Below are 114,233 nucleotides of genomic sequence, written 5' to 3'. Positions count from 1 at the left end.
CACGCGGTTGACCGTGCGCTGCCACAGGTCGCCGGCGAAGGTGAGCACGTTTGTCTTGTGGACGAGCGTGAGCTTCTTGCGGGGCCGCGACTGGGCCTTCTGGAAGGCGTAACGCACGACGCGCTCGACGCCGTGGGCGGTGTTCAGCGACTCCTGGGTGGCGATCTCGTGCGGCGTGCCGCGGCGCATGACGCCGCCGGTGCCCGCGTAGAGGCCCTCGGTGCCCTCGCGGACGACGACCATGTCGATGTGCTCGGCGGTGGCGCCGGCCAGCGCGGTCTCGACGCCGGGGAACAGCTTGACCGGCCGCAGGTTGACGTAGTGGTCGAACTCGAACCGGAGCTTGAGCAGCAGGTCGCGCTCCAGGATGCCGGGCGGCACGCTGGGGTCGCCCACGGCGCCGAGCAGGATCGCGTCGTAGCCGCGCAGCTCTTCGAGCACCGCGTCGGGCAGCGTCTCGCCCGTGCGGTGGTAGCGGGCTGCGCCCAGGTCGTAGTGGGTGGGCTCGATCTTCGTGCCCACGGCCTCCAGGACCTTGAGCCCTTCGGCTACGACCTCGGCGCCGATGCCATCCCCGGGGATGACGGCCAGGCGGATGTTACGCGACTCCATGGGCGGTACCTTACCGGCTCGTCTCGGCTGACGAACACATCATCTCAACAACCGGACAATCCGTTTTGGGGGGATTGCGACCTTTTGACCGTTTCGTTAGAGTCCGACGAGCCTAATCCACGCAGCCGCTGCGTGGAGCCGGGGACCCATCTTTTCCCCCCGGGGCGAATCGGCTGCGCCTCTCCCCCGAGAGCGCCGCCGTAGGGCTACTTCCAGGCCCGAGCCCGTCAGCTAACCCGGTCGGCCACGTGGAAGGACAGTCCCCTGTCTAGCATCGCCATCTTTTTGGCGGTGGCAGCGGGCGCCGCAGGTCTCGCGCCTGCCGCCCCCGCGGCTCCCGCCGCTCCGGCCGCCCCCGCCCCCTCCGTCACCCTCACCGGCCCCCAGGTGAAACAGGTCCAGGAACGGCACGTGCCGAAACCGGCCTGGAAGGTCGCCCTCGAATACGCCATGGACAAGCGCGGCACCCCGTACGTGTGGGGCGGCGCCAGCGAACGGGGCTACGACTGCTCGGGCCTCATGCTCCGGGCCTACGAGGACGCCGGCATCGAGCTCCCCAGAACCGCCGCGGAGCAGTACGGCGCCTTCTCCAGGAAGATCTCCTGGAAGGACCTCAAGCCAGGCGACCTGGTGTTCTTCAGCGGCCTCGGCCACGTCGGCATGATCTCCAAGCCCGGCTACATGGTCCACTCCCCCCACACCGGCGACGTGGTGAAGGAGGAACGCCTGTCGCAGTGGCGCAGGCAGGCCTTCGTCGGCGCGGTACGCCCCGACCCCAAGGGCGTCAAGCGCTGGGCCGACTACAAGCAGCTCCAGAAGGCCCCCGCCCCCGCCATGCTCACCGCGACCCTGTGACGACGACCTTCCCCGGGGCGTGCCCCTCCTCCTGGTAGCGGACGGCCGCCGGGAGCTCGCCGAAGGGGAAGGTCCGGTCGATGACCGGGGTGACCGCGCCCCGCTCGATCAGCCCGGTCAGCGTCAGCAGGTTCGCCCTGTTGCTCCCGCAGCGGACGACGTCCGCCCTGACGATCCGCTGCGGGACGAAGGGCCCCGACGCGAGCGCGGCGAACATGTGGCCGGCCGGCTGCACCCAGCGGCCGGCCGGCCCGCCGACCAGCACGTACGTGCCCTTCCTGGTCAGCACGCGGCGGCAGTCCGCGAGCCGGCGACCGCCCGCCACGTCGAGCAGCAGGTCGAAGCGCCGGCCCGAGGCCGCGAAGTCCTCCTTGGTGTGGTCGATGACGTCGTCCGCGCCGAGCGAGCGGACCAGGTCCGCGTTCCGCCCGCTGCACACGCCCGTGACGTGCGCCCCCAGCGCCTTGGCGAGCTGCACGGCGAACGTGCCCACGCCGCCGGACGCGCCGTTGACCAGCACCTTCTGGCCCGGCTGGAGGCGTCCCTCGTCGCGCAGCGCGATCAGCGCGGTGTTGGCCGCCATCGGCACCGCCGCCGCCTGCTCGAACGACAGTCCCGCCGGTTTGGGCGCCACCTCGCCCTGCCGCAGGCAGACGTACTCGCCGAAGCCGCCCCCCAGCGACATCGCGTACACCTCGTCGCCGGGACGGAACAGCGTGACGTCCTTGCCGGCCGCCTCGACCTCCCCCGCCACGTCGGCCCCCAGGACGGCGATGCGCGGCCGGCGCAGCCCGACCCCGCCGCCCATGACCCGGGCCAGGTACGGCTCCCCCCGCATGAAGTGCCAGTCGTAGGGCTGCACGGACGTGGCCCGCACCCGGACCAGCACCTCGTCGTCGCGCGGCACGGGCCGCTCGACGTCGGTCAGGACGAGCTGGTCGGGCGAGCCGAACGAGCTTAGGACGTACGCCTTCATCGTTTTCTCCCTCGTGCCGCTGATGTGCCGCTGATGTGCCGCCAGTGTGGGCGTGACCTGCGCGGACGCTCAACGGTCGAAAGGCGACGGCTCGATGGCCGAAAGTACGACCGCCCGCCCGCCGATGGTGCGAACCGGGATGGGCCGTCCGCGCGATGACCGGGCACGGGCGCAGGCGGCACGCTCTCAGGCATGAGATGGATCGCACCCGCCGGGCTGCTCGCGCTCAGCGTCGTCCCGCTGGTCGCCGGCGCAATCCGGCTGACCGAACTGGCCGCCGGCGCCCCGGTCACGGCGGACAACGGGCGTTTCTTCGCCATGCCCGTGCCGGTGCTGCTGCACATCCCGGCTTCGCTGGCGTTCTGCGTCCTCGGCACGTTCCAGTTCCAGGCCCGGTTCCGGGCCGGGCGGCCGGGGTGGCACCGCGCGGCCGGGCGGGTGCTGGTGGCGTGCGGGCTGGTCGCGGCGCTGTCGGGGTTGTGGCTGACGCTCTTCTCCGACCTTCCCGCCGGCGACGGGACGCTGCTGGCCGCCTTCCGCCTGCTGTTCGGGACGGCCATGGCCGTCTGCCTCCTGCTCGGCCTGGCCGCGATCCGGCGGCGTGACGTGGCCCGGCATCGCGCCTGGATGACCCGCGGGTACGCGATCGGGCTCGGCGCGGGCACGCAGGCGTTCACCCTGGCGTTCGGCGCTGCCGCCTTCGGGCCGCCCGGCGAGCTCGGGCGGGCGCTGCTCGTCGGCGCGGGCTGGATGATCAACCTGACGGTGGCCGAGTGGGCCGTCCGCAGAGCCCGCAGAGCCCGCAGAGTCCGTGGAGGTCGCGGAGGTCGGGGAGGTCGTGGAGGTCGTGGAGGTCAGGTGCGTACGCGGTCGGTCTCGTAGGCCCACATGGCGATCTCGACGCGGTTGCGCACGCCGAGCTTGGTCATCAGGCTCGCGACGTGGCTCTTGACCGTGCTGAGCGAGATGTGCAGCTCGCGGGCGATCTCGCTGTTGGTCCGGCCGCGGGCCACGGCGCGCAGGATCTCCTCCTCGCGACCGGTGAGCGCCTCGACCGGCTGCGCGGGCGCCTCCGTACGCCCGGCTCCGGCGAACGCGGCCAGCAGGCGCGCGGTCACGCTCGGGGCGATGAGCGCCTCGCCGCCGGCCGCCGCGGTCACCGCCTGGGCGAGCAGCGCCGGGCCGGCGTCCTTGAGCAGGAAACCCCTGGCCCCGGCGCGCAGGGCGGCGTAGACGTACTCGTCGAGGTCGAACGTGGTGATCACGACGACCGCCATGGGGTCGGCGACGTCGGGCCCGGCCAGCTCGCGGGTGGCCGCGATGCCGTCGAGGCCGGGCATGCGGATGTCGAACAGGCACACGTCGGGGCGCAGGCGGCGGGCCAGCTCGACGGCCCGCCTGCCGTCCCCGGCCTCGCCGACGACCTCGATGCCGGGCTGGGCGTCGAGGATCATCCTGAGCCCGGTGCGGGCGATCTCCTGGTCGTCGGCGACCAGCACCCGGATGGCCGCCGCCCCCTCCGGGCCACTTCCCGCAGCCTCCGGCCGCTCGCTCACGCCGCCTCCTCACGCACTCGCCCGACCTCCCGCCGGGCGTTCATGCCGCCCTCCTTACGCACGCACCCGGCTTCCCGCCGGGCGTTCATGCCGCCCTTCTTCCGCACGGGCGCGGCCTCCCGCCGGGCGTTCATGCGGTCTCTTTCGGCAGGACGGCGGTGACCGTCCAGCCCCGGTTGGGGTTGGGGCCCGCCTCGCAGGTGCCGCCGAGCAGGGCGGCGCGTTCGATCATGCCGATCAGGCCGTAGCCGGGGGCGGCGACCCCGCCGGCGCGGTCGCCGTCGTCGCTCACGGTCAGGCGTACGGCGGCGTCGTCGGCGGTGACCCGGACGGTGATGTGGGTGGCGTGGCGGGCGTGCCGCCGGGCGTTGGTGATCGACTCCTGGGCGATGCGGTAGAGCGCCGCGCCGGCCGAGGGCGGCAGGTCGCCGAGCCCGTCCGCGATCTCCACCTCGACGGCCGGGCCGACGCGCGGGCGTCCGGCGAGCCGCCGCAGGTCGTCGAGGTGGCGGCCCGGGGTCAGCTCCGCCGGCTCGTTCCTGCGCAGCACGCGGACCATGGCCCGCATCTCGGCGAGCGTGCGCGACGCCTCGGCCTCGATCACCCGCAGCGCGTCGGTGGCCGCGCCCGGCTCGGTGGCGGCGGTGGCCAGGCCCGCCTGGGCGCGGATGGCCATGGCCGAGACGTGGTGGGCGACGGTGTCGTGCAGGTCGCGGGCGAGCTGTTCGCGTTCGAGCAGTTTGACCTGGTCGAGCTCGCGCAGCCGCGCGCCGGCCCGGTAACGGAAGGCGCTGCCCAGCCCGACGGTCGCGACCAGCACGCCGAGCGCCGGGACGACGTCGCCGGGCGCCATCCGTCCGGAGGCCAGCGACAGGCCGACCGCGACCAGCCCGGCCGCCATCCCGATCACGGCCTCGCGTCCCGAACCCCACCGGAACAGCGCGTAGAGCACGATCGTGACGAACGCCAGCGTGTACGTCTCCACCGGCTCGCCACCGGTCAGCAGCGGGGCCACGGCGGTGGCGCCGAACACGAGCGCGACCATGAGCAGCGGCCTGGTCCTGCGCCACAGCAGCGTGGGGATCAGCGCGACCGTGACGGCCGTCGAGATCACCGGCCACCGAAGGTCGGGCCGGAGCACGCCCTCGATCACCGCGGCCGGCACGAGCGCCGCGACGAGCGCCCAGTCGCGCCACACCCGCACCGGCGGGCCGGGAGGACGAGGCTCATGCCACACGGAACGAAGGAGGCCGGCCACCTCCTCATCGTAAGTCCCCCGCATCGCCCCAAACCCCCCAAAGGTGCTCCAGGCTGGGTGTCGGGACCTCGGGGCGCAGAGCCACCGGCCTGCGGGGGCGGGGCTGGGGTCAGTGTTTGCGGGCGTCGAAGATGAGGTCCCAGGCGCGGGCCTTGGCGTGGGCGACCGCGCCCAGCAGCACGCCGCTGTCGCCCAGCGCGCTGGCCACCACCCGCGGGCGCAACGGCCCGAGCTCGGCGATGCGCCGCTCCACGGACGCGCCCAGCAGGTCGAGATTGCGCCCCACTCCCCCGCTCAGCACGATCACCTCCGGATCGAGCACGGCGGCCACGGCCACCAGCAGCCCGCCGATGCGGCGGCCCTCGGCCTCCACCACCGACCTGGCCGCCTCGTTCCCCTCGGCGGCGGCGGCGAAGACCTCCCTCGCCGTCTCCAGCTCCAGCCCCGCCGCCCGCGCGGCGCGCACCACGCCGGGCGCGGAGGTGGCCGCCTCGGTGGCCCCGTGCGTGAAGGGGTCGCCGTCGTGCGCGAGGAAATCGGCGTCCTGCGCGAAAGGGACGGCGGGCGGGGCGGAGGCGGGAGGGTCCTCGGCAGCCGGGATGTAGGAGACCTCGCCCGCCGCCCCCCGCGCCCCGACGTACAGCTCGCCGTTGATCACGATGCCCATGCCGACGCCGGTGCCGATGGACACCAGGGCGAAGTTGGCCTTGCCCCGCCCGGCCCCGTGGACGTGCTCGCCGACGGCGGCCAGGTTGATGTCGTTCTCGATGACGAGGTCGACGCCCAGGGCGGCGTGCAACCGGTCGGCCAGGTCAGGCGGGCCGGGCAGGTTGGGGGCGAAGTCGAGGCCGCCGCGCACGGGGTCGTACACGCCGGGCGAGCCCACCACCGCGCAGGTGATCGAGCGCCACTCGACCTCGGCCTCGCGGGCCGCCGCCCGGGCCAGCTCGCCGACCAGCGCGGCCAGCTCGGCGGAGGTGCGGGCCGTGTTGCGGCCGTCGGTGCGCCCCGCGAACGTGCCGCGCAGGTCGGCCACGGCCACCCTGATCCAGTCGCGGCCGATGTCGATGCCGGCGACGTGGGTGGAGGCGGCGTTCACGTCGTAGAGCGAGGAGACCGGGCCGGGCCGCCCGGAGACCTCGCCCACCAGGTGGACCAGGCCGTCCTCGGCCAGCCCCGCCAGGGCGGCCGAGACCGTGGGCTTGGACAGGCCGGTGCTCTTGGCCAGGTCGGCGCGCGAGGCGGGGCCGTGCTCGTGCAGCTGGTCGAGCAGACGGCGCTCGTTGAGCACCCGCAGCAGCCGTGGATTCGCCAGGTCGCGTCGCATGTCCGGCCTCCCTCCGAGGTGCACTCTAGCCAACACGCCTGATAGTAAACTACCTTTCTTACCAAGCGGGGGCGGGCATCTTCTGAGAGGACGAAGTGCGATGCACCGAGCTTGGCGACTCATCCCCGCGGCGGCGGTCCTGCTGGCCGCCGCCTGCGGGAACAGCAGCACCACTACCGGCACGACGGCCACTCAGGCCGGCGGGCCGCGGCAGGGCGGGACGATCGCCCTGTTCCTGCCCGAATCCAAGACCACCCGGTACGAAGCCTTCGACCGCCCCCTGTTCGAGGCCAAGGTCAAGGCGTTGTGCCCAGCGTGCAAGGTGATCTACGGCAACGCCGAGCAGGACGCGGCCAAACAACAACAACAGGTCGAGGCCGCGCTCACCCAGGACGCCGACGTGCTCGTCCTGGACGCCGTGGACGCCAACGCGGTCGCGCCGCTGGTCAACCAGGCCAGGCAGAAGAAGGTCCCGGTGGTCGCCTACGACCGGCTGATCTCGGGGATCGACTACGCCTACTACGTCTCGTTCAACAACGTGCGGGTCGGCGAGATGCAGGGCCAGGCGCTGCTCGACGCCATGAACGCCAAGGGCACCACGGCCAAGGGCCAGATCGTGATGATCCACGGCTCGCCCACCGACCCCAGCTCGGCCGACTACAAGAAGGGCGCCAAGAGCGTCCTGGACGGCAGGGTCAAGGTCGGCAGGGAGTTCGACACCCCCGACTGGAGCCCCGACAAGGCGCAGCAGCAGATGGAGCAGGCGATCACCGCCATCGGCCGGGACCAGATCGTCGGCGTGCTGTCGGCCAACGACGGCATGGCGGGCGGCGCCATCGCGGCCATGAAGCGCGCCGGCTACAAGGAGCTGCCGCCCATCACCGGCCAGGACGCCGAACTGGCCGCCGTGCAGCGCATCCTCACCGGCGAGCAGTACATGACCATCTACCTGGACATCAGGAGAGAGGCGGAGAAGGCCGCCGAGCTGGCCGTCGCCCTGACCAAGGGCGAGCAGCCCGCCGCCACCTCCAAGGTGAACAACGGCACGGCCGACATCCCGGCCTTCCTCCTCGCCCCCATCGCGGTCACCGCCGACAAGATCAAGGACACCATCGTGAAGGACGGGTTCTACAAGGCCGACCAGATCTGCACGGCCGAGGTCAAGGCCGCCTGCGCGAAGGCGGGCATCGAGTAGATGATCGCGGCGACCGGGATCTCCAAACGGTACGGAGCGGTGCGGGCGCTCGACGGGGCAGGGCTGGAACTGCGTCCCGGCGAGGTCGTGGCGCTCATGGGCGACAACGGCGCGGGCAAGTCGACGCTGGTCAAGACCATCTCCGGCGCGGTCGTGCCGGACGCGGGCGAGATCACGGTGGACGGCGCGCCGGTGCGCGTCGCCACCCCGCACGACGCGCAGGCGCTCGGCATCTCGACCGTCTACCAGGACCTCGCGCTCTGCGAGAACCTCGACGTCGTGGCCAACCTGTTCCTCGGCGCCGAACGCCGCCGCTGGTCGGTGCTGCGCCACCTGAGCATGGAACGCGCGACCCGCGACCTGCTCGCCCAGCTCGACGTGCGCATCGGCGACATCAGGGTGCCGGTGTCGACGTTGTCGGGCGGCCAGCGGCAGTCGGTGGCCATCGCCAGGGCACTGCTCGGCGAACCCCGCCTGGTCATCCTGGACGAGCCGACCGCCGCGCTCGGCGTCGAGCAGACGGCCCAGGTGCTGGCGCTGATCCGGCGGTTGCGCGAGCGCGGCCTCGCGGTGCTGGTCATCTCGCACAACCTCGCCGACGTGCGCGAGGTGAGTGACCGGGTGGTGGTGCTGCGTCTCGGACGCAACGCCGGTGAGTTCCGTACGGCCGAGGCCTCCCGCGAGGAGATCGTGGCCGCGATCACAGGAGCGGGCGAATGACGGCGATGCCGATCACGGTGACCGGGCGGCTGCGCCAGGGAGAGGCCGGCGCCTGGCCGGTGGTCGGCGGCCTGGTGGCGATCACGATCGTGTTCAGCACGCTCAACGAGCGTTTCCTGTCGCCCGAGAACCTCACCAACCTGGCACTCCAGATGGCCGCCACGGGCACGATCGCGCTCGGCGTCATCATGGTCCTGCTGCTGGGCGAGATCGACCTGTCGGCCGGCTCGGTCAGCGGCCTGTGCGCCACGATCATGACGATCGCGCACGTCAAGCAGGGCTGGAACGCCCTGCTCGCCATCCTGCTGGCGCTGGCGGCCGGCGCGGCGATCGGGCTCCTGCACGGCCTCATGCTGACCAAGCTGCGGATGCCGTCGTTCGTGGTCACGCTGGCCGGGCTGATGGGCTGGCTCGGGCTGCTGCTCTACCTGCTGCGCCAGGGCGGGACGATCAACCTGCCGTTCAACGGGTTCATCTCGGGGCTGAGCGACACCTGGCTGCCGGGATGGCTGTCCTGGGCGCTGGTGGTCGGGCTGGCGGGCGGTCACGCCGGGATCGCCACGCTGGCCAGGCGGGCGCGGCTGGCCGCCGGGCTGCCCGTGGCGCCGGCCTGGCAGGTTCCCGTGACGGCGGGCGGGCTGGCGGTGGTGCTCGGCGCGGCGGTGGCGGTCATGTCGGCCGACCGCGGCGTGCCGCTGCTGCTGGTGCTCTTCGGCGCGCTGGTGGTGCTGCTCGATCTGGTCCTGCGGCACACCGCGTTCGGCCGCCACCTGTACGCCGTCGGCGGCAACGCCGAGGCCGCCAGGCGCGCGGGCATCAACGTGACCAGGATCAGGATCCTGGCGTTCGTGCTGGCCTCGACGCTGGCGGCGGCGGGCGGCGTGCTGGCGGCCAGCCGGCTGTCGGCGGTCAACCAGGGGTCGGGCGGCAGCGACATCCTGCTCATGGCCATCGCCACGGCCGTCATCGGCGGCACGTCCCTGTTCGGCGGGCGCGGGCGGGCCTACGCCGCGCTGCTCGGGGTGCTGGTCATCCAGTCGATCACCAACGGCATGTACCTGCTGAGCGTGGACTCCTCCGTCCGGTTCATGGTGACGGCCGGCGTGCTGGCCCTGGCGGTGGCGATCGACTCGCTGGCCCGCAGGGGCGCCGCGCGGTGAGCCGGGTCCTGGGCATCGACGTCGGCGGGACCAAGGTCGCGATCGGGGTCTCGGGCTCCGACGGGCCCGTGGTGGCCGGCCGCACCCGGCTGGAGACCGGGCCGGACACGCTCGTCCGGGCCCTGGCCGCCGCCCGCGCCCTGGACGGCCGGCCGGCCGCGGTCGGCTTCTCCACCTGCGGGGTGATCAGGGACGGCGTGGTGCGCCTGGCGCCGAACGTCCCCGGCTGGGAGGGGCTGGAGCTGCCCAGGCTGCTGCGCGAGGAGTTCGGCGCGACGCCGGTGGCCATCGACAACGACGTGAACGCGGCGGCGGCGGCCGAGCTGCGGTGGGGCGCGCTGCGCGGCGTCTCCACGGGCGTCTACCTCAACCTCGGCACCGGCCTGGCGGCGGCCCTGGTGGTCGGCGGCCGGGTGGTGCCCGGCGCGCACGGCGCGGCGGGCGAGATCGGCTACCTCCAGGTCACGCCTGGGCAGGCGGCCTTCGCCGACGGGCGGGTGCCGCTGGAGGAACTGGTCTCCGGCGCGGGGCTGGCGGCCAGGGGCGGCGCGCTGCTCGGCCGCGCGACCACGGCGCAGGAGGTGCTCGCCGCGCGTTCCGGACCGCTGGCGGAGCTGGTGGCGCGGGCGCTGTCGGTGCTGACCATGACCGTGGCGAACCTGTGCGTCACCCTCGACCCCGAGGTGCTGGTCGTGGGCGGCGGCATGATGGGCGCGGCAGGGCTGATCGTGCCCAGGCTGGCCGAAGAGGTGCGGCGCGCCGTGCCGTTCCCGCCGGAGATCCGGCCCGGCCGGTTCACGGACGACGCGCCGCTGCTCGGCGCGCTCGCCCTGGCCCACGCCGCGGCGCGGGCCTGAGGGCGGCGCTACCGGGCGGAGTTCTGGGGGGCGCCGCCGTTGTCCCTGCGGTCGAGGGCGGTCTGCAGGGCCTCGGCGGCCTCGTTCTCGTTCTCTTCGGTACGGTTCCAGGCGTACATCTCGTACATGTCGCTCATCTCGTTTCGCTGGCGCGTTCCAGAAAAGGGGGCGTCGGACCCCGGTCGCGAATCCGACCGGGCCTGCTCTCGCGGGTCCGGATCACGGACCGGGCGAAGGGAAGGGACTGACCGGCCGACGGCATCACCACTCACCGCGGCGGGTCGTCGGCCTGCCCTAACAGGCCCCGCCGCGGCAGGTAATGAGTACGAGAACCTGGCGCATTTCCACCCACGGTACCCGGCGACTGTTTCGCTGTCTCGTTGGATGTCCTACTATCTCGCATTCTGAGACAAGAAAAGGCCGCCACCCGGAACGGTCCAGGTGACGGCCTTCCCCGCGATCGGGGGCTCAGTCCTCAGGTCGCGAGGTCAGTCCTCCAGGTCGACCGAACGGCCGCTCTCGGCGCCGATCTCGGCCGCGATCTGGTCGATCACGGCGGCCGGGATGGCCGAGTCGACGGTCAGCGCGATGAGCGCCTTGCCGCCCTTGACGTCGCGGGCCACCTGCATCGAGGCGATGTTCACGCCGGCCTCGCCGAGCAGCCGGCCGACCACGCCGACGACGCCGGGACGGTCGGTGTAGGCGAAGAACGACAGGTGGGCCGTCGGCTCGATCTCCATCTCGTAGCCGTTGACCTCGACGATCTTCGTGATCTGCCGGGGGCCGGACAGCGTGCCGGAGACCGAGATCTGGCGGCCGTCGGCGAGCACGCCGCGCACGGTCACCACGTTGCGCCAGTCGGGGCTCTCGGAGCTGGTCACCAGCTCCACGCTGATGCCCCGCTCCTTGGCCAGCAGCGGCGCGTTGACGTACGTGACCTGCTCCTCGATCACGTCGGCGAACACGCCCTTGAGCGCGGCCAGCTCGATGACCCGCACGTCCTGGGAGGCGATCTCGCCGCGGACCTCGACGTCGAGCTTGGTGGCGACCTCGCCGGCCAGGGCGGTGAACACCCGGCCCAGCTTCTCGGCCAGCGGCAGGCCCGGCTTGACGTCCTCGGCCACCGCACCGCCCTGGACGTTGACCGCGTCGGGCACGAACTCGCCCGCCAGCGCCAGCTTCACGCTCCGCGCGACCTGCGTGCCGGCCTTCTCCTGGGCCTCGTGCGTGGAGGCGCCGAGGTGCGGCGTGGCGACGACCTGGTCCAGCTCGAACAGGGGGCTGTCGGTGCACGGCTCCTTGGCGAACACGTCGAGGCCGGCGCCCGCGACGCGGCCCTCCTTGATCGCCGAGTAGAGCGCGGCTTCGTCCACGATGCCGCCGCGGGCCACGTTGATGATCCGCACGGACGGCTTGACCTCGTGCAGCTCCTTGTCGCCGATGAGCCCGAGGGTCTCCTTCGACTTCGGCAGGTGCACGGTGATGAAGTCGGCCTGCTTGAGCACCTCTTCGAGGCTGAGCAGCTTGACGCCCATCTGCGCGGCGCGGGCCGGCGGCAGGTAGGGGTCGTAGGCGATCAGCTCGACGCCGAACGGCTGGAGCCGCTGGGCCACGAGCTGGCCGATCTTGCCGAGGCCGAGGATGCCGACGACCTTCTCGTCCAGCTCGACGCCGGTGTACTTGGAGCGCTTCCACTCCCCGTTCTTCAGCGCGGCGTGGGCCTGGGCGGTGTTGCGGGCGCTGGCCAGGATGAGCGCGATGGTCTGCTCGGCGGCGCTGGTGATGTTGGAGGTCGGCGCGTTGACGACCATGACACCGGCCTTGGTGGCGGCCTCGACGTCGACGTTGTCGAGGCCGACGCCGGCGCGGGCGACCACGCGCAGCTTCGGCGCGGCGGCGATGGCCTCGGCGTCGACCTGCGTGGCGGAGCGCACGATCAGGGCGTCCACGTCGGCGAGGGCGGGCAGAAGCTGGGAACGGTCCGCTCCGTCGGTGTGGCGGACCTCGAAATCGGCGCCGAGCACGGCGAGGCCGGCCTCGGACAGCTCCTCTGCGACCAGAACGACGGGCTTGTTCACAGGCGTGGATCCTTAGGGGCATGCGGCGGGCTGGAGGGACACGTCGCTGGGCCCCTCGGATCCCTCAGAGTCTATCCGCGCTTGTGAACGCGTTCACGAGGGACCCACGATTTGAGACGGCCCGCTCGGCGTCCCGACGCCCTGGACGCGGCTCCGGTACCCGGGCGGCAGCAAAGTCATCCACTCTGCACACATCTTTGTCTTGATCGGGGGATTTATTGGCCATTAGCCTGATAAGCCGTGGCCGACTACCTATGGTTCGTCATATGAGCATCGGGAATCCTGCGCTTGCCGACGTGCTCGCACAGCATGGCACGCCCCATCGCCTGCTGGCGGCCCTCGCCGACGGTGGAGTCCTGGTGGCAGTGCGACCAGATCGATCGGTCGTCCTCGGGACGACCCAGGCGGGTGACCGGGTTCTGCTCGGGTACACCAGCCCTGCTACCTACGCCAGGCACCGCGGCAGTCATTCCCTGTCGGTGTGCGACGCCGACACCATCCTGGACATCCAGCGCGTCACCGGCGTGCCGGAGATCGTGATCGACGCCGCGGGCCCCGCAGCCGCGGCCGTGCCCATCGACGATCTCCAGCGCTTCCTCACCGGCACGCGTTCGGGGCCCACACCCGTGCTGTCGGGGGCGGCGCCCGCCGCCTACGCGACCGGCGCCATGGCCACCGTCTCGCGCGTGCCGGCGCTGGCGCAGGTGGCCCCGCCCACCCCGCAGGCGCCCGCGCTGCCGTGGGTCCCCGCGCCCCGGCCCCACCTGTCGGGGCCGATGCAGCAGGTGGACCCGGGCTACCGCCGGTGCACGCACCCGATCCTGCCGGCGCTGCGGCAGGCCATCGCGCAACTGCTGGGCGACTTCCCGCTCGTGCACCACGTGTGGATCTCCGAGGCCGGCACCGCGTCCGGGGCGACCGGGATCATGCTGCACGTCAAGGTGCACATGTCGGCCGCCGAGGACGTCGTCCGCGACCTGCACCGCCTGGTACGCGCCCGTCTGCCGCAGTTCGCGGCCAGCGGCGCGCCGATCCTCATGGCCCGGGTCGCCGACGCGCGCAGCGAGCGCCGGATGATCGAGATCGGCGCCCACGTGGTGTGCGCCAACGTCCGGGAGTAGCCGCCGTTCTGGAGCTGCCGCCGGTGGGGCCCGGGAAACTGGGCCCTACCGAACAAGCTCTCGCTCGGCTTGAATGGGCCTCATGATCACAACGCCGGTGAGCGCGCCCACGGTCTCCAGGGGCGTGCGCCTCGGCTACGGCGTGGGCTCCTTCTGCACGGCCACGGTCAGCGCCGTGCCCGGCCTGCTCCTGCTGTACTACATGACCAACTTCCTGGCCGTGCCCCCGTGGCTGGCCGGCGTGGTGGTCACCGCGCCCAAGGTCTGGGATCTGATCATCAACCCGCTGGTCGGCCGCTGGTCGGACCGGACCGTCTCGCGGATGGGACCGCGCCGCCCCTGGCTGCTGGCCGGGTCGCTGACGCTGCCCGTCGCGTTCTTCCTCGTCTTCGCCGGGCCGCCGCTGACCGGGATACCGGCCGCCCTGTACGTCGGGCTGTGCTTCATGGCGACGGCGACCGCGTACGCGCTGTACGAGGTGCCGTACAAGGCCATGCCCGGCGAGATGACCGACGACTACCACGAGCGCACCTCGCTGCTGCAGTGGCGGATGGTCTTCATCGGCGCGGCCACCGCGATCAGCGGCGTGCTGGCCCCGATGATCGCCACCGGCCAGGGCGAGGAGGGCACGCTGGGCAGCTACCGGCTGATGGGCCTGACGATCGCCCTCATCCTGCTGGCCTCGATGCTCGGCTCGTTCTTCGGCACCGCCCGCGCCCCCATGACCGGCGCGCCGGAGGCCGACCACGGCGGGTGGCGCGAGCAGCTGGCGGCGATCAGGGGCAACCGGGCGTTCCTGTGGCTGACCGTCATGGCCTGCCTGCAGATGCTCGCCGTCAGCATGATGCTGGCCGCGGCGCCGTACTTCGCGTCGTACACGCTGGGGTCGCCGAAGAGCACGCAGACGCTCTTCGCGGCGCTGGTCGGACCGATGCTGCTGACCATGCCGCTGTGGGTCTGGCTGGCCCGGCGCTTCGACAAGCGCGGCGCGATGATCCTGGCCGCGCTGCTGTTCGGCGGCGGCACGGCGGCGGCCATGGCGACCCCGCTGTTCGGCCCCCTGTACGCCCACCTGACCATCCTGCTCGTCGGCATCGGCATCGCCGGGGTCGAGCTCATGCTGTTCTCGATGCTGGCCGACGTGGTCGCCGCGGACGCCGCCGAGTCGGGCAAGCGGCGGGCCGGCGTGCTGACCGGACTGTGGACGGCCATCGAGAGCGGCGTCAGCTCGTTCGGGGCGCTGATCTTCGGGGTCATCCTGTCGATCGGCGGGTTCGTCGAGTCCGACGCGAGCACGCCCGTCCGGCAGCCGGACAGCGCCGTGACCGCGGTCCTCATCGGGCAGACCGCGGTCCCGGCGCTGATCATCTTCCTGTCCGTGCTGGTGACGCTGCGGTACCGGCTCAGGCCACCCGGCGGGCCAGCACCAGGCGTGTCCGGGTGAACAGCCCGGCCACCAGGGCCGCCACCAGCGGCAGGCCCAGCACGACCGCGGTCAGGAACGACCAGGGGACGTCGATCGCGCCCGGCCCCGCCAGCAGCGCGTTCATGCCGCCTGAGCCCATCCTGGTCATCGGCCAGGTCAGCGCGACACCGGCGACCGCGCCGGCGACGAGGCCGACCGCCGCGCCCAGGCCCGCGATGTAGGCGGCCTGGGCGGCCACCACCAGCCGGCGAACCCGCGGCGCGGCGCCGACCGCCGACAGGTTGTTCAGGTCAGGACGCATGTCCGCCGCCGCCAGCCCGGTGGCCGCGAACGTGCCCCCGAGCACCAGGACCAGCGCCGCGCCGAGCAGCGCCAGGAGGGCGAAAGCGCGGTCCGCCGCCTTCCCCCGCTCGACGTTCAGGTACAGGTTGCCGTTCACCTCACCCCGCAGGTCGGCCTCCATGCGCCGTTCGTCCTGCGGCGGGGCCGCGGTGTAGAGCACCCGCTCGACCGTGCCGAGGCCGGCCTTGGCCAGCGCCTGCGGCGGGATCATGGCGCCTGCCTGCCGGGGGTCGGCGCCGCTCGACACCACGGCCGGGATCCGGATCCGCCTCCGCTCCTTGATGGTGTCGGAGCTCCAGTCGCTCACGGTCAGCTCGATCGTGCCGTCGCGCACCACGTCCGTGCTGAACGCCACGGCCTTGCCCGCCGCCAGCGCGGCGGCCGCCTGCGGGTCCCGGCGCTTCTGGAGGAAGGCGAGCAGGTCCGCCCCGCCGATCGGCGGCTGGTCGTAGAACCGCTGCGCGCATGCCGGCTCGCACGTCCGCGGCACGGTCAACCAGAGGTCCCTGCCCTTGGCGTCCGTCGCCTCGTGCCCGGTGACGATGTCGGTGCCGGGGAAGCGGGCGCGGACGACGTCCTTCAGCCGGGCCCACGTCTGGCCGTCCATCTCCGTGGCGCCGCCGATCACCGTGGTGCCCAGCGGGAACACCGTGACGCTCTGCTCCTCCTGCTCGGCGTACGCGCTGCTGCTGCCGATGCCGAGCGCGACCGCCCCCATGGTCGCCGCCATGACGGCGGCGGTGGCCGAGGCCGTACGGACGCGGTGGCGCGCGGCGTCGCGCACGGACAGGCGCAGCGGGAGCGGCAGCCGGGCGGCGATCCGCGAGGTGGTCTGGACCAGCCACGGCATCAACGCCACCATGCCGAACACGAACGGCACGAAGGCCGCGATCATCGTCACCGTGCCCTTGGTCATGGCGTAGGCGATCGCGCCCAGCCCGGCCGTCACCAGCACGATCCCGAGCAGGGGGCGCCGGGCGCGCGCCCGCGCCTCGGCGGCCCGGCCGGCCAGGACCTGCGCGGTGTTCTGCCGGCTCGCCTGCACCGCGGGCACGATCGCCGCGACCAGCCCGCTGACCAGGCCGAGCAGGGCCACGCCGAGCACCGGCAGCCACGGCACGTCGGCTGGCCCGTGCGTCCAGTCCAGCTCCCTGGCCACGACCGACTCGACGAGCAGGCCGGGGCCGATGCCGAGGACGACGCCGAGCACGGCCGCCGCGCCGCCGAGCACCAGGCCGTCGGCCAGCACGATCATGCGCAGGTGCCGGGGCGACCCGCCCTGGGCGGAGATCACCGCCAGCTCCCTGCGCCGCCGCCGCAGTCCCACGGCGAACGCCGGCCCGGCCAGCAGCACGGTCTCCATGACGACGAGCACGATGACCACGCCGAGCTGGACCAGGTCGCGGGTTTCGTCCGGGTTCCCGCTGGAGTCGTCGTCCCCGTGGGCGTCGAGCACCGCGCGGGAGGTGACGCCGAGGCCCGCGTGATTGAGCTGCGCCACCTTCGACCGCATGACCGGGCCGGCGGTGTCGATCAGCCAGCCGCTGCTGTTGCCGTCGTTCTGGTGGTTGAGCAGCCCCTCCGGCAGGGCGTGCAGCTCCAGGATGCCGGGCCGGTTGGGGTTCTCGGCGACGCCGACCACCTTCACGGTCCGGTCCGGCCGGCGCACGGTGAGCGTGTCGCCCAGCCGGACGCCCAGGTCGGCCATCTTCGGCGAGATCGTCACCTCGCCGGGCGCGGCGGCGTACCGGCCCTGCCGCAGGGTGCGCATCCCGGCCGTCATGGGGTCGCGCAGATCGACCTCCACGACGTCCACCTGGTTGAAGCCGTCGGGCAGCCGGACGTTGGCCAGGCTCGTCTGGTAGCGCAGCAGGCGGCCGGGGAGCAGCGTGTTGATCTCCGCGGGCGTCCACGGCCGCGGCTTGTCGCCGTTCTGCGGCTGGTACGCGGAGTCACCGCTGTCGACCTGCCGGACCGGGGTGCGGTACGGGAAGGTGAGCAGGCGGGCGTCGGCCGCCCCCAAGCGCGAGACCGCCCGCTCCTTCGGGGTGACGCTGGTCGTGGCGGCGCCGGTGAGCACCGCCGTGATCACCAGGACGGGCAGGCCGATCATCACCATGATCAGGGCGCTGCGGCCCTTGGAGCGCCACGCGTCCCTGCGGGAGATGCGCAGGGCGGCCAGGAAGGCGCTCATCGCGAGCTCTCCATCCGCACCGCCGACGCCTCGGCGATCAGGCCGTCCCGCAGGTAGACCACCCGGTCCGCCCAGGCCGCGTAGCGCGGCTCGTGGGTGACCAGCAGCACCGCCGCGCCCTCGTCGCAGCGGTTGCGCAGCAGGTGCAGGATCTCGTCGCCGGTGGCCGTGTCGAGCGCGCCGGTCGGCTCGTCGGCCAGCAGCAGCCGCCGCTCGCCGACCAGCGCCCTGGCGATGGCCACGCGCTGACGCTGGCCGCCGGACAGCTCCTCGGGGAACCGGCCGGCGATCTGGTCGACGCCCACGTCGGCCAGGACGGCCAGCGCCTCCCGGCGGGCCTGGCCGGCGCGGACGCCGTCCAGTTCCCTGGGCAGCATCACGTTCTCGGCGGCCGTCAGGGACGGGATCAGGTTGAGGTCCTGGAAGACGTACCCGACGCTGCCGCGTCGCAGCGCGGCCAGGTCACGGACCCCGGCCAGGTCGCGGCCCTCGATCCGGACCGTGCCCGACGTGGGCCGGTCGAGGCCGCCGGCCAGGTTGAGCAGCGTCGACTTCCCCGAGCCCGACGGGCCCATGACCGCGACGAGCTCCCCTTGTGCCACCTCCAGGCTCACGCCGCGCAGGGCGTGCACCTGGCCGTGCTCGCGGGTCACGTCCCGCAGCTCCATCACAGTCATTGGTTCTTCTCCTTGACAACGGCCTCGCAGTGGTCGAGCCAGCGCTGCTCGGCCTCGGCCTTGAAGATCATCGATTCCAGGACGAGCCGCTGGGCGAGGCCGTCACCGGCGGCCCGCTTGGCCCTGGTCAGGTCCTGGAGGGTGCGCATGGTCGCCATCCGCTGGGCCAGGATGACCGCGCCCACGTCCACGTCGGTGGCGGCGACGGCCATCGCGATCTTGATGGCGAGTTCGTCCCGAGGCCGGTCGGAGTGGTCGACGGGGGTGCTGAACCATCGCTCCAGTTCCTCCCGACCGGCCTCGGTGATCGTGTAGACGGCCCTGCCCTGCTCGTCGGCTCCGCCGGGCGCCACCAGGCCGTCACGCTCCAGGCGGGCGAGCGTCGTGTAGACCTGGCCGATGTTGAGCGGCCAGGTCGCCCCCGTCGACGCCTCGAATTCCACCCGGAGCTGATAGCCGTAACGCGGCGCGCTGCTCAGCAGGGCGAGCAGTCCGTGTCTGATCGACATGGATACTGAGTATGCATACTGAGTATGGCCATCGCAACTGATCCGCGTATTCTGGACATGGAACGCCGTTCAGGCCGATACTCGGGACATGAGCTCCACCCAACCGCCGTTCCGCGCCTCCGACGGGGAACGCGACCGCGCGATCGACGAGCTCAAGCACCGGGCCGTGGAGGGCCGGATCTCCCACGACACCTTCGTCGGCCGGGTCGACCAGGCGCTGCGGGCGCGCAACCAGCACGAGCTCGACGAGCTGGTCGCCGACCTGCCGCGTCGGCCCACGATCAGGCAGCGCCTGACGGACGCGGTCTCGTCGGTGTCGGAGCTCACCACCCGGCTGCAGGCGGCCTGGCGGCGGCCGCGGCTGCCCCGGCTGGCGCTCCCGGACGACGACCGGCTGCGTTACGTCGTGGGCCGGGGGTCGGCCTGCGACCTCGTCCTGTCGGACCTGACGGTGTCGCGCGTGCACGCCGAGCTGCGGCGGGAGGGCGACGGCGGCTGGATGCTGGTCGATCTCGGCTCGCTCAACGGCACCCGGCTCAACGGGTGGCGGCTGGTGGGGCCCGTCCGGGTCAAGTCGGGCGACGAGATCTCCTTCGGCGACTGCGGCTTCCTCCTCGCCTCGGGCCATCCCTCCTCCTGACCCTGCTCCCCCGCCTCCCGCGCTGAGCCGGCTCCAGAAATACGGATATTTGCGGATTACACGGCGACTGCGCTGATTCATGCTCACATGCGATCCCCCAGTCCCTTGGAGACCACATGCGGCGCACCTCAGCCTCCCTCCTCGCGGGCACGCTCGTCGCGGCACTCGCGTGGGCGTCCGGCCCCTCCACACCGGCGGTCGCCCTCGACCCCTCACCCGGCGTGGCCGACCTGACCCAGGACATCAACCAGATCCTCGGCGACTCCCGGCTCACGATCGCCAGGGCGGGCGTCGTCGTGAAGAGCGCCGCGAACGGCGAGCAGCTCTACGCCACCGACGCCGGCAAGCTGCTGACCCCGGCGTCCAACACCAAGCTGTTCACCTCGGCCGCGGCGGTGGAGACGCTCGGCCTGGACTACCGCTTCCCGACCACCGTGCTGAACGCGGGCCGCAAGGTCGGCTCGGTGCTCACCGGCGACCTCGTGCTGCGCGGCACCGGCGACCCGACCATGCTCGCCGAGGACTACGACGCGCTGGCGGCCAAGGTCGCGGCGGCCGGCGTCAAGGTCGTCACCGGCAAGCTGATCGCCGACGACACGTGGTTCGACGGCCAGCGGCTCGGCACCGACTGGGCCTGGGACGACGAGACCGCCTACTACGCGGCGCCGATCTCCGCGCTGACCGCCTCCCCCGACCGCGACTACGACGCCGGCTCGGTGATCGTCTCGGTCGCGGCCGACGGCGGCCAGGTCAAGGTCTCGACGACCCCGGAAACCGACTACCTGAAGATCGTCAACAAGGCCACCGTGGGCGCCGAGACCGACGTCCTCATCGAGCGGCAGCACGGCACGCGGACGGTCGTGATCACCGGCACGGTCGCCGACCCGTACCAGGAGTGGGTCGCGGTGGACGACCCCACGGCGTACGTGTCAGCGCTGTTCCGCAAGGCGCTGGCCGCGCACGGCGTACGGGTGCTCGGCCCGACGGCGGCGGGCGCGGCCCCCGCCGGGGCGGCCGAGCTGGCCAGGCACGACTCGATGCCGCTGAGCGAGCTGCTGGTGCCGTTCCTGAAGCTGAGCAACAACATGCACGCCGAGATCCTCACCAAGGCCATGGGCCGCAAGGCCGCGAACCAGGGCACCTGGTCGGCCGGGCTGAAGGTCGCCACGGACTTCGCCAAGGCCAACGGCGTCAAGGTGATCAACATGCGGGACGGCTCGGGCCTGTCGCGCCGCGACGGCTTCTCGCCGGACTCGATCGTCCAGCTCCTGACCGCCGTACGGGCCAAGCCGTGGTTCAGCACCTGGTACGAGGCCCTGCCCATCGCCGGCAACGCCGACCGTCTCACCGGCGGCACGCTGCGCAGCCGGATGCGGAACACCCCGGCGGCCGGCAACGTGCACGCCAAGACGGGCTCGCTGACCGGCGTGACCTCGTTGTCCGGCTACGTGACCAGCGCCGAGGGCGAGCCGCTGGTCTTCTCGATCATGCTGAACCAGTACCTGTCCGGCTCGCCGAAGGACATCGAGGACAAGATCGCCGTACGGCTCGCCCAGTTCTCGCGGGCGACGGCGACCGACGTCACCGCCCAGCTCAAGGCCGCCGACCAGGGCACGGCGGGCGACCTGGAGTGCTCGTGGCTGAAGCCGGCCCAGTGCTGACGAACCGGTGCTGACGAACCGGTGGACCACCCCGGCGGCCGCCGGACACGGGACGGACTGACCCTTCGACGGGCGGCGGCCTCCGGACGTCCGGCGGGCCGCCGCGGTTGACCCGGCTCGACAGAGTGGTCATCACGATCTGATCACCTGGAGCTCCAGATATAGTTCGCATTTTCACTACATAGCCGACATGGGCGCGCCAGACTTCGGTTCAACGCCGTGGCGGACCCCTGATCCCGGGAGCGCCGGGCCGTCGCCGGCCCCACCCCCAAGCCGGTCGTCCCACCACATGCCCGGCACGCTCCCCTCCCGGCGGGCCCGCGCCGCACGTCCCCCCGCACACCGGACCGCGGCCGGGCCCGCCCCCCTTCGGCAGAGGACGACCCGGACCTTCGGCTTTTCGCACCGGGACCCGAGAAAGGGCATGACTAAAGGGGCCTGTCCTTGTGGACAGGCCCCTTAGTCGTGCAGTTCAGCCGCTGAGGAATGACTTCAGCTGACGGCGCACTTCGTGTCTTTGCTCTTGATGCCGAGGATCTGGCTCAGGATGTCGCCGGTCTCGAGGACGAGCACGCCGCTGGTGCTGTTGTCGACCTCGCCACGGGCGAAGATGTTCTCGTCACCGCAGACGAAGAGAACCCGGCCCGGGTCCTCGTCGGAGTGAGGGACGAAGGCCATGTGAGGGGTCGCCGCTAGAGCGGAGCCGCCGACCATGACCATCCCGCCGACGAGCCCGGCCAGGATGAGCCCTTGTCTGAACATATCGATTCTCCTTGATACCTATCGACTACTCTCCGTAGCTATCGGGAGGAGATTTGCCCTAGGCCCTCTTTCAACAAACGCCTGCATTTCTGTCTTTACCAGCGAAAATACGCCGCTTGAGCGAAGGGGGGACGCAGCCCGTCCTTCTTGACCGATCGGTGTACGCGGCAGAGGAATATCCGGGCCCGCCATGACCCCGCGCTGACGGCGGGCGTCAGGGGAGGGTGAGAACCACCGGGCCGTCAGCGGTGATGGCGACCGTGTGCTCGACGTGCGCACTCCTGCTGCCATCGGACGAGCACACCGACCAGCCGTCCTCGGCCATGACGTACTCGTCGCCGCCGCCCGCCATCAGGCTCGGCTCGATGGCGATCACCAGTCCGGGGCGCAGTCGCAGGCCGCGCCCGGGGCGGGCCTCGTTGGGCACGAACGGCGACTCGTGCATGGCCCGGCCGATGCCGTGGCCGCCGAAGTCGTTCTGCATGCCGTAGCCGGCGCCGCGGCCGACCAGCGACATCGCGTGCCCGATGTCGCCCATCCGGCCGCCCGGCACGGCGGCCGCGATGCCAGCCGCCAGCGTCTCCTCGGCCACCCGGATGAGCTTGAGGTCCTCGGCCCGGCCGGGCCCGACGGTGAAGGTGACCGCGCCGTCGGCGTGCCAGCCGTCGACGTGCGCGCCGAAGTCCACGCTCAGCACGTCGCCCTCGCGCAGCCGGTACGGCGTGGGCAAGCCGTGCAGCATGACCCCGTTCACGGACGTGCACACCACCCCCGGGTACGGCATGGCCCCGAACGACGGGTGGTAACCGAGGAACGACGACCGCGCCCCGGCCTCGTGCATGACCTCCCGGGCCAACTCGTCGAGCTGCAGCAGCGACACCCCGGCGGCGGCCCGCTCCTTGACGGCGGCGTGCACGGCGGCCACGACGCGGCCCGCCTCCCGCATGGCGTCGATCTCTCCGGCGGTCTTGAGCGTGATCACAGCGGCCTCCCAGCCCTCGGCGCGATAACTATACCGGTATTATTATCACGCTTCACCGTGAGCTCGCAGCCGCCCGGCCGCCCGATTGACTAATCACCCAGAGTAATCGTTATAGTGCTCAGAGTATGCGTTTCGGACGGTTCTCCATGCTCGCTCTGGCGCTCGCGGCAGGGGCCGTCGACGCGCTGAGCTTCCTCGCGCTCGGACAGGTGTTCACCGCGAACATGACCGGCAACATCGTCCTGCTCGGCCTGGCGCTCGGCACCGGCGACACCTCGCACGTCATCCGCTCGGGACTCGCCCTGACCACGTTCTGCCTGGGCCTGACGATCGGCTTCGCCCTGCTGAACGACCCGGCCGGCCGCGCTCCCCCGCCGGCGGGGGAGCCGGACCGGGTGCCCGCGCGTCCGCCGGCGGGGGTGCCGGACCGGGTGCCCGTGCGTCCGCTGGCGGTGTTGCTCGCGGAGCTGGCGCTGCTGGTGGTGGTGGCGGCCGGATGGACGGCCCGCGCGCTGCCGCATGCGGCGCTGATCGCCGCCTCGGGAACGGCGATGGGCCTGCAGAGCGCCGTCACGCGCTGGGCGGGCGGTCCCGGGCTGTCCACGACGTACGTCACGGGCACGCTGACCAGCCTGGCGGGCCGGGCGGTCGGCCCGCGCTCGGGGGTGCTGCGCCCGCTGGCCGTGGTGCTGTGCGTGGTCTCGGGCGCCGTCGTCGCTGCCTCTGCGCTGCGGGTGCACGCCGCCGTCACCCCGTTCATCGCCCCGGCAACGGTCGCGGCGGCCACCGCCGCCTGGGCCCTCACCGCGACCCACCGCGCAGGACCGCGCCCGCGCGGCCGGTCGGCCCCGTGACGGGGAGGCGGGCGCCGTACGGCAGCCAAGCGCCGCAACCCGCAGCCGGCCCACCCTGCGACAGACCTCGGAAGCCGCGAGGCAGCGCACTCGGCTACCAGTCAGCCCGGAGAACCCGGGGTGGCGGGTTTGCGGTAGGTCAGGAGGTAGCGCCAGAAGAGCAGCCTGCGCAGGGAGAAGCCGGGCAGCAGGGACGCCGCTTCCCGCCGTACCTCCGTGAAGGACATGTCCGGCGGCCGCACCGGTGCGCGCACGGATCCGGCCCGCGGCCCGCCGACGCGCTCTCCCGCCGCCACCACCACCCGGGCCACCGCGTTCACCGGTACGGCGGCCAGGCTCCACGCGAAGTCGACGGCCGTGCGCTCCGCGTAGCACCCGAGGACGGCCAGCACCCCGCCGGGCGCCAGCGCGTCCCGGAAGGCGGCCACGGTCCCGAACGGCATGTGGTGCAGGCTCGCCAGGCAGGAGATGTAGTCGTAGCGCCCCGCGGGCAGCTCCATGCGCGTGACGTCGGCGCACAGGAACCGGACCCCGTCCACCGGCGCCGACGAGGCGGCCTCGATCACCTCGGGCGCCGGGTCGACCGCGTCGACCTCGATCCCGAGGCCCGCCAGCCGCCGCGCGAACCGCCCGGTGCCGCAGCCGACGTCGAGCGCCGTCCGGGCCCCCTCGGGCACGAGCCGCGCCATCGCCGGGTGGTAGTGATCGTTGTGGTTGAAAGGCATCCCGGCATCATGCCATCGGCTCGCCGGCGGACCCCGGAGAACGGGCGAAAAGCGTCGCCCGCCCGCTGAGCGTGCAGCGGGCGGGCGACGTACGGCGGAAGGTCAGCCCTTCAGCCAGCTCATCATCGGGCGCAGCTTCGCGCCCGTCTTCTCGATCGGGTTCTCGGCCAGCTCCTCGCGGTGACGCGTGAACTCCTTCTGGCCGCCGTCGAACTCCTCGACGAGCTGCCGGGCGAAGGTGCCGTCCTGGATCTCGCCGAGGATGCGGCGCATCTCCTGACGGGTCTCGTCGGTGATGACGCGCGGGCCGCGGGTGTAGCCGCCGTACTCGGCGGTGTCGGAGACCGACCAGTACATCTTGGAGATGCCGCCCTCGTACATGAGGTCGACGATGAGCTTCATCTCGTGGAGGCACTCGAAGTAGGCGACCTCGGGCTGGTAGCCGGCCTCGATGAGGGTCTCGAAGCCCGCCTTGATCAGCTCGGAGACGCCGCCGCACAGCACGGCCTGCTCGCCGAACAGGTCGGTCTCGGTCTCCTCGGTGAAGGTGGTGCGCAGCGCGCCGGCGCGGGTGCCGCCGATGCCCTTGGCGTACGACAGCGCCAGGTCGAGGGCCTTGCCGGAGGCGTCCTTCTCGACCGCGACCAGACACGGGACGCCGCGGCCGGCCTCGAACTGGCGGCGGACCAGGTGGCCCGGGCCCTTCGGGGCGACCATGCAGACGTCGACGCCCTCGGGCGCCTCGATGAGGCCGTAGCGGATGTTGAGGCCGTGGCCGAAGAACAGCGCGTCGCCCTCGACGAGGTTGGGGGCGACGTGCTCGGCGTACAGGTGGCGCTGGATGTGGTCCGGCGCGAGGATCATGGTGAGGTTGGCCTCCTCCACCGCCTCGGCCGGGGTGACGACCCGCAGCCCGTCGTTCTCCGCCTTCTCGCGGCTCTTGGAGCCCTCGGGAAGGCCGACGCGCACGTCGACGCCGGAGTCACGCAGGGAGAGCGCGTGGGCGTGGCCCTGGCTGCCGTACCCCAGCACGGCCACGTGACGCCCCTGGATGATCGACAGGTCGGCCTGGTCGTCGTAGTAGATCTCGGTCACTTGAATAAAACCTTTCAGGCGGTACGGTCCAGTGCCCTGAGGGACCGGTCTGTGATGGAACGGGCGCCGCGGCCGATGGCCACCATGCCCGACTGGACGAGTTCTTTGATCCCGAACGGCTCAAGGACCTTGACGAAGGCCTCGAGCTTGTCGGGAGTGCCGGTGACCTCTATGGTCACCGCGTCGGCCGCGACGTCCACGCAGCGGGCACGGAAGAGGTTGACGAGTTCGAGGACGTGCGACCGGTTCTCGGCGTCCGCCTTGACCTTGATCAGCATGAGTTCGCGCTGGACCGACTGTGACGGATCCAGTTCGACGATCTTCAGGACGTTGACCAGCTTGTTGAGCTGCTTGGTGACCTGTTCAAGGGGCAGCTCCTCCACGCTCACCACGATCGTGATGCGCGAGATGTCGTCGTGCTCGGTGGGCCCGACGGCGAGCGAGTCGATGTTGAACCCCCGCCTGCTGAACAGCGCCGAAACCCGAGCGAGAACACCTGGCTTGTTCTCGACGAGCACAGACAGAGTGTGTCTACTCATCCTCGTTCTCCCACTTCGGCGCCATGTCACGGGCGATCTTGATGTCGTCGTTGCTGGTGCCGGCCGCGACCATGGGCCAGACCATGGCGTCCTGGTGGACGACGAAGTCGATCACGACCGGCACGTCGTTGATCTCCATGGCCTTCCTGATGGTCGCGTCGACGTCCTCGGCGCGCTCGCACCTCAGGCCCACACAACCATAGGCCTCCGCCAGCTTGACGAAGTCGGGGATGCGACGCGCGGTCTGCAGGTCGGTGTTGGAGTACCGCTCCTCGTAGAAGAGCGTCTGCCACTGGCGGACCATGCCGAGGTTGCCGTTGTTGATGACGGCGATCTTGACCGGCACGCCCTCCAGGGCGCAGGTGGCCAGCTCCTGGTTGGTCATCTGGAAGCAGCCGTCGCCGTCGATGGCCCACACCGTGGCCTCCGGCCGGCCCATCTTCGCGCCCATGGCGGCCGGGACGGCGAAGCCCATCGTGCCGAGGCCGCCGGAGTTGATGAACGTCCCGGGGTTCTCGTAGTCGATGAACTGCGCGGCCCACATCTGGTGCTGGCCGACCCCGGACACGTAGTAGGCGTCGGGCCCGGCGATGGCGCTCAGCCGCTCCATCACGTACTGGGGGGCCAGCGTGCCGTCCTCGAAGGTCTCGTAGCCCAGCGGGTAGGTCTCCTTGTAGCCGTTCAGGACGGTCCACCAGTCGGTGTAGTCGCCCTTCTGGCCGGAGGCCTGGATCGCGCCGACGAGGTCGCTGATGACCTCCTTGCAGTCGCCCACGATGGGCACGTCGGCGTGCCGGTTCTTGGAGATCTCGGCCGGGTCGATGTCGGCGTGCACGACCTTGGCGTGCGGCGCGAACGAGGCCAGGTTGCCGGTCACCCGGTCGTCGAAGCGCACGCCCAGCCCGATGATCAGATCGGATCTCTGCAGCGCGCCCACGGCCGAGACGCTACCGTGCATGCCCGGCATGCCCATGTGCTGGGGGTGGCTGTCCGGGAACGTGCCACGGGCCATCAGGGTGGTGACGACCGGGATGCCGGTCAGCTCGGCGAGCTGCAGCAGCTCGGCCGACGCGCCGGCCTTGTGCACGCCGCCGCCGACGTACAGGACGGGCCGCTGGGACTCGGCGATCAGCTTGGCGGCCTCGCGGATCTGCTTGGAGTGCGGCCTGGTGACCGGGCGGTAGCCCGGCAGCTGCATGACAGGCGGCCAGCTGAAGGTGGTCTGGGCCTGCAACGCGTCCTTGGAGATGTCCACCAGCACCGGCCCGGGACGGCCGGTCGAGGCGATGTGGAACGCCTCCATGATCGTGCGCGGGATGTCCGCGGGATCGGTGATCAGGAAGTTGTGCTTCGTGATCGGCATGGTGATGCCGGAGATGTCGGCTTCCTGGAAGGCGTCCGTGCCGATCATCGGCGCGGCGACCTGGCCGGTGATCGCCACGATCGGCACCGAGTCCATGAAGGCGTCGGCGATCGGCGTCACCAGGTTGGTGGCCCCGGGACCGCTGGTCGCCATGCAGACCCCGACCTTGCCGGTGGCCTGCGCGTAACCCTCGGCCGCGTGGCCGGCGCCCTGCTCGTGCCGTACAAGCACGTGCCGGACCTTGGTCGAGTCGTAAAGGGGATCGTAGGCGGGCAGAATCGCGCCCCCCGGGATCCCGAACACGGTGTCGACTCCCACGTGCTCCAGCGCCCTCACCAGGGCCTGTGCACCTGTCATCCGTTCGGTCATCGGCTCGTTCCTTGCGTGGCTACTCACTTAAGGACATAAAAAATGCCCCTTCCCACCGGCGGGGGTGGGTCTGGGGCGGCGCGCAGGTCGGAGTGCTTCGCTATCGGCCTGCGCGCCGGCGAAGTACTACGAGAATCTCACTGCGAAGCATGGCTTACACCATAGCCGCTCAGAACGCCCCGATGTCAACTTGGCGGGACGCGAGTCTCAAACGGTGAGACTCGTCCGCATGAGGCTGTCCACGCCGCGGGCCGCCATGGGACGCGCCACCAGGAAACCCTGCCCCCTGGTGCAGCCCATCTCGCGCAGCAGCTCCAGCTGCTCGGGCCGTTCGATGCCCTCGGCCACCACGGTGAGCCCGAGGTCGTGGCCGAGCCGCACGATCGTACGGGTGAGCAGGGTCAGCGTGTCGTCCCGGCCCAGGCCCGACACGAACGACGGGTCGATCTTGATCATGTCGACCGGGAGCTGCCTGAGGAAGGCCAGCGAGGCGTAGCCGGTGCCGAAGTCGTCGATCGCCAGCCGCACGCCCAGCGCGCGCAGCTCCGACAGCCGCCTGATGGTCTCCTCGGCGTCCTCGACGAGCATCTCCTCGATCACCTCAAGGGTGAGCGCGGAGGCGGGCAGGCCGCTCTCGGCCAGCGCCTGCTCGACGGTCTCGACGAAGCGGGGCGCGGTGATCTGCCGGGCCGACAGGTTGAGCGACAGCCCGATGTCCCAGGACGAGGCCCGCCAGGACGCCACCTCGCGGCACGCCTCGCGCAGGATCCACTCGCTCAGCGGCACGATCAGGCCGGTGTCCTCGGCCGGGCCGAGGAACTGCTCGGGCGGCACGAACACCGAGCCGCGCCACCACCGCACCAGCGCCTCGACCGCGGTCACCCGGGACGTGGCCAGGTCGACCACGGGCTGGTACTCGATGGCGAACTGCTGCTCGATGAGCGCCCGCTGCAGGTCGGCGGCCAGCTCCAGGCGGCGCACCACGTCGGCGTGCATCTGCGCGGCGAACACCTCGACCCGCCGCCCGCCCAGCTCCTTGGAACGCGCCATGGCCACATCGGCGTTGCGCATGAGGTCGCCGGCGGGCAGGCCGTCCTCGGTGAAGGCGACGCCGACGCTCGCGGTCAGCGCCACGTCGCGGTCGGCGACCCGGAACGGCTCCTGGGAGACCGCGCGTACCAGGCGCTCGGCCATGTCCACGGCCATCTGGGCGTCGCCGCCGGTCTCCACGAGCACGGCGAACTCGTCGCCGCCCCACCGGGCCAGCGTGTCGTCGGCGCGGACGGCCCCGCGCAGCCGGCGGGCGGCCTGGCCGAGCAGGTAGTCGCCGCTGGCGTGCCCCACCGAGTCGTTGACCGAGGTGAACCCGTCGAGGTCGAGGAAGATCACCGCGACGTTGCCGGACGTGCGGCCGGACAGCACCTCGCGGGTGCGCTCCTCGAAGTAGGCGCGGTTGGGCAGCCCGGTGACGCCGTCGTGGAAGGTCAGGTGGGCGACCTGGTTGCGCAGGGCCTCCTGGTCGCTGACGTCGCGGGTGGTGACGAGCATGAGGTCGTCGCCGCCGATGTGGCGGGTGGCGACGGACTCGGTGGGCCGCCAGGTGCCGTCGGCGGCGCGCACCCGGCAGGCGATCATGCAGGCGCCCGGCGCGGCGCCCTCCTCGTCGGTGGTCATGGCGCGCATCGCGGCCTGGATGCCCGGGACGTCCTCGGGGTGGATGTAGTCGAAGATCGAGCCGCCGACCAGGTCGTCGGGCGGATAGCCGTACGTGACCTCGACGCCGGCGCCGATCTCGTGGACGACGCCCTCGTAGTCGCACAGCAGCACCACGTCGCCGGTGCTCTCGGCCAGCTCCCTGAGCTGCCGCTCGCCCAGCGAGACCAGGCCGCGCAGCCGGATGGACGCCGCCGAGAGCACGAACAGGCGGACGAGCAGGAGCAGCACCACGGAGACCGCGACCACCACGACGCCGGTCACCGGCTGCGCGGCCCGGGAGCCGGCCAGGTGGGCGAGCAGCGTGCAGGCGGCCACGGCGACGAGCGCCAGCGGCATCATCGCGACCACGTTGCGCACGACGGGACCGGCGACCGGCCGCGCCCGCGGCCCCCAGGGCACGGCGGCCAGCAGCAGCAGCGCGACGGGCACGAGCATGACGGTCCACATGGGCGGCGGGTCGCCGGCCAGGCGGGCCATGGCGGCCGACAGCCCGCCCACGGTCATGGTGGCCAGCACGCCCACCCCGGCCAGGCCGAGCAGCCACGAGCCGGCCCGGCTGGTGAGCACCGAGGGGATCACTCCGCAGGTGACGAGCAACGCGATCATCGGCGGCACCATGGCGAAGGTGAACGTGGGCGCGTCGCCCGCGTCCTCGTAGTAGTGGCGCAGCGCCACCACCCAGCCGATGAGGAAGAGCGAGGCCGCGCACAGGTACGCGTCCGTGAGATGCCTCAACACGACCTTGGCCGGGAACCTGCGGTCGGCGGCGATCAGCGCGCCGCCCGCGATGATCACGGTGCCGAGCAGGACGAACAGGTCGGCGAAGCTGACGACGAAGCTGGTGGCGACCGCGCGGAGCGCCACGCCGGCGAGCCACACGACGGCGCCGCCGCCCATCCAGCGCGCGGCCATCGCCATCGAGCGGTGTTCGGCCGACCTGACCGAGGCCACCAGCAGCGAGGCGGCGGCGGCCAGGGCCGCCACGCCGCCGGCCACGGCACCGGTCAGCACGGCCGGCCCGCCCGCGAGGAGCGCGGCGGCGAACGCCACCACTCCGGCCGCCCCTGCGGCGGCCAGCGGCGCCCGTGGATCACGCCAGCGGATCACAGTCGTTGCCCATCCTGTCTTGAACCCTGCACCAGTGACCGCCGAAGCCCGGCGCTCACATCGCCAGTGTGTGCGGTCGCGGATGCGCGGGTGGTGACAACGCCGATGTCGTCACCGATCTGATAACCACACAGACCAATTTCCGCCAAGAGTTCCTTGACAGCGAGTCAGGAACTCCCTGCAGACGCCACCGTACGCACGAAAGGTCACGGACCAGCCACGTTCCGGGATCCTCTCAATACGAGTCGGTAATGACGTTGATCAACTCTTCACCTGCGAGGTAGCGCCCGAGCTGCTCGCGGATCAGCCGGAGCGTGCGCCGTACGGAGGCGGGGGTGCTGCCCGCGATGTGCGGCGTGATCAGCACGCCCGGAGCGCTCCAAAGGGGGTGGCCCTGCGGCAGCGGCTCGGGCGCGGTGACGTCGAGCGCGGCGCGTAGCCTACCGGTTTTGAGCTCGGCGATCAGGGCTTCGGTGTCGACCACGCCGCCCCTGGCCGCGTTGACCAGGACGGCGCCGTCCTTCATCCGGGCCAGGAAGGCGGCGTCGACCATGCCCGCGGTGTCGGACGTGGCGGGCACGAGCAGGACCACGACGTCGGCCGACGGCAGCAGCGCGGGCAGCTCCTCCATGGCGTGCACGCCCTCGCGCGCGCTCCTGGCCACCCGGACGACCTCGACCTCGAAGCCGCTCAGCCGCCGCTCGACCGCCGCGCCGATGGACCCGTGGCCGACGATGAGCACGGTGGAGTCGGCCAGCACGCCGGTGTGGTGGTAGGTCCACTCGCCGCGGCGCTGGGCGTCGGCGAACCCGGGGAACTCCCTGAGCACCGCGATCATCGCGCCGACCGCCCACTCGGCGGTGCCGGCGTCGTGCACGCCGCGGGCGTTGCACAGCACCACCCCCTCGGGCAGGTGCGGCCGGTACGGCTCCACCCCCGCGGTGACGGTCTGCACCAGCCGCAGCGAGCGCATCCGCGCCAGCGTCCCCGGCACGTCGGGCACCACGACCAGCGGCGGGATCCAGACCTCGACGTCCTCGATGCCGTCCGGCATGGCCGAACCATCGTAAACAGCGCATTCGACGCCCGGAATGTCAGACAGGACATCCGCCGCCGCTTCGGACGGAACCCAGATCATCATGCCGAGAACCTTACGACCCGCGGGGAAGTATGGAACACATGAGGAAGCTCTGGACGATCGTGCTCCTGGCCGCGCTCGCCGCCTGCTCGGCCGGCGGCCAGGCGCCGCCGGCCACGAACCCGGCAGCCACGGACCCGCCGCCCTCTACCCCGGCGGCCTCGGTCCCGGCGGCCAGGGCGCCCCGCGCTCCCGCGGACGTGGCGACCGGTCTGGCCGTCCCGTGGGCGATCGCGTTCCTGCCCGGCGGGGACGCCCTGGTCACCGAGCGGGACACGGCCAGGCTGCTGCGCGTCACCCCCGCGGGCAAGGTCACCGAGGTCGCCCAGATCGGCGCGGCGCGGCCCGGCGGCGAGGGCGGCCTGCTGGGCGTGGCGGTCAAGGACCGGCAGGTCTTCCTGTACTACACCGCCGAGCAGGACAACCGGATCGTCCGCTACCGGCTCGGCGACGACGGCCTCGGCGACGAGCGGCTCCTCGTCCAGGGCATCCCCAAGGGCGGCATCCACAACGGCGGCCGGCTCGCCTTCGGCCCCGACGGCTACCTGTACGCCACCACCGGCGAGACCGGCGACCGCGGCCTGGCCCAGCGGCGCGACTCGCTCGGCGGCAAGATCCTGCGCCTGACCGTGGACGGCGCCCCCGCCCCCGGCAACCCGTTCGGCACGCTCGTCTACAGCTACGGCCACCGCAACGTCCAGGGCCTGGCCTGGGACACCGCGGGCCGCCTGTACGCCTCCGAGTTCGGCGCCAACACCTACGACGAGATCAACCTGGTCCGGCCGGGCGCCAACTACGGCTGGCCGGTGGTCGAGGGCAAGGGCAACGACGCCCGGTTCGTCAACCCCATCGTCACCTGGTCCACCGGTGAGGCGTCGCCGTCCGGCATGGCGTACGCGGACGGCGCGCTGTGGGTGGGCACGCTGCGCGGCCAGCGGCTGTGGCAGGTGCCGCTGGCCCGGGACGGCGCGCCGGGCACGCCCTTGGCCCGCTACGCCGGCCGCTACGGCAGGCTGCGCGCGGTCACCGCGGCGCCCGGCGGCGGCCTGTGGGTGAGCACCAGCAACAAGGACGGCCGGGGCTCACCGCGTCCGGGTGACGACCGCATCCTGGCGGTCGCCACGTCCTAGCCGGCCGTGCCGCAGGTGAGCGCGGTCTGCGGCCGGTACTTGGTGACCAGCTTCTTGTCCTTCTTCACGATCTCGCCGCCCTTGTGGAACACGCGGGTGACGTCGATCGTGAAGCCCTGCTGGCCGGCGGCGGGCACGCAGCCCGGCTCGTCGCTGGTCGCCCGGCCGAACGGCTTGAAGTCGCGCCGCTCGGACTCGACCGCCTCGACCTTGTCGTACCGCTTGGTGCTCCACAGGGTGACGCTGACCGTCGTGGCGGTGGTGGCGGTCTTGATCAGCACGCCGTACTCGGAGTCGTTGCGCCACTTGAGGTCGCGGTCGGGGTAGAGCAGCGCCACGTCGCGCCCGGCCGGGTAGGAGGGCGCGTAGTAGTCCATGGGCTCGTGCTCGACCAGGTCGAAGCCGCCGAGGAAGACCGCGTTGTACATGGTGGTGGCGAACTGGGAGACGCCGCCGCCGACGATGTCGACCATCCGGCCGCCGACGATCTGGCCGGCCCGGACGTAGCCGTCCTCGACCGTGCGCTCGCCGGTCGCCTCGTTGAGCGAGAGCGTCTCGCCCGGCTTGACCAGCCTGCCGTCCAGCTGCTGGGCCATGCGGCGGATGTTGGTGACGCGCGGCGGGCAGCAGTCGAAGGACGTGGTGAACGTGCCGACGTTCTCCTTGATGCCGAGGCCGCGGATCTGGCTCGTGGTGACCTCGGGGGTGACCACGCCCAGCTTGACCTCCACGGTCCGCGGGCCCGCGGCGGTGAGCAGCTTCTCGACGTCGCGGGCCAGCAGCTTGGCGTTCACGCCCCGGCCCTTGCGGGCGGGCACCAGCACCGGCTTGTCGCCGACGATCTGGTACGTCGCGTCGCGCGGCTGCTGGGTGGCGTCCACGAGGCTGTTCTCCACCGGCGCGAGCGCGGCCTCCGCGTCGAACTGGGGGACGAGCGCGCCGTCGTCGCCCGGCACGTAGGTCAGGTGGGCGGCGATCATGGCCGGGGTGAGCTGGGCCTGCTTGCCGGCCAGGGTCAGCGTGACGGGCGCGGAGACGGCCTTCCTGGCCGCGGCCAGGGCCGACTCGACGCTCTCGGCCGAGGTGACGGGCTTGGCCGGGCGCATGGAGAGCACCACGGCGCCGCCGCCGCGCAGGAACGCCTCGCCGATCCGGCGCACGGCGTCGTCGCGGTCGAGGAGCACGCCGTCCTCGGGCATGCGGGCCTTGGGCTCCAGCCCCGAGAAGGTCACCCTGCCCTCGCGGGCCTGCTTGTCCACGCCTTCGGCCAGGCCCTCGACGGTCCTGGTGAGCTGGGAGGAGTCGATAGTGATCTTGGGTGGGACGTCGGTCGTGCCGGTCAGGCCGCGCCAGACCTCGACAGGGCCGGGGAAGCCGCTGGGGGCCTGCCCGATGGTGCCGACCACGTCGAGTTCGAGGCCGGCCTCGTCGGGCTGGACGGTGTCCTTCTTGCCGTTGATGTTCACCGTGACCGGCCGGCTGAGCCTGGGGCCCAGCTCGGTGCGCAACTTGTCGGCCGCCTGGGTGACGGTCAGGCCGCCGATCTCCACGCCGCCCACCCGGGTGCCGCGCAGCACGGCCCCCGACATCATCACGGCCGGCACCACGTACGCCAGCGTGGCCAGGACGAGCACCAGCACCAGCACCCCGGGCAGCAGGCGGCGCCGGCGGACGGGCTCCGGCTCGAAGGCGGGCGACCGGTCGCCGCCGCTGCCGCCGAACACGGGGGCGGGCCCGGCGGGGTCCTTGTCCTTCATGGGCCATGGCTGCGCGGGCGGCGCCTTCGGTGGCAGCGCGCCGCCGGTCTGACCGCCGGGCGCGCTCGGTCCTGGGGCCGGCCGGGGCTCCTGCTGGTCCTGCGGGCCGAAGATGTCACGGGACACGCCCGGAGGTAATCCTTCGATCCGCGGCTTCTTGGAGACACCCGACGTGGGCATCGGCACCGAGGCGAACGGGTCGGTCGGTGATTCGATCGGTCCGGCGTTTCGCACGCCTCAATCTCCTCCCGGTCCGCAGCCAAGTCTCAGGCAACAGTAAGGCACGAGTATCCGACTATGTCACCAGAAACGAATACGGAAGTGTGTCAACCTAGCCACCGGTAGCGATGTTCCGGCCGTCCGGCGGTGCCGTACCTGGGGTGGAGCTCGGCCCGGCCCGAGGCGCACAGGTGCTCCAGGTACCGGCGCGCGCTCACCCTCGACAGGCCCGTGAGCTCGGCCGTCTCGGCCGCCGACAGGTCGCCTCCGGCCTCGCGCAGCGCCTGCGCCACCAGCGCGCAGGTGGCCGGCGACAGGCCCTTGGGCACCGGGACGGGCTGCTTGGGCGCGCCGAACAGCCGGTCGACGTCGTCCTGGCGGGCCTGGGGGCCGATGGCGGTGAGCCGTCTGCGGGTGTCGGCGTACTGGCGCAGGCGTTCGGTGAGCGCGGCGGCGGTGAACGGCTTGATCAGGTAGTTGACCGCGCCGCCGCGCATGGCCTCCCGGACCGTGGCGACGTCGCGGGCCGCGCTGATCATCAGGACGTCCACGTCGTCGATGGCCTTGAGCACCTCCAGGCCCGACATGTCGGGCAGGTAGATGTCGAGCAGGACCAGGTCGGGCCGGAGCTCGGCCACGGCGGCGAGCGCGTCGGCCCCGGTGTGCGCCACGGCGACGACCTCGAAGCCGGGCACGCGCGAGACGTAACCGCCGTGGATGCGGGCGACCATGAAGTCGTCGTCCACCACGAGGACCCGTACGTCGTTCACGCGCGGGCCTCGGCGGGCAGCAGGGCGGTGAAGACGGCGCCGCCGGCGTTGCGCACCCGTACCCAGCCGCCGCGGCGCAGGCACGCCTGCCGGGTCAGCGCCAGGCCCAGGCCGCGCGGCCCCGACAGGGCGGCCTTCGTCGTGAACCCCTCCCTGAAGACCTCCTCCACCAGCTCGGGCGTGATGCCGGGCCCGGAGTCGCCGACGCGGACGTGCAGGCCCTCGGCGTCGGCCACGACCGAGACCTCGATCGTGCCGCCCGCGCCGTCGAGCGCGTCGATCGCGTTGGCGACCAGGTTCCCCACCACCAGGACGGCGTCCTGCGGGTCGCCGAGCGCGCCCTCCGGCACGGCGGAGTCCTCCGCCAGCACCAGCCGCGCCCCGCGCTCGGCCGCCTCGGCCGACTTGGCCAGCAGCAGCGCGGCCAGCGTGGGGTCCTGGACGCGTTCGCGCAGGCCGGTGGCGTACGCGCCGGCCGTGGTGCGGGTGATGAAGCCGATCGCGGCCTCGTGCTCGCCGAGCTCCAGCAGGCCGACGACGGTGTGCATGCGGTTGGCGAACTCGTGGGCCTGGGCGCGCAGGGCCTCGGTCGCGCTGCTGGTGTCGTCCAGCTCGCGGGCCAGGCGGACCAGCTCGGTGCGGTCGCGCAGGGTGACGACCCAGCCGCGGTGCCGGCCGCGTACCGCGACCGGGGTCCTGTTGAGCACCAGCACGCGCTCGCCGTGCAGCACCACGCGGTCCTCGCCCGGGTCGGCGCCGGTCAGCACGTCGCGCATGCGCTCGGAGACCGGCATGCGCGTCACGTCGGTCCCGAGGTCGCCGAGCAGGTCGCGGGCCGCGTCGTTGACCAGCGTGACCCGCCCGGCCAGGTCGAGGGCCAGCACGCCCTCCTTCACGCCGTGCAGCACGCCCTCGCGCTGCTCCAGCAGCGCGGCGATCTCGCGCGGCTCCAGCCCGAACGTCTGCCTGCGCACCCGGGCGGTGATCAGCGCGGCCAGCGCCAGGCCGGCCAGCAGCACGGCCAGCGCGGTCCAGATCAGCGGCGGCAGCGCGCCGCCGAGCTGGCCGGTGACCGTGGTCTGCAGCACGCCGACCGACACCAGGCCGATGACGTTGCCGTATTCGTCGCGGATGGGGGTCTTGCCGCGGACCGTGGTGCCGATCGTGCCCGTCTCGGTGCCGACCCAGCTGCGGCCCGTACGCAGGACCGCGGTGCCGTCGGTGGACAGCCGCTTGCCGATCAGGGCGGCGTTGGGATGGGCGTAGCGCTTCTGCTCGGCGTTGGCGATGGCCACGTAGTCGGCTCCGGTCTCGTGCTGGACGCTGAGCGCCAGCGGTTGCAGCACCGACTCCGGGTTCTCCAGCCGGAAGGCGTCGCGGACCTGCGGAAGGGCGGCCACCGACTGGGCGATGGCCAGGGCGCGCTGCTGGTGCAGCGCGTCGAGCTGCTCCCTCGTGTGCCCCGCCCACACGCCTGCCGTGCCGCCGACGGCGAGCAGCACGATCACCATCTGGAGCACGAACAACTGGGTGCCGAGGGGGGCGTCGGTAACCCTGCGCACGCCCACATGGAAACAAAGCCAGGTCACGGCCAGGTCGCGACCAATACGACCACTATGACGGCAACCGCCCAAAGCCTCGACCGGGCGGGGAACGGGCATCACCATCGCAGGCCAACGACTGTGCGAATCCCCCACTGGAGTGATCATGCGCTTGCGCGTATTCGCCGCCGCCCTGGCGGCACTCTCCGTCGCCGCCCTGTCCGGCTGCGCCGAGACCGGCGCCTCCGGCGGCGACGGCTCCCTGCGGATCATGGCCCCCGCGGCGGCCGGCGGCGGCTGGGACCAGACCGCCCGCACCGCCGAGCAGGCGCTCAAGACGGCCGACCCCAAGCGCAAGGTCGAGGTCTACAACGTGCCGGGCGCGGGCGGCACGATCGGCCTGGCCCAGCTCGCCGGCGAGAAGGGCAACGGCAACCTGCTGATGACCATGGGCCTGGTCATGGTGGGCGCGATCGAGCAGAACAAGTCGAAGGTCACCCTGGCCGAGACCACCCCCATCGCCAAGCTGACCGAGGAGTACGAGATCGTCGTGGTCCCGGCCGACTCCCCGTTCAAGACGCTGGCCGACCTGGTCGCCGCGTGGAAGGCCGACCCGGCGAAGGTCTCCGTCGCGGGCGGCTCGGCGGGCGGCACCGACCACATCGTGGCCGGGCTGATGGCCAAGGCCGCGGGCGTGGACCCCAAGCAGGTCAACTACATCGCCCACTCCGGCGGCGGCGAGGCGCTCAACGCGCTGCTGGGCAGCAAGGTCAGCGCGGGCATCTCGGGCGTCGGCGAGTTCGCCGAGCACGTGAAGTCCGGCAAGCTGCGGGCGCTGGCCGTCAGCAGCGGCTCGCGCGTCGCCGGCCTCGACGCGCCGACGCTGAAGGAGGGCGGCCTGGACGTCGAGCTGGCCAACTGGCGCGGCTTCGTCGCCCCCGGCGGCCTGGACGACGCCGCCAAGAAGTCCCTCACCGACCTGGTGACCAAGATGCACGACTCCCAGCCGTGGAAGGACGCCGTCGCCAAGAACGGCTGGATCGACTCCTTCCAGACCGGGCAGCAGTTCGCCGACTACCTGAAGTCCGAGGAGACCAAGGTCAAGGGCATCATCGCCGAAATGGGGCTCGTGTCCTGATGGCTCGCCGGTGGCGGCCCGAACTCGGGCTGGCGGTCGTGGTGCTCGGGCTGGGCGTGTTCGTGATGGTCGGCACGCTCGACGTCTCGGCCGCTGCCTCCCAGCTCGGCCTCGGGCCGCGCTTCTTCCCCATGCTGGTCGGCGCGGCCATGGTGCTGATCGGCCTGTTCTACGTGATCGACGTGCTGCGCGGCGGCGCCGGCGACCCCGAGGAGAGCGAGGACGTGGACGCGGACGCGCCCACCGACTGGCGCAGCGTCGGCCTGGTCAGCGGCGTCTTCCTGGCCTTCGCCGCGCTGCTCGACGTGCTCGGCTGGGTCATCGGCGCGAGCCTGCTGTTCTTCGGCCTGTCGGTCGTGCTCGGGGCCGAGCACAAGGTGCGGGCCGCCGTGGTGGCCGTGGTCCTCGGCGTGACGACGTACCTGCTGTTCGTCAAGGGCCTCGGCGTCTCGCTGCCGGCCGGCCCGCTCGGCGGGGTGATCTGAGATGGGCTCGATCGACCTCCTGATGGACGGCTTCGCCGCCGCCCTCACCCCCGTCAACCTCCTGTACGCCCTGATCGGCGTCACCCTCGGCACCCTGGTCGGCGTGCTGCCCGGCATCGGGCCCGCGATGACCGTGGCGCTGTTGTTGCCGATCACCTTCACCGTGCCGCCGGCCAGCGCGTTCATCATGTTCGCCGGCATCTACTACGGCGGCATGTACGGCGGCTCGACCACCTCCATCCTGCTCAACACGCCGGGCGAGTCGTCCTCCATGATCACCGCTCTGGAGGGCAACAAGATGGCCAGGCGCGGACGGGCGGCGCAGGCCCTGGCCACGGCGGCCGTCGGGTCGTTCGTGGCGGGCACGATCGCCACCGCGCTGCTGGTGGTGGCCGCGCCCGCCGTGGTGAGCTTCGCGATCTCGTTCGGCCCCGAGGACTACTTCGCGCTGGCGATCCTGGCCTTCACCGCCGTGTCGTCGGTGTTGTCCCGCTCGGTCGTGCGCGGGCTGGCCTCCCTGGGGCTGGGGCTGGTGATCGGGCTGATCGGCATCGACCAGCAGACCGGTCAGGCGCGGCTCACGCTGGGCGTCCCCCAGCTGCTCGACGGCATCGACGTGGTGATCGTCGCGGTCGGCCTGTTCGCGGTGGGCGAGGCCCTGTACGTGGCCTCCCGGCTGCGCCACGCCGCGCCCGAGGTGGTGCCCGTGGGCCGGGCGTGGATGGGCCGCGCCGACTGGCGGCGCTCCTGGTTGCCGTGGCTGCGCGGGACCGCGCTCGGGTTCCCGTTCGGCGCGCTGCCCGGCGGCGGCGCGGAGATCCCCACGTTCCTGTCGTACGCGGCCGAGAAACGCCTGGCCAAGGGCGTGGCCAAGGAGGAGTACGGCAGGGGCGCCATCGAGGGCGTCGCGGGCCCGGAGGCGGCCAACAACGCCTCGGCCGCCGGGACCCTGGTCCCGCTGCTCACGCTGGGCCTGCCCACGTCGGCCACGGCCGCCATCCTGCTGGCCGCCTTCCAGCAGTACGGCCTGCAGCCCGGCCCTCAGCTCTTCGACCACAACCCGGCCCTGGTGTGGGCGATGATCGCGTCGCTGTTCGTCGGCAACACGATGCTGCTGGTGCTGAACCTGCCGCTGGCTCCCCTGTGGGCCCGCGTCCTGCGCATCCCCCGGCCGTACCTGTACGCCGGGATCGTGCTGTTCGCCGCGCTCGGCGTCTACGCCCTGAACGGCACCGTCGTGGACCTGTTCGTCCTGTACGTCCTCGGTCTGCTCGGGTTCTCCATGCGCCGCTTCGGCCTGCCCGTCGCGCCCGCGGTGATCGGCATGATCCTCGGACCGATGGCGGAGATCCAGCTCCGCCGCGCGCTCGCCATCGGCGCGGGCGACGTCAGCGTGCTGGTCCGCAGCCCGATCGCCGCCGTGCTCCTCGCCCTGGCCCTGCTCGCGCTGCTCACGCCGGTGTTTCGGCGGCTGATGGCACGCCGGGGCGTCGATGCGGTCACACCCGTGTCACGCGAGGACTGACCGGCCCGCCCACCGGGAACGTCGCCCGGTGGTTCTTGGGACCCGCCTTCCCGCGGCAGGACGCGCGGCAGGCACGGCGCCCGCGAGCGCGCCCCTCGGTGGCCCCGCCGATATGTCCGGATCGGCGGGCCCACCAGGGGGCCCCGCAGATGTGCCGGACCTACTCCGAGACGCCCAGCTTCTCCAGGATGAGCTGCCGGGCGCGGGCCGCGTCGGCCTTGCCGCGGCTGGCCTTCATCACGCCGCCCACCAGCGCACCGGCGGCGGCGATCTTCCCGGACCGCACCTTCTCGGCCGCGTCCGCGTTGTCGGCCAGCACCTGGTCGATGATCGCCGACAGCTCGCCCTCGTCGTTGACGATCTGCAGACCGCGCGCCGCGACCACCTCGTCGGGCGTGCCCTCACCGGCCAGCACGCCTTCGAGCACCTCCCGGGCGAGCTTGTCGTTGAGCGCGCCCGAGGCCACCAGCTCGGTGACCCTGGCGATCTGGGCCGGCGTGATGGGCAGCTCGCCCAGCGCGACGCCGCTCTCGTTGGCGCGCCGCGCCAGCTCGCCCATCCACCACTTGCGCGCGTCGGCCGCCGGGGCGCCGGCCGCGACCGTGGCCTCGACCAGGTCGATCGCGTCGGCGTTGTGCATGGCCTGCATGTCGAGGTCGGACAGACCCCACTCGGCCTGCAGCCGCTTGCGCTTGACCGACGGCAGCTCGGGCAGCGCCGCCTTCAGCTCGGCCACCCACGCCGGGTCGGGCTCGATCGGCACCAGGTCGGGCTCCGGGAAGTACCGGTAGTCCTGGGCCTCCTCCTTGGACCGCCCGGACGTGGTGGTGCCGGTGTCCTCGTGGAAGTGCCGCGTCTCCTGGATGATCTTGCCGCCCTCGGCGAGGACCCCCGCCTGGCGCTCGATCTCGCTGCGCACCGCCCGCTCGACGCTGCGCAGCGAGTTGACGTTCTTGGTCTCGGTGCGGGTGCCCCACTCCGACGACCCGCGCGGCATGAGCGAGACGTTGACGTCGCAGCGCAGCGAGCCCTCCTCCATGCGCACGTCGGACACGCCGAGCGAGCGCATGATCTCGCGCAGCTCGGTGACGTACGCCTTGGCCACCTCAGGCGCGAGCCGGTCGGTGCCCGGGATGGGCTTGGTGACGATCTCCACCAGCGGGATGCCCGCGCGGTTGTAGTCGACGATCGAGTAGTCGGCCCCGTGGATGCGGCCGGTCGCGCCGCCCACGTGGGTGGACTTGCCGGTGTCCTCCTCCAGGTGCACGCGCTCGATCTCGATGCGCACGGTCTCGCCGTTGACCTCGACGTCGACGTAGCCGTCGAAGCAGAGCGGCTCGTCGTACTGGGAGATCTGGTAGTTCTTCGGCATGTCCGGATAGAAGTAGTTCTTCCGGGCGAAGCGGCACCATTCGGCGATCGAGCAGTTCAGCGCCAGGCCGATGCGGATCGTCGACTCGATGGCCATGGCGTTGGCCACGGGCAGCGAGCCGGGCAGCGCCAGGCAGGTCGGGCAGACCTGGGTGTTGGCCGGGGCGCCGAAGGTGGTCTTGCAACCGCAGAACATCTTCGACTTGGTGCCGAGCTCGACGTGCGTCTCCAGCCCGAGCACCGGCTCGAACCTGTCGAGCGCTTCGTCATAGACCATGGTCATAGCGACGGGGCCTCCTTCAGCAGCGGGCCGCCCCAGCGGCTCTCCAGGGCCTTCTCGACGGCGGCGCCGACGCGGTAACAACGGTCGTCGGCCAGAACCGGGGCCATGATCTGCAGGCCGACCGGCAGGTTGTCCTCGTCGGCCAGGCCGCACGGCACCGAGATGGCCGCGTTGCCCGCGAGGTTGGACGGGATGGTGCACAGGTCGGCGAGGTACATCGCCATCGGGTCGTCGGTGCGCTCGCCCAGCCGGAACGCCGTGGTGGGCGTGGTCGGCGAGACCAGCACGTCGACCTGCTCGTAGGCCGCCTCGAACTCGCGCGAGATGACCGTGCGCACCTTCTGCGCCTGGCCGTAGTAGGCGTCGTAGTAGCCGCTGGACAGCGCGTACGTGCCCAGCATGATGCGCCGCTTGACCTCGGGGCCGAACCCGGCCGCCCTGGTCAGCGCCATGACCTCCTCGGCGCTGCGGGTGCCGTCGTCGCCGACGCGCAGGCCGTAACGCATGGCGTCGAAGCGGGCCAGGTTGGACGAGCACTCCGACGGCGCGATCAGGTAGTACGCCGGCAGCGCGGTCGTGAACGACGGGCAGGACACCTCGACGACCGTGGCGCCCAGCGACTCCAGCAGCTTGACGACCTCGTGGTAGCGGGCCAGCACGCCCGGCTGGTAGCCCTCGCCGGCGAACTCCTTGACCACGCCGATGCGCATGCCGGACACGTCGGGGTTCCTGGCCGCCTCGACGACGCTCGGGACCGGCGCGTCGACCGACGTGGAGTCCATCGGGTCGTGCCCGGAGAACGCCTCCTGCAGCAGCGCCGCGTCGAGCACGTTCCGCGCGAACGGCCCAGGCGTGTCGAGCGAGCTCGCGAACGCGATCAGCCCGTACCGGGACGAACCGCCGTAGGTGGGCTTCATGCCCACGATGCCGGTGACGGCGGCGGGCTGCCGGATCGAGCCGCCGGTGTCGGTGCCGGTGGACAGCGGCGCCTCGTACGCGGCGACGGCCGCGCTGGACCCGCCGGACGAGCCGCCCGGGATCCTGTCCAGGTCCCACGGGTTGCGGGTCGGGTGGTAGGCGGAGTTCTCCGTGGAGGAGCCCATGGCGAACTCGTCGAGGTTCGTCTTGCCGAGGATGACCAGCCCGGCCTCGCGCAGGCGCGCGGTCACGGTCGCGTCGTACGGCGGCCGCCACCCTTCGAGGATCTTGGACCCGGCCGTGGTCGGCATGTCGCGGGTGGCGAAGATGTCCTTGTGCGCGACCGGCACCCCGGCCAGCGGCCCGAGCTTCTCGCCCGCACGCAGCCGGGCGTCGACCGCCCGTGCCTGCTCAAGGGTCGTCTCCCGGTCGACGTGCAGGAACGCCTGGACCTTGGGCTCCACCTCGGCCATGCGGTCGAGGTGCGCCTCGGCCACCTCGGCGGCCGACACCTCACCCGCGGCGATCATCGCGCCCAGCTCGGCGGCGGTCTTGCGGATCAGACTCATGCCTCCTCCCCGAGGATGCGCGGCACACGGAAGCGGTCGTCCTCGACGGCGGGAGCGCCGGAAAGGGCCTGCTCGGGCGTCAGGGACTGTCGCACCTCGTCGGCACGGAAGACATTGGTCAGCGGAAGCGCGTGCGACGAAGGCGGCACGTCCTCGGCGGCGACCTCAGCCACCTTCGCGACCGACTCGATGATGGCATCGAGCTGGGTGGCGTAGTGGTCGAGCTCGTCGTCGGTGAGCGCCAGCCTGGACAACCGGGCCAGGTGCGCGACCTCGTCGCGGGTTATGGCGGACATGAGTCGTTGAACCCGTTTCGTGGATGGAGTTTGGGACACTGCCATCCTAGGGGGCTTGACGCCGCAGGCCCGAACCCTTAACCCGGCGGAAACACACTCATCCGTAGAGCTCGTCCAGGCCGATCGCCAGCACGTCGCTCTCCTGGGCCAGCGCGGCCTCGAATCCGGCCCCGCTGTAGCAGACCAGCTTGGCGTCCCGCACGTCGAATCCCTTGGCGTCGAGCAGGTCTCGCGCCCTCCTGAGCCGGGCGACGTGCCGGGGCCCCATGACCTTGCCCCATTTCACCTCGCCCAGCGACAACACCCGCCTGCGCTCGCCGCGCATCGCCGGCGCGAAGACCGCGACGTCGATCTGGATCTGCTCGTGCCGTACGGGATCGACGACGGTTCCCGCGCCGATCTCGCCGGGCGAGTTTCCCAGGACGTCGAGTTCCAGCAGGTGGAACTGACGGCACATCTCCTCGAAGTGCGGGCCGAGCACCTGGTCGGTGAAACCGGCCCGGCCGTCCTGCCACACGAACTCGGCCCGGCCGCTCTCCAGCGGCCCCCACTGGGGTCGCATCACAACCTCGTAGAAGTGGATGAGCGGCTCGCACACGCGGTAGACCGACCGCGAGGAGCGGAAGACGTCCACCTCCCTGCGCAGCAGGTTGCTGTCCTCCAGCACGTTGAGGTGATGGCCGATGTCGGACGCCTTGCGCCCCACATAGCTCGCGATGCCGCCCCGGGTGCCGTTCCCGGTGGCCACGGCCGCCAGCACGGACTTGTACATGGCGGTGTCCCGCACCTCCGCCTCCTCTTCGAGGAGATAGCGGGCCTCCTTGAAGAGCGGGGTCAAGGGCGAGAGCACCGTGCGCTGCACCCAGGCGTCGAAGTCGGCCAGGCCGTCCGGCCTGTCGTCGTTGGCCAGGGGCAGGTACGCGGGGGTCCCGCCGGCGATCGCGTGCACCTTCACGGCCAGCTGCGGATCGGTGATCCCCCAGTACCGTGCGGCGAGGCGGTAGTCGAACGGCCGGACCACGAGTTCCATGGAAGCCCGCCCCCTCAACGGCGCGTCGCCTGCCAGGAGCCGGCCCATCACCGACATCGCCGAGCCGCACAACAGCAGGGACGCCGGCACTTCGTCGAAGACGGCCCGGTCGACGGCCTGCTGGATGATCGAGGGCAGGGCCGGCGACGCCTTGCTGAGGTAGGGGAACTCGTCGATCACCATGAGTGCGCGGCGCTCGGCGCTGACGGCGAAGAGCTGGCCGATCGCCTCGTCCCAGGTCGTGAATCGGAACGGCGCCGAAGCCCCCACGTACCGGGCCAGAGCGGCGGCGAAGAGGTTCAGCGACTCCGTCGGGGTGCCCTCTGTCGCGCCGAAGTAGAAGCCGCCCGTCTTGCGCGCCAGCGACTCGACCAGGAACGTCTTGCCCTGGCGGCGCCTGCCGCTGACGACGCCGAGCCGGGGCCGGGGCCGGGGACCGGAACGCTCGACGAAGGCGGTCAGAGCCTCCCACTCGAAGTCGCGCGCGAAGATGCGTTCAGGCTTCGGGATCAAGAGGCCCCCAGAGACGACATCGAAGTGTACTTCGACGAAGTGTACTTCGACGAAGTCGACTCCTGTAATCGTTCAGGCCGTCTGGGTGACCTCGGACTGGTAGCCGAACTCGATGGCCGGCGCCGCCTCGCAGCGGCCCCTGAGCCAGACGGTGGCCTCGGCGGCCGGCATGGGCTGGCAGAACAGCCAGCCCTGGCCCAGGTCGCAGCCCATCTCGGCCAGCCGCAGCGCGACGTCGTCGGACTCCACGCCCTCGGCCACCGAGCGCAGGCCGAGCGAGCGCACCAGGTCGACGATCGAACGGACGATGCGGTCGTCGTCGTCGGACTCGGCGATGCGGCGGACGAACGAGGCGTCGATCTTGACCTCGGAGACCGCCAGACGCTGGAGCCTGATCAGCGAGGAGTAGCCGGTGCCGAAGTCGTCGAGGGACAGCGGGACGCCGAGCGCGGCCAGCGCCTTGATGGTCTCCTGGGTGTAAGCCTGGTCGCCGGTCAGGATGCGCTCGGTGACCTCCAGCTGGATGGCCGCGGGCGGCAGGCCGTACCGGGTCAGGCCGACCTCCAGCTGCTCGGGCAGCGCCGCGTCGAGCAGGTCGCGGGCGGAGATGTTGACCGAGATCTGCACCTGCAGGCCGGTGTGCCACCAGCGGGCGGCCTGTTCGAGCGCGGCCTCGATGACGTATTCGGTGAGCTGGCGCATCAGGTACGTCTGCTCGGCCAGCGGGACGAAGTCCGACGGCGGGATCGGCCCGTGCACCGGATGGCACCAGCGCAGCAGGGCCTCCACCCCGGTCACCGCGCCGCCGGCCAGGCTGACCTTGGGCTGGTAGTGCAGCTGCAGCTCGCGGTTGTCGATGGCGCGGCGCAGGTCGCCCAGCAGGTTGAGCCGTTCGGGCGAGTTGCGGTCTTTGTCGGGCTGGTAGAGCTCTACCCCGGTACGCCCCTCCTTGGCCAGGTACATGGCCACGTCGGCGCGTTGCAGCAGCAGCTCGAAGTCGGGGGCGTGGTCGGGGAAGAGCGCGATGCCGACCGAGCCGTCGAGGTCGAAGCTCATGCCCTCCAGGCGGACGGGCTCGGTCAGGGCCGCCCGCAGCCTGGCGGCCACCTCCCTGGCGGCGTTGGCGTCGCGGATCGAGGGCAGCAGCACGGCGAACTCGTCACCGCCGAGCCTGGCCACCACGTCGCCCGGACGCACGGAGTGGGTGAGCCGGTGGGCCACCATCTGCAGCAGGCGGTCGCCCACCGGATGGCCCATCGTGTCGTTGACCTCCTTGAACCGGTCGAGGTCGAGGAGGAACAGCCCGACCCGCTCGTCGTGGCGGGACTCGGCCAGCGCCTCTTCGGTGCTGACGATGAGCATCTTGCGGTTGGGCAGGCCGGTCAGCTCGTCGTGCATGGCCTGGTGGTCGCGGCGCATGGACAGCGTGGCGGTGAAGTAGACGGCGGCGAGCGGGGCGACGAAGAGCGGCACCAGGCCGGGCGAATGGTCCATCACCACGACGACCAGCGGTGCGAGGCCCAGCAGCGCGGTGTAGACGAGCCCCTGCGGCCCGGCGGTGACCCGCAGCACGCGGACGATCGAACGCCGCTCGTGCAGGGCGACCGCCCCGGACACGAGCGCGGCCCTGGTGGCGAAGTAGGCCACCCCGGCCAGCGCGATCGCCGGCAGGTCGCCCCCGCTGGGCGTCCACGGCAGGGCCGGGCCCGGCACGACGCCGAACAGCCCGAGCACCACGGCCGCGGCGGTGAGCGCGAGGGTGGACTGGGCGACGTTGAACATGACCCGGTGCCACGCCTTGCGCGTCACGACGCCGTTCATGGCGATGGCGACGGCCTGCATCAGCACGGCGGTGGACAGCCCGAAGTGCAGCAGCACCGCGAAGGTGAACATGGTGGACGGGTACGTGCCGCCGACCGCGGTCGCCGAGGACACCATGACGGGCCGCAGCTCGCCCAGCATCACCAGCACCGCCAGCACCCAGAACAGCGGGGTACGGGCGAGCTCCGCCAGCGCGGCCGGATCCAGCCTGAGCATGGCCACGATCAGCGCGGTGAAGCCGATCACGGTGATGCCCGCGAGGAACGCCCAGAGCGGCGTGCCGACGCGTGGACCGGTGTCACGGGTGTCGGTTGGGTCAGTCATCGGTAACAGAACCCCCATTAGGTCACTATGGGAGGGTACGACCTTCACCCCACTTCGCGAAACCAAGCGCGTACGTTCCGTCACTTCTCCTTTCCGACATATACCCAAAAACCACTATGGGTAGCGCGGCCATCGACAGTCCGTACACGACTCTGATCCCCAGCCCGCCGGCTGCGCATCCGCGGGGCCACGGAACACCAGCCCCGCCGCAAGGGCGAGCCGGGGCCCCGCTACGTCTCCTCGACCACCGCCACGCGCGCCGCGGCCTCCGGCCCCTCCTTCAGCAGCAGCTCGAACCCCTGCTCGTCGAGGATCGGCACCTTCAGGCTGACCGCCTTGTCGTACTTCGACCCGGCGTTCTCCCCCGCCACCAGGAACGACGTCTTCTTCGACACCGATCCGGCCACCTTCCCGCCCCTGCTGGTCAGCGCCTCGGACGCGGTGTCGCGGGTGTAGGACTCCAGCGTCCCGGTGACCACGAACGTCAGCCCCTCCAGGATCTGGGGCTCCGTCTTCTCCGGAGCGGGGCCGTCGTCCATCCGCACCCCGGCCCGCCGCCAGCGCTCGACGATCTCCCGGTGCCAGTCGACCTCGAACCACTCCCGGATCGTCGCCGCCACCCGCGGCCCGATGCCCTTGACCGAAGCCAGCTCCTCCTCCGAGGCGTTCATGATGGCGTCGATCGACCGCATGGAGTCGGCGAGGTCGCGGGCCGTCGGCGGGCCGACGTGCCGGATCGACAGCGCGACCAGCACCTGCGCGAGCGGCGCCGACTTGGCGCGGGCGAGCTCGTCGACCAGCGTGCGGGCGGCCTGGCTGGGCCCGCCGTCGAGGTTGGCGAACAGCGAGACGACCTTCTGCTCGCCGGTCTCGGGGTCGAGCTTGGGCAGGCCGGTGTCCTGGTCGCGGACGACCGACCGGATGGGCATGAGCTGCTCGATCGTCAGGTCGAACAGGTCGGCCTCGGTGCGTAGGACGGGCTCCTGCGGCGGCACCGGCTGGGTGAGCGCGGTCGCCGCGACGTAACCCAGCCCGTCGATGTCGAGCGCGCGCCGGCCGGCCGCGAAGTAGAGGCGCTCACGGATCTGGGCGGGGCAGCTGCGGGCGTTGGGGCAGCGCAGGTCGGCGTCGCCCTCCTTCTCGTAGGCCAGCTCGGTGCCGCACTCGGGGCAGTGGGTCGGCATGACGAACTCCCGCTCGGAGCCGTCGCGCAACGCCGTGACCGCGCCGACGATCTCGGGGATGACGTCGCCCGCCTTGCGCAGCACCACGGTGTCGCCGATGAGCACGCCCTTCTTGATCACCGTGGCCGCGTTGTGCAGGGTGGCCCGCTCGACGGTCGAGCCGGCGACCACGATGGGCTCCATCACCGCGTACGGCGTGACCCGGCCGGTGCGGCCCACCCCCACCTGGATGTCGAGCAGCTTGGTGTTGACCTCCTCCGGCGGGTACTTGTAGGCGATCGCCCAGCGCGGGGCCCGCGAGGTGGACCCGAGCTCCCGCTGCGTGCGGAAGTCGTCGACCTTGACCACGACCCCGTCGATCTCGTACGCCGGATCGTGCCGGTGCACCCGGTAGTGCTCGATGAACTCGTCGACCTCGGTGAGGCCGGGCACCACCTTGAACAGGTCGCTGACCGGCAGCCCGAACTCCCGCAGCCGCTCGTAGACCTCCGACTGGGCGCGCGGCACGGCCGAGCCCTCCCAGACGCCGATGCCGTGGACGAGCATGCGCAGCGGGCGCTGGGCGGTGACGCGCGCGTCCTTCTGCCGCAGCGTGCCCGCCGCGGAGTTGCGCGGGTTGGCGAACGGCGGCTTGCCCTGCTCCACGAGCTGCTCGTTGAGCTGCTTGAAGCCCTCGACCGGGATGTAGACCTCGCCGCGCACCTCGACCAGGCTCGGCACGCCCTCGCCCTTGAGCCGGTGGGGCACGCCCTTGATCGTGCGCACGTTGGCCGTGACGTCGTCGCCGATCCGGCCGTCGCCCCGGGTGGCGCCGCGCTCCAGCTTGCCGTCGCGGTAGACGAGCGCGATGGCCAGCCCGTCGATCTTCAGCTCGCACAGGTAGGGCCCCGGGTCGCGCTCGGCCAGCCGCTCGACGCGGGCCATCCAGGCGGCCATGTCGGCCTGGTTGAAGGCGTTGTCGAGGCTCTCCATGCGGTTGAGGTGGCTGACCTTGGCGAAGTCGCCCGAGACCGGCGCGCCCACCTTCTGGGTGGGCGAGTCGGGGGTCTGCAGCTCAGGATGGGCCTGCTCCAGCGTGAGCAGCTCGCGGAACCACTCGTCGAACTGCGCGTCGCTGACCGTCGGCTGGTCGAGCACGTAGTAGCGCCAGCGCGCGTCCTCGACCAGCTCGCTCAGCTCCGCATGCCGCTTGAGCGCGGCCACGGGCACGCCCCCGACCTCGGTGTCACGCTCGCTCACGCTGGGTCTCCTTCCACGTCGGACACGCTGAGGAAACGCTACCGCCGGGCTCCGACAGGAACGACTCCCCCGGTCATCCGCCCTGGGCCCAGACGCCTTCCCAGACCGAGCAGTTACCGGTGATCTTCCTTGCCGTGCCCCGGCAGACCCTGCCCTCGACGGAGAGCATGTAGCCGGTCTTGAGCGAGAACTCCAGCGGCTTGGTGCCCGAGCAGTTGCGGTACGTCTTGCGCCCGTCGCCGCCGCCGTCCTTGACCCAGCGCAGTTGCAGCCACGAGCAGCCGGCACGGCCGGGGAAGTCGTACAGCCTGCCGCTGACCACGAACCCCGGCCGGTCGAGCAGGACCTTGCCCTTGGCCTTCCCGGCCCGGTCGGCGGAGTAGATGGACCCCCAGCTCCAGATCTCGGGGTTGACCGAGGCCCGTGCGGGGACGGCGATCGAGGCGGACGCGATCAGCATGGCGGCACCGGCGGCCAGAACGCGAGCAATCATGGCAAGGACGCTACTCAGCCGCCTTGCAGCCCGCTTGCCGGATCGTCCTTGAGCACCTGGGCGGCCTTCCTGCACGCCGCCAGGGCGGCCCGCGCGTAGCGGGGCGAGGCCCCGGCCAGGCCGCAGGCGGGCGTCAGGGTGACCTTGGCGGCCAGCCCGTCGGGGGCGAACCCGAGCCGCCGCCACAGCTCCACCGCGGGCCTGGCGACCACCCCGGTGTCCGGCAGCGCGACGTCCCTGCCCGGCACGACGCCGAGCAGCAGGCCGGCCCCGGCCTCGAAGAGCTCGCCGAGCTGGTCGTCGTCCCTGCGGCGCAGCAGCGACGCGTCGACCGACACCGCGCGCGCCCCGGCCCGCCGCAGCAGCGCGTAGGGCACCCCGGGCGCGCAGCAGTGGACCACCGGGTCGGGGAACAGCCGCAGCGACTCCTCCACCCGCCACTCCTCGACCGCCGCCAGCCGCCCGAACCCGGACGCGGTCGGGACCGTGCCCGCCAGCACGCCCGGCAGCCCCGGCTCGTCGAGCTGCAGCACGATCTCGGTGACCCCCGGCAGCCGCCGCCGCACCTCGGCGCAGTGGTCGGCGACCCCCTGGGCCAGCGACGCGACCAGGTCGCGCACGGCTCCGGCGTCGGAGAGCATCTTGTCGCCGTACTTCAGCTCAAGGGACCCGGCCAGCGTCCACGGCCCGCACACCTGCAGCTTGAGCGGCCCTGAGTAGTCGTGCGCGACCTCCTCCAGCCCGTCGAGGTCGCGGCGCAGGTGATCGACGGCCCGCTGATGGTCGCGGCCCGGCCGGTCGGCCAGCCGCCACCCGGACGGCTGCACCTCGACCGGCAGGTCGATGAGCAGCCCGGCCGTCCTGCCGACCATGTCGGCGCCGACCCCGCGGGCCGGCAGCTCCGGCAGGTACGGCAGGCCGGGCAACTCGCCGAACACGACACGGATCGCCTCAAGATGATCCTCACCCGGATGCGACCCGACCCCGGTGGCTTCCCACGTAGACATGGGCACAAGCGTAGGCTCTGCCGGATGGAGCTCACCAAACTCACGCACGCCTGCGTACGCCTTGAGAAGAACGGCAAGGTCCTGGTCATCGATCCGGGCACCTTCTCGCAGGAGCCGGTGCTCGACGGGGTCGACGCGGTCCTGATCACCCACCAGCACTTCGACCACTTCGACATCGAGAAGCTGAAGGCCGCGCCCGCCGGGATCGAGGTCTGGACGTGCGAGGGCGTCGCGGCCCAGCTGACCGACGTGCCGGTCAAGGTCCAGGTGGTCCGGCACGGCGACGACTTCGACGCGGCCGGTTTCCGGGTGAAGGCGTTCGGCGAGTGGCACAGCAAGAACCACCCCGATGCGCCCATCGTGCAGAACGTCGGGTTCATGCTCGACGACGAGGTGTTCTACCCCGGCGACGCGCTCACCCTGCCCGGCGTCGAGGTGCCCACCCTCCTCGCGCCGACCAACGCCCCCTGGATGAAGCTCAGCGAGATGGTCGAGTACCTGCGCACGCTGCGCCCGGCCCGCGCGTTCTCCACGCACGACGGCCTGCTCAACGACATCGGCCTGTCGCTGGTGGACACCTACCTGGAGCTGGAGTCGGACAAGCAGGGCGCCGACATGCGCCGGCTCAAGGTCGGCGAGTCGGTGACGCTCCCCTAGGCGGCCGAGACGATGGTGGCCGAGCCGATGACCGTGTCGCCGGAGTAGAGCACGGCCGCCTGGCCCGCCGCGACGCCGGTGGCCGGGCGGTCGAGGTCGATGCGCAGGCCGCCGCCCGCCTCCTCCTCGAAGCGGCAGCCGTAGACCTCGCCGTGGGCCCTGAGCTGCACGGTGAGGTCGTCGAGGCGGGACGGGCCGTTCCAGACCGGGCGCACGCAGGAGATCGAGGTGACCTCCAGCGCCGAGCGCGGGCCGACCGTGACCGTGTTGGAGACCGGCTCGATCGACAACACGTAGCGCGGCCTGCCGTCGGCGGCCGGACGGTCGATGCGCAGGCCCTTGCGCTGGCCGACCGTGAAGCCGTGGGCGCCCTGGTGGGTGCCCACCACCGCGCCCTCCTGGTCGACGATCGGGCCCTCCTCGGCGCCGAGCCGGCCGGCCAGGAAGCCGCGGGTGTCGCCGTCGGCGATGAAGCAGATGTCGTGGCTGTCGGGCTTGTCGGCGACGGTCAGGCCGCGCCGCGCGGCCTCCTCGCGCACCTCGGCCTTGGTGGAGCCGCCGAGCGGGAAGATCGCGTGGCTGAGCTGCTCACGGGTGAGCACCCCCAGCACGTACGACTGGTCCTTGCCCTGGTCGACGCTCCTGGACAGCACGCCGTCGGACAGCTTGGCGTGGTGGCCGGTGGCGACGGCGTCGAAGCCGAGGGCGAGCGCCCGGTCGAGCACCGCCTCGAACTTGATCTTCTCGTTGCACCGCAGGCACGGGTTGGGGGTGCGGCCCGCGGCGTATTCGGCCACGAAGTCCTCCACCACGTCGCGCTGGAACCTCTCGGCCATGTCCCAGATGTAGAACGGGATGCCGATCACGTCCGCGGCCCGCCGCGCGTCGCGGGAGTCCTCGATCGTGCAGCAGCCCCGCGCGCCCGTGCGGTGGGATTGGGGATTGGCCGACAGGGCCAGATGCACACCAGTGACGTCGTGACCGGCCTCGGCGATCCGGGCGGCGGCCACGGCGGAATCGACGCCGCCCGACATGGCGGCAAGCACACGCAGTCCCATGACCGTTCCAGCGTACTGTCCGGCGGGGAGTGCGCGGCCATCGGCTCCGTCTGGAAGGATTCAGCGCATGCGACTGTTCGGGCGCAAGGACGAAGAGGAAGAGGCCGGCCGGCCCGGCGACGGCGTGGCCGCGTTCTGGGCGTGGTGGCAGGAGGCCAGGCCGCGGCTCGACTCGCTGGTGGCGGCGGGCACGGCCGACGGCATCGAGGAGCTGGTCGCCCCCGCCGTGGCCGCGATCGACCCCGGCCTGGTCTGGGAGGTGGCGCCCGGCAGGAACGCCGCGCACGCCCTGGTGGTGACCGCGGCCGGCGACGCCGAGCTGCGCTCGCTCGCCCACCGCTGGGCCAGGGCCGCGCCGCCGGCCGACCTGCTGTGGGAGTTCCATCCGTCCCGGCAGGCCAACCCGCAGGCGCTGGAGCTGACTCTCGACGTGGGCGGGTTCGAGTTCGCGCTCGACAAGCTGGTCTTCGGGCTGCGCGTGCCGCGCAACCAGCCGCGCGTCGACGTGACCGCCCACCACCCGATCTTCGGCGAGCTCGACGAGGAGGCCCGCCTGGAGGCGACGCTGCTCGCCCTCGACTGGCTGCTGGGCGAGGACGACGTCGCCAGATGGGTGGGCGAGATCACACCCGCCACGTTCCAGCCGATCGACGCGGTCGCCGCCGTCCACCTGCCCGCCGTGGTCGCCGACCTGGCCTCGGGTTATCAGGGCGAGGAGTGGCTGCTGCTCGAAGGCCAGACCGGCGAGGGCGCGTCGCTGGTGGCCACGGCGCGATTCCCGCTGCGGCCCGTCGACCACCCGCTGCTCGACCAGCACATCGAGATCACGCTTCCGTACGCCCACCGCGACGCCGACGGCCTGCCCGTCGGCGATTCGCTGAAGGCGTTGCGCGACTTCGAGGAGCGCCTGGCCGCCCGCCTGCTCAAACTGCGCGACGACGCCCTGCTGGCCGCGCACCTGAGCGCCGCCGGCCGGCGGGTCGTCCACGTCTACGCCGACCCGGCCTCCGACGCGGCGATCCACGCCAAGGAGCTGATCGTGAGCTGGGAAGAGGGCGAGCCGCGGGTCGACGTGGGCCACGACCCCGCCTGGGCCGCGGTCTCCCCCTTCCTCAGCTGAGCCCGGCCCTGCGGGCCCGCTCGACGGCCGCCGGCAGCACCTCGATCAGGCGGTCGACGTCGGCGGCGGTCGAGGTGTGGCCCAGGGTGAACCTGAGCGAGCCGCGCGCGGCCGCCGCGTCGGCGCCCATCGCGAGCAGCACGTGCGAGGGCTGCGCCACGCCCGCCGAGCAGGCCGAGCCGGTCGAGCACTCCACGCCCTTGGCGTCGAGCAGCATGAGCAGCGCGTCGCCCTCGCAGCCGGGGAAGGAGAAGTGGGCGTTGCCGGGCAGCCGGCCGGTCGGGTCGCCGTTGAGCACGACGTCGGGGACGGCCTGGCGGACGCGCTGGATGAGCTCGTCGCGCAGCGCCGTCAGGCGGCGGCCCAGCGCCTCCTGCTCCTTCACGGCGGTCCGCACGGCGGCGGCCAGGCCCGCGATGGCGGGCGCGTCGAGGGTGCCGGAGCGCACGTCGCGCTCCTGACCTCCGCCGTGCTGCACCGACACCGGGGTCAGCCCCCTGGTCAGCAGCAGCGCGCCCACGCCCATCGGGCCGCCGACCTTGTGGCCGGTCAGCGTGAGGGCGTCGGCGCCGGAGTCGGCGAAGGACACCGGGAGCTGCCCGATCGCCTGCACCGCGTCGGTGTGGAACGGGACGCCGTGGTCGTGGGCGACGGCCGCCAGCACGTGGACCGGCTGGACCGTGCCCACCTCGTTGTTGGCCCACATGACGCTGATCATGGCCACGTCGTCGGGGTCGCGCTCGATGGCGGCGCGCAGCGTGTCGGGATGGACCCGGCCGTACTCGTCGACGTCGAGCAGCTCCACCTCGGCGCCCTGGCTCTCGGCCAGCCACGCGGCCGGGTCGAGCGCGGCGTGGTGCTCGACGGAGCTGAGCAGGATGCGCCGCCGGGGCCGGCGCGCCCAGTAGAGGCCCTTGATGGCCAGGTTGTCGGCCTCGGTGCCGCCCGAGGTGAACACGACCTCGCTCGGCCGGGCCCCCAGGGCGTCGGCGATGCTCTCGCGGGACTCCTCGACGACCCTGCGCACCTGACGGCCCGCGGCGTGCAGCGAGGAGGCGTTGCCGACGCGTTTGAGTTGCTCCGTCATGGCCTCGATCGCTTCGGGCAGCATGGGCGTGGTCGCCGCATGATCAAGATAGGCCGACGGTCGTGTCACCAGATCAGGGTATCTCGTTTGCCACTGTACCGTCCGGACGGTACAGTTGAGGCATGCGAAGGGACGAGCTGTTGGACGCGGCGGAAGACCTCCTGTGCGACCAGGGGTCGGCCGCGCTGACGCTGTCCGCCGTGGCCGACCGGGCCGGAGTGAGCAAGGGCGGCCTTCTTTACCACTTCGGCACCAAAGAGGCCCTGATCAAGGGCATGGTCGAACGGCTGATCGAAGAGTTCGACGACCTGATGGCCGCGCAGCCGGACGGCACGTACACCGAGCGGTACCTCGGCGCCACGCTGATCGCCGTGCGCTCGGGGCGGCTGCGACGATGGGCGGTCGTGACGGGCGCGTCGGGGAACCTCTTCCTGCTCGCGCCGCTGCGTGAGGCGATGTCGCGCTGGCACCGGGAGGGGTTGGGCGACGAACCCGACCCGCTGGCCGCGCAGATCGTCCGGCTGGCCTGCGAGGGTTTGTGGGACGTGGCCAGCCACGACCCGCAGCTCAACTCGGAAGCGGACCTGCGTGCCCTCGAAGCCCGGCTGAGAGCGCTGCTCAAACCCGGCTGAACCACCCGGCCCGCGTGTGTCGCGAGTCACCCTGGTCACGGGAATGTGCCGGGGCCACTCGCGGTTCAGGTGTCGGAGCTTCGATCACGAAGATTCCGCGGTTCTCTGCTGTGTCGGCCGGAACGGATGGGAGGGCGGTCTCGCGATGACGATCCCGTGCTCCCACGACCCCTGTCCCGGGGGCCTCGCCCGCTTCCCGTCCGGACCGAGCGCCTCGGCGGCGCCCGCCGTCCCCGTCAGACCGGTCCGTACGGGCTGGGCAGGCCGGACGCGCAGGCCCCCGTCAGGCAGACGGTAGGCCGGAGGGCGCGGACGGCGGCCGGGCGGTGGCACCGACCGGCCTGACCGTCAGGGCCCGCCGCCGGGTCATGACGCGGGCCACGACCGAGCGCCCGGGTCGCTCACCAGGCAGCACGAGCCGACCCCGACCGGCGCCGGCCGGCCACCCGCTCACCGACCACTCGCCGCCCTGAGCCGCGCCTCAACGCACCCCAGGGCCCCGAACCACCCCGTCCAACGGCCGAGGCCGGTCGACCAGACCTCGGCCCGCCGACGCCCCAGCAGGCCCACGGACCGCCCAAGTCGCTCTGTCCCCGCACAACCGGGCACTCGGGAGGCGGGCCATGAGCCGGGGCGGCGGGCCGAACCGGTGCCGGCCGGCGGTCTTTGTCCCTTCGAGTGTTCATCCCCCCAGATCTCCTGGGCGCCCCCACCAGGGGAGCGCCTGATTTGTGACGCAATAAAGAGTTTGTGAGAGGTGTGCCTTATGACCCGCGACCTGAGGACGGCCCGCTACGGGGCGATCCTCACCTTCGTCCTCGGCGGCCTGATGGTGGGCACGATGACCGTGCGCATCCCCGCCCTGACCGACAAACTCGGCCTGTCCGAGTCCACGGTCGGCGCGGTGCTCCTCGCATGGGGCCTCGGGGCCCTCGTGACCATGCAGTCCATGCGACGGATCATGGCCCGCGCGGGCAGCAGGGCGGTTCTGCGGATCGGCGCCCCACTCACCGCGGTCGGCCTGCTGGCCGTCGCCTTCGCCCCCAACCTGCCCCTCCTGATCGTGGCCGCCACGTTCTTCGGCATGGCCTTCGGCACCGTGGACGTCGCCATGAACGCCCAGGGCTCCACCGTCGAGCAGGCGTACGGCCGGCCGCTGATGAACGGCATGCACGCCGGCTGGTGCGTGGGCGCCATCTCGGCGGGCGCGCTCGGCAGCCTGTCGATCGCCGCCGGCCTGTCGTTCACCGCCAACCTGGCGCTGGTCGCCCTGGTCTCGCTGCCGGTCGCGCTGCTGATCGGCCGTACGTACCTGCCGGAGGCCCCGGCGACGGAGTCGGCGCGCACGGCCCGGCACCGCATGCCGGCGATCGTCTACCTGCTCGGCGCGATCATGTTCTTCGCCTTCATGGTCGAGGGCGTGGTCGCCGACTGGAACGGCCTGTACATGCGCAACGAGCTCGGCGCGCCGGAGGCGCTGGCCGCGCTCGGCTACCCGGTGTTCGAGGCCGGCATGCTGCTGGCCAGGCTCACCGGCGACCGGCTGCGCTCCCGGTTCGGGGTGCGCGGCATGCTGGGCGTGTCCGGCGTGGCCACGGCCGGGTTCTTCACGGTCGTGCTGATGGCGCCGGCGGCGCTGGTGGCGGTGCTGGCGATGTTCTTCGTCGGGCTCGGCGTGGCGACGATCGCGCCGCTGACGCTCTCCCTGGCGGGCACCGCGACCGACGCACCCGGACCGGCCATCGCCCAGGCGGGCGCCATGGGCTACGCGGGCCTGCTGCTCGGCCCGGTGGTGATCGGCTTCCTGTCGGACGCCACCTCGCTGCGCGGCGCGCTCGGCATCGCGGTCCTCCTGGGCGTGCTGATCGCCGTGGCGTCGCGGTTCCTGCCCAGGCGGGAGGCGCCGGTGTTCGACGCCGTTCCCGTGCGGGAGCCGGTGAAGGTCGCCGCGTAGGACATTTGTCATACCAAGCCTCGTACATCCGTCCATGTCCGATTCGTGGAGGGCGTGCGAGGCTTAGGCGGTGTTCAAGCCATATGTCACCGCGGTCGTCCTCGTCGGCACGGCGGTTCCGAGCCTTCTGCAGTTCGCCGTCCCGGGGCTGGAGGCCGCGTGGATGCGCGATCCGGCCGCGATCTCCGGCGGCGAGTGGTGGCGGCTGGGGACGGCGCTCGTCGTCCAGGACGGCGGCGTGTTCGGCACCCTGTTCAACCTGGCGTTCCTCGCGGTGCTCGGCTACGTCGCCGAGCGCGCGCTCGGCCCCGGGCGCTGGCTCCTGCTGTACGTCTCGGGCGCGGTCGCGGGCGAGGCCGCCGGCTACCTCATGAACGACCCCGGCGCGGGCAACTCGGTCGCCCTCTGCGGCCTGGCCGGCGGCCTTGCCGTGGCCGCTGCCGGTCCCCTGGAACGCTCGCTGGGCGCGTTCTACGCGGTCCTGTCGGGCGCCTGGACGTTGTCGGCGTCCGGCACGGTCGGCGTCGTGCTGATGGTCGTCCTGGCCGGAGCCGGCTTCCAGCTCGTGGCGCACCGCGACCGGGTCCCCGCCCCGCTGTTCCCCGCGGTCGCCGCGGCGGCCGCCGTCGTCCTGTGCGCGCTGCTGGACCTGCACGGCTTCGCCCTGCTGGCGGGCGTCCTGGCCGGATGGGCGCTGAAGGCGGCCGGCGCCCGGACCGCGCCCGCCGCGTCCGCCTGAGACGGCGGAGGCGGCGCCGCACGTCGTGCGGCGCCGCCTCCGACCGGCGCTGGGCGCGCCGATGATCCCTGACGCTACTTGCGCTTGCTGATCTCTTCGGTGAGCTGCGGGACGACCTGGTGCAGGTCACCCACGACCCCGTAGTCGGCGAGCTCGAAGATCGGCGCCTCGGGGTCCTTGTTGATCGCGACGATGGTCTTCGCGGTCTGCATGCCGGCCCGGTGCTGGATGGCGCCGGAGATCCCGGCCGCGATGTAGAGCTGCGGCGAGACCGTCTTGCCCGTCTGGCCCACCTGGAACTGGTGGGGGTACCAGCCGGCGTCCGTGGCGGCGCGCGAGGCGCCGACGGCCGCGCCCAGCGTGTCGGCCAGGCCCTCGATGACGGAGAAGTTCTCGGCGGAGCCCACGCCCCGGCCGCCGGAGACCACGATCGCGGCCTCGGTCAGCTCGGGCCTGGCGCCCTTCTCCTGCTTGACGCGCTCGACGATGCGGGCGGCCCTGGCCGCCTCGCTCAGCGCGACCGACACCTCCTCGACGGCGCCGGCGCCCGCGGCGGCCTGCGGGGCCGTCGAGTTCGGGCGTACGGCGACGATCGGGGTGCCCCTGCGCACCCTGGAGTGCACGTTGACGCCGCCACCGAAGATCGACTGGTCGGCCACGAAGCCCTCGGACAGGCCCACGGCGTCGGTGATGACGCCGGAGTCGGTCTTGACGGCCAGGCGACCGGCGACCTCCTTGCCCTCGGCCGTGGCGGCCACGAGCACCGCGGCGGGCGACTTCTCGGCGACGAGCTGGGCCAGCAGCTCGGCCTTGGGCGCCACCACGTGGTCGACGATGTCGGCGGACCCGGCGTTGTAGATCGTCTCGGCGCCGTACTCGGCCAGCCTGGCCTTGGCGGCGTCGCCGAGGCCGGGGCCGGCCCAGACGGCTGCGGGCGTGCCGAGCGAGCGGGCCAGGGTCAGCAGTTCGAGCGTGACCTTCTTGACCTCGCCGTCGACCTGCTCCACGAGAACGAGAATCTCCGACATATCAGTAAAACCCCCGTTCTCAGATGAACTTCTTGGAGGCGAGGAAGTCGGCGGCCTTCGAGCCTCCGTCGCCCTCGTCCTTGACGATCGTGCCGGCGGCGCGCGGCGGCGCGGCGGCGAAGTCGACCACCTCGGACCAGGCGGCGCCCAGGCCGACCTGGGCGGCGTCGATCTCGGCGTCGGCGATGGCCAGCGTCTCGACCGGCTTCTTCTTGGCCGCCATGATGCCCTTGAAGGACGGGTAACGCGGCTCGTTGATCTTCTCGACCACGGACACGACGGCCGGCAGCGAAGCCTGAACCTTGTCGAAGCCGTAGTCGGTGATGCGCTGGACGCTGATCGAGGAGCCCTCGATCTCGACCTTGTTGGCCAGGGTGAGCTGGGCCGTGCCCAGGCGCTCGGCCAGCATCGCGGCCAGCACGCCGGTGCGGGCGTCGGTCGACTCCGAGCCCAGGACGACCAGGTCGAACCCGATCTTCTTGAGCACCTGGGCCATCGCGTACGAGGTGGACAGCGCGTCGGAGCCGTGCAGCGCGTCGTCGCTCAGGTGGACCGCCTTGTCGGCGCCCATGGCCAGGGCCTTGCGGATGGTCTCGGTGGCCTTGCCCGGGCCCATGGTGAGCACGGTGACCTCGCCACCGTGCGCCTCCTTGAGCTTCAGCGCCTCCTCGACCGCGTACTCGTCAAGCTCGTTGACCACGCCGTCGACGGCGTCACGATCGAGCGTGTTGTCATCGGACCGCAGCTTGCGCTCGGTCGCCGTATCGGGGACCTGCTTCACGCAGACGACGATGTTCATGGCCGGTGGCCGACCTCCCGTGTTCGCGTGCGCCCACCGCGTCGCTGCGATAGGCGCCGAATGCAATGCTGACCAGACTGCCAGGTTCCCGACGGGCTCCTGACACGGGGTGGGTCAGAGTCGTGCCCTGGCTCCCGCGGTCATGTTACCCGTGGGTAGCTTACGCGCAAACCGGCGGTTCCCGCGTCAAGCCCCTACCCTTCCCACCATACCGAACTTTATTCGGTCCGTTCCGATCGCCCCCCGAGGGAAATCAGGCGGACAACAGGAACACGATGCCCACCACCAGGGCCGTACCCGCGAACAGGGCCAGTGTGAACGTGCTGAACACCGCGGCCAGCCCGAAGCACAGCCCCACCGCCCCCGCCACGCTCACCAGGTCGGCCACCATCCGGCCGCGCCGGTACGGCCCGCGCGAGAGCAGCGCCACCCCCGCGTCGCTCACCACCGCCAGCACGTAGGCGGCCAGCAGGAACAGCGCCACCTCGGGCAGCGGCTCGCGGGCGGCCGCCGCCAGCAGCGACACGAACAGGCCCGAGCCGATCAGCCACCGCCTGCGCACCTTCTCCCGGTGCCGCGCCCTGGACTCCTCCACCGAGCCGCGCCGGCCGTCGCCCGGCCGCCACTCCCTCGTGCTCAGGTCGTCGGCCGGCCGCGGACGCGCCACCGGGGCCGAGGGACGGGGGCCGGCCTGCCGTACGTGCGGGACGGGGGCGACGCCCAGCCGGGCGCAGATCTGCGCGGCCGTGGGCCGCGCGGCGGGATCGGTGGACAGGCACTCGCGTAACAGCGGCGCCAGCCAGTCCGGCACGCCCTCCAGGTCGGGCGGGTGGTGCACGACCCGGTAGGCCACCGCCGAGGCCGGCCCCTGCCCGTACGGCTGCCGCCCGGTCGCGGCGTAGGCGAGCGTCGCGCCGAAGGAGAACACGTCGGCCTCGACGCCCGCGCCGCCGCCTTCGAGGATCTCCGGAGCCAGGTAGCCGGGCGTGCCGACCACCGCTCCCGACGCCGTGACCGACAACGTGTCGAGCGCGCTGGCGATGCCGAAGTCGATGACGACCGGGCCGTCCTCGCTCATCATCACGTTGGCCGGCTTGAGGTCGCGGTGGACCACCCCGGCCTCGTGCATGGCCAGCAGCGCGTCGGCCAGCCCCGAGGCCAGGGGGCCCAGCTCTTCGACGGGCACCGGCACGGCGCTGAGCGGGCGGCCCTGGACGTAGCGGGTCACCAGGTAGGGTCTGGGGCCCTCCAGCGAGGCGTCGAGCACCTCGGCCACGTGCGGCCCGCCGACCCGGCGCATCGTCTCGACCTCGCGGTCGAGCCTGGCCAGCGCGAGGGCGTCGGCCGCGACGTGCGGATGCAGCACCTTGACCGCGACCGTGCGCCCCTGGGCGTCGAGCGCCAGATGGACCTCGCCGAAGCCGCCCGCGCCGAGCCTGGAGAGAAGCTCATAAGGGCCGAGGCGCTCGCTCATACCTCATCTCTCCCCCGTCGGACCGAGGGGGACACTCAGGACCACGGAGTCAGGAAGCCCAACCCCAGCCCGTCCAGCAGACTTTCGATGAGGCCGGTGATCAGCCCGATCGTGCTCTGCCTGGCGTCGCTCGCCAGGTCGTCGATCACGCTCTGCGGGGCCCGCCAGGGCGTCCAGACCGGGTCCTGGCCGAGCGCGAACATCGCCGCGAACAGCGCCGCCGTGCCCACCGCGACGACCGCGACCAGCGCGGCGCCGGGGCTGCGCAGCACGCCGGTGAGCGTACGGGTCACGGCCTTGCGCGGCGCGCCGCCGCCCGGGAGCACGAACAGGCCCCCGGCGAACGCGCCGGCCGCGAAGGCGGCGGCCTGGTTGGTGCCCATGCCGCCGGCCCAGTGGAGCGCCCCCCACACGCACGCGCCGAACAGCAGCGCGAGCGGCACGTGCACCAGGGTCACCAGCGCGGCCTTGACCAGCGCCCACGGCGTGCCGACCAGCGCGAGCAGCGGGTCGGCCGAGCTGCTGCCGCGGATCTGGCGCCGCTTGACCATGTCGCCGAAGAGGTATTCGCCCACGCGCAGCACCACCGCGAGCGCGACCGCCACCGCCCCCATGACGACGGGCATCATGACGGTCAAAGCCACCAGCGTGACCAGCAGCAGCAACCCGGTCACCTGGGCGCCGAACAGGTACCTCTTCCGCTCCGCCGGCGGCACGTGGCCGCGTGGCTGGGGCGGCGGCGTGTAGGGGCGCGGTTGCGGCGGCGGCGCCGGGTAACCGGCCACCCGCTGGTCGGTGCGCGGCACCGGGCGCGCCGAGGTCGGCGCGGGCACGTAGGGCGGCGGCCGCTCCTCCCGCCGCGCGGGCGGCGGCGGCGGGGGCGGCGGCGCGGGCTTGCGGTACTCGACCGGCGGCAGCAGGTCGGAGAACGTGTCCATGGCCCGCGTGCCGCTGCCGATGCGCTTGGTGCCGGTCGGGCCCTCGATCTCGTTGAACGTCGTCACCGACGGGTCGAGCTCCCTGGCCATCCGCAGCAGCTCCTGCGCGCCCGGCCGGGCGGCGGGATCGACCCGCAGCGCGCGCGACAACCAGCCGCGCAGCCACGCGGGCGCCCGGTCGAGCTGGGCCCGCCCCTCCATGATGTTGAAGCAGACCGCCTCGAACGTCCCGGTGCCGAACGGCGGCGCGCCCGTGGCGGCGAAGAACACCGTCGAGGCCAGCGCGTGCACGTCGGCCGCCTGGGTGATGTCGGAGTCGCGGATGATCTCGGGCGCCAGGTAGCCGGGCGTGCCGACGAACATGCCGGTCTGGGTCAGCCGGGTCGCGTTCACCAGGTGGGCGATGCCGAAGTCGATGACCAGCGGCTCGCCGTCGACCAGCATGACGTTGGACGGCTTGAAGTCGCGGTGGATCACGTCGGCCGCGTGGATGGCGACCAGCGCCTGGCACAGCCCCTGGACCAGCCTGATGACCTGCCGCGCCTCCAGGGCGCCCTCGGTCAGCACGGTCTCCTCCAGCGTGCGCCCCGGGGCGAAGCGGGTCACGACGTAGGGCTGGCCCCCCACCAGCTCGGCGTCGATGACCTCGGCGACGTACGGGCTGCGCACCCGGCGCATGGTCTCGACCTCGCGGGTGAGCCGGTCGCGGGCCTTGAGGTCGGCGGCCACGTGCGGGTGGAGCACCTTGATGGCGACCTCGCGGCCCTCACCGTCGAGACCCAGGTGGACGACCCCCATGCCGCCCTCGCCGATCTTCCTGACGATGCGGTAGGGGCCGAGGCGTTCCGGCGCTTGGATGCTCATCGCCACCTTCCTCGGCTCAGCCGCCGCCCTTCAGGCTGCTGAGTTGCTCTGTCACGGGTGTGATGTCCAGTGGACTCCATACACTCCCCCTTGGCGTGTCCCCGAACGTGCCGTAGGCGAGGATCAGCGAGAGCGCGGCGCCCGCCGCCAGCACTCCCGCCATCGCCATGGCCGCTGTCCTAGAGGGTACGAGCGATGAGAGCGTTCTGCGCATCTGCCGCCCCGGGCCCTCGACGCCCGGCCCCGCGCAGAGGGTCCAGAGCGCGACCGCCGCCCCCCACGCGAGGGCGTTGGCCGAGTTCATCTTGACCACCACGCTGAGCAGCAGCGTCACCGGCAGGCCGAGGATCAGGGCGTACAGGACGAGCGCGACCGTGATGCCCACGGACTTGGCCAGCGCCTGCGGCTGGGCGAAGACCCTGAGCACGTCGAGGGCGGCGGACCCGGCAGGCCGGCGGCCGCTGAGCACCGGCTGGGCGAGGTCGGCGGCGCGCAGCAGCACGGCGATCGGGATCGCCACCACCGCCACCAGGACGGGGGCCGTCACCGCCGCCACGATCATGAGGATCAGCAGCATGGCGCTCGCCACCCCGTACGCCTTCGAGCGCTGCAGCGCCTGCGCCGGACGCCCGCCCTGGTGGTACGGCTCGCGAGCGGCCTGCGGCTCCTGCGGCGGGTACTGCGGCTGCGCCGGGATGTAGGGCGGCGGCTGCACGGGCACCGGGCCGTAGTTCGCCGCTTCCTGGCCGGCGTTGAACCGGCCGTGGTCCAGCGGCTGGGCGCCGGACCCGAGACGGCCGTGGTCGACCGGCTGCGGGCCGGAGCTGAGCCGGCCGAACTCGGCCGAGTCCGGGCGCACGCGCCGGGTGGGCACGTCGGCCTCGTGCGGGTCGACCTGCGGCAGCGACTGCGACCGGGGCAGCGGCTGGGGCTGTGACTGCGGCTGGGGGTGGAGCGGGGGCTGCTGCTGCGGCCAGGGCTGGCTGGGCCCGGCCTCGCGCTGGATCTGGCGCAGCTCCTCCGGCGAGACCCGGCGGGTCGGCCACGGGTCGCCCGCGCCCTGGTCCGCCGGCGCCGCGCCCGGTTCAGGCAGCCCGGCGCCAGGCAGCCCGGCGCCGGGCAGCGGAGCCGCCTGGTTGGGCAGCCCGGCCGCCTGGTTGGGCAGCAGCGAGACGAAGTGCGGGTCGGCGGGCGGCGCGACCGGCTGCTCCTGGCCGTCGATCAGCCGGCGCGGCGTCATCGGCGGCGTGGAGACGTCGTAGGACGGCTTCTCCCCCACGAACGGCGGCCGCCTGGTCGGGTAGTCGTCGGGCGCGTCGGGCCGCGGCACGGTGGAGATCTCGTCGGGCACGCCGCGCGGCGGCCTCGGCAACATGCGGGCCGTCTGCTCGGCCAGGTCGGCGGCCTTGGGCCGCTTGGCCGGGTTGCGCTGGAAGCCCGCCTTGAGCAGCGGCTGCAGCTCGGCCGGCACGCCGCTGATGTCGGCCTTGCCGGCGGTGATGTTGTAGAAGATCATCTCCAGCGTGCCCTTGCCGAAGGGCGGCTGGCCGGTGGCGGCGTAGAGCAGCGTGCCCGCCCAGGCGTGGATGTCGACCTCGGGGCCGGCCTCCTGGCCCTCGATGATCTCGGGCGCGAGGTAGCCGGGCGTGCCGATGAACATGCCGGTCTGGGTCAGCCTGGTCGCGTCGACCGCCTGGGCGATGCCGAAGTCGATCAGGACGGGCTCGCCGTCGAGGATGAGCACGTTGCCCGGCTTGAGGTCGCGGTGGATCACGCCGACGGAGTGGACCACGGCCAGCGCGGAGGCCACGCCGTGGGCCAGCCGGACCAGCGCGGGCAGGTCGAGCGGCCCGTCGTCCTTGACGATCTCGTCGAGCGGGCGGCCGGGCACGTAACGCGTGACGATGTAAGGACGATGACCGGTTACATCCGCATCGACCACTTCTGCGATGAATTTGCTGCGGACCCGGCGCATGGTCTCGACCTCACGCGAAAGCCGTCGCCTGGCGACCTCGTCGCCGGCGACCTCTCCGCGCAGGACCTTGACCGCCACCTGTCGCCCCTGCGGGTCGACAGCGAGGTGGACAACGCCCATCCCGCCTTCACCGAGCCGCCTGAGCAGCCGGTAAGGGCCTAGTCGGTCATCGTTCATGGCATGAAGCACCATACCGGCTTAATCCCCGCCCACGAGATGAACCATGAGGCCACATTCCCACTCGTACAACGTCCGATACGGCCTCATCGGTTTCCCATCCAACGGTCTCGAATTGGCTTCAGTTCGGCTTCGGGGCCTTCAGGTCGTCAGGGACAGGACCTCGGCGCCCTTCAGCCCGGCCAGCGCGGCGCCCGGCACGGCGAGCTTCGACCCGCGCACGCCGCTGCCGATCACCACTCTGGGATGTTCGGCGACGTGCACGTCGACCAGGACGGGCCAGTCGCCGGGCAGCCCGAGCGGGGTGATGCCGCCGTACTCCATGCCGGTCAGCTCGACCGCGTCGGCCATCGGCGCGAAGCTCGCCTTGCGGGCGTCGAGGTGCTTGCGCACCACGCCGTTGACGTCGACGCGCATCGTCGCCAGCACCATGCAGGCGGCGTAGCGCGTCTCGCCGCCGCGCTTGGCGGCCACGACCACGCAGTTGGCCGACTCGTCGAGCCGCACGCCGTAGCGCTCGCAGAACGCGGCCGTGTCGGCCAGGTCGGGGTCGATCTCCGCCACCTCGGCGCCCTCGACGCCCGGCACGGCGAACGCCACCGGACCGGCCAGCAGGTCGGCGCGCTCGGTCGCGGGCACCCAGTGCAACGTCATCCTCGTCTCCTCGATCGCTCTTCCTTGACCGACCCTATGCCGGTCGAGGAAGTGGCGTGCGACGTCACGTGGACTGCAGCACCCGCTGGTGCAGCATGGTGACGGCGCTGCGGGCCGACTCCATGGCGCCTGCCTGCCAGGCGATCAAGTGGGTGAGCCAGTCACCCGCGAAGTAGACCCTTCCGGCGGGGCGTTGCAGAAGAGTGAAGGACGAATCAAAGGACGGCCAGTACATCCAGCCTCCCTGGATGTGCTCCTGGCGGTGCCAGGCGATGGACACGCTGGACAGCAGGTTCTGGCGGTACTTGTCGCCGTGGATCTTCCTGCCCTGGGTGAGGGCCTTGCGCCTTCTGTCCTCGGGGGTGAGTGAGCCGTACAGCTCGGCGTTCTGCTCGGTGTTGTAGTAGCCGACGATGAGACCGCGTTCGGAGTGGTAGCCGTGGGAGGGGTACCAGATGTGGGTGATGTCCAGGTCGGTCTCGGTGACGCCGCCGTAGATGCGGTCCTCCAGCTCCCACCAGCGCCTGCCGTACTCCAGGCCGATCTTGCCGGCGGCGACCGGGATGGGGGTGCTCAGGGCGCTGGTGACCTGCGCTCCCAGGTTGTGCGGGATCTTGGCGAGGAGGTGCGGGGGGAGGGTGGCGATGCAGTAGTCGGCCTTGACGCTGCCGCCGTCGTACGTGACCTCGACGCCGTCGTCCAGGGTCGTGATTTTGGTGACCTTGGCGCCGGTCCTGATCCGGTCGGCGCCCACGGCCTCGGTCAGCTTCCTGACGATCGTGTCCATGCCGCCGACCGGCTGGAACATGGGGGTGGCCATGTCGTAGCCGAAGTCGTTGGTGATGGCGCGGCCGGTGGCGGCGGCCAGCACGTCGTGGAGGGTGCCCGGGGGCGGGATGGGGGTGCCGCCGTCGAGCGCCGGGTACTTGGCGAAGCCGCGCCGGGGCGAGCCCTCGTAGTCGAGCTTGGGGCCCAGGTCGCCGAACCGGCGGAGGAACTCCAGCAGGCGCTGCCGGTCGTCGGCGGTGATCGCCTTGTCGAGCGCGCCGATATTCGTGGCTTTGGCCAGCAATTCTGCGACATATCCGTACATGTCGGCTCGGGCAGTGCGGGCCCGCACGGTCTTCCCGTTGGTGTGGACGTACGCCGAGGCGTTGTTGTTGACGAACGTCTCGATCGGGACGCCCAGCTCCCTGCAGTAGTCGAGGGTGACCATCCAGGGGGCGATGCGGCCGGGCCCGGCGTTGAAGTAGACGCCCTCGCCCAGCTTGACGTCCTGGGCCGGGCCGTTCAGCTCGGTCAGGCGGTCGCCGCCGCGCAGCGTCAGGTTCCGGCCGCCGGCCCTGCCCCTGGCTTCGAGCAGGGTGCAGTCGTAGCCGGCCTTGCCCAGCTCGTACGCGGCGGTCAGCCCCGCCACGCCCGCGCCGAGGATCACCACCTTGGCCGCGCCCTTGCCGCGCAGGGAGAAGTCCCCGGGGCGCGGCGCGGCGAACTCCTTGTCCTGCTCCGAGGGGGCGAGCCCGAGCGCGCCCATGGCGGCGTACATGGCGCCCGCGCCGCCCACCGCTCCGATCCCGACGAGCAGCCCCCGCCGGGTCAGCGCCGCGCCTTCCACCGTCACCCGCTCCCTAGGTCAGCAGTTACCGACATCTCAGCCGTACGGCCCGCTGCCGCAGGCCACCTGGCCGCCGATGGTGGCGAAGATCCCGAGCAGCGCCATGATCTGGCGGAAGTCGTCGGTGGTGAACTCGGTGTGCCGGGAGCCGGCCGTCTTCACGCCGGGCACCAGCGCCACCGCCGCCGCGATGGCGGTCGAGTTCCACTCCACCCCCAGCGTGTACGGCGCCTCCACCCGATAAGGCGTGAAGTCGCTCAACCGGGAGAGCCCGCGAGCGGCGGCCTCACGGATCCTCGCCTGGGCGACGCTCGGCGGCAGCAACTCGGCCGAGAACTTGTCGATCCCCTTCTTGACCGCGACCGTCTCGACGTCGCCGAGCAGCTCGCGCGCCTCCTCGCCGACGGCCTCGTCCCCGGTCACCAGCACGACGGGCACGCCGTGGAAGCCCGCGCACGCCGCGACCAGCCGGGTCTCGCCGCACGGCTCGCCGTTGAGGTAGACGTTCTGGATCTCCTTGCCCATCCACGTGTGGTTGAGCACGCCGTGCTGGACGCCGGCCATGGCGTGGTAGCCCACGAAGCACGCGGCCTGGAACGTGCCGTCCAGCCCCTGGGCCATGCGCTGGGCCTTGCCCGGCCCCCGGATCAGGGTGGCCCGCGGGTCCAGGAGGTCGATCCGCAGGTTCTTGGTGGACCCGTGGGCGTCGTTGACCAGCACCGAGCCCGCCCCCGCGGCGAACGCCCCCTCGACGGCGGCGTTGGCATCGGCGGTCATCAGCTCGCAGCCGCGGTCGTAGCCGCGTTTGCCGGCGTGCATCTCCTCGGGGTCGGTCAGCCCCGTCACGCCCTCCATGTCCACCGACAGGTAAACCTTCACGCAGTCAACTCCTCGCACTTCGCCGGATCCGTCCCGCGGACGGTCACGCGCCCCACGTCTCCACCCGCCGTACCTCCGCCTCGGTCATGAGGCCGACCTGGGAGGTCAGGAAGGCGGCCGCCTCCGCCCGCCACGGCTCGGGGATCTCCTCGATCGCCGGCGGGTAGCAATGGTCGAGCCAGCTCGTGGACTCCTCGGTCGCCTCGAAGTGGTCGAGGGCCTTGGCGAACAGAGACCGTTCGACGCCGGGGATCCGGGCCAGGCCGTACTCGACCATCTCCTGGCCCCCGAAGGGGGGCGGCCGCAGCCACTTGCGGGCCACGGGACGGTCGGCGGTGAGGGGCGTGTCCAGGGGGCGGCGCTCGACGGCGGCCTGGATGAGCTCCTTGTACAGGCACTTGCCGCAGGTGCGGCAGGGGCCGTCGGTGCCGCGCAGGCACCAGCGCACCTGGTCCTTGAGCTCGGAGTTCAGGGCCAGCCGCATGGTGACGGCCTCGCTCACCCCGCCGACCGGGAGCACGATGTGCACGCCGGCGGCGGCGAACAACCGGCCCCACGCGCCGTGCGGCGCCCACATCGGGTTGTCAGGCGTGAACCGCAACAGGTAACGGTCACCGCCGAGCCAGCGTGAACCCAGTTCATAGCCGAAGCCCAGGCCACCGAGGTTCATCCGGTCGGCCAGCAGGAGCGCCCCCGCCGCGACGGCGTGGTGCTCCGGATAGCCCGGACGCGGCTCGGCGAGCGTGAACTCCAGGTCGGAGGTGACGGTGGTGAGCTCGCGGCCGGTCCGCTCGGCCAGCTTGGCCAGCACGTCGGAGCGGTAGTGCGGCCACCGGTTGGGCACCCGCGGATGCGGCACCCGCCGGAAGTGCACGAACGGCGCCGACGGATGGATGGCCGCCGCGGCCACGGAGTCCGCGCCGCCGCTGTAGGAGAGGGCGAGCCGGTCGCCGGCCCGGCGCGGCTCGGCCCCGACCGGCCCCGCCTCGATGCCCCACCCGTCGTGCAGGGCCGCGGCCACCTCGGCGGAGACGGCCCGGTCGAACGTGATCCGCCGCCTGGTCCAGGGCGCCACGATCGTCCAGGCGGCCACGGCGAACAGGTCGGGGTGGGCGTCGTCGGGCACGCCGCCGATCGAGCAGGAGTTGGTGGCCAGCTTGACGGGATGGTCGTCGGCCGCCCTGCCGGTGATCTCGTCCTCGGGGTCGAGGCGGAAGGTCAGCTCGGTGCCGGACCAGGTCACGCGCACGGCCGGCCCCCCTCGGGGACGCGGGCCCGCAGGTCGTCGATGGCCTGCCAGACGAGCACCTCGTTCTGGAGCACGCCGTCGAGGGCCTGCGCGGTCTCCTGCGCCAGCCGGTACGTGTCGTCGACCCTGGCCTTGTCGATCACCGGCCCGGCCGGCGGACGGGCGTTCCGCAGCCGCTCGACCTCGCCCTGCAGGGTCGCCATCTCCCTGCGCAGGGTCTGGACCTCCCAGAGCGCGTCCCGGATGTCCTGCCGGTGGTCGGCGACGGAGATGTAACGGGAGTCGAACCACGTACGCACGGCTTTACGCAGCCGGGCGGGGACCGGGACGCGCATCATGAAACGCCACCATACTGGCAAACCCGCTTCCCCTTGGACGGCCTACTCCAAAGGGTTGCATTCGTATGGCGGCCGGGTGGTCACCGTCCGGTGAACTTGGCCTTGGCCTTCTCCGCGAAGGCCCGCATGCCGATCCGGGCGTCGTCGGTGGCGAACAGGCCGGAGAAGTGCAGGCGCTCGATCTCCAGGCCGGAGTCGAGGTCGACCTCGGCGCCCTGGTCGACGGCCTGCTTGGCGGCGCGCAGCGCCACGGCCGGGCCGCCGACGAACGTGGCCGCCCACTCCAGGGCCGCCGTGTAGACCTGCTCGTCCGGCACCACCCGGTCGACCAGGCCGATGGCCAGGGCCTCGGCGGCGGTGACGTGCCGGCCGGTGAAGATCAGATCCTTGGCGCGGGACGGGCCGACGAGCCGGGGCAGGCGCTGCGTGCCGCCCGCGCCCGGGATGAGCCCGAGCAGGATCTCCGGCTGGCCGAGCCGGGCCGACTCGCCCGCCACCCGGAAGTCGGCGCACAGGGCCAGCTCGCAGCCCCCGCCCAGGGCGTAGCCGGTGACGGCGGCGATGACCGGCTTGCCGATGCGGGCCACCGTGGTGAAGCACGCCTGGAGCGTGCGGGAGTGGGCAGACATGTCGGCATAGGACATGTCGGCCATCTCCTTGACGTCCACGCCGGCGGCGAAGACCCGCTCGCCGCCGTAGAGGATCACCGCCTGCACCTGGTCGTCGGCATCGACCTGCAGCGCCGCCTCGACGAGCTCCCGCTGCGTCTGAACGTCGATCGCGTTCATCTTCGGACGGTCAAGACGGATCGTGGCGATCTGGTCGGCCACCTCGACGCTCACAAACTCACCCATGAGCCGAACCTAACAGAGCGCCCCCGCTCACCCCCGCGGCCCACCTCGTCGCCCGCCTTGTCGTTCACCCCGCCGCGGCCGACCTCACCTCGTCGGCGGCCTTCTTGCTGGTCGACACGCGGACCAGGGCCGCCGACAGGCGGGCCAGCTCGTCGCCGGAGCGGGCCAGGCGGGCCAGGCCGCGTTCCTGGCGCGGCAGGCCGAGCCGGGCCGCGCCGTCCAGCACCCGACCGTCCAGGTGCGGCGCGACCTGCGGCCAGACGCCCTGGACCTCGCGCAGGAAGATGTCGGCGCCGGTCGGGCCGATGCCGGGGAACTCCCGCAACAGCTCGCCGATGCGCCCGGGGTCGCCTCCGGCCTCGTCGCGCAACCTGCGCAGGTCGCCCTTCCAGCGGTCGAGCAGCAGCTCGGCGCCCCTGCCGAGCATGGTCGAGGTGCGTTCGTCGTAGCGCCGGTAGTGGCCGCGGCCGAGGGCGTCCACGCGGTCCTGCCAGCTCGCCCGCGCCATGTCCCGCGGCGTGCGGTACCCGGCGGCGAACAGCTCGCGCGCCGCCGCCACCGCCACCCCGGACGAGATGCGCGCGCTGAGCAGCGTGGCCAGCACGAGCAGCTGGTACAGCGGCCGCGGCCGGTCGGCGAGCCGGATGCCCGCCTCCGCGGCGAACGTCTGGCCGCACTGTTCGAGCAGGGCGTCCAGCACGCCCTTGTCCTTGTCGGCGTCCTTGTCGGCGTCCTTGTCAGCCATGACGTTCCGCTACCCCCACGGCGGCCGCTCATCCCGGCCCGGCGCGTTTGCCGCCCTGGTCGCGGGGGAGGCGGGGGGTCTCCAGCGAGAAGGAGCGCATCGTGCTGACTTTGACTGACAACGCCGTGGTCGCGATCCGTGACCTGATGGTCGGCGAGGACGTGCCCGCGCACGCCGGCCTGCGGATCGCCGCCAAGCCGGACGAGGCGGGCGCCTTGGAGGTGTCGCTGGCGAGCACGCCGTACGCCGGGGACCAGGTCATCGAGCAGGGGGACGTGCGCGTCTTCGTGGCCGAGGACGCGGCGCCCATCCTCGACGACAAGTCGCTGGACGCCCAGCCGGGCACGCCTGGGCATCCGACGTTCCGGCTGGACCGCCGCACCTGAGTCGGCCCTGCCGGACCTTCCGGCGGCCCGCCCACCGGGCCGCCGGGAGGCCGTCAGCCGGCGGCGCGGCCGGCGCGCACGGCGTCGGCCAGCTCGGCCAGCAGGCGCTCGGTCTCCTCCCAGCCCACGCAGGCGTCGGTGATGCTCTGCCCGTACGTCAGGCCCTCGGCCGGGCCGGGCTCCTGCCGCCCCGGCACCAGGAAGCTCTCCACCATCAGCCCCGCGATGCCCTTCTCGCCCGCCGCCAGGCGTCCGGCCACCTCGCGCACCACGGCCGCCTGCCGGACGTGGTCCTTGCCGCTGTTGCCGTGGCTGGCGTCGATGATCAGCCGCTCCGGCAGCCCGGCCTTGGCCAGCAGCGCCAGCGCGTCACCGATGGACTGGGGGTCGTAGTTCGGACCGGTGCGCCCGCCGCGCAGGATGACGTGGCAGTCGGGATTGCCGGTGGTCGAGACGACCGCGGCCCGGCCCTCGTCGTCGATGCCGAAGAACACCTGCGGGTGCGCGGCGGCGTTCACGCCGTCGATGGCCACCTGCACGTCGCCGTCGGTGGCGTTCTTGAAGCCGACCGGCATGGACAGGCCGGAGGTGAGCTGGCGGTGCACCTGGCTCTCGGGCGTGCGCGCGCCGATCGCGCCCCAGGTGACGGCGTCGGCGATGTACTGCGGGCTGGTCGGCTCCAGGAACTCGCAGCCCACCGGCAGCCCGGTGTCGAGCACGTCGAGCAGCACCGTCCTGGCCAGGCGCAGCCCGCGCTGGACGTCGTGGCCGCCGTCGATGTCCGGGTCGTTGATCAGGCCCTTCCAGCCGATGGTGGTACGCGGCTTCTCGAAGTACACCCGCATGACCACGCACAGGGCGTCGCCGAGGTCGCGGGTGGCGGCGGCCAGGCGGCGGGCGTAGTCGAGCGCGGCCTCCGGGTCGTGCACCGAGCACGGGCCGACGATGAGCAGCAGGCGGTCGTCGTCGCCGGCGAGCACGTCGCGCACGGCGTTCCTGCTCGCCGCCACCAGCGCCTCGCGCTGCGGGCCGAGCGGCTGTTCACCGATGAGCTCGCGGGGCGTGGGCAGGGGTTCGAACGAGGTGATGCGCAGGTCGCTGGTCGTGGTCATGGGCTGGTCCTCCGCTTTCGATGGAAGTTCGAAGGCGGTACGGCCCACATCCGTGGCCCCCGGAGCCGTCCGCCTGAACGACGAAAGGCAGAGACGGGACGTCTCTGCCTTTGGGCTCCGGGTGATCAGTAAGTCAGCGCATGTGACCTTCGGCTCCACCCGGAGCCGCCACATAGCGCCAAAATCGGCTGATCACTGACATGCTGTTGACGCTAGCAGACGCCGGGTGACGGCTCCAAATCCCGTCCGCTATCCGAGATCGGATTCCCAGCCGGGTTCGCGCAGGTCGCCGAGCCCGTAGAGGCCGACCAGGGTGCCGTCGGCGCGGGTGACGACGACGTGGTCGACGTTCGCGCCCTCCATGCGGCCGGCCAGGGCGTCGAGCTGCTCGCTGGGCCGTACGGTGGTGACGCCGGTGTTCATGGCGGCCTCGGCGGTGCCGGTCAGGTCGGCGCCCTTGAGCTCGCGCGACCCGATGACGCCCTGCACCACCTCGTCCCGGTCCACCACGACCGCGAGCCCGGCCGGGTCGGCGACGATGCGCTCGCTGAGCTCCTCCAGCGGGTCCTCCAGGTCGGCCGTGACCGGGTCGCGCCGGGCGCCGGAGCCCACCAGCAGGGCCTCCCCCTCGTACGGCAGGTCGGCCGACAACCAGTCCATCTTGCCCAGGCCGTAGTCGTGCACGTCGGCGAAGCCCAGCCGGGCCAGCCGGTGGGCGGCGCGCGGGCTCAGGTCGCAGAGCCAGTCGTGGCAGTAGACGACGACCGGACGCGACCGGTCCAGCAGGTCGTCGGCCAGCCGGTCGAGCGAGCCGAGCGGCAGGTGCACGGCGCCGGGCAGGTGCGCCCAGGCGTACTCGCGTTCGGGCAGCACCTCGGCGAGCTGGGCGTCGCGCGTGGCGAGCAGGTCCTGGACGCCGACGCGGTCGATGATGCCGATCATCAGGGCCTCAGCGCTCCCCCCGGCGGGGCCGTTCGGACTTGGGTCCTTCGGCGCGGTCGCCGCCCACCTTGCGCGGGCTCTTGTCCGGATCCGACTGGAGTTTCCTGGCCACGCGCTTCTTGAGCTCCTGCTCGCTCATCCCCTGCCGGTCCAGTTGCTTGCGCAGCCGGCGGCGCTCGTTGTCGTAGGAGTGACTTCCGGGTCGAGGCATGACAGCTCCCCCTCTCCTCCGGGAGCCGCCTACCCAGCCCGTCACCTGCTAGTCCTGGCCGACGGGCGGCCGGAGCGGGTCCGGCGGTCCGTTAAGGGATGAAAAATATCTTCGCAAAGTTCTCGCCAGAGAAGGAAAATGTTGAGACGCTGAACGCGCACCACACCCCCCAGTCAAGGAGCGGTTCATGCGCAGAGCGCTGGCGATCGCCGTCGTCGCCTTGTTGCCCTTAACCCAAGTGCCCGCGGCCAACGCCGCCGAGCCCGCCGACCGGCAGCAGGCGTTCGCCGCGGCGGCCGACGAGTTCAAGGTCCCGCAGAGCGTCCTGCTCGGCGTCTCGTACCTGGAGTCGCGCTGGGACGCCCACGCGGGCCAGCCGTCGAGCGACGCCGGGTTCGGCCCGATGCACCTGACCGACGCGGCCGCGTACACCAGCTCGAACCACCACGGAGAGGGCGAGGAGGACGCCCGCGGCGACGAGAGCAGGCCGCTCGCGCCCACTGCGACCCCCGCCCCGGCGGAGATCCCCGCCTCGCTGCGCACGATGGAACGCGCCGCGCAGCTCACCGGCGAGAGCCACGAGCGGCTGCGCACCGACGACGCGGCCAACATCCGCGGCGGCGCGGCGCTGCTCGCCGACTACCAGAAGAGCCTCGGCGCGCCCCTGAGCGCTAACCCCGGCGAATGGTACGGAGCCGTCGCCAAGTACTCCGGCGCCGACGAGGCCGACGCGGCCAAGTTCTTCGCCGACGAGGTCTACGCCACCATCCAGGAGGGCGCCGAGCGCACCACGGACGACGGGCAGAAGGTCACCCTGCCCAAGGTCCCGGACCTGGAGAAGATCGAGAAGTGGCTGGAGAAGCTCGGCCTGCGGCCCGCGCGGCGCGACGGCGTGGAGTGCCCGGCCTCGATCTCCTGCGAGTGGATCCCCTCGGCCTACCAGGAGCTCCCGCCGGACGACTACGGCCACTACGACCTGGCCAACCGCCCGGTCAGCCAGAAGGTCGACTACATCATCATCCACGACATGGAGGGCTACTTCCTCCCGTCGATCAAGCTCAACCAGGACCCGAACTACGGCGCGAGCTGGCACTACTCGGTCCGGTCCAGTGACGGGCACATCGCCCAGCACATCAAGACCAAGGACGTCGGCTGGCAGGCCGGCAACTGGTACATCAACGCCAAGTCCATCGGCATCGAGCACGAAGGCTTCCTGGCCGAGGGCAGCACCTGGTACACCGAGGCGATGTACCGCTCGTCGGCCCGGCTCGTCCGGTACCTGGCGCTCAAGCACGGCGTGCCGCTCGACCGCGCCCACATCCTGGGCCACGACAACGTCCCCGGCACGATCCCGAGCACGGTCCGCGGCATGCACGAGGACCCGGGGCCGTTCTGGGACTGGGCGCACTACTTCCAGCTCATGGGCGCGCCGCTGCACCAGTTCGGCGGTCCGCAGGCCGGCTCGGTCATGATCAAGCCGGACTTCGCCACCAACAAGCCCTACTTCTACGGCTGCGACCGCAAGAACCCCGAGGCCGCCTGCCCGCCGCTCAGCGCCGGCACCGTGTGGCTGCGCACCGAGCCGCGCGACGACGCCCCGCTGATCAAGGACATCGGCAAGCACCCGACCGGCGGCTCGCTCTACAGCGTGTACGACCACAGCGCCAGGGCCAGCACCGGCCAGCGCTTCGCCGTCGCCGACCGCCAGGGCGACTGGACGGCGATCTGGTACCTCGGCCAGAAGGCGTGGTTCCACAACCCGGCGAGCGCCCCGACCGCGATCCCGTCGGTGGGGCTCGTCGTCACGCCCAAGCCGGGCAAGGCGACCGTGCCGGTGTTCGGGCGGGCCTACCCGGAGCAGGAGGCGTACCCGGCCGGCATCCCGTACCAGGCGGTGACGCCGCTGCAGTACACGTTCTCGGCGGGCGAGAAGTACACGCTGGCCGGGCCGGCCGCCACCGAGTACTACCGGGCGGTCACCTTCAACCTGGAGGACCACACGGTGGTCAGGGGCAAGACGAAGTACCTGGAGATCCAGTTCGGGCACCGCGTGATGTACGTCAAGGCTGACGACGTGCAGGTGACGTTCTCCGGGTGAACTCCTTGACGGCGCGCCTGGTGCTCGCGAGCGCCTCCTGAGAGGAGTCGAACGTGCGCTGGGCGACGCCGACGAACACGCAGTCGACGACGAGGAGCTGGCTGATCCGGCTGGCCAGGGCGCCGGGACGGAACTCCGTCTCGCGCCCGGCCGAGATCAGCACGTGCTCGGCCAGCTCCGCGATCGTCGAGCGCGGGTTGTTGGTGACGGCCACCGTGGTGGCCCCCGCCTCGCCCGCCCGGCGCAGCGGCTCGATCACGTCGGGGGTCTCCCCCGAGGTGCTGATGCCGATCGCCACGTCGCCTGCCTTCAGCAGGACGGCGCTGGTCAGGGCCAGGTGGGCGTCCTGGAAGGCGTGGCTGGACAGGCCGATGCGCAGGAGCTTCTGGGCGACGTCCTCGGCGACTAATCCCGAGGCGCCCACGCCGTAGGCGTCGATGCGCCTGGCCCCCACGATCGCGTCGACGACCAGGCCCAGGCGCTCGCTGGTGAGCTGGGCGACGGTGTCGTTGATGGCCTCCGACTCGGCCCTGGCGACCTTCTGGATGACCTCCGACAGCGGGTCGTCGGGCGCCAGGTCGCCGGGCACGAGCCGGTCGGGCTGCGCGGCCGCCGCCGCCAGAGCCAGCCTGAGCTGGGGGTATCCGGCGAAGCCGAGCAGCCGCGCGGTGCGCACGATGGTGGCCTCGCTGGTGCCGGAGGCGGCCGACAGCTCCGTGATGGTGCTGCGCGCGACCGTCGCCGGATTCTCCAGGATGAGCCGGGCGACGGTCTGCGCGGCAGGCGTCAGGGACGGCAGGACACCGCGGACCGTGGCCACCAGATTGTCGGCCCGCAGGCCGTTCCCGCTGTCGTCCACGGTCCTGATTATGCACCGCCCGACCACCGGGCCGACCTCGTCCGGATATATCAGCGCAAGGTGCCGTTCGTCATTCCCACCGGCTCCTCCGGGACGGCGATCAGCCCCAGCTCCGCCGGAGTGGCAGCGAACGGGTGATGCGGGACAACCCGGACGGTGTATCCGAAAGCCCCCGTACGGTCGAGCGGCACCCGGCCCGTGAAGTGGGCGTGGCCGTCGTCCTCCAGCGACTCCACGGCCAGCCGCGCGTACCGCGGCCGGACCAGCTCGTCGTGCGGCCCGACCTTGCCGTACGCGGCCTCGACCAGCACGTCTCCCGGCTCCAGGTCGCCGAGCGCGATCGTGGCCCGCAGCTCGACCGAGGCGCCCACCTCGGGGGCGTCGCCCACGCCGGACGCCTCGACGTGCTCGACCCGCACGCCCGGCCAGGCCCGCGTGACGCGCACCCGCCAGGCCGCGAACGCCCTGGCCGCGGCGTAGTTGTCGGCCGACAGCGCGCGGGCCGACTTGGCGGCCGGGGTGTAGAGGTCGACGACGTAGTCGCGGAGCATGCGTCCGGCCAGCACCTTGGGCCCGAGCGAGGCCAGGGTGTGCTTGACCATCTCCATCCACCTGCGCGGCAGCTCGTCGAACGGCCGGTCGTAGAAGCGGTCGGACACCTCGTGCTCGATCAGGTCGTACAGGGCGCCGGCCTCCAGCTCGTCGCGCCGGTCGGGGTCGCTGACGCCGTCGGCGGTGGGGATGGCCCAGCCGTTGGTGCCGTCGTACCACTCGTCCCACCAGCCGTCGCGGATCGACAGGTTGAGCCCGCCGTTCAGCGCCGACTTCATGCCCGAGGTGCCGGACGCCTCCAGCGGCCGCAGCGGGTTGTTCAGCCACACGTCGCAGCCCTGGACCATGAGCTGGCCGAGCGTCATGTCGTAGTCGGGCAGGAAGACGATGCGGTGGCGCACGTTGTGCTGGTCGGCGAACTTGACGATCTGCTGGATCAGCTTCTTGCCGCCCTCGTCGGCCGGATGCGCCTTGCCGGCGATCACGATCTGCACCGGCTTGTCCGGGTCGAGCAGCAGCCGGGCCAGCCGCTTGGGGTCGCGCAGCATGAGCGTGAGGCGCTTGTACGACGGCACCCGCCGGGCGAAGCCGATCGTCAGCACGTCGGGGTCGAGCGCGTCGTCGATCCAGCCCAGCTCGGCGACCGAGGCGCCGCGCTCGCGCCACGACCTGCGCAGCCGCTCGCGCGCGCCCTCGACCAGCCGCCTGCGCAGCTTGCCGCGGATCTCCCAGATCTCCCGGTCGGAGATCTTCTGGATGCCCTCCCAGCCGCGGGCGCGCTCGATCAGCGAGGGCAGCTCGCGGCCGGCCAGCTCCATGAACTCGCGCCCGACCCACGTGGGCGCGTGCACGCCGTTGGTGATCGAGCCGATCGGCACCTCGTCGAGGTCGAAGCCGGGCCACAGGTCCTTGAACATCTCCCGGCTGACCGCGCCGTGCAGCTCGGAGACGCCGTTGACGCGCTGGGCCAGGCGCATGCCCATGACGGCCATGTTGAAGCGGCCGGGCTCGGCCTCGGCGCCCAGGGCCAGGATGCGCTCGACGGGCACGGTCGGCCAGGCGGAGTCGCCGCCGAAGTGGCGTTCGATCAGGTCGCAGGGGAAACGGTCGATGCCGGCGGGCACCGGCGTGTGCGTGGTGAACACCGTGCCGGCGCGGACGGCCTCCAGCGCCTCGTCGAACGACAGGCGCGACTCGGTCAGCTCGCGGATGCGCTCCAGGCCGAGGAAGCCGGCGTGGCCCTCGTTGGTGTGGAAGACCTCGGGCTCGGCGTGGCCGGTGATGCGGCAGTAGGCCCTGATGGCGCGTACGCCGCCCACCCCCAGCAGCAGCTCCTGCATGAGCCGGTGGTCGGTGCCGCCGCCGTAGAGGCGGTCGGTGACGTCGCGGGCGGCGGTGTCGTTGTCGGCCACGTCGGAGTCGAGCAGCAGCAGCGGCACCCGGCCCACCTGCGCCACCCAGACCTGGGCGTGCAGGACGCGGCCCTCGGGCAGGCCGAGACGGATCTTGACGGGCTCGTCGCCGTCCTTCAGCAAGGTCAGCGGCAGCCCCCCGGCGTCGAGCGCCGGATAGTGCTCGAGCTGCCAGCCCTCGGGCGACAGCGACTGGGTGAAGTAGCCGTGGCGATAGAGCAGGCCGACCGCGAGGATCGGCACGCCCAGGTCGCTGGCCGCCTTGAGGTGGTCGCCGGCGAGGATGCCGAGACCGCCGGAGTACTGGGGCATCGCGGCGGCGATGCCGTACTCGGGGGAGAAGTAGGCGATGGCGCGTGCGACGTCGGGCAGCGTCTGGTACCAGCGCGGCGATGTCATGTATTCGCGCAGGTCGTCGGCTGCGTCGGCCAGGCGGCGGAGGAAACGGCGGTCGGCGGCCAGCTCGTTGAGCCGGGCCGGTGTGACGGCGCCGAGCAGGGCCACGGGATCGTGCCCGACCTGTTCCCACAGAGCCGCGTCGACCTCGGCGAAGAGGTCGAGCGTCTCCGGGTGCCAGGACCAGCGGAGATTGTGCACGAGCTCGCCCAGGGCGACCAGCTCCGTGGGCAGGACGGTGCGGACGGTAAACCGGCGGATAGCTCTCACGTTTCTGCACCCTACGGGCTAGGAGGGACCTCTCAGTCCTTCACCCCCAAGAAGCCCCTTCAAACCCCAGCCCGGAACAAGCATGAAGCCGGACGATTGGGGCAACTTTCCTCTTTGTTGGCTCTCCCGGGAACACACTCGGGAGGTCTATCCGCTGCTGTCCAGTATTTACGTGCAAGGATCGTTACTGCCGGGGTAGGCCGTATCCAGCGGTCCCACGCGGTTGCGCAATCTTGCACATACGGAAAGCCTCCGGCGGCGCCGAGCGCGCCGCCGCAAACCCTGCGAATGCGATGATCGGACGAATTCCCATCACGGACATCTCCCCCGTCGTCGACTGCGGGCAGTGGCCCGCCAAGGCGGTCGCCGGCGAGACCTTCCAGGTCTCGGCGACCGTCTTCCGAGAGGGCCATGACGCCGTGGCCGCGGGCGTGGTGCTCACCTCGCCCGACGGACAGCGTGGCCGCCTGAAACCCATGCGCGAGCTCGCCCCCGGCACCGACCGCTGGGGCGTCGACGTGTGCCTGCCGGCCGAGGGCGACTGGATGTTCCGCGTGGAGGCGTGGAGCGATCCGATCGCGACCTGGCTGCACGACGCCGAGATCAAGATCCCGCGTGGGCTGGACACCGATCTCATGTGCGAGGAGGGGGCCCGGCTGTTCGAGCGGGCCGCCAAGGCCGTCCGTACGGCCGAGTGCCCCGCGCCCGGCGGCCAGGGCGGCCCCGGCAACGGGCACGCCAGGAACGGCACGGGCAACAGCAAGGGCAACGGCAACGGCGACAGCGCGTGCGGCCACCGGGCCGCGCTGCTGTCGGTGGCGGCCACGCTGCGGGACGAGGAGCTCGACCCGCGGGCCCGGCTGTCCATCGCCCAGCTCCCCGAGACGGCCGCGCTGCTGGCGGCGCATCCGTTCCGGGAGCTGGTGACCAGGGCCAAGCCGTACAAGGTCAGGGTCGACCGGCGCAGGGCGCTCTACGGCTCCTGGTACGAGTTCTTCCCCAGGTCCGAGGGCGCGGTCGTCACCGAGTCCGGGGTCTCCAGGTCGGGCACCTTCCAGACCGCGGCCAAGCGGCTGCCCGCCATCGCCAAGATGGGCTTCGACGTCGTCTACCTGCCGCCGATCCATCCCATCGGCCAGACCTTCCGCAAGGGCCGCAACAACACGCTGAGCCCCGAACCCGACGAGCCCGGCTCGCCCTGGGCGATCGGCTCGGAGGACGGCGGCCACGACGCCGTCCATCCCGACCTGGGCACCCTCGAGGACTTCGACGCGTTCGTCAGCCGCACCCGCGAGCTGGGCATGGAGGTCGCGCTCGACTTCGCCCTGCAGTGCTCCCCCGACCACCCGTGGGTCAAGGAGCACCCGGAGTGGTTCACCATCCGGGCGGACGGGACGATCGCCTACGCCGAGAACCCGCCGAAGAAGTACCAGGACATCTACCCGATCAACTTCGACAGGGACCCCGAGGGCATCTTCGCCGAGGTCCGGCGGGTGCTGCGGCACTGGATGGACCACGGCGTGCGGATCTTCCGGGTGGACAACCCGCACACCAAGCCGGTGGCGTTCTGGGAGCGCCTGCTGGCCGACATCCACGCGACCGACCCGGACGTGGTGTTCCTGGCCGAGGCGTTCACCCGGCCCGCGATGCTGCAGACGCTCGCCAAGGCGGGGTTCCACCAGTCGTACACGTATTACACGTGGAAGAACTCCAAGTTCGACGTGGAGACCTACCTCTCCGAGCTCGCGCACGAGACGTCGGCGTTCCTGCGGCCGAACCTGTTCGTCAACACCCCGGACATCCTGCACGAGTACCTGCAGCACGGCGGCGTGCCGGCGTTCCGGATCAGGGCCGTGCTGGCCGCTCTCACCTCGCCGACCTGGGGGGTCTACTCCGGGTACGAGCTGGCCGAGAACGTGCCGGTGCGCCCGGGGAGTGAGGAATACCTTGATAGTGAGAAATATCAGTACAAGCCACGCGACTGGGCGGCAGCCGAACGCGACGGAAGGACCCTCGCCCCGCTCATCACCCATCTGAATTTGTTCCGAAGAGCGCATCCGGCGCTGCAGGAATTGCGTAACCTACGGTTCCACAGGGTCGACCATCCGGACATCGTCTGCTTCTCCAAACGGCTTCCGGGCGCCTATGACACGGCCACACGAAGGCACGGGCTGGGCGACGTCGTTCTGGCGGTTGTCAATCTGGATCCTCACCACACCCACGAGGCGACGGTAGATCTCGACCTGCCCGCCATCGGTCTCGACTGGAACGCCGAGTTCGTCGTGGACGACGAGCTGTCGGGCGAGTCCTACCGCTGGAGGCAGAGCAACTATGTGCGTCTCGACCCTCACATCCAGCCTGCCCACATTCTCACCGTACGAGCCGCGCCACGGTAGAACAGAATTCAGCGGGGAGTCTTCAACGTGTGTGAAAGCGCCCTCCTCATGAGCCCCCTCTGGGGGAGCCCATGAGCTCCACACCCATTCCCAACACCTTTGACGAGGAGAAGCCGCGCGATCCTTACTGGTACAAGCGCGCCGTCTTCTACGAGGTTCTGATCAGGGGATTCGCCGACTCCAACGGCGACGGGACCGGGGACATCAAAGGCCTGATCAGCAAGCTCGACTACCTGCAGTGGCTGGGCGTCGACTGCCTCTGGCTGCTGCCCCTGTACGAGTCGCCGCTGCGTGACGGCGGCTACGACATCGCCGACTTCATGAAGATCCTGCCCGAGTTCGGGGACCTGGGAGACTTCGTGAAGCTGGTCGACGAGGCGCACAAACGCGGCATGCGGGTGATCGCCGACCTCGTCATGAACCACACCAGCGACGCCCATCCCTGGTTCCAGGCCTCCAGGCACGACCCGGAAGGCCCGTTCGGCGACTTCTACGTCTGGTCGGACACCGATGAGAAGTACCAGGACGCCCGGATCATCTTCATCGACACCGAGACGTCCAACTGGACCTACGACCCGGTGCGCGGCCAGTACTACTGGCACCGCTTCTTCCACCACCAGCCCGACCTCAACTACGAGAACCCCGACGTGCAGGAGGCCATGCTGGAGGTGCTGCGGTTCTGGCTGGACCTCGGCATCGACGGCTTCCGCCTGGACGCGGTGCCCTACCTCTTCGAGGAGGAGGGCACCAACTGCGAGAACCTGCCCAGGACGCACGAATACCTCAAGAGCATCAGGCGTGAGGTCGACCGGCTCTTCCCGGACCGGGTGCTGCTCGCCGAGGCGAATCAGTGGCCTTCGGACGTGGTGGAATATTTCGGCGATCCGGTAGGCGGCGGGGACGAATGCCACATGGCCTTCCATTTCCCGCTCATGCCCCGCATTTTCATGGCGGTCCGCCGCGAGTCCCGCTACCCAATTTCCGAAATTTTGGCACAAACGCCGAAAATTCCGGAACATTGCCAGTGGGGGATTTTCCTGCGGAACCATGATGAGCTGACGCTCGAAATGGTGACCGACGAAGAACGCGACTACATGTACACGGAGTACGCCAAAGATCCGCGTATGCGGGCGAATGTCGGTATCCGCCGGCGGCTGGCTCCCCTGCTGGAGAACGACCGCAACCAGATCGAGCTGTTCACCGCGCTGCTCCTGTCGCTGCCGGGCTCTCCCGTGCTCTACTACGGCGACGAGATCGGCATGGGCGACAACATCTGGCTCGGCGACCGCGACGGCGTCCGCACCCCGATGCAGTGGGACCCCGACCGCAACGCCGGGTTCTCCGACTGCGACCCCGGACGGCTCTACCTGCCCGTGATCATGGACCCGATCTACGGCTACCAGGCGATCAACGTCGAGGCCCACCAGAAGAACGCGGGCTCGCTGCTCCACTGGACCAAGCGGATGATCGAGATCCGTAAACGTCACCCCGTCTTCGGGCTCGGCGAGTTCGCCGAGCTCAACTCCTCCAACCCCAGCGTGCTCGCGTTCGTCCGGGAGCTGGGCGACGACCGGATGTTGTGCGTCAACAACCTGTCGCGCTTCCCGCAGCCGGTCGAGCTTGACCTGCGCAGATTCGTCGGCGTCTCCCCCGTGGAAACCATGGGAGGGGTCCCATTCCCGGCAATTGGCGAACTACCGTATCTTTTGACGCTTCCCGGGCATGGGTTCTATTGGTTCACACTCCCACCGGCACACACCCAGGAGGAGTAGGGCGTGATAGACGAGCTCCTTGCCGCATGGATCGGCCGCCAACGATGGTTCGGCGGCAAGGGGCGCCCGATCGACGATCTGTCGATCGAGTCGGACGTCGAGCTGAGGCCAGGGCTCCGGCACCTGATCGTGGCCGTCTGGCAGGAGGGCGCGCGGGACCGGTACCAGGTCTTCCTGGGCGAGCGGCACGACCTGCCCGACCGGCTCAACCACGCCCTCATCGGCACCCTCGGCGACACCTGGTTCTATGACGCCGTCCACGACGCCGACGCCATGAGCTGGCTGCTGGAGGGCATGGCGGGCGACGAGACCCGCAGCGGGCTGCGCATGCGGCACGCGCCCGGCGTCGTCATCGACACCTCCCAGCGCAGCCTGGTACTGGGGGCCGAGCAGTCGAACACCTCGCTGGTGTACGGCGACTCCTACATCTGCAAGCTGTTCCGCCGGCTCGTCCCGGGCGTCAACCCGGAGCTGGAGATCATCAGCGCGCTGGCCGCCCGGAGCGCGCCGAACATCGCCCAGCCGTACGGGTGGATCGAGGCCGACGTGGACGGCACGGACACCACGCTCGCCTTCATGCAGGAGTACCTGTCCAACGCCAACGACGGCTGGGACCTCGCGCTGGCCAGCGTCCGCGACCTGTACGCCTCGCTGCCGGAGGTCACCGCCGCCGAGGCGGGCGGCGACTTCGCCGCCGAGTCCGTACGGCTGGGCGTCGCCACCGCCCGCGTCCACCACGAGCTGGCCGCGGCGTTCCCCACGGACCTGGTCGAGATCCCCGAGGTCAAACGCATGGCCGAGGGCTTCCGGCGGCAGCTCGGGCGGGCCATGGCCGAGGTGCCCGAGCTGCGGCGGCACGTGGCGGCCCTGGAGGACGCCTACCACCAGGTGGAACTGCTCACCAGGGAAGTGCCCGTGCAGCGCGTCCACGGGGATTACCACCTGGGCCAGGTGATGCGCACGCCCACCGACTGGGTGGTGCTCGACTTCGAGGGCGAGCCGGGGCAACCGCTGGCCGAGCGCCGGGCGCTGTCGTCGCCGCTGCGGGACGTGGCCGGGATGCTGCGCTCGTTCGACTACGCGGCCAGGCACCTGCTGGCCGACCACCCGCAGGCCGCCGAGCTCCAGCCCAGGGCCGAGGCCTGGGCCGACCGCAACCGCACCGCCTTCCTCGACGGCTACCGCCAGGGCGGCGGCATGATCACGGTCGGGGACGCGGCGCTGCTGCGGGCGTTCGAGTTGTCCAAGGCGGTGTACGAGGTGGTCTACGAGGCCCGCAACCGCCCGTCGTGGGTCTCCATCCCGCTGGCCGCCTTCCACCCCCGCCCCGCCTGACCGGCTGGCCCCGGGGGTCAGCGCAGCTCTTCGACCAGGCCGGGCAGGCCCTCGGCGCCGTGGCCGCGGGCGACGCGCTGGTCGACGATCGCCTTCAGCGGCAGCAGGAGGTCGGGCTTGACCTGCTGCTCCCTGAAGGCGCGCACCAGGTTCTCCAGGCCGGACCTGTTGATCTCCAGGTTCGACACCAGGGTCGTGTAGTCGCGCGACTCGACGGACTTGACCCACTCCGGTTGCGCGGCGGCCATCGCGTTGAGCCACGGGACCAGGAGGGTGCTGGTGAAGTCGGTCAACGAATAGCCGGCCGAGTCGACCAGCGTGACCGCCTCCAGGAAGCCGGCGATCTGGCCGTACATGCCGGTCAGCATGGCCAGGTCGAGGAGCGGGGCCAGGCCGGGGTCCGTGCCGACGAAACGCGGCTCGGCCATCGCGCCGAACGCGTCCTCGAAGCGGTCGAAGGCCGCCTGCGAACCGCTGTAGAGCACGAGCGCGCCGGGCCGGCCGATCATCTGGGGCACGGCCATGATGCCGCCGTCCACGTAGTCGCCGCCGCGTGCGGCCACCCATTCGGCCGCCTGGCGGGCCTCGACCGGCCGGCCGGTGGTCAGGTTCGCCACGACGCGCCCCTCCAGCGGGACGTCGGCCAGCAGCTCGTACACGGCCGGGTAGTCGAGCACGCAGACGATCACCAGCGGGCCGGCCGCGACCGCCTCGGCCACCGTCGCGGCGCGGGTGGCGCCCCTGGCGACCAGCGGCTCGGCCTTGTCCGCCGAACGGTTCCACACGGTGACGCGGTGTCCGGCGTCCAGCAGGCTGCCGGCGAGCGCCGCGCCCATGAGGCCGAGACCGATGATGGAAATTTCTTCTGACATTTCGGGATTCCTTAGGTTCTGACGGATGCCTTCACCCTGCCCGCAGGGGGTTATGGTCTGATTCGGAGTTGCTTATGGGGGGCGGAGTGCGTTTCGGGGTGCTGGGAGCGCTCGCCGTGTGGGGGCCCGGCGGCGAGCCCGTCCAGGTGCTGGAGGTCAAGGTCCGGGCGCTGCTGGCCGACCTGCTGATCCACGCCGGGCGGCCGGTCTCCGCCGACCGGCTGATCGAGGACCTGTGGGGCGGCAGGCCGCCGGCGAACGCCCTGGCCGCGCTCCGGGTGAAGGTGTCGCAGCTGCGCCGGGTGCTGGGCGACCGGGAACTGGTGGCGTACCGGGCGCCGGGGTACGTGCTGCGGGTCGAGCCCGAGGACGTGGACGCCGGACGGTTCGCCGCCCTCCTCGCGCAGGCGCAGCGCAGCGCCGACCCGCGAACCCGCGCCGGGCTGCTGCGGCAGGCGCTCGACCTGTGGCGGGGCGCCGCCTTCGCGGAGTTCGCCGACGAGGAGTTCGCCAGGGCGGCCGTGGCCAGGCTCGACGAGCAGCGGCTGGTGGCGCTGGAGGAGCTGGCCGAGGCGCGGCTCGGGCTGGGCGAGCACGGGCTGCTGGCGGCCGAGCTGGCCGACCTGGTGGCCGAGCACCCGTTCCGCGAGCGGCTGCGGGCCGCGCACGTACGGGCCCTGTACCGGGCCGGACGGCAGGGCGAGGCGCTGGCCAGCTACGCCGACCTGCGGACGCGGCTGGCCGACGAGCTCGGGCTCGACCCCGGTCCCGAGCTGGCCGCGCTGCACCAGGCGATCCTCGAGCAGGACCCGGCGCTCGACGGGCCGGAGCGGCGGCGGACGAACCTGCCGGCGCCGCTCACCGGCCTCGTGGGCCGGGAGGAGGCGGTGGCGCAGGTGCGCGCCCTGCTGCGGGCCAACCGGCTGGTCACGCTGACGGGCCCCGGCGGCGTCGGCAAGACCCGCCTCGCGCTCGCCGCGGCCGACTCCCCCGGCCCGCCCGGCTTCGGCGGCGGGGTGTGGCTGGTGGAGCTGGCGGGGCTGCGCGCCGGGGCGCCGGCGGTCGAGGTGGCCGAGGCCGTCGCGGGGGTGCTCGGCCTGCGTGACGACGTGGGCGGCGCGGCGCAGGACCTGACCGCCCGGCTGGCCGACGTCCTGGAGGGCACCCGGACGCTGCTCGTCCTGGACAACTGCGAGCACGTCGTCGAGCAGGTCGCCGCGCTGGCCGGACGGCTGCTGCGGGCCGCTCCCGGGCTGCGCGTCCTGGCCACCAGCCAGGAGTCGCTGGGCATCGAGGGCGAGGCGCTGTGGAGCGTGCCGCCGCTGGGACCGCGGGCGGCGGCGGAGCTGTTCGCCGCCCGCGCGGGCATCGAGCCGGACGCCGACGTCGCCGAGATCTGCGCCCGCCTGGACGGCATCCCGCTGGCCCTGGAGCTGGCCGCGACCCGGATGCGCACGCTCACCCCGCGCCAGCTCGCCGAACGGCTGGACGACCGGTTCCGGGTGCTCGCCTCCGGCCGGCGCGGCGCGCCCGCGCGGCAGCAGACGTTGCGCGCGATGATCGACTGGAGCTGGGAGCTGCTGGGCGAGGACGAGCGCGTCGTGCTGCGGCGGCTGGCCGTGCACGCCGACGGGTGCACGCTGGAGGCGGCCGAGGAGGTCTGCGCCGAGCCGGGCGTGGACGTCCTGGACGCGGTGGCCAGGCTGGTGGACCGCTCGCTGGTGGTGCGGGCGTGGGGCGACGGTGAGCCGCGGTTCCGGCTGCTGGAGTCGGTGGCGGCGTACTGCGTGGAGCGGCTGGAGGCGGCCGGCGAGCCGGCGGAGGTGCGGCTCCGGCACGTGCGCCACTACACGGGCCTGGCCGAGCGGGCGGAGCCGTACCTGCGGGGGCACGGGCAGCGGCGCGCGCTCGCCATGCTCGACGCCGAGGGCGGCAACCTGCGCGCGGCGCTGGAGACGGCGGTCCGGCTCGGCGCGCCGGCCGAGGCGCTGCGGCTGGTGAACGCCCTGGCCTGGTACTGGGTGCTGCGCGGCCGGCTGGGCGAGGGCAAGCGGGCGCTGGAGGCGGCGCTGTCGATCGCGGCGGACGACGACCCGGGCGCCCCGCGGGCCAGGGCGTGGCTGGCGGGCATGCGGCTGCTGGTGGGCCGGCCGCCCGGCCCCGACGTGACGCGCCTGTTCGCGGCGGTCGAGGACGCCAGGGAGCGAGCCATGGCGCGGTGGTTCGTCGGCTTCGCCCTGTTCGGGTACGACGACCTGTCGGTCAGCGCCGGAATGATCGAGACGGCGTTGTCGGAGTTCGCCGAACTGGACGACGAGTGGGGCATGGCCGCCACCCTGACCGTCCGGGCCAGATGGGCGGGGATGCGCGGCGACCTGGAGGGCATGCGGCGCGACGGCGAGCGCGGCCTGGCGCTGTTCCGGCGGACCGGCGACCGCTGGGGCGAGCTGCGGGCGGCGGAGTGCCTGGGCAGCCACGCCGAGATCACCGGCGACTACGACCGCGCCGCGGCGCTGCGCGCGGAGGGCCTGCGCATGGCCGAGGAGCTGGGCCTGTGGAGCTCGGTCTCCGACGCGCTGTCCCGCCTGGGCCGGATCGCCATGCTGCGGGGCGACCACGCGGCGGCCGACGACCACCACGAGCGGGCCAGGCGGCTGGCGGTGTCGCAGTCGAACCGTCCGGCCGAGGAGTTCGCCGAGATCGGGCTGGCGCTCGGCGCGCGCCGCCAGGGACGCCTCGACGAGGCCGAACGGCTGCTGCTGAGCTGGCTGGACTGGGTGCTGGACGTCTCCGGCGAGCCGGGCGCGGCGCTGATCCTGGCGGAGCTGGGCTTCGTGGCCGAGCTGCGCGGCGACGCGGCGGGCGCGCTGGAGTTCCAGCTTCGCGGGCTGGCCGCCGCCCGCAAGGTGGGCGACCCGCGCGCGACCGCACTCGGGCTGGAGGGGCTGGCGGGGGCGCGGGCGCTCGGCGGCCGGCACGCGGACGCGGCGCGGCTGCTCGGGAAGGCCGCGGCGCTCAGGGCGTCCGTCGGCGCGCCGCTGCCGGCGGGCGAGCGGGGCGACGTGGACCGGATCACGGCGGTCGTGACGGCGGCGCTGGGGGCGGCGGCGCTGGCGGCCGGCCTGGCCGAAGGGGCCGGCATGCCGGTGGACGACCTCCTGGCGGACACCGCGGGCGCCTGATCGCCTCGTACGGGGTCTGTCCGGCCACGACACGGCCAAGGATCATCCATGACGATCCCGCATACTTCTGCGATCATCCCGGGATTTTGCACATTCGGTGATTGTCGCCGTGAAAGCGGGCAGTGCCTGAGATGGACGGTCATCATAAGGCAGGGTTGGGAGCATGCCCATGAGGACAGAGCTCGACCGCCTCGCTGGCGGGGCGCACCACGATCCGCACTCCGTGCTCGGAGCACACCCGGTCTCGGGCGGCGTGGTGTTCCGCGCGCTGCGCCCGCTGGCCGAGCGGGTGCAGGTGGTGCTCGACGACGGCACGGCCCACGACATGAGACACCAGGCCCACGGCGTGTTCGAGGCCACGGTCACCGGGCTGGACAAGGTGCCCGACTACACCCTGCGCGTCCGGTACGCCGGTGGCGAGCCGTACGAGGTCAGGGACCCGTACCGGCATTGGCCCACGCTGGGCGAGGTGGACCTGCACCTCATCGGCGAGGGGCGGCACGAGCGGCTGTGGGAGGTCCTGGGCGCCCGCGTGATGGAGCACCAGGACGTGCGGGGCACCGCGTTCGCCGTCTGGGCGCCGAACGCGCGCGGCATCAGGGTCGTCGGCGACTTCAACCACTGGGACGGCACCGCCTACCCGATGCGCTCGCTCGGCCGGTCGGGCGTGTGGGAGCTGTTCGTCCCGGGGCTGGAGGCCGGTGAGCGGTACAAGTTCCAGATCCTCGGCGCCGACGGGCTCTGGCGCGACAAGGCCGACCCCATGGCCCGGCGCACCGAGGTGCCCCCGATGACCGCCTCCGTGATCGACGAGTCCGCCTACACCTGGGCCGACGACGAGTGGATGGCCGCGCGGCGCGAGCGTCCGGCGCAGCTGGGGCCGATGAGCGTCTACGAGGTGCACCTGGGCTCGTGGCGGCCGGGGCTGTCCTACCTGGAGCTGGCCGACCAGCTCTCCGAGTACGCCGCCGACATGGGGTTCACGCACGTCGAGCTGCTGCCGGTGGCCGAGCACCCGTTCGGCGGCTCGTGGGGCTACCAGGTGACGTCCTACTACGCGCCGACGGCCAGGTTCGGCACCCCCGACGAGTTCCGGCACTTCGTGGACCGCATGCACCAGCGCGGCATCGGCGTGCTGCTGGACTGGGTGCCGGCCCACTTCCCCATGGACGAGTGGGCGCTGGCCCGCTTCGACGGCACCCCGCTGTACGAGCACGCCGACCCGGCCAGGGGCGAGCACCCCGACTGGGGCACCTACGTCTTCGACTTCGGCCGCAGGGAGGTCAAGAACTTCCTGGTCGCGAACGCCCTCTACTGGCTGAAGGAGTTCCACGTGGACGGCCTGCGCGTGGACGCGGTCGCCTCGATGCTCTACCTCGACTACTCGCGCCGCGAGGGCGAGTGGACCCCCAACGTCTACGGCGGCCGGGAGAACCTCGACGCGGTCGAGTTCCTCAAGGAGATGAACGCGGTCTGCTACCGGGAGGCTCCGGGCATCTCGACCGTCGCCGAGGAGTCGACGGCCTGGCCCGGCGTCTCGCGGCCGGTGCACCTGGGCGGGCTCGGCTTCGGGTTCAAGTGGAACATGGGCTGGATGCACGACACGCTCGAATACCTGCGCCGCGAGCCGATCTTCCGCCAGTACCACCACCATCAGATGACGTTCTCCCTCATCTACGCCTATTCCGAGAACTACGTGCTGCCGCTGTCCCACGACGAGGTGGTGCACGGCAAGGGCTCGCTGCTGGGCAAGATGCCGGGGGACGAATGGCAGCGGTTCGCCCAGCTCAGGGCGTTGCTGGCGTTCATGTGGGCGCATCCGGGCAAGCAGTTGTTGTTCATGGGCGGGGAGTTCGGCCAGGGCTCGGAGTGGTCGGAGGAGCGCGGGCTCGACTGGTGGGTGCTGGAGTTCGACGGGCACAAGGGCGTGCAGCGGCTCGTCCGCGACCTCAACAGGCTCTACAAGGAGACCCCGGCGCTGTGGGAGCAGGACGCCCGGCCGGAGGGGTTCCGCTGGATCGACGCCGACGACGCGTCGGGGAACACGTTCTCGTTCGTCCGGTACGCGGCCGACGGGTCGGCGGCGGCCTGCGTGGTCAACTTCAGCGGCGGGGCACACGAGAGCTACCGGCTCGGCCTGCCCTACGGCGGCCACTGGGCGGAGGTCGTCAACACCGACGCCTACGACTACTGGGGCAGCGGCGTGGGCAACATGGGCGGGGTCGAGGCCGCGGCCGAGCCGTGGCACGGGCTGCCGTTCTCCACGACGTTGCGGGTGCCGCCGCTCGGCGCGGTGTGGCTGACCAAGGAGGCGCCGACGGAGGCTTCGGAGTCCGCGGGGCCGGCGGGGTCGCTGAACGTTTGAGGTGCGTGCGCTGAAAGTTCGATGAGAAACAGGGCCGGGCTCTGTGCTGGCGGGATAAATCGCCCTAAACTCCGAGATCATCCCCTTCGGAGGACGCGTGCGATTTCGCCCCCTGATCGTGTGCTCGATCGTGCTGGCCCTGTTATCCGCCTCCGTCCCGGCGTTCGCCGACGACCCCGCGGCGACGCCGACGCCGGCGCCCTCCCAGAGCAAGCTGGAGGAGGGCCTCGCGCTCGACGGCGACACCACCCGCGCCATCGTGGAGCTGACCGACGCCGCGCAGCACGAGCCGGTGGCCGGCGTGGCGGCGGCCCAGAGCGTCGACGTGCTGCTGCAGCCGCAGAGCCAGTCGTTCATGGTGGTGGAGGGCACCGCCGAGGAGCTGGCGAAGCTGGCCGAGGACCCGCGCGTGACCTCCATCCACCGCGACCGGACGTACGCGCCGGCCGAGGTGGGGTCCAACATCACCCAGATCGGCGCGGACAAGGCCCACGAGAAGAACCTCACCGGCGCGGGCCAGAACATCGTCGTCCTGGACACCGGGATCGACCGCGACCACCCGTACTTCGGGGGCAGGCTCGTGGGCGAGGCGTGCTTCTCGGCCGTGGAGAGCGGCGTGGAGTCGCTGTGCCCGAACGGGCAGCCCCAGCAGACCGGCGAGGGCGCGGCCGACGCCACCACCGCCAAGTGCCTGTCCGGCGGCGTGAACCTGTGCGAGCACGGCACGCACGTCGCCGGCATCGCGGCGGGCAGCGGCGGCGTGGCCCCGGGCGCCGGGATCATCGCGGTGCAGGTGTTCAGCCGGGTGAACGACGAGGACATCTGCACGGGCGAGTCGTCGTGCCTGCTGGCCTTCGAGTCGTCGCTGCGGCTGGCCATGGACTACGTGGCCACGCTCACCGAGCCCGTCGCGGCGGTGAACCTGAGCCTGGGCGGCGCGTTGTCGGAGACCGACTGCGACGCCACCGAGGAGGGCGCGGTCTTCAAGCCGAAGATCGACGCCCTGCTGGCCAAGGGCATCGCGACCGTGGTCGCCGCCGGGAACGAGTTCTTCGAGGGCGCCTCCTACCCCGCGTGCGTCTCCTCGGCGGTCGCGGTCGGCGCGAACGACGGCGCCGACGCCATCGCCGACTTCTCCAACCGGGGCTCGCTGGTCGACTTCTTCGCCCCGGGCGTGGACATCCAGTCCTCGGTGCCGGACAACCAGATGGCCACGCACAGCGGCACGTCGATGGCGACGCCGCACGTCGCCGGCGCGCTGGCGCTGATGAAGGCCGCCGCGCCGCAGACGCCCGTCGCCGACCTGATCAACACGCTGAAGACCACGGGCCGCCCCTACCAGTACGAGGCCAACGGCGCCCAGGTCACCACCCCCCGCCTGGACGTGGGCGCCGCCCTGGCCGGCACCGGCACCCAGCCGCCGATCACGCAGGAGCCGACGACCGGCCCCACGGGCGGCCCCGAGCCCGACCCGACGGACGGCAGCGGCCCGACGCCCCAGCCCGACCCCACGGACGACGGGCAGCCCGCGCCGGCCCCGACGTCCTCGGTCACGCCGGTCCCGCTGCCCACGGTCACGGTGACGGTGACCGTCACGCCGACCCCCGCCCAGTCGGCCGCCGCCGTCTGCACGCGCGGCACGGCCGGCGCCAGGCTGACGGCCGGCAAGTGGGCCGTGGAGATCCACCGCAGCAGCGGGACGATCCCCGACACCACGCTGAACTGCTACCTGAAGCTGATCGGCAAGGCCAGCAAGGTGTTCCCCGAGCTGACCAAGGCGTCGTCGCTGGGCAAGGCGTACCGGGTGCTGAAGGGCACGAAGACGTCCCGCGACCAGCTGGACCGCGCGCTGCTGACGGCCTGGCTCAACTGGGCGCACGGCAGGAACGGCACCACCGTGCTGACCGCCGCCGAGAAGGTGCGGCTGAGCGGCGCGGCGTCGAAGGCGGCCCTGAAGAAGGCGACGAAGAACGTGCTCAAGTCGCTCTGAAGCAGCCTCGCTTCGCTCCGAAGCAGCCTCGCTGAGAGGGGCCGGTCGTCTCCGACCGGCCCTTTTCGTCTTTCCCGTCACAAGGCAAAAAGCAGCTCAGCGTTCACTGCTTTCCCATGGGTCACCGACATCACACTTGTCACACCAGGGGATGGACACCTCACACCGGACGGTCTGACCCTCGGAGGACTCAGTGAGGCTACGGTCCCTGCTCGCCGGCGCTGCCGCGCTGGCCACGACATCCGCCGTGCTCTGCGCGGCGCCACCGCTGAGCGCCGACGCGCGCGACACCGGCGACCCGGTCATCAGCCCCGCCCTCGTCGCGGAGGTCCAGGCCAAGAGCAAGGTCCGGTCGATCATCCAGCTCAAGCCGGGGCAGAACGTGCAGGCCGTGGCCAAGGACCTCGAACAGGCCTCCGAGGGCAGCCGGGTGCTGGAGGGGGCGCAGTCGTCCCACTTCTTCGTCGCCGAGCTGGACGGCAAGACGCTGGCCCAGCTCAGGAAGGACGACCGCGTCCAGGCGGTCTACAAGGATGAGCTGCGCCCGGCCGTCCTGGACACGAGCACCCGGATCATCGGCTCCGACCGGGCCAACGCGGCCGGCTGGACGGGCCGGGGCTTCACGGTGGCCGTCCTGGACACGGGCATCGACCGCGACCACCCCTTCTTCGCCGGCCGGATCGTGGACGAGGCGTGCTTCTCCTCCTCCGACGCCAGCGACGGCTCGGTCTCGCTCTGCCCGAACAACCAGCCGAGCCAGACCGGCCCGGGGTCCGCGGACGCCGAGACCGCCCAGTGCGTCGTGAACGGGGTCAACGCCTGCTCGCACGGCACGCACGTCGCGGGCATCGCCGCGGGCCGGATGACGACCGGCGCGCCCTCCAACGGCGTCGCGCCCGCCGCGGGCATCCTGCCGATCCAGGTGTTCAGCCGCATCGACAGCGCGATGACGTGCGCGGTCATCGGCACCCAGGCGCCCTGCTTCCTCAGCTACACCTCCGACCAGAAGCTGGCGCTGGAGTACGTCGCGCGGGTGGCCGCGGCCCAGCACGTCGCCGCGGCGAACCTGAGCCTGGGCGGCGGCGGGCCGTACCGGGAGAACTGCGACTCCGACCCGAGCGCCGCGGGTCTCAAGCCGGACTTCGACACGCTGATCTCCCTCGGGGTCGCGCCCGTGGTCGCGGCCGGCAACAACGGCTTCCCCGACGGCGTCGCGGCGCCGGCCTGCATCTCCTCCGCCGTCGCGGTGGGCGCCACCGACGACCGGGACACGGTGGCCGGCTTCTCCAACCGCGGCCCGCTGCTCGACCTGCTCGCGCCCGGCGTGGGCATCAGGTCGTCGGTGCCGGACGACACCTACGCCGACAAGAGCGGCACGTCGATGGCCGCGCCGCACGTGGCGGGGGCGTTCGCGCTGATGCGGCAGGCGCACCCGGACTTCACGGTGGCGCAGAACCTGCAGCGGCTGCAGGCCACGGGCCGCGGCGTCGGCTACGGCTCCGGCGGCGGCCAGGTGCGCACGGCCCGCATCGACGTGTTCGGCGCCACGGCCCAGAGCACTCCCTGAGCCTGGGAGCAGCGTCAAGGAGAGGGCCGGACCCGACGATCCGGCCCTTTCGCGTACCAGGACAAGAAGCGATAACAGAACACAAGCGTCCCTCTGACATCTCTTGTCCAATATCTACACTTCTTTACACAAACGCCCCCCGACCCCCCGGAGGATCAGTTGAGACTCATGTCTCTGCTGGCCGGTGCGATCACCCTCGCCGCCACCGCTGCGTCGCTGGTCGCCACCCCCGCCCTGGCCGACCCCGAGTCCAAGATCGACCCGGCCGTCACCTCGACGGGTGAGCACCGCGTCATCGTCCGCGTCCGCCAGCCCGCCCAGGTGCAGTCGGCCCTGGCCGGCGCGGAAGGGGTCAGGCAGGACAGGCGGAACGTCGTGGCCACGCCGCCCGCCGAGCTGGCCGGCAAGCTCGACTTCTTCGTCTACCGCGGCACCCGCGCCGAGCTGGAGAAGGTCGCCGAGCAGGCGGACGTCGTCTCGATCCGCAAGGACCGGCTCAACGAGCCCTCGCTGGCGCAGAGCGTGCCGCTGATCGGCGCCGACCGGGCGCACCGGCAGGGCTTCACCGGCAAGGGCACCGCCGTCGCGATCATCGACTCCGGCATCGACAACGACCACCCGGCCTTCGGCCGCCGCATCGCGGCGCAGGCGTGCTTCTCCGCCACCGACCCGGCCGACGGCTCGACGCCGCTGTGCCCCAACGGCAGCCAGTTCCAGATCGGCGACGGCGCGGCCAGCTCCGAGACCGAGGCGTGCCTGCGCAACGCCCCCCGGCCCGAGTACGGCCTGTGCTACCACGGCACCCACGTCGCGGGCATCACCGCGGGCCAGGCCACCAAGGAGTTCCCGAACCCCGGCGTCGCCCCCAAGGCCAAGATCATCGCGATCCAGGTCTTCAGCCGCTTCGACAACTCCCCCTACTGCGGCGCCGCGGCGTCCTGCGTGCTCGCCTACGACTCCTCCGTCCTGACCGGCATGGCGTACGCGAACGTGCTGGCCGACCAGTACGACATCGCCGCGGTCAACCTGAGCCTGGGCGGCGGCAAGTACGACACCTCCTGCGACGAGGGCGACGGCGCCGACTTCAAGGCCGAGGTGGACCAGCTCCAGGCCAAGGGCGTGGCCACCGTCGTGGCCGCGGGCAACAACGGCTTCGACGCCGCCGTCTCCTGGCCCGCCTGCGTCTCCAACGTCGTGACCGTGGGCGCCACCGACAAGCAGGACGCCGTGGCCTCCTTCTCCAACCGGGGCGCCCTGCTCGACCTGTTCGCGCCCGGCGTCTCGATCACCGCCGCCATCAGCGGCAACGCCTACGCCACGCTGAACGGCACCTCGATGGCCGCCCCGCACGTCACCGGCTCGTTCGCGCTGCTGCGGCAGAAGCGCGCGCACGCCACCCCCGACCAGCTCCTCGACGCCCTGAAGCGCACCGGCAAGCCCATCGCGTACGCCAGCGCGGGCACCCAGGTCACCACCCCCCGCATCAACGTCTACGCCGCCCTGCACAACCGCCGCTGACCCGGCCTCGGCCCAGCTTCCAGGCGGACGCCCCTACCCGGGCGCCCGCCTGGAGCTCTTCCGGGCCCGACACGAAATGTGTCGCTTAGGGTGGCTATATGGACGCAGGCAGGGCGATCTTCGAAACCGTCGACAAGCTTCGCCAGCGGCGCACCGGCCCGCTGGTCCTGGAGCTCGATCTCACCGAGGGCCTCACGGAAGGACCGCCGTCCGACCCGGTCGCCGCGGTGTTGTCCATGCGCAAGACCCGTCTGTCGGACGTGCTGTCCGGCCTCCGGCGGGCCGCCCGGGACTCCCGGGTCAAGGCGCTGGTGGTCAAGCTCGGCGGCAACCCCATGGGCCTGGCCATGGTCCAGGAGCTGCGCGAGGCCGTCACCCGCTTCCGCGCCTCCGGCAAGCTGACCGTGGCCTACGCCGAGACGTTCGGCGAGTTCAGCGGCGGCACGGTGCCCTACTACCTGGCCACCGCGTTCGAGCGGGTCTACCTCCAGCCCAGCGGCGACGTCGGGCTCACGGGGGTGGCGATGGAGCAGCGGTTCCTCAAGGGCGCGCTGACCAAGCTGGGCGTGGCGGTCGAGGCCGGGCAGCGGCACGAGTACAAGACCGCGGTCAACACCTTCACCCAGGACCACATGACCGAGCCCCACCGCGAGTCGATGACCCGCATCGTGGAGTCGGTCGCCGAGCAGCTCGTCCACGGCATCGCCGAGGGCCGCAGGCTCGACCCCGCCAAGGTGCGCGAGCTGATCGACCGCGGCCCCTTCACCGCCTCCGAGGCGCAGGAGACCGGCCTGGTGGACGCCCTCGCCTACCGCGACGAGGTGTACGACGAGGTCAGACGGGCCACGGGCGGCGAGGCCCACCTGCTGTTCGTCTCCCGGTACGCCAGGAGCGCGGCGGTGCGGAAGCTGCCGCATCCCATGGCCGACTGCATCGCGCTCGTGCACGGCAGCGGGCAGATCAGGAGCGGCCGCAGCGGACGCAGCCCGCTCGGCGGGGGCGGCGCGATGGGCTCCGACACGATCAGCGCGGCGCTGCGCGCGGCCCGCCGGGACGAGCACGTCAAGGCCGTGGTCTTCCGCGTGGACAGCCCCGGCGGCTCGTACGTGGCCTCCGACACGGTGTGGCGGGAGGTGACGCTGACCCGCCGGGTGAAGCCGGTGATCGTCTCCATGGGCGACCTGGCCGCGTCCGGCGGATACTTCGTGTCCATGGGCGCCGACGTGATCGTGGCCCAGCCCGGCACCCTGACCGGCTCGATCGGCGTTTATGGCGGCAAGCCCGTCATGACTGACTTGCTCCAAAAAATCGGGATAAATACTGAACTGGTCGCCGACGGGGTGAACGCCGGCATGTTCTCCACCGCCCGCGGCTTCTCCCCCGAGCAGTGGGACCGGGTGAACGGCTGGCTCGACCGCATCTACGACGACTTCGTGGGCAAGGTCGCCGAGAGCCGCGGCCTGACCCGTGAGCGCGCCCATGAGCTGGCCAGAGGCCGGGTCTGGACCGGCGCGGACGCCCACGCCAACGGCCTGGTCGACGAGCTGGGCGGCCTGGAGCACGCCCTCGCCCTGGCCCGCGAGCGCGCCCGGCTGGCCGACGACGCCCCCGTGCGCGTCTACCCCAGGCTCAACCCGCTGGAGCGCCTGCGGGGCCCGGAGTCCAGCGAGGACAAGTCCGCCGCGCTGGCCAGGATGCGGCTCGACGCCTGGGGGCCGCTGGCCCGCCTGTCGGCCGAGCTGGGCCTGCCCGCCGCCGGTCCGCTCTCTCTGCCCGGTTGGTACATCATCAGGTAGTTCGATCTTGCACGCTCGCCCGTGCCGGCAAGGCCGTCACCCGGATCAGGCCGGCCTTCAGCCCGGTGCGGGGTCCGACGCCCGGCTGGCACGACGAGCGGCGCCGGGGCCGAAGAAGGCCGCGGCCCGCTCCAGGGCGCCGGTGTCGCGCAGGATGTCGCCGGGGCGGTTGGCGTAGCCGACGAGCGCGCCGCCCCACGACCCGAAGTACTCGGCCGACAGCCGCAGCGTGCCGATCAGCGGATCGGCCACCGACTCGTCCTCCTCGCTGATCGTGGTGACCGCCCAGACGGTCTTGCCCGCCATGCGCGCTTTGAAGTCGTAACCGGGGACGCGCATCCAGGCCGACCAGTGGTCCAGGTAGAGCTTGGTGGTGGCCGAGACGCTGTACCAGTAGAGCGGGGAGACGATCACCAGGTCGGTGGCGTCGAGGGTGGCGTCGGCGAGCAGTTTCGCCGCGCCCTCGGGCACGGGGTAGAGGCCGTCGCCGGTGTGGCGGATGTCCTGGAAGGGCGGCAGCGGGTGGTCGTCGAGGCGCAGCCAGCGTTGCCCGACGTCCGGCGGGAGCGCGGCGGCGGCGTGCCTGGCCAGGGTCTCGGTGTTGCCGTCACGGCGGTTGCCGCCCAGGAGGAAGAGGAAACTGCGCATTCAGCATCCCATCGGCCGGTAGCGGGCGCGCAGCCGTACCAGCGGCTGGAGCGCGGGGGTGACATAGGGGACGGCGAGCACCTGGGCGACGAAGAGCGTGTGGTCGCCGGCCGGGACGACCTGGGTCGTCTCGGCCTCCAGCGCCGCCACACCGCCCTCGACCACCAGCGCCTCGGTCTGCGCCCCCCGGTGGTGGGGGGTGCCCGCCAGCAGCAGGCGGGCGCTGGGACGGCCGGCGGTGGCGAAGCGGCTGGCGATCGCGGCCTGGCCGGAGGACAGCAGCGAGGCCGCCCACCGGTCCTGCCGGAGCAGCACCTCGCAGAGGTAGCCGCGGGAGGCCAGGCTGATCAGCACGAGCGGCGGCTCGGCCGAGACGGACATCAGCGCCGACACGGTCACGCCCAGATCGTCACGCCCGTCCCGGACGGTGATCACCGCGACGCCCGCGGCCAGTTGCGCCATCGCCTCCGTGAACTCGCTCACAGCGGAGACCTCCGGCCGGAGGCCCCCGCCGCGGGCGTCAGGCGAGGCCGTTGGAGGTCAGCCATTCCTTGGCCACCGTGGCGGGCTCGTCCTTGTTGACGGAGATCTTCTGCATCATGTCGAGCAGGGACTGGGTGCTCAGCTTGGCCGAGATGCCGTTGAGCGTGGTGCGGATCGTGTCGTTCGCGCCGGCCTTGAACAGCAGCGGCGTGACGTTCTGGGCGGGGAAGATGTTCTTGGTGTCCTGGAGCGGCACCAGGTTGTTGGCCAGCATCTTGGGGTCCGTGGTGAACACGTTGCCGACCTGGATCGAGCCGTCCTTCAGGGCGTCGGCCGTGGCCGGGCCCTTCGGCTCCCACTGCTTGAACTCCAGCCCGTAGACCTCCTTGAAGCGCGCCTCCCACCGCTTCTTGAACTCGGGCGGGCCGCCGACGACCATGTTCTTGGAGACCTTGGCCAGGTCCTCGATGGTGTTCAGCGACTGCTTGGTCTGGGTGTCCTTGGTGACCGAGAGGCTGTCCTTGTCCTCGGCGGGCGAGGAGTCGAGCACTTCGAGCTCGGCCGGGAGCTTCTCCTTCAGCGCGGCGTTGACCTCGTCGGTCGTCGAGGCGGTGTTCTTCAGGTCGACGAAGGCCAGCAGGTTGCCGTTGTACTCCGGAACGATGGTCAGGCCGCCGTTCTTGACCTGGTCGTAGACCGCCTCGCGGCTGCCGATGCGCGGCTTCTCCTCGACCTGCACGCCCTTGGCCTCAAGGGCCTGGGCGTAGATCGACGCGAGCAGCACGCTCTCGTCGAAGTCGAAGGAGCCGATGACGGCCTTGCCCCCGGCCGCCGCGGCCGACCCGCTGGGCGCCGCGCTCGTGGTGTCGAGCGGGTTGCCCCCACCGCCGCTCCCGCCACCGCAGGCGGCCAGCGCCAGCGTCGCCGACACGAGCACCGCCGCGGTGCCGATCATGCGTCTCATCTCTGAATTTCCCTTCTAAAGCGGCAGGTAATACCGGAGACTATCGAACCTTCAGTCTCTGGCTCACCCCCGGCGAAACGGTCACCCTCTGGATGAGGGCGAACACGATCTGCACGACAAGCGCGAACAGCACAATCAGTACTGAACCCCCCACAACGCTCGCATAATCCTTGGTGGCGAAACCGTCGATCACGAACCGGCCGAGCCCGCCGAGCCCCGTGTACGCCGCGACCGTCGTGGTGGAGACCACCTGGATCGCCGACAGCCTGAGCCCGAGCAGGATCAGCGGCAGCGCCACCGGGACCAGCACCCGGCCGAGCACCTGCCCGCCGCGCAGCCCCATCCCGTACGCCGCGTCGCGCAGCTCCGGATCGACGCCCTTGATGCCCTCGTAGGTGTTGACCAGGATCGGCGGCACCGACAGCAGCACCAGCGGGATGATCACCGGCCAGATCGAGGACGTGCCGAGCAGCAGCACGAACAGCACCAGCAGGCCGAGCGTGGGCAGCGCCCTGGCCAGGTTCGCCGAGATGACGACCACGACCTCGCCCCTGCCGGTGTGACCGATGGCCAGCCCCAGCGGCACCGCGATCAGCATCGCCAGCACCAGCGCCAGGGCCGAGAACTCCAGGTGCTCCAGCAGCCGGGCCGGGATGCCGTCGGGGCCGGCCCAGTTCGCCCCGGTGCCGAAGAAGTCGGCCAGCCAGCCGAAGAACGAGCTCAACCAGCTCACGACGTCCCCTTCCGCGCGCGCACCCAGGGGGTGAGCAGGCGCTGGGCCAGGACCAGCAGGCCGTCGGCGACCAGCGCCAGCGCGACGATCAGCACGATGCCGGTGACCACCGGCGGCATGAACGGGTTCTGGTAGGCCCGGGTGAACAGCCCGCCGAGCCCGCCCTGGCCGATCAGCGCGCCCACGCTGACCAGGCTGATGCTGGAGACCGCGACCACGCGCAGCCCGGCCAGCACCACCGGCGTGGCGATGGGCAGCTCGACCTGCAGCAGGCGGCGCATGGGCGTGAAGCCCATCGCGACGGCCGACTGGCGCACGTGGTCGGGCACCGAGTTCAGCCCGTCGACCACGGCCGGGATGAGCACGGCCATGCCGTAGAAGGTCAGCGGGATGATCACGGTGGTCTGCGACAGCCCGGTCACCGAGATCAGCAACATGAACACCGGCAGCGACGGCAGCGCGTAGACGACGTTCATCAGGCCCGAGGTGGGCTGGTAGAGCCACCGCCAGCGCACGCAGGCCAGCCCGAGCGGCAGCGCCAGCACCAGCGCGGCCAGGATCGGCACCAGGGACATGGTCAGGTGGTCGGTCAGCAGGTTCCTGATGCTGTCGGCGCGGCCGGTGTCCCAGTTGCGCGCGATCCACTCCCAGATGCTGGGCGGACCCTCACGCATCGGCGGCCTCCGCCAGCGCCTCGTCCAGGGCCTCCCTGGTCGCCACGCCGACGACCCTGCCGTCCTCGTCCACGGCGACCGAGCAGCCGGAGGGCGACAGCAGCGCGGCGTCCAGGGCCGAGCGCATGGAGTCGCGGCCGAGCACGAACGTCCCGTACGGCTCCAGCTCGTCGGGCCGCGACCCGGCGAACCAGCCCAGGGGCCTGTTGTCGTCGGTCACGACCAGCAGCCACGGCTCGTCGCTCGCAGCCCGTTCGCGCACGGTCAGGTCGGTACGCAGCCGCAGCCCCTTCGTGGAGATGAACTGCAGCCGCCGGATCCCCCGGTCGTGGCCCAGGAACTCGCGGACGAAGTCGTCGGCCGGCTCCGACAGCAGCGTCTTGGGGTCGGCGAGCTGGGCCAGCCGCCCGCCCACGCGCAGCACGGCCACCCGGTCGCCGAGCTTGATCGCCTCGTCGATGTCGTGGGTGACGAACACGATGGTCTTGTTCAGCTCCGCCTGCAGCCGCAGCAGCTCGTCCTGGAGGCTGGTGCGGACGATCGGGTCGACCGCGCTGAACGGCTCGTCCATGAGCAGCACGGGCGGATCGGCGGCCAGCGCCCTGGCCACGCCCACGCGCTGCTGCTGCCCGCCGGAGAGCTGGAAGGGATAACGGCCGGCGAAGGCCGGGTCCAGGCCGACGCGTTCGAGCAGCTCCATGGCCCGCGCGCGGGCCTTTTTCTTGTCCCAGCCCAGCAGGTACGGGACCGTCGCGATGTTGTCGACGATCTTCCGGTGCGGGAAGAGGCCGGCCTGCTGGATGACGTACCCGATGCCGCGGCGCAGCGTGGGCGGGTCGATGCCGCTCACGGGCACCCCGTCGAGGAGGATCTGTCCCTCGGAAGCGTCGATCATGCGATTGATCATCCGGAGGGACGTCGTCTTCCCGCAGCCCGAGGGGCCCACCAGCACGGTGATCTCGCCGGTGGGCGCCTCAAGGGAGAGGGCGTCCACGGCGGTGGTGCCGTCTGGATAGCGTTTGGTGACAGCGTCGAATGTGATCACGCGTGACCTCTCGCTCGATGGCAGGGCCGCGGCCCCCCTGCCACGACCGCCGCATGATCTCGGTGGCCCACAAGACTACGGCGACCCTCACCCCTGTGTCCCCATGGGGATCGGCTTAAACGTTTCACTGACCAGGGAGATTTACCGGAATTTCCGATCAAGTGGTGCGCCGGGCCTGCGTGAGTTGGCATGATTACCTCCACAAACTCCAGACGCGTACCCCTCACCTCAGCGTCCGCACATTTAGCAAGAGGATCGGCCCCGTGTCCCAGCCGCTCACCGGTCAGCGCCCCCGCACAGAACTGATCGCAGAGCTCTACGACCGCCATGCCGCCGGGCTGTTCGCGTACTGCGCCGACCAGCTCGGCGACCCGGGCACCGCGTCCGACGTCCTGGCGTCCGTGCTGTCCGGCGTCCCCGACGTCGCCCCGCCCCGTGCCGCCCTGTACGCCTACGCCCGCCGCCAGATCCACCGGCGGGACGTCGTCTACGCCCCGCCCGTCGTGGACCCGCTCATCGACCCCGCCTCGGCGCTGGTGGAGCGCGTGCTGCGCGAGCTTCGCCCGCAGCAGCGCGAGGTGCTGGTGCTGTGCGCGGTGTGCGGGCTGAGCCGGGCCGAGCTGGCCCGGGTGCTCGACGTCGCCCCCGACACCGCCGACGAGCTCGCCTTCGGCGCGGGCCACCGGTTCCGCGAGGTCCTGGACATGGCCCTGACCGCGCTGGCCGGCGGGCGGGTGCCGAAGCCGGTCGCCGACGTGTACGGCGCGCTCGCGGTCGCGCCGCTGTGGGACGTCCTGGGACGTCTGCCCTGGCCGGAGCCGCCCGCGGTCCTGCGGGTGCACGTCGCGGGGTCGGTGCCGGCCGAGCCCGCGCCACTGTTCGTCAAGCCGCTCTGGCCCGCGCCGCCGCAGTGGCCGCTGCCGCTCGCCGAGGCCGACCCGGCGACCAGCACCGGGATCTTCCCGGCGGACCTGCTCACGCCGCCGCCCGCCGGACGGCCGTCCGTGCACGAGGCGACGACCGCGCCGATGCCCAAGCTGCGCGACCCGCTCGGGGCGCTGGACTCGATGGGGCCGCTGCGGGACCCGGCCGCGCGGGCGGCGGCCGTACGACCGTTCCTGCCCAAGCCGCCGCAGCCCCTCGCTCCCCCGCAGCCCTCCGCGCCCCCGCAGCCCTCCGAGCCCCCGCAGCCTGAGTCCGTACGGCCGTTCAGCACGGGCGACTTCACCGCGCCGCCCGCCGCTGCGGCCGAGGGGCGGCCGGCGGGGGCCGTCGTTCCCCCGGCCGGGGAGCGGCCCTTCTTCCTGGCCGCGCCCATCCCCGCGGACGTGCTGGACGACGAGCCCATCACCCAGGAGATGCCCGCGATCAGGGACGTCCCGGCGCATCGGGAGCCGGCGCCCGCTCCCCGGCGTCCCCTGGCGGCGGAGCAGCCGGCCAAGGAGGCGGCGCCGCTGTTCACCCCGAGGTCCCGGGCCGCCGCCGAACCGGTCTACCGCATGCCCGCCCCCGAGCCACGCCACGCCCCGACCTCATCCGCCCCGGCCTCCTCCGCCCCGGCTCTGTCGGACCCGGTCCCGCCCGCCTCGGCCCTGTCCGACCCGGCTCTGTCGGAGGCGGCTCTGTCGGAGGCGGCTCGGTCCGATGCGGCTCGGTCCGATGCGGCAGGGTCCGGGCGCAGCCGCGCGGCGGACTTCGCCTTCGAGCTCGCCCGCGAGCTGGAGGCCGACCGGGCGCGCTACCCGGACCCCGCGCGCGACCTCCAGGAACCCTCCCGCCGCAAGCCCGGCGCAGAACCGGCCCGCTCGCCGGGGAGAGGCGGCGCCAAAACCGGCGGCCGCAAGCAGCCGGCGGGCAAGAAGAAGGCCGCGGCCAGGAAGAAGAAGGCGCTCAAGCGTCGCAGGGAGCGGCACTACGACTGGGCCTGGGAGTTGATCGGGTTCCTGATCTGCGTGGCCATCGCGATGATCGTGTTCTTCTCCGTGCCGATGTTCATGGGCCCGTGAGCGCCTACATGGTGTTGACGATCAGCCCGATGTGGGTGAAGTAGTTCAGCGCGCCGAACAGCAGGAACGCCGCCCCGGCGAGCCCCCAGCACACCCCGGTCACGGTCGTGACCGGGCCGCCCCTGGCCCGCAGCGCGAACGGGAACAGCACCGCGCCCACCCCGACCAGCACGTACAGGCCGGAGATGAAGGTGGCCTCCAGCAGCGGCTGGCCGGCGAAGGCCCCCGAGATCGGCTCCTGCGGCGGCGCGGCGAACAGCGTGTACGTCCACCCCGCCGCCGCGATGCCGAAGCAGGCCAGCCCCATGGCGAAGACGAACAGCGAGATCGGCCCGGCCGTGCGCGCCACCAGCTTGCGCCGGTCGGGCGCCACGGTGATCAGGCCCCAGCGTTTCCACAGGTAGAGCGCGGCGGCGAGCAGCAGCACGCCGAACGCCAGCGAGGGCTCCCCGAAGATGATGTTGTCGAACGGGAAGCCCTGCCCGGCCAGCGGCCAGGTGAGCGTCATGTGCAACCCGGTGACCGCCAGGATCGTCCCGACCGCGCCGAACGCCAGCGCCCAGCCGTCCACGTGCTCCAGCGGGTCGCCCCTGAGCAGCCGGCGGCCGAAGGAGACCACGAGCAGCAACCCGACGCCGGCGGCGACCGCCATGATCGTGTTGTAGGTGGGCATCCTGGCCCAGTCGATCTTCAACTCCGGCTGTGCCAGGATCCCCCAGAATCCGCTCATGCAGTGAGAATTACCCTGGGTGTCCTTTATTTAACTAATCGTCACGACGCCGACAGGATCAGGCCGCTCGTCGGCACCCCGGTCCCCGCCGTGACCAGGACGTTCCGCACCCCGGCCACCTGGTTGGCGGCCGTCCCCCTGATCTGCCGGACGGCCTCGGCGATGCCGTTCATGCCGTGGATGTACGCCTCGCCCAGCTGGCCGCCGTGCGGGTTGACGGGCAGGCGGCCGTCCAGCTCGATGCCGCCGTCCCGCAGGTAGGCGGGGGCCTCGCCGCGTCCGCAGAAGCCCAGCTCCTCCAGCTGGGCCAGGACGAACGGGGTGAAGTGGTCGTACAGGATGGCCGTCTGGATGTCCGCCGGGGACAGCCCGGACATCTTCCACAGTTGCCGGCCGACGACGGACATCTCCGGCAGGCCGCTCATGTCGTCCCGGTAGTAGCTCGTCATCATCATCTGGCCCGCGCCCGCCCCCTGCGCCGCCGCTGTGATCACCGCGGGCGACCTGCGCAGGTCGTGGGCGCGTTCGGCGGACGTCACGACCAGGGCCACCGCGCCGTCGCTCTCCTGGCAGCAGTCGAGCAGGTGCAGCGGCTCCACGATCCACCGGGACGCCTGGTGCTCCGCCAGCGTGATCGGCCGCCCGTGGAACCAGGCGGCCGGGTTGGTGGCGGCGTGCCTGCGCATGGCCACCGCGACCCGCCCGAAGTCCTCCGACGTCGCCCCGAACTCGTGCATGTACCGCCGCGCGAACATGGCGACCCACGCGGCCGGGGTCATCAGCCCGTACGGCACGTGCCAGCTCATCTCCAGGCCCTGGGAGGTGGGCTCCCCGCTCAGCCGGGCGTTCGGCTGGCCGAAGCGGCGGCCCGAGCGCTCGTTGAAGGCGCGGTAGCAGACCACCGTCCTGGCCATGCCGGTGGCCACGGCCATCGCCGCGTGCGCGACCGTGCCGCAGGCCGCGCCGCCGCCGTACTCGACGCGGGAGAAGAAGGTGAGGTCGCCGACGCCGGTCTCCCGGGCGACGGCGATCTCCTGGTTGGAGTCCTGGGTGTAGGTGACCATGCCGTCCACGTCGGACGGCGGCACCCCGGCGTCGTCCAGGGCGGCGAGCACGGCCTCGGCCGCCAGCCGCAGCTCCGACCGGCCGGAGTCCTTGCTGAACTCGGTGGCCCCGATGCCCGCGATCGCGGCCCGCCCGCCGGTCATCCCGCGCTCCCGGGCAGGACGAAGGTGACGGTGCCGGTGGCGTGGTCGCCCAGGCTCACCCTGCCGCGCACCTGCGCGGTGTACCGATCGCCGTCGCGCTCGACGATCACGCCGCTGAACCTCAGCCGGTCCCCCGCGTACGCCGGGACGCCCAGTTTGACGTTGATGCCGGTGATGACCGCCTCCGGGCCTGTCCAGTCGGTGACGTAGCGTTCCACCAGGCCCATGGTGGTGAGGATGTTGAGGAAGATGTCCTTCGAGCCCTGGGCGCGGGCCTTGGCGGTGTCGTGGTGCACGGGGGTGAAGTCCCTGGTGGCCAGGGCGGTGGCGATCACCGTCGTGGGCGTCAGGTCCACCTCCAGCTCGGGCAGGGCCGTTCCGGCGGCGGGGGTCACGGCTCCTCCGGCGTCCACATCGGCAGGACGAGCTCGTCGTCCATCGACCGGTACGTCACCCGCAGGGCCATCCCGACGTCCACCTTCTCGACCGGGCAGTCCACGACGTTGCCCACGATCCGTACTCCTTCCGGCAGTTCCACCACGCCCACCACGAACGGGACCTCGCGCCCCGGCACCGGCGGATGGTGGTGGACGACGTAGCTGTAGAGGGTGCCGCGGCCGCTCACGACGACGTGCGACCGGTTCCCCGAGCGGCAGTTCGGGCACATCGGACCGGGCGGATGGCGCAGCTCCCCGCAGTCCGCGCAGCTCTGGACGCGCAGCTCGCCGCGCCGCGCCCCCTCCCAGAAGAACGCGGTGTCCGCGTTGACCGCCGGCCGCAGCGGGTACGGCTCCCGCTCGCGCGGGGCGGGCGCCTTCGGGCGGAACTTCAGCACCCGGAAGAGCATCTCGGCGACCGGCTGATCGTCGTCGCCGTACCAGGTGACGTTCCAGGTGGCGAAGTAGCCCTCGCCCAGGGCGGTGCGCTTCGGCCCGGCCAGCGACGTGAAGCGGGTGGCGGGGGTCAGCAGCTCGCCGATCCTGGCGTACCGGTGGTAGGTCTGCTCGCAGTTGGTCGCGACGACCCCGGTGAAGCCCGCGGCGTCGAGCGCGGCCAGCAGGTCGTCCACCGGCGAGCGGTCCTTGGCCTGCGAACCCGGCCCCTGCATGGTCCACACCTGGGCCATCGCGGGCGGCGCCACGCCTTCCTCCAGGTAGCGCGGGTTGGCGTCGCCCATGGCCGCCAGCCAGTGGCGGATCATGGGCGCGTTCACCGGGTCGGCGGCCGGGGCGCCGCGCAGCTCCCCCATCGCCGTCTGCTTGCCGGCCAGCTCGTGCAGCTCCGCGTCGGTCATCGCGTGGGTCGTCGTGTCAGTCGTCGCGCCGGTCGTCGCGCCGGTCGTCGCGGGGGTCGTCGTGTCGGTCATCGCGGCGGCCTCGGCAGGTTCAGGCCGAGCATCGCGATCAGCTCGCGCTGCACCTCGTTGACCCCGCCGCCGAACGTCAGCACCACCGCGCCCTTGACGCCGTGGTCCATGCGCTCGGCCAGCTCGGCCGTCTCCGGGTCGGCGGGGTCGCCGTACCGGGACACGACGTCGCAGACCAGCCGGCCGATCTCCTGCATGCGCTCGGAGCCGTAGATCTTGGTGGCCGAGGCGTCAGGCGCGCCCAGCCAGCCGAGGTCCATGTTCGCCGCCACCTGCCAGTTGAGCAGCTCGTTCGTACGGAAGGCGGCCCACACGCGGGCGAGGGCGCGGCGTACGTCCGGATGGTCGGTCAGCCCTGCGTGCCTGGCCCAGGCCAGGAAGCGGTCGTAGGTCTGGCCGAGGTTGCCGGCCGGGCCGAGGGTGACGCGTTCGTGGTTGAGCTGGTTGACGATCAGGTCCCAGCCCCGGTCCACCTCGCCCACCACCATGTCCACCGGGACGCGCACGTCGGAGTAGTAGGTGGAGTTCGTGTGGTGGCGGCCGTCCATGGTGACGATCGGCGTCCAGGAGAAGCCGGGGTCGTCGGTGGCGGCGATCATCATCGTGATGCCCTTGTGCTTCTTGGCCTCGGGGTTCGTCCGGGCGGCCAGCCAGATGTACTGGGCGTAGTGCGCGCCGCTGGTGAAGATCTTCTGGCCGTTGACGACGTAGTGGTCGCCGTCCAGCACCGCCGTGGTGCGCAGGGAGGCCAGGTCGGTGCCGGCCTCGGGCTCGCTGTAGCCGATCGCGAAGTGGCACTCGCCGGCCAGGATGCGCGGCAGGAACCGGTCCTTCTGCTCCTGGGTGCCGTACTGCATCAGGGTCGGGCCCACCGTCTGCACGGTGATGATGGGGTACGGCACGCCGGCGCGGGCGATTTCGTTGGCGAAGATCTGCTGCTCCAGGGGGCCGTACCCGCCTCCGCCGTACTCCTTGGGCCAGCCCAGCCCGAGCTTGCCGTCGCGGCCGAGCCGGCGGCAGTGCTCCATGTACGCCTCGCCGAACGGGTCGTCGGCGATCTTCGCGCGGTCCTCGGCGGTCAGGCAGCCGCGGAAGTACTCGCGCAGCTCGTCGCGGAGCGCGCGCTGCTCCCGGGTCAGGTCGATCAGCATCAGACGAGGGCTCCGATCAGGTCGAGCTGGGCGTCGGCGCCGCCGAGCAGGTGGGACAGGTGCTTGGCCTGCGCGAAGTGGCGGTGCAGCGGGTAGGTGACGTCGAGCCCGAGGCCGCCGTGCAGGTGCTGGCAGGTGTAGAGCGCCTTGACGGCCTCGCAGACGTGGAACGCGGCCAGCGCCACGTCCTCGTCGGCGGGCAGGCCCTCGGCCAGCCGCCACGCCGCTGACCACATGGCCACGTCGAGGGCCCGTCCGGCGATGTAGACGTCGGCGATCTGCATGGTCACGGCCTGGAACTCGGCCAGCGCCCGGCCGAACTGCCGTCTCGTCCTGATGTAGGCGGTGGTCAGGTCGAGCGCCCCGGCCAGGACGCCGCTCGCCTGCGCGGCGACGGCCACGGTGAACAGGCGTCCGGCGTCGGCGGCCGCCTCGGGGCCGGCCACCGCCTCGGCGGGCGTGCCGTCCAGCACGACCGTGGCGGCCGGTTCGCCGGTCGAGGTGAACTCGGGGCTCGCGGGCGGCGAGGCCACCAGGAACAGCCCCTCGTCCGCGGTGACCAGGACGTCGTCCGCCGGGTAGGGCACCGCGACCTTGCGCCCGGTCAGCGACCAGCCGTCGCCCTCGCGCCGGGCGGCCGTGGCGGGCGGATCGGCCGGCGCCCGGCCGGGCTCGCGCCGGGCCAGGGTGCCGCGCGTGACCCGCCGTCGCTGGTCCGGGCTGCCGTGCCGGGCCAGGGCCAGCGTGCTCACCAGGACGGGCAACGCCGGCACGGCCGCCGCCCGCGCGCCCACCTCGCGCAGCACCACGGCCATCTCGACCGGGCCGAGCCCGGCGCCGCCCGCCTCCTCGGCCGCGCACACGCCCATGAGCCCGGCCCGCCACAGCCCGTCCTCGGCCGCCGAACCGCCCTCCCGCTGCCCGGCCACCGGGCCGCCTTCACCCTGCTCGGCCGCGGGGCCGCCCTCTCCTTGCTTGGCCAGGACTTCGGCGGTCAGCTTCTTCAGGTCCTGCTGGGTCTCGTCCAGATTGAAATCCATCAGCTCTCCAAGAGGTGGTGCCTGCCGTGCTCGACGAACTCGTCCTCGATCGCCTTGACGTCCACGCCGGTCAGGGGGCGCAATCCGGACGGCGAGCGCCACCAGACGGGGTCGCCGGTCCGCCACGCCTCCTTGGCCAGGATCCGCTTGATGACCTTGTGGGAGGGGGTCAGCGGAAGTTCTCGACAAATCCGGATATAGCGGGGTAAGGACTTGGGGCCCAGGTCGGTGCGCCCGGCCAGGAACGCCGCGAACGCCTCCGCGTCGAAGGGGACGTCCAGGACCAGCGCCGCCATCACCTGGTCGCCGGCCGCCGCGTCCGGCACCGGGTAGACGGCCGCCTCCACCACGCCGCCGAACTCCCGCAGGGCGGCCTCCACGGGGGCGACGGCCAGGTTCTCGCCGTCCACGCGCAGGCGTTCGGTGCCGCGTCCGGCGAAGAAGACGTGGCCGGCGGGGTCGGCGTAGGCCAGGTCGCCGGACCAGAACGCGCCGTTCCTGACGCGTTCGGCGTCGGCGTCCGGGTCGTTGTAGTAGCCCTCGAACAGGCCGGGGCCGGCGGTGTTGACCAGCTCGCCGACGGCCTCGTCCGGGTTGAGCAGGCGGCCGCCCTCGATGCGGGCGGGCGGGCACGGGCGGCCGGTGGCGGGGTCGAGGATCTGCACGCCCGCGCCCAGCCTGCCCAGGCTGCCGGGCGGGGCGCCGGGGTCGGGGCTGAAGGAGATGGCCGTCTCGGTGGAGCCGAACGCGTCGATCACCCGGCAGCCGAACCGCTCGCCGAACCGTCTGGTCGCGACCGCGCTGCCCTCGTTGCCGAAGGCGATCCTGAGGGGGTTGTCGGCGTCGTCCGGGCGTTCGGGGGTGGCCAGGACGTAGGAGAGCGCCTTGCCGACGTAGTGCAGGTAGGTGCAGCCGTGCCGCCGTACGTCCGGCAGCAGGCCGGAGGCCGAGAACCGCCTGCGCACGGCCAGCGCCGCCCCCGAGGCCACGGCCGGAGCGTAGGCGGCCATCAGCGCTCCCGAGTGGAACAGCGGCATCGAGCAGTAGACGACGTCCGCGGGCGTGAGCAGCGCGGCCAGGCTCAGCCCCGGCAGCGCCAGCTTGCGCTGCGTGATCCGGACGGCCCTGGGCCGGCCCGAGGTCCCCGACGTGAAGATCAGCATCACCAGGTCGCCGGGCGCGGCCGCACCGGCCCGCCCGCCGTCCTCCCCCAGCGAGGACACCATGGACAGCGGCATGCTCTCCACGCCCAGCGCCTCGGCGACCGACGCGGCGGTGGCCGCGAAGGGGGCGTCCCAGAGCAGGAGGTCCACGTCGGTGGCGCGGGCGTCGCGGACCAGTTCCCCGGCCGGGCGCGTCGGGTTCAGCGCGACCAGCACGTGCCCGTCCAGCGCCGCCCCGCCGAGCACGAGCAGCAACTCCGGGACGTTCTCCGCCAGCACGCCCACGTGCAGACCCGTGCCGCGCCCGCTCAGCCAGGCCCCCGCCGCCCGGCAGCGGGCGACGTGCTCGCGCCACGACCACACCTCGCCCTCGAACATCAGCCCAGGTCGGTTGTCCTGCGCCCGGTCGAGGAGCAGGGCGGCCAGCGTCTGCGCGATCATCGAGCCTCCAGCAAGCGCTAGGTAAGCCGAATGGCAAACTAGAACAGATTCTAATATCTGTCCAGTACCGGCCCTCTTGGCAATGTTCCGACATAGTCCTGTAACGCCGTAGACATGGGCCGATACGGCCCGTTTGTGACTCGCGAGTAACAAGCCGCGTTGCCGAGAAATCAGATAACGTGTTCTTATGCGTACCTCGCCCGGGTCATTCTCCGCGCCCCCCAGCGACACCGAGGGGGCCGCCGAGGGCCGCGCCGCGGCGGGCGGTCGCAGCGTCCGCACCCGCAGCCAGCACCAACGCCGCAAGCGCATCGTCCAGGCGGCCGCCGCGCTGGCCTCGCGCGGCGGCGTCGAGGCGATGCAGATGCGCACGGTCGCCGAGCGCGCCGGCGTGGCGCTGGGCACGCTCTACCGCTACTTCCCCTCCAAGATGGACCTGGTCGTGGCGGTCGTCGGCGAGGAGATCGACCTGCTGGAGAGCAGCATCGAGCGCCGCCCGCCCGGGGCGTCCACGCCGGCCAGCCGGGCCGTCGACGTGCTCATGCGGGCCACGCGGGGGCTGATGCGCGAGCCGGAGCTGGCCGACGCGCTGATCCGGTCGTTGATCATGGCCGAGGTCCAGACACCGTTCGGCGACCGCATGACCGGGCTGCTGCTGCGGGTGTCCGCCGACGGGCTGACCGTCGACCAGGCCGGCGAGGAGCAGCTCGACCTCGCGGGCTCGCTGGCCAGCGTGTGGGTGCAGGAGCTGCTGGAGATGTTGCGCGGGCGGCGCACGTACGACCAGATCCAGCGGCGCATCGAGACCGCCGCGAACCGCCTCTTGGCCGACATTTAGCCCCTTCCGGACATCTCCGCCATGCCCTAATCGGCTTTTTGTCGGTGGCGGAAGCTATACAGGGGGCATGAGCGACAAGCCGACGAGCGAAGACTTCCTCCGGCTGGCCGATCCGATGCGGCGCGAGCTGTTCGCACACTGCTACCGCATGCTGGGGTCGGTGCACGACGCCGAGGATCTCGTACAGGAGACCTATCTGCGGGCCTGGCGGGGCTACGACGGGTTCGAGGGGCGGTCGTCGCTGCGCACGTGGCTCTACCGCATCGCCACCACCGCCTGCCTGACCGCGCTCGACAGCCGCGGCCGGCGGCCCCTGCCCACCGGTCTCGGCGCCCCGAGCACCGAGCCGGCCGAGCCGCTGGTCCAGGACGGCGAGGTGCCCTGGCTGGAACCGGTGCCCGACACGCTGGCCGGGGTCGAGGCGGCCGGCGACCCGGCCTCGATCGTGA

General features: G+C 72.0%; 97 protein-coding genes and 1 riboswitch (2 of these 98 only partly in view). Of the genes, 34 read left to right on the top strand and 63 right to left on the bottom strand.

All coding sequences use genetic code 11. The annotated features are described in order from the left end of the window. Window positions 1-612 carry the 5' portion of a 3-isopropylmalate dehydrogenase gene (locus ACFYYW_RS34905; protein WP_352319018.1) on the bottom strand. It extends 435 nt beyond the left edge of the window, so the window shows 612 of its 1,047 coding nt (coding positions 1-612); its start codon is at window positions 610-612; its stop codon lies off the left edge, out of view. A gap of 99 nt (window positions 613-711) precedes the next feature. Then, a riboswitch (cyclic di-AMP (ydaO/yuaA leader) is annotated at window positions 712-873 on the top strand. Between the two features lie 30 nt (window positions 874-903). Between ACFYYW_RS34905 and ACFYYW_RS34900 the strand changes: the two genes are divergently transcribed. Then, window positions 904-1,467 (top strand): C40 family peptidase, encoded by a 564-nt coding sequence (locus ACFYYW_RS34900; RefSeq protein ID WP_387655250.1) that lies wholly within the window; start codon window positions 904-906, stop codon window positions 1,465-1,467. On the opposite strand, the gene ACFYYW_RS34895 is transcribed toward ACFYYW_RS34900, so the two are convergent. Further along, window positions 1,451-2,443 (bottom strand): NAD(P)-dependent alcohol dehydrogenase, encoded by a 993-nt coding sequence (locus tag ACFYYW_RS34895; protein WP_387655247.1) that lies wholly within the window; start codon window positions 2,441-2,443, stop codon window positions 1,451-1,453. The genes ACFYYW_RS34900 and ACFYYW_RS34895 overlap by 17 nt on opposite strands. A 192-nt stretch (window positions 2,444-2,635) precedes the next feature. Here ACFYYW_RS34895 and ACFYYW_RS34890 point away from each other — a divergent pair, with 192 nt between their 5' ends. Continuing rightward, window positions 2,636-3,325, top strand: coding sequence for a DUF2306 domain-containing protein (locus ACFYYW_RS34890; protein WP_387655244.1), 690 nt, complete (start codon window positions 2,636-2,638; stop codon window positions 3,323-3,325). On the opposite strand, the gene ACFYYW_RS34885 is transcribed toward ACFYYW_RS34890, so the two are convergent. The 4 genes from ACFYYW_RS34885 to ACFYYW_RS34870 all read right to left on the bottom strand — a co-directional run bounded on the left by ACFYYW_RS34885 (window position 3,298) and on the right by ACFYYW_RS34870 (window position 6,584). Beyond that, a complete protein-coding gene (locus ACFYYW_RS34885) occupies window positions 3,298-3,999 on the bottom strand; it encodes a response regulator (RefSeq protein WP_387655241.1) in 702 nt (233 codons plus the stop codon). The genes ACFYYW_RS34890 and ACFYYW_RS34885 overlap by 28 nt on opposite strands. Then, complete coding sequence (locus ACFYYW_RS34880) at window positions 3,996-4,133, bottom strand: hypothetical protein (protein WP_387655238.1); 138 nt, start codon at window positions 4,131-4,133, stop codon at window positions 3,996-3,998. Before ACFYYW_RS34880 ends, ACFYYW_RS34885 begins: the two co-directional genes overlap by 4 nt. Further along, entirely contained in the window at window positions 4,130-5,236 is a 1,107-nt protein-coding gene (locus tag ACFYYW_RS34875; protein WP_387655235.1) for a sensor histidine kinase, read from the bottom strand. The genes ACFYYW_RS34880 and ACFYYW_RS34875 overlap by 4 nt, the downstream gene beginning before the upstream one ends. 130 nt (window positions 5,237-5,366) lie before the next feature. Continuing rightward, a complete protein-coding gene (locus tag ACFYYW_RS34870; protein ID WP_387655232.1) occupies window positions 5,367-6,584 on the bottom strand; it encodes an ROK family protein in 1,218 nt (405 codons plus the stop codon). Between the two features lie 100 nt (window positions 6,585-6,684). On the opposite strand from ACFYYW_RS34870, the gene ACFYYW_RS34865 reads away from it, so the two are divergent. Genes ACFYYW_RS34865 through ACFYYW_RS34850 form a run of 4 tightly spaced genes read left to right on the top strand, consistent with a single transcriptional unit; the run spans window position 6,685 to window position 10,516 of the window. Further along, window positions 6,685-7,779, top strand: coding sequence for a sugar ABC transporter substrate-binding protein (locus tag ACFYYW_RS34865; protein WP_387655230.1), 1,095 nt, complete (start codon window positions 6,685-6,687; stop codon window positions 7,777-7,779). Continuing rightward, window positions 7,780-8,499: an ATP-binding cassette domain-containing protein gene (locus ACFYYW_RS34860; RefSeq protein WP_387655228.1), complete on the top strand. Its 720-nt coding sequence runs from the start codon at window positions 7,780-7,782 to the stop codon at window positions 8,497-8,499. Beyond that, the gene (locus tag ACFYYW_RS34855; protein WP_352319000.1) at window positions 8,496-9,659 is read left to right on the top strand and encodes a sugar ABC transporter permease; all 1,164 of its coding nucleotides are present in this window, start codon (window positions 8,496-8,498) and stop codon (window positions 9,657-9,659) included. The genes ACFYYW_RS34860 and ACFYYW_RS34855 overlap by 4 nt, the downstream gene beginning before the upstream one ends. Continuing rightward, window positions 9,656-10,516, top strand: coding sequence for an ROK family protein (locus ACFYYW_RS34850; protein ID WP_387655225.1), 861 nt, complete (start codon window positions 9,656-9,658; stop codon window positions 10,514-10,516). The genes ACFYYW_RS34855 and ACFYYW_RS34850 overlap by 4 nt, the downstream gene beginning before the upstream one ends. An 8-nt stretch (window positions 10,517-10,524) precedes the next feature. On the opposite strand, the gene ACFYYW_RS34845 is transcribed toward ACFYYW_RS34850, so the two are convergent. Continuing rightward, window positions 10,525-10,653 carry a hypothetical protein gene (locus ACFYYW_RS34845; RefSeq protein ID WP_352318996.1) on the bottom strand — a complete coding sequence of 43 codons (129 nt, stop codon included), beginning with the start codon at window positions 10,651-10,653 and terminating at the stop codon, window positions 10,525-10,527. Between the two features lie 351 nt (window positions 10,654-11,004). Next, the gene (gene serA / locus ACFYYW_RS34840; protein ID WP_352318994.1) at window positions 11,005-12,594 is read right to left on the bottom strand and encodes a phosphoglycerate dehydrogenase; all 1,590 of its coding nucleotides are present in this window, start codon (window positions 12,592-12,594) and stop codon (window positions 11,005-11,007) included. 296 nt (window positions 12,595-12,890) lie between these two features. On the opposite strand from serA, the gene ACFYYW_RS34835 reads away from it, so the two are divergent. Next, window positions 12,891-13,715 (top strand): hypothetical protein, encoded by an 825-nt coding sequence (locus tag ACFYYW_RS34835; protein ID WP_352318993.1) that lies wholly within the window; start codon window positions 12,891-12,893, stop codon window positions 13,713-13,715. 82 nt (window positions 13,716-13,797) lie between these two features. Then, complete coding sequence (locus tag ACFYYW_RS34830; protein ID WP_387655221.1) at window positions 13,798-15,159, top strand: MFS transporter; 1,362 nt, start codon at window positions 13,798-13,800, stop codon at window positions 15,157-15,159. Here ACFYYW_RS34830 and ACFYYW_RS34825 read toward each other — a convergent pair. Genes ACFYYW_RS34825 through ACFYYW_RS34815 form a run of 3 tightly spaced genes read right to left on the bottom strand, consistent with a single transcriptional unit; the run spans window position 15,119 to window position 18,863 of the window. Continuing rightward, a complete protein-coding gene (locus tag ACFYYW_RS34825; RefSeq protein ID WP_387655218.1) occupies window positions 15,119-17,677 on the bottom strand; it encodes an FtsX-like permease family protein in 2,559 nt (852 codons plus the stop codon). The two genes, ACFYYW_RS34830 and ACFYYW_RS34825, sit on opposite strands and share 41 nt — an antisense overlap. Continuing rightward, window positions 17,674-18,354, bottom strand: coding sequence for an ABC transporter ATP-binding protein (locus tag ACFYYW_RS34820; RefSeq protein ID WP_387655215.1), 681 nt, complete (start codon window positions 18,352-18,354; stop codon window positions 17,674-17,676). The genes ACFYYW_RS34825 and ACFYYW_RS34820 overlap by 4 nt, the downstream gene beginning before the upstream one ends. After that, window positions 18,351-18,863, bottom strand: coding sequence for a helix-turn-helix transcriptional regulator (locus tag ACFYYW_RS34815; protein ID WP_352318985.1), 513 nt, complete (start codon window positions 18,861-18,863; stop codon window positions 18,351-18,353). The genes ACFYYW_RS34820 and ACFYYW_RS34815 overlap by 4 nt, the downstream gene beginning before the upstream one ends. 88 nt (window positions 18,864-18,951) lie before the next feature. Here ACFYYW_RS34815 and ACFYYW_RS34810 point away from each other — a divergent pair, with 88 nt between their 5' ends. Then, the gene (locus ACFYYW_RS34810; protein WP_352318983.1) at window positions 18,952-19,503 is read left to right on the top strand and encodes a DUF1707 and FHA domain-containing protein; all 552 of its coding nucleotides are present in this window, start codon (window positions 18,952-18,954) and stop codon (window positions 19,501-19,503) included. A 116-nt stretch (window positions 19,504-19,619) separates the two neighbouring features. Then, window positions 19,620-21,164 (top strand): D-alanyl-D-alanine carboxypeptidase/D-alanyl-D-alanine-endopeptidase, encoded by a 1,545-nt coding sequence (gene dacB / locus ACFYYW_RS34805; protein ID WP_364412708.1) that lies wholly within the window; start codon window positions 19,620-19,622, stop codon window positions 21,162-21,164. Between the two features lie 492 nt (window positions 21,165-21,656). Here the strand turns inward: dacB and ACFYYW_RS34800 are convergent, their stop codons facing one another. Both ACFYYW_RS34800 and map read right to left on the bottom strand, forming a co-directional pair. Continuing rightward, on the bottom strand, window positions 21,657-21,926 hold the full coding sequence (locus ACFYYW_RS34800; RefSeq protein ID WP_352318980.1) for a hypothetical protein: 270 nt from the start codon (window positions 21,924-21,926) through the stop codon (window positions 21,657-21,659). A gap of 214 nt (window positions 21,927-22,140) precedes the next feature. Next, window positions 22,141-22,908, bottom strand: a complete 768-nt coding sequence (gene map, locus ACFYYW_RS34795) for a type I methionyl aminopeptidase (RefSeq protein ID WP_387655209.1) — start codon at window positions 22,906-22,908, stop codon at window positions 22,141-22,143. Between the two features lie 125 nt (window positions 22,909-23,033). Between map and ACFYYW_RS34790 the strand changes: the two genes are divergently transcribed. Further along, on the top strand, window positions 23,034-23,762 hold the full coding sequence (locus ACFYYW_RS34790) for a YoaK family protein (RefSeq protein WP_387655207.1): 729 nt from the start codon (window positions 23,034-23,036) through the stop codon (window positions 23,760-23,762). A 101-nt stretch (window positions 23,763-23,863) separates the two neighbouring features. On the opposite strand, the gene ACFYYW_RS34785 is transcribed toward ACFYYW_RS34790, so the two are convergent. The 6 genes from ACFYYW_RS34785 to ACFYYW_RS34760 all read right to left on the bottom strand — a co-directional run bounded on the left by ACFYYW_RS34785 (window position 23,864) and on the right by ACFYYW_RS34760 (window position 31,730). Next, on the bottom strand, window positions 23,864-24,487 hold the full coding sequence (locus ACFYYW_RS34785; RefSeq protein ID WP_387655204.1) for a class I SAM-dependent methyltransferase: 624 nt from the start codon (window positions 24,485-24,487) through the stop codon (window positions 23,864-23,866). Between the two features lie 102 nt (window positions 24,488-24,589). Then, entirely contained in the window at window positions 24,590-25,573 is a 984-nt protein-coding gene (gene ilvC, locus ACFYYW_RS34780) for a ketol-acid reductoisomerase (protein ID WP_352319077.1), read from the bottom strand. 23 nt (window positions 25,574-25,596) lie between these two features. Continuing rightward, window positions 25,597-26,121, bottom strand: coding sequence for an acetolactate synthase small subunit (gene ilvN / locus ACFYYW_RS34775; RefSeq protein ID WP_352318972.1), 525 nt, complete (start codon window positions 26,119-26,121; stop codon window positions 25,597-25,599). After that, window positions 26,114-27,853 (bottom strand): acetolactate synthase large subunit, encoded by a 1,740-nt coding sequence (locus tag ACFYYW_RS34770; RefSeq protein WP_352318970.1) that lies wholly within the window; start codon window positions 27,851-27,853, stop codon window positions 26,114-26,116. Before ACFYYW_RS34770 ends, ilvN begins: the two co-directional genes overlap by 8 nt. 207 nt (window positions 27,854-28,060) lie before the next feature. Beyond that, window positions 28,061-30,676 carry a putative bifunctional diguanylate cyclase/phosphodiesterase gene (locus tag ACFYYW_RS34765; protein ID WP_387655199.1) on the bottom strand — a complete coding sequence of 872 codons (2,616 nt, stop codon included), beginning with the start codon at window positions 30,674-30,676 and terminating at the stop codon, window positions 28,061-28,063. 235 nt (window positions 30,677-30,911) lie between these two features. Further along, window positions 30,912-31,730 (bottom strand): 2-hydroxyacid dehydrogenase, encoded by an 819-nt coding sequence (locus ACFYYW_RS34760; RefSeq protein ID WP_387655196.1) that lies wholly within the window; start codon window positions 31,728-31,730, stop codon window positions 30,912-30,914. Window positions 31,731-31,855: 125 nt separating this feature from the next. Between ACFYYW_RS34760 and ACFYYW_RS34755 the strand changes: the two genes are divergently transcribed. After that, window positions 31,856-32,944, top strand: a complete 1,089-nt coding sequence (locus ACFYYW_RS34755) for a PQQ-dependent sugar dehydrogenase (protein WP_387655193.1) — start codon at window positions 31,856-31,858, stop codon at window positions 32,942-32,944. Here ACFYYW_RS34755 and ACFYYW_RS34750 read toward each other — a convergent pair. From ACFYYW_RS34750 to ACFYYW_RS34740, 3 genes are all read right to left on the bottom strand, one after another. Continuing rightward, window positions 32,941-34,827, bottom strand: a complete 1,887-nt coding sequence (locus ACFYYW_RS34750; protein WP_352318962.1) for a VanW family protein — start codon at window positions 34,825-34,827, stop codon at window positions 32,941-32,943. The two genes, ACFYYW_RS34755 and ACFYYW_RS34750, sit on opposite strands and share 4 nt — an antisense overlap. Window positions 34,828-35,027: 200 nt before the next feature. Next, window positions 35,028-35,690 carry a response regulator gene (locus tag ACFYYW_RS34745; RefSeq protein ID WP_352318960.1) on the bottom strand — a complete coding sequence of 221 codons (663 nt, stop codon included), beginning with the start codon at window positions 35,688-35,690 and terminating at the stop codon, window positions 35,028-35,030. Further along, window positions 35,687-37,252, bottom strand: a complete 1,566-nt coding sequence (locus tag ACFYYW_RS34740; protein ID WP_352318958.1) for a sensor histidine kinase — start codon at window positions 37,250-37,252, stop codon at window positions 35,687-35,689. Before ACFYYW_RS34740 ends, ACFYYW_RS34745 begins: the two co-directional genes overlap by 4 nt. Window positions 37,253-37,397: 145 nt before the next feature. Between ACFYYW_RS34740 and ACFYYW_RS34735 the strand changes: the two genes are divergently transcribed. Genes ACFYYW_RS34735 through ACFYYW_RS34725 form a run of 3 tightly spaced genes read left to right on the top strand, consistent with a single transcriptional unit; the run spans window position 37,398 to window position 40,379 of the window. After that, window positions 37,398-38,369 carry a tripartite tricarboxylate transporter substrate binding protein gene (locus tag ACFYYW_RS34735; protein ID WP_352318957.1) on the top strand — a complete coding sequence of 324 codons (972 nt, stop codon included), beginning with the start codon at window positions 37,398-37,400 and terminating at the stop codon, window positions 38,367-38,369. Next, a complete protein-coding gene (locus tag ACFYYW_RS34730; protein WP_352352222.1) occupies window positions 38,369-38,854 on the top strand; it encodes a tripartite tricarboxylate transporter TctB family protein in 486 nt (161 codons plus the stop codon). The genes ACFYYW_RS34735 and ACFYYW_RS34730 overlap by 1 nt, the downstream gene beginning before the upstream one ends. Window position 38,855: 1 nt before the next feature. After that, a complete protein-coding gene (locus tag ACFYYW_RS34725) occupies window positions 38,856-40,379 on the top strand; it encodes a tripartite tricarboxylate transporter permease (protein WP_364412725.1) in 1,524 nt (507 codons plus the stop codon). Between the two features lie 160 nt (window positions 40,380-40,539). Here ACFYYW_RS34725 and gatB read toward each other — a convergent pair whose 3' ends face one another. From gatB to ACFYYW_RS34685, 8 genes are all read right to left on the bottom strand, one after another. Further along, window positions 40,540-42,027, bottom strand: coding sequence for an Asp-tRNA(Asn)/Glu-tRNA(Gln) amidotransferase subunit GatB (gene gatB, locus ACFYYW_RS34720; RefSeq protein WP_364412750.1), 1,488 nt, complete (start codon window positions 42,025-42,027; stop codon window positions 40,540-40,542). Between the two features lie 2 nt (window positions 42,028-42,029). Next, window positions 42,030-43,520, bottom strand: a complete 1,491-nt coding sequence (gatA, locus tag ACFYYW_RS34715; protein WP_352318951.1) for an Asp-tRNA(Asn)/Glu-tRNA(Gln) amidotransferase subunit GatA — start codon at window positions 43,518-43,520, stop codon at window positions 42,030-42,032. Next, complete coding sequence (gene gatC / locus ACFYYW_RS34710; protein WP_101787882.1) at window positions 43,517-43,816, bottom strand: Asp-tRNA(Asn)/Glu-tRNA(Gln) amidotransferase subunit GatC; 300 nt, start codon at window positions 43,814-43,816, stop codon at window positions 43,517-43,519. The genes gatA and gatC overlap by 4 nt, the downstream gene beginning before the upstream one ends. 97 nt (window positions 43,817-43,913) lie before the next feature. Continuing rightward, window positions 43,914-45,359 (bottom strand): ATP-binding protein, encoded by a 1,446-nt coding sequence (locus ACFYYW_RS34705; protein ID WP_387655185.1) that lies wholly within the window; start codon window positions 45,357-45,359, stop codon window positions 43,914-43,916. Between the two features lie 72 nt (window positions 45,360-45,431). Then, window positions 45,432-47,504: an EAL domain-containing protein gene (locus tag ACFYYW_RS34700; RefSeq protein WP_352318947.1), complete on the bottom strand. Its 2,073-nt coding sequence runs from the start codon at window positions 47,502-47,504 to the stop codon at window positions 45,432-45,434. A gap of 230 nt (window positions 47,505-47,734) precedes the next feature. Further along, window positions 47,735-49,927, bottom strand: coding sequence for an NAD-dependent DNA ligase LigA (ligA, locus tag ACFYYW_RS34695; RefSeq protein ID WP_364412734.1), 2,193 nt, complete (start codon window positions 49,925-49,927; stop codon window positions 47,735-47,737). A 73-nt stretch (window positions 49,928-50,000) separates the two neighbouring features. Further along, entirely contained in the window at window positions 50,001-50,420 is a 420-nt protein-coding gene (locus tag ACFYYW_RS34690) for a hypothetical protein (protein WP_352318943.1), read from the bottom strand. A gap of 14 nt (window positions 50,421-50,434) precedes the next feature. Next, complete coding sequence (locus tag ACFYYW_RS34685; RefSeq protein WP_352318941.1) at window positions 50,435-51,427, bottom strand: methionine synthase; 993 nt, start codon at window positions 51,425-51,427, stop codon at window positions 50,435-50,437. 24 nt (window positions 51,428-51,451) lie between these two features. Here ACFYYW_RS34685 and ACFYYW_RS34680 point away from each other — a divergent pair, with 24 nt between their 5' ends. Next, window positions 51,452-52,084: an MBL fold metallo-hydrolase gene (locus ACFYYW_RS34680; RefSeq protein ID WP_387655181.1), complete on the top strand. Its 633-nt coding sequence runs from the start codon at window positions 51,452-51,454 to the stop codon at window positions 52,082-52,084. Here the strand turns inward: ACFYYW_RS34680 and mnmA are convergent. After that, window positions 52,081-53,142 carry a tRNA 2-thiouridine(34) synthase MnmA gene (gene mnmA / locus ACFYYW_RS34675; protein ID WP_352318938.1) on the bottom strand — a complete coding sequence of 354 codons (1,062 nt, stop codon included), beginning with the start codon at window positions 53,140-53,142 and terminating at the stop codon, window positions 52,081-52,083. The genes ACFYYW_RS34680 and mnmA overlap by 4 nt on opposite strands. 67 nt (window positions 53,143-53,209) lie before the next feature. Between mnmA and ACFYYW_RS34670 the strand changes: the two genes are divergently transcribed. Then, on the top strand, window positions 53,210-54,262 hold the full coding sequence (locus ACFYYW_RS34670) for a DUF695 domain-containing protein (protein WP_387655178.1): 1,053 nt from the start codon (window positions 53,210-53,212) through the stop codon (window positions 54,260-54,262). On the opposite strand, the gene ACFYYW_RS34665 is transcribed toward ACFYYW_RS34670, so the two are convergent. Next, a complete protein-coding gene (locus ACFYYW_RS34665; RefSeq protein ID WP_352318935.1) occupies window positions 54,255-55,418 on the bottom strand; it encodes a cysteine desulfurase family protein in 1,164 nt (387 codons plus the stop codon). The two genes, ACFYYW_RS34670 and ACFYYW_RS34665, sit on opposite strands and share 8 nt — an antisense overlap. Window positions 55,419-55,471: 53 nt before the next feature. On the opposite strand from ACFYYW_RS34665, the gene ACFYYW_RS34660 reads away from it, so the two are divergent. The 3 genes from ACFYYW_RS34660 (at window position 55,472) to ACFYYW_RS34650 (ending at window position 58,674) form a co-directional block, all read left to right on the top strand. Then, window positions 55,472-55,981 carry a TetR/AcrR family transcriptional regulator gene (locus ACFYYW_RS34660; RefSeq protein WP_352318933.1) on the top strand — a complete coding sequence of 170 codons (510 nt, stop codon included), beginning with the start codon at window positions 55,472-55,474 and terminating at the stop codon, window positions 55,979-55,981. 766 nt (window positions 55,982-56,747) lie between these two features. Beyond that, window positions 56,748-57,935, top strand: coding sequence for an MFS transporter (locus ACFYYW_RS34655; RefSeq protein WP_387655173.1), 1,188 nt, complete (start codon window positions 56,748-56,750; stop codon window positions 57,933-57,935). A gap of 70 nt (window positions 57,936-58,005) precedes the next feature. After that, complete coding sequence (locus ACFYYW_RS34650) at window positions 58,006-58,674, top strand: rhomboid family intramembrane serine protease (protein WP_387655170.1); 669 nt, start codon at window positions 58,006-58,008, stop codon at window positions 58,672-58,674. Window positions 58,675-58,748: 74 nt separating this feature from the next. Here ACFYYW_RS34650 and ACFYYW_RS34645 read toward each other — a convergent pair whose 3' ends face one another. The 12 genes from ACFYYW_RS34645 to ACFYYW_RS34590 all read right to left on the bottom strand — a co-directional run bounded on the left by ACFYYW_RS34645 (window position 58,749) and on the right by ACFYYW_RS34590 (window position 72,263). Further along, entirely contained in the window at window positions 58,749-59,702 is a 954-nt protein-coding gene (locus ACFYYW_RS34645) for an electron transfer flavoprotein subunit alpha/FixB family protein (protein ID WP_387655167.1), read from the bottom strand. Between the two features lie 19 nt (window positions 59,703-59,721). Further along, the gene (locus tag ACFYYW_RS34640) at window positions 59,722-60,501 is read right to left on the bottom strand and encodes an electron transfer flavoprotein subunit beta/FixA family protein (protein ID WP_352329623.1); all 780 of its coding nucleotides are present in this window, start codon (window positions 60,499-60,501) and stop codon (window positions 59,722-59,724) included. A 253-nt stretch (window positions 60,502-60,754) separates the two neighbouring features. Continuing rightward, window positions 60,755-61,975: a serine/threonine-protein kinase gene (locus ACFYYW_RS34635; RefSeq protein WP_387655164.1), complete on the bottom strand. Its 1,221-nt coding sequence runs from the start codon at window positions 61,973-61,975 to the stop codon at window positions 60,755-60,757. 35 nt (window positions 61,976-62,010) lie between these two features. After that, the gene (locus ACFYYW_RS34630; protein ID WP_387655162.1) at window positions 62,011-63,777 is read right to left on the bottom strand and encodes a serine/threonine-protein kinase; all 1,767 of its coding nucleotides are present in this window, start codon (window positions 63,775-63,777) and stop codon (window positions 62,011-62,013) included. Between the two features lie 16 nt (window positions 63,778-63,793). After that, complete coding sequence (locus tag ACFYYW_RS34625) at window positions 63,794-65,872, bottom strand: serine/threonine-protein kinase (RefSeq protein ID WP_387655355.1); 2,079 nt, start codon at window positions 65,870-65,872, stop codon at window positions 63,794-63,796. 198 nt (window positions 65,873-66,070) lie between these two features. Continuing rightward, window positions 66,071-66,583, bottom strand: a complete 513-nt coding sequence (locus ACFYYW_RS34620; RefSeq protein WP_387655159.1) for a YbaK/EbsC family protein — start codon at window positions 66,581-66,583, stop codon at window positions 66,071-66,073. Window positions 66,584-66,647: 64 nt separating this feature from the next. After that, window positions 66,648-68,204, bottom strand: coding sequence for a flavin monoamine oxidase family protein (locus ACFYYW_RS34615; RefSeq protein ID WP_387655156.1), 1,557 nt, complete (start codon window positions 68,202-68,204; stop codon window positions 66,648-66,650). A gap of 30 nt (window positions 68,205-68,234) precedes the next feature. Beyond that, window positions 68,235-69,077 (bottom strand): M55 family metallopeptidase, encoded by an 843-nt coding sequence (locus ACFYYW_RS34610; protein WP_352328816.1) that lies wholly within the window; start codon window positions 69,075-69,077, stop codon window positions 68,235-68,237. 43 nt (window positions 69,078-69,120) lie between these two features. Further along, on the bottom strand, window positions 69,121-70,326 hold the full coding sequence (locus ACFYYW_RS34605; protein WP_387655152.1) for a DUF6395 domain-containing protein: 1,206 nt from the start codon (window positions 70,324-70,326) through the stop codon (window positions 69,121-69,123). Further along, window positions 70,317-70,664, bottom strand: coding sequence for a hypothetical protein (locus ACFYYW_RS34600; RefSeq protein ID WP_352328819.1), 348 nt, complete (start codon window positions 70,662-70,664; stop codon window positions 70,317-70,319). Before ACFYYW_RS34600 ends, ACFYYW_RS34605 begins: the two co-directional genes overlap by 10 nt. A gap of 80 nt (window positions 70,665-70,744) precedes the next feature. Further along, window positions 70,745-71,518 carry an enoyl-CoA hydratase/isomerase family protein gene (locus ACFYYW_RS34595; RefSeq protein WP_387655148.1) on the bottom strand — a complete coding sequence of 258 codons (774 nt, stop codon included), beginning with the start codon at window positions 71,516-71,518 and terminating at the stop codon, window positions 70,745-70,747. 64 nt (window positions 71,519-71,582) lie between these two features. Next, the gene (locus tag ACFYYW_RS34590; RefSeq protein ID WP_387655145.1) at window positions 71,583-72,263 is read right to left on the bottom strand and encodes an endonuclease; all 681 of its coding nucleotides are present in this window, start codon (window positions 72,261-72,263) and stop codon (window positions 71,583-71,585) included. Between the two features lie 101 nt (window positions 72,264-72,364). On the opposite strand from ACFYYW_RS34590, the gene ACFYYW_RS34585 reads away from it, so the two are divergent. Beyond that, window positions 72,365-72,649, top strand: coding sequence for a Fe-S cluster assembly protein HesB (locus ACFYYW_RS34585; RefSeq protein ID WP_352328823.1), 285 nt, complete (start codon window positions 72,365-72,367; stop codon window positions 72,647-72,649). A gap of 53 nt (window positions 72,650-72,702) precedes the next feature. Here the strand turns inward: ACFYYW_RS34585 and ACFYYW_RS34580 are convergent, their stop codons facing one another. The 3 genes from ACFYYW_RS34580 to ACFYYW_RS34570 all read right to left on the bottom strand — a co-directional run bounded on the left by ACFYYW_RS34580 (window position 72,703) and on the right by ACFYYW_RS34570 (window position 74,914). Next, window positions 72,703-73,761 (bottom strand): 3-deoxy-7-phosphoheptulonate synthase, encoded by a 1,059-nt coding sequence (locus ACFYYW_RS34580; protein ID WP_352322075.1) that lies wholly within the window; start codon window positions 73,759-73,761, stop codon window positions 72,703-72,705. Between the two features lie 249 nt (window positions 73,762-74,010). Then, window positions 74,011-74,703, bottom strand: a complete 693-nt coding sequence (locus tag ACFYYW_RS34575) for a CBS domain-containing protein (RefSeq protein WP_352322073.1) — start codon at window positions 74,701-74,703, stop codon at window positions 74,011-74,013. A gap of 7 nt (window positions 74,704-74,710) precedes the next feature. Then, window positions 74,711-74,914, bottom strand: coding sequence for a hypothetical protein (locus ACFYYW_RS34570; RefSeq protein ID WP_352322071.1), 204 nt, complete (start codon window positions 74,912-74,914; stop codon window positions 74,711-74,713). A 187-nt stretch (window positions 74,915-75,101) separates the two neighbouring features. Here ACFYYW_RS34570 and ACFYYW_RS34565 point away from each other — a divergent pair, with 187 nt between their 5' ends. Further along, window positions 75,102-77,012, top strand: a complete 1,911-nt coding sequence (locus tag ACFYYW_RS34565; RefSeq protein WP_387655139.1) for an N-acetylmuramoyl-L-alanine amidase — start codon at window positions 75,102-75,104, stop codon at window positions 77,010-77,012. On the opposite strand, the gene ACFYYW_RS34560 is transcribed toward ACFYYW_RS34565, so the two are convergent. Together ACFYYW_RS34560 and glgP are read right to left on the bottom strand one after the other, a co-directional pair. Further along, entirely contained in the window at window positions 76,975-77,871 is an 897-nt protein-coding gene (locus tag ACFYYW_RS34560) for a MurR/RpiR family transcriptional regulator (protein ID WP_387655136.1), read from the bottom strand. The two genes, ACFYYW_RS34565 and ACFYYW_RS34560, sit on opposite strands and share 38 nt — an antisense overlap. A gap of 50 nt (window positions 77,872-77,921) precedes the next feature. Then, complete coding sequence (glgP, locus tag ACFYYW_RS34555) at window positions 77,922-80,501, bottom strand: alpha-glucan family phosphorylase (RefSeq protein WP_352322065.1); 2,580 nt, start codon at window positions 80,499-80,501, stop codon at window positions 77,922-77,924. Between the two features lie 293 nt (window positions 80,502-80,794). Between glgP and ACFYYW_RS34550 the strand changes: the two genes are divergently transcribed. The 3 genes from ACFYYW_RS34550 (at window position 80,795) to ACFYYW_RS34540 (ending at window position 86,004) form a co-directional block, all read left to right on the top strand. After that, window positions 80,795-82,897, top strand: coding sequence for an alpha-1,4-glucan--maltose-1-phosphate maltosyltransferase (locus ACFYYW_RS34550; RefSeq protein WP_387655133.1), 2,103 nt, complete (start codon window positions 80,795-80,797; stop codon window positions 82,895-82,897). Between the two features lie 71 nt (window positions 82,898-82,968). Continuing rightward, window positions 82,969-84,669 (top strand): maltose alpha-D-glucosyltransferase, encoded by a 1,701-nt coding sequence (treS, locus tag ACFYYW_RS34545; protein WP_352322061.1) that lies wholly within the window; start codon window positions 82,969-82,971, stop codon window positions 84,667-84,669. A 3-nt stretch (window positions 84,670-84,672) separates the two neighbouring features. Further along, a complete protein-coding gene (locus ACFYYW_RS34540; protein WP_387655130.1) occupies window positions 84,673-86,004 on the top strand; it encodes an aminoglycoside phosphotransferase in 1,332 nt (443 codons plus the stop codon). A gap of 17 nt (window positions 86,005-86,021) precedes the next feature. Here ACFYYW_RS34540 and ACFYYW_RS34535 read toward each other — a convergent pair whose 3' ends face one another. Continuing rightward, window positions 86,022-86,876, bottom strand: coding sequence for an NAD(P)-dependent oxidoreductase (locus ACFYYW_RS34535; protein WP_387655127.1), 855 nt, complete (start codon window positions 86,874-86,876; stop codon window positions 86,022-86,024). A gap of 74 nt (window positions 86,877-86,950) precedes the next feature. On the opposite strand from ACFYYW_RS34535, the gene ACFYYW_RS34530 reads away from it, so the two are divergent. From ACFYYW_RS34530 to sppA, 6 genes are all read left to right on the top strand, one after another. Beyond that, window positions 86,951-90,058 (top strand): BTAD domain-containing putative transcriptional regulator, encoded by a 3,108-nt coding sequence (locus tag ACFYYW_RS34530; RefSeq protein ID WP_387655124.1) that lies wholly within the window; start codon window positions 86,951-86,953, stop codon window positions 90,056-90,058. Between the two features lie 169 nt (window positions 90,059-90,227). After that, a complete protein-coding gene (gene glgB, locus ACFYYW_RS34525) occupies window positions 90,228-92,423 on the top strand; it encodes a 1,4-alpha-glucan branching protein GlgB (RefSeq protein ID WP_387655121.1) in 2,196 nt (731 codons plus the stop codon). A 97-nt stretch (window positions 92,424-92,520) separates the two neighbouring features. Continuing rightward, window positions 92,521-94,413 (top strand): S8 family serine peptidase, encoded by a 1,893-nt coding sequence (locus tag ACFYYW_RS34520; protein ID WP_387655118.1) that lies wholly within the window; start codon window positions 92,521-92,523, stop codon window positions 94,411-94,413. Window positions 94,414-94,606: 193 nt separating this feature from the next. Further along, the gene (locus ACFYYW_RS34515) at window positions 94,607-95,980 is read left to right on the top strand and encodes a S8 family serine peptidase (protein WP_387655116.1); all 1,374 of its coding nucleotides are present in this window, start codon (window positions 94,607-94,609) and stop codon (window positions 95,978-95,980) included. A gap of 168 nt (window positions 95,981-96,148) precedes the next feature. Next, window positions 96,149-97,498 carry a S8 family serine peptidase gene (locus ACFYYW_RS34510; protein WP_387655352.1) on the top strand — a complete coding sequence of 450 codons (1,350 nt, stop codon included), beginning with the start codon at window positions 96,149-96,151 and terminating at the stop codon, window positions 97,496-97,498. Between the two features lie 98 nt (window positions 97,499-97,596). After that, window positions 97,597-99,294, top strand: a complete 1,698-nt coding sequence (gene sppA / locus ACFYYW_RS34505; RefSeq protein ID WP_387655113.1) for a signal peptide peptidase SppA — start codon at window positions 97,597-97,599, stop codon at window positions 99,292-99,294. Window positions 99,295-99,351: 57 nt separating this feature from the next. Here sppA and ACFYYW_RS34500 read toward each other — a convergent pair whose 3' ends face one another. From ACFYYW_RS34500 to ACFYYW_RS34475, 6 genes are read right to left on the bottom strand one after another with little or no spacing between them, the layout of a single operon-like run. Further along, window positions 99,352-99,942, bottom strand: a complete 591-nt coding sequence (locus ACFYYW_RS34500) for a flavodoxin family protein (RefSeq protein WP_387655110.1) — start codon at window positions 99,940-99,942, stop codon at window positions 99,352-99,354. Further along, window positions 99,943-100,425, bottom strand: coding sequence for a flavin reductase family protein (locus tag ACFYYW_RS34495; RefSeq protein WP_387655107.1), 483 nt, complete (start codon window positions 100,423-100,425; stop codon window positions 99,943-99,945). It abuts the gene before it with no gap. Between the two features lie 37 nt (window positions 100,426-100,462). After that, window positions 100,463-101,389 carry an ABC transporter substrate-binding protein gene (locus ACFYYW_RS34490; protein WP_364416346.1) on the bottom strand — a complete coding sequence of 309 codons (927 nt, stop codon included), beginning with the start codon at window positions 101,387-101,389 and terminating at the stop codon, window positions 100,463-100,465. A gap of 40 nt (window positions 101,390-101,429) precedes the next feature. Beyond that, a complete protein-coding gene (locus tag ACFYYW_RS34485; protein WP_352322040.1) occupies window positions 101,430-102,122 on the bottom strand; it encodes an ABC transporter permease subunit in 693 nt (230 codons plus the stop codon). Next, window positions 102,119-102,796 carry an ABC transporter permease subunit gene (locus ACFYYW_RS34480; RefSeq protein WP_352322038.1) on the bottom strand — a complete coding sequence of 226 codons (678 nt, stop codon included), beginning with the start codon at window positions 102,794-102,796 and terminating at the stop codon, window positions 102,119-102,121. Before ACFYYW_RS34480 ends, ACFYYW_RS34485 begins: the two co-directional genes overlap by 4 nt. Next, a complete protein-coding gene (locus ACFYYW_RS34475; RefSeq protein ID WP_387655102.1) occupies window positions 102,789-103,841 on the bottom strand; it encodes an ABC transporter ATP-binding protein in 1,053 nt (350 codons plus the stop codon). Before ACFYYW_RS34475 ends, ACFYYW_RS34480 begins: the two co-directional genes overlap by 8 nt. 263 nt (window positions 103,842-104,104) lie before the next feature. On the opposite strand from ACFYYW_RS34475, the gene ACFYYW_RS34470 reads away from it, so the two are divergent. After that, entirely contained in the window at window positions 104,105-105,847 is a 1,743-nt protein-coding gene (locus ACFYYW_RS34470; protein ID WP_387655099.1) for a sigma factor-like helix-turn-helix DNA-binding protein, read from the top strand. Between the two features lie 4 nt (window positions 105,848-105,851). Here the strand turns inward: ACFYYW_RS34470 and ACFYYW_RS34465 are convergent, their stop codons facing one another. From ACFYYW_RS34465 to ACFYYW_RS34435, 7 genes are read right to left on the bottom strand one after another with little or no spacing between them, the layout of a single operon-like run. Next, window positions 105,852-106,577: a DUF981 family protein gene (locus ACFYYW_RS34465; RefSeq protein WP_387655096.1), complete on the bottom strand. Its 726-nt coding sequence runs from the start codon at window positions 106,575-106,577 to the stop codon at window positions 105,852-105,854. Window positions 106,578-106,618: 41 nt separating this feature from the next. Further along, window positions 106,619-107,785: a lipid-transfer protein gene (locus ACFYYW_RS34460; RefSeq protein WP_387655093.1), complete on the bottom strand. Its 1,167-nt coding sequence runs from the start codon at window positions 107,783-107,785 to the stop codon at window positions 106,619-106,621. Further along, window positions 107,782-108,180: a MaoC/PaaZ C-terminal domain-containing protein gene (locus ACFYYW_RS34455; RefSeq protein ID WP_364416350.1), complete on the bottom strand. Its 399-nt coding sequence runs from the start codon at window positions 108,178-108,180 to the stop codon at window positions 107,782-107,784. Before ACFYYW_RS34455 ends, ACFYYW_RS34460 begins: the two co-directional genes overlap by 4 nt. Beyond that, the gene (locus ACFYYW_RS34450; protein ID WP_387655090.1) at window positions 108,177-109,151 is read right to left on the bottom strand and encodes a bifunctional MaoC family dehydratase N-terminal/OB-fold nucleic acid binding domain-containing protein; all 975 of its coding nucleotides are present in this window, start codon (window positions 109,149-109,151) and stop codon (window positions 108,177-108,179) included. Before ACFYYW_RS34450 ends, ACFYYW_RS34455 begins: the two co-directional genes overlap by 4 nt. After that, the gene (locus ACFYYW_RS34445; protein ID WP_352322025.1) at window positions 109,148-110,302 is read right to left on the bottom strand and encodes an acyl-CoA dehydrogenase family protein; all 1,155 of its coding nucleotides are present in this window, start codon (window positions 110,300-110,302) and stop codon (window positions 109,148-109,150) included. Before ACFYYW_RS34445 ends, ACFYYW_RS34450 begins: the two co-directional genes overlap by 4 nt. After that, complete coding sequence (locus tag ACFYYW_RS34440; RefSeq protein WP_387655086.1) at window positions 110,302-111,342, bottom strand: acyl-CoA dehydrogenase family protein; 1,041 nt, start codon at window positions 111,340-111,342, stop codon at window positions 110,302-110,304. Before ACFYYW_RS34440 ends, ACFYYW_RS34445 begins: the two co-directional genes overlap by 1 nt. Further along, on the bottom strand, window positions 111,342-112,946 hold the full coding sequence (locus ACFYYW_RS34435) for an AMP-binding protein (protein ID WP_387655084.1): 1,605 nt from the start codon (window positions 112,944-112,946) through the stop codon (window positions 111,342-111,344). The genes ACFYYW_RS34440 and ACFYYW_RS34435 overlap by 1 nt, the downstream gene beginning before the upstream one ends. Before the next feature lie 187 nt (window positions 112,947-113,133). On the opposite strand from ACFYYW_RS34435, the gene ACFYYW_RS34430 reads away from it, so the two are divergent. Further along, window positions 113,134-113,784, top strand: coding sequence for a TetR family transcriptional regulator (locus ACFYYW_RS34430; protein ID WP_352322019.1), 651 nt, complete (start codon window positions 113,134-113,136; stop codon window positions 113,782-113,784). 67 nt (window positions 113,785-113,851) lie between these two features. Continuing rightward, window positions 113,852-114,233: the start of a sigma-70 family RNA polymerase sigma factor gene (locus tag ACFYYW_RS34425; RefSeq protein ID WP_352322017.1), read on the top strand. 623 nt of this gene lie beyond the right edge of the window; only the first 382 of its 1,005 coding nucleotides appear in the window; the start codon lies at window positions 113,852-113,854; its stop codon lies off the right edge, out of view.

Origin of the sequence: Nonomuraea sp. NPDC001831 (genome assembly GCF_042892035.1) — a bacterium.
In the GTDB taxonomy this organism is placed as follows: Bacteria; Actinomycetota; Actinomycetes; order Streptosporangiales; family Streptosporangiaceae; genus Nonomuraea.
The sequence above is the reverse complement of the archived record's forward strand: the minus strand, read 5'-3'. Positions and strand labels throughout refer to the sequence as shown.

Excerpts from the sequence above, each read along its gene's own strand:
- ACFYYW_RS34895 (WP_387655247.1), bottom strand. The coding sequence starts at position 2,443 with ATGAAGGCGTACGTCCTAAGCTCGTTCGGCTCGCCCGACCAGCTCGTC.
- ACFYYW_RS34890 (WP_387655244.1), top strand. The coding sequence starts at position 2,636 with ATGAGATGGATCGCACCCGCCGGGCTGCTCGCGCTCAGCGTCGTCCCG.
- ACFYYW_RS34880 (WP_387655238.1), bottom strand. The coding sequence starts at position 4,133 with ATGAACGCCCGGCGGGAGGCCGCGCCCGTGCGGAAGAAGGGCGGCATG.
- ACFYYW_RS34870 (WP_387655232.1), bottom strand. The coding sequence starts at position 6,584 with ATGCGACGCGACCTGGCGAATCCACGGCTGCTGCGGGTGCTCAACGAG.
- ACFYYW_RS34865 (WP_387655230.1), top strand. The coding sequence starts at position 6,685 with ATGCACCGAGCTTGGCGACTCATCCCCGCGGCGGCGGTCCTGCTGGCC.
- ACFYYW_RS34860 (WP_387655228.1), top strand. The coding sequence starts at position 7,780 with ATGATCGCGGCGACCGGGATCTCCAAACGGTACGGAGCGGTGCGGGCG.
- ACFYYW_RS34855 (WP_352319000.1), top strand. The coding sequence starts at position 8,496 with ATGACGGCGATGCCGATCACGGTGACCGGGCGGCTGCGCCAGGGAGAG.
- ACFYYW_RS34845 (WP_352318996.1), bottom strand. The coding sequence starts at position 10,653 with ATGAGCGACATGTACGAGATGTACGCCTGGAACCGTACCGAAGAGAAC.
- ACFYYW_RS34830 (WP_387655221.1), top strand. The coding sequence starts at position 13,798 with ATGATCACAACGCCGGTGAGCGCGCCCACGGTCTCCAGGGGCGTGCGC.
- ACFYYW_RS34825 (WP_387655218.1), bottom strand. The coding sequence starts at position 17,677 with ATGAGCGCCTTCCTGGCCGCCCTGCGCATCTCCCGCAGGGACGCGTGG.
- ACFYYW_RS34820 (WP_387655215.1), bottom strand. The coding sequence starts at position 18,354 with ATGACTGTGATGGAGCTGCGGGACGTGACCCGCGAGCACGGCCAGGTG.
- ACFYYW_RS34815 (WP_352318985.1), bottom strand. The coding sequence starts at position 18,863 with ATGTCGATCAGACACGGACTGCTCGCCCTGCTGAGCAGCGCGCCGCGT.
- ACFYYW_RS34810 (WP_352318983.1), top strand. The coding sequence starts at position 18,952 with ATGAGCTCCACCCAACCGCCGTTCCGCGCCTCCGACGGGGAACGCGAC.
- dacB (WP_364412708.1), top strand. The coding sequence starts at position 19,620 with ATGCGGCGCACCTCAGCCTCCCTCCTCGCGGGCACGCTCGTCGCGGCA.
- ACFYYW_RS34800 (WP_352318980.1), bottom strand. The coding sequence starts at position 21,926 with ATGTTCAGACAAGGGCTCATCCTGGCCGGGCTCGTCGGCGGGATGGTC.
- ACFYYW_RS34790 (WP_387655207.1), top strand. The coding sequence starts at position 23,034 with ATGCGTTTCGGACGGTTCTCCATGCTCGCTCTGGCGCTCGCGGCAGGG.
- ACFYYW_RS34785 (WP_387655204.1), bottom strand. The coding sequence starts at position 24,487 with ATGCCTTTCAACCACAACGATCACTACCACCCGGCGATGGCGCGGCTC.
- ilvN (WP_352318972.1), bottom strand. The coding sequence starts at position 26,121 with ATGAGTAGACACACTCTGTCTGTGCTCGTCGAGAACAAGCCAGGTGTT.
- ACFYYW_RS34770 (WP_352318970.1), bottom strand. The coding sequence starts at position 27,853 with ATGACCGAACGGATGACAGGTGCACAGGCCCTGGTGAGGGCGCTGGAG.
- ACFYYW_RS34760 (WP_387655196.1), bottom strand. The coding sequence starts at position 31,730 with ATGCCGGACGGCATCGAGGACGTCGAGGTCTGGATCCCGCCGCTGGTC.
- ACFYYW_RS34755 (WP_387655193.1), top strand. The coding sequence starts at position 31,856 with ATGAGGAAGCTCTGGACGATCGTGCTCCTGGCCGCGCTCGCCGCCTGC.
- ACFYYW_RS34735 (WP_352318957.1), top strand. The coding sequence starts at position 37,398 with ATGCGCTTGCGCGTATTCGCCGCCGCCCTGGCGGCACTCTCCGTCGCC.
- ACFYYW_RS34730 (WP_352352222.1), top strand. The coding sequence starts at position 38,369 with ATGGCTCGCCGGTGGCGGCCCGAACTCGGGCTGGCGGTCGTGGTGCTC.
- ACFYYW_RS34725 (WP_364412725.1), top strand. The coding sequence starts at position 38,856 with ATGGGCTCGATCGACCTCCTGATGGACGGCTTCGCCGCCGCCCTCACC.
- gatB (WP_364412750.1), bottom strand. The coding sequence starts at position 42,027 with ATGGTCTATGACGAAGCGCTCGACAGGTTCGAGCCGGTGCTCGGGCTG.
- gatA (WP_352318951.1), bottom strand. The coding sequence starts at position 43,520 with ATGAGTCTGATCCGCAAGACCGCCGCCGAGCTGGGCGCGATGATCGCC.
- gatC (WP_101787882.1), bottom strand. The coding sequence starts at position 43,816 with ATGTCCGCCATAACCCGCGACGAGGTCGCGCACCTGGCCCGGTTGTCC.
- ACFYYW_RS34700 (WP_352318947.1), bottom strand. The coding sequence starts at position 47,504 with ATGACTGACCCAACCGACACCCGTGACACCGGTCCACGCGTCGGCACG.
- ACFYYW_RS34690 (WP_352318943.1), bottom strand. The coding sequence starts at position 50,420 with ATGATTGCTCGCGTTCTGGCCGCCGGTGCCGCCATGCTGATCGCGTCC.
- ACFYYW_RS34685 (WP_352318941.1), bottom strand. The coding sequence starts at position 51,427 with ATGTCTACGTGGGAAGCCACCGGGGTCGGGTCGCATCCGGGTGAGGAT.
- ACFYYW_RS34680 (WP_387655181.1), top strand. The coding sequence starts at position 51,452 with ATGGAGCTCACCAAACTCACGCACGCCTGCGTACGCCTTGAGAAGAAC.
- mnmA (WP_352318938.1), bottom strand. The coding sequence starts at position 53,142 with ATGGGACTGCGTGTGCTTGCCGCCATGTCGGGCGGCGTCGATTCCGCC.
- ACFYYW_RS34670 (WP_387655178.1), top strand. The coding sequence starts at position 53,210 with ATGCGACTGTTCGGGCGCAAGGACGAAGAGGAAGAGGCCGGCCGGCCC.
- ACFYYW_RS34660 (WP_352318933.1), top strand. The coding sequence starts at position 55,472 with ATGCGAAGGGACGAGCTGTTGGACGCGGCGGAAGACCTCCTGTGCGAC.
- ACFYYW_RS34655 (WP_387655173.1), top strand. The coding sequence starts at position 56,748 with ATGACCCGCGACCTGAGGACGGCCCGCTACGGGGCGATCCTCACCTTC.
- ACFYYW_RS34645 (WP_387655167.1), bottom strand. The coding sequence starts at position 59,702 with ATGTCGGAGATTCTCGTTCTCGTGGAGCAGGTCGACGGCGAGGTCAAG.
- ACFYYW_RS34640 (WP_352329623.1), bottom strand. The coding sequence starts at position 60,501 with ATGAACATCGTCGTCTGCGTGAAGCAGGTCCCCGATACGGCGACCGAG.
- ACFYYW_RS34635 (WP_387655164.1), bottom strand. The coding sequence starts at position 61,975 with ATGAGCGAGCGCCTCGGCCCTTATGAGCTTCTCTCCAGGCTCGGCGCG.
- ACFYYW_RS34630 (WP_387655162.1), bottom strand. The coding sequence starts at position 63,777 with ATGAGCATCCAAGCGCCGGAACGCCTCGGCCCCTACCGCATCGTCAGG.
- ACFYYW_RS34625 (WP_387655355.1), bottom strand. The coding sequence starts at position 65,872 with ATGGGCGTTGTCCACCTCGCTGTCGACCCGCAGGGGCGACAGGTGGCG.
- ACFYYW_RS34620 (WP_387655159.1), bottom strand. The coding sequence starts at position 66,583 with ATGACGTTGCACTGGGTGCCCGCGACCGAGCGCGCCGACCTGCTGGCC.
- ACFYYW_RS34600 (WP_352328819.1), bottom strand. The coding sequence starts at position 70,664 with ATGATGCGCGTCCCGGTCCCCGCCCGGCTGCGTAAAGCCGTGCGTACG.
- ACFYYW_RS34595 (WP_387655148.1), bottom strand. The coding sequence starts at position 71,518 with ATGGGTGAGTTTGTGAGCGTCGAGGTGGCCGACCAGATCGCCACGATC.
- ACFYYW_RS34590 (WP_387655145.1), bottom strand. The coding sequence starts at position 72,263 with ATGGCTGACAAGGACGCCGACAAGGACGCCGACAAGGACAAGGGCGTG.
- ACFYYW_RS34580 (WP_352322075.1), bottom strand. The coding sequence starts at position 73,761 with ATGACCACGACCAGCGACCTGCGCATCACCTCGTTCGAACCCCTGCCC.
- ACFYYW_RS34575 (WP_352322073.1), bottom strand. The coding sequence starts at position 74,703 with ATGATCGGCATCATCGACCGCGTCGGCGTCCAGGACCTGCTCGCCACG.
- ACFYYW_RS34570 (WP_352322071.1), bottom strand. The coding sequence starts at position 74,914 with ATGCCTCGACCCGGAAGTCACTCCTACGACAACGAGCGCCGCCGGCTG.
- ACFYYW_RS34565 (WP_387655139.1), top strand. The coding sequence starts at position 75,102 with ATGCGCAGAGCGCTGGCGATCGCCGTCGTCGCCTTGTTGCCCTTAACC.
- ACFYYW_RS34550 (WP_387655133.1), top strand. The coding sequence starts at position 80,795 with ATGATCGGACGAATTCCCATCACGGACATCTCCCCCGTCGTCGACTGC.
- treS (WP_352322061.1), top strand. The coding sequence starts at position 82,969 with ATGAGCTCCACACCCATTCCCAACACCTTTGACGAGGAGAAGCCGCGC.
- ACFYYW_RS34535 (WP_387655127.1), bottom strand. The coding sequence starts at position 86,876 with ATGTCAGAAGAAATTTCCATCATCGGTCTCGGCCTCATGGGCGCGGCG.
- ACFYYW_RS34530 (WP_387655124.1), top strand. The coding sequence starts at position 86,951 with ATGGGGGGCGGAGTGCGTTTCGGGGTGCTGGGAGCGCTCGCCGTGTGG.
- glgB (WP_387655121.1), top strand. The coding sequence starts at position 90,228 with ATGAGGACAGAGCTCGACCGCCTCGCTGGCGGGGCGCACCACGATCCG.
- ACFYYW_RS34510 (WP_387655352.1), top strand. The coding sequence starts at position 96,149 with ATGTCTCTGCTGGCCGGTGCGATCACCCTCGCCGCCACCGCTGCGTCG.
- sppA (WP_387655113.1), top strand. The coding sequence starts at position 97,597 with ATGGACGCAGGCAGGGCGATCTTCGAAACCGTCGACAAGCTTCGCCAG.
- ACFYYW_RS34500 (WP_387655110.1), bottom strand. The coding sequence starts at position 99,942 with ATGCGCAGTTTCCTCTTCCTCCTGGGCGGCAACCGCCGTGACGGCAAC.
- ACFYYW_RS34490 (WP_364416346.1), bottom strand. The coding sequence starts at position 101,389 with ATGAGACGCATGATCGGCACCGCGGCGGTGCTCGTGTCGGCGACGCTG.
- ACFYYW_RS34480 (WP_352322038.1), bottom strand. The coding sequence starts at position 102,796 with ATGCGTGAGGGTCCGCCCAGCATCTGGGAGTGGATCGCGCGCAACTGG.
- ACFYYW_RS34465 (WP_387655096.1), bottom strand. The coding sequence starts at position 106,577 with ATGAGCGGATTCTGGGGGATCCTGGCACAGCCGGAGTTGAAGATCGAC.
- ACFYYW_RS34460 (WP_387655093.1), bottom strand. The coding sequence starts at position 107,785 with ATGACCGGCGGGCGGGCCGCGATCGCGGGCATCGGGGCCACCGAGTTC.
- ACFYYW_RS34450 (WP_387655090.1), bottom strand. The coding sequence starts at position 109,151 with ATGACCGACACGACGACCCCCGCGACGACCGGCGCGACGACCGGCGCG.
- ACFYYW_RS34445 (WP_352322025.1), bottom strand. The coding sequence starts at position 110,302 with ATGCTGATCGACCTGACCCGGGAGCAGCGCGCGCTCCGCGACGAGCTG.
- ACFYYW_RS34440 (WP_387655086.1), bottom strand. The coding sequence starts at position 111,342 with ATGGATTTCAATCTGGACGAGACCCAGCAGGACCTGAAGAAGCTGACC.
- ACFYYW_RS34435 (WP_387655084.1), bottom strand. The coding sequence starts at position 112,946 with ATGATCGCGCAGACGCTGGCCGCCCTGCTCCTCGACCGGGCGCAGGAC.
- ACFYYW_RS34430 (WP_352322019.1), top strand. The coding sequence starts at position 113,134 with ATGCGTACCTCGCCCGGGTCATTCTCCGCGCCCCCCAGCGACACCGAG.